General features: G+C 55.8%; 101 protein-coding genes, 1 tRNA gene and 1 pseudogene (2 of these 103 cut by a window edge). 68 read left to right on the top strand and 35 right to left on the bottom strand.

The window, feature by feature from the left end:
• The 9 genes from ligA to A3224_RS09365 form a co-directional block, all read left to right on the top strand.
• Positions 1–1,648 carry the 3' portion of an NAD-dependent DNA ligase LigA gene (gene ligA / locus A3224_RS09405; protein WP_067153715.1) on the top strand. 392 nt of this gene lie to the left of the window's left edge, so the window shows 1,648 of its 2,040 coding nt (coding positions 393–2,040); its start codon lies off the left edge, out of view; the stop codon is at positions 1,646–1,648.
• Positions 1,649–2,114: 466 nt separating this feature from the next.
• Positions 2,115–2,549, top strand: a complete 435-nt coding sequence (locus A3224_RS09400; RefSeq protein WP_067153712.1) for a hypothetical protein — start codon at positions 2,115–2,117, stop codon at positions 2,547–2,549.
• A gap of 98 nt (positions 2,550–2,647) precedes the next feature.
• Positions 2,648–3,091: a DUF4399 domain-containing protein gene (locus tag A3224_RS09395; protein ID WP_067153710.1), complete on the top strand. Its 444-nt coding sequence runs from the start codon at positions 2,648–2,650 to the stop codon at positions 3,089–3,091.
• Between the two features lie 20 nt (positions 3,092–3,111).
• Positions 3,112–4,497 (top strand): class II fumarate hydratase, encoded by a 1,386-nt coding sequence (locus tag A3224_RS09390; RefSeq protein WP_067153708.1) that lies wholly within the window; start codon positions 3,112–3,114, stop codon positions 4,495–4,497.
• 291 nt (positions 4,498–4,788) lie between these two features.
• A complete protein-coding gene (locus A3224_RS09385) occupies positions 4,789–4,992 on the top strand; it encodes a hypothetical protein (protein ID WP_067153706.1) in 204 nt (67 codons plus the stop codon).
• Positions 4,993–6,045 carry an AraC family transcriptional regulator gene (locus A3224_RS09380; protein ID WP_067153704.1) on the top strand — a complete coding sequence of 351 codons (1,053 nt, stop codon included), beginning with the start codon at positions 4,993–4,995 and terminating at the stop codon, positions 6,043–6,045.
• Positions 6,046–6,202: 157 nt separating this feature from the next.
• Positions 6,203–7,996, top strand: coding sequence for an acyl-CoA dehydrogenase C-terminal domain-containing protein (locus tag A3224_RS09375; RefSeq protein ID WP_067153702.1), 1,794 nt, complete (start codon positions 6,203–6,205; stop codon positions 7,994–7,996).
• 436 nt (positions 7,997–8,432) lie between these two features.
• On the top strand, positions 8,433–8,660 hold the full coding sequence (locus A3224_RS09370) for an SCP2 sterol-binding domain-containing protein (RefSeq protein WP_231902340.1): 228 nt from the start codon (positions 8,433–8,435) through the stop codon (positions 8,658–8,660).
• 293 nt (positions 8,661–8,953) lie between these two features.
• A complete protein-coding gene (locus tag A3224_RS09365) occupies positions 8,954–10,591 on the top strand; it encodes an AMP-binding protein (RefSeq protein ID WP_067153698.1) in 1,638 nt (545 codons plus the stop codon).
• Positions 10,592–10,971: 380 nt separating this feature from the next.
• Here A3224_RS09365 and A3224_RS09360 read toward each other — a convergent pair whose 3' ends face one another.
• Positions 10,972–12,093: a M14 family metallopeptidase gene (locus A3224_RS09360; protein ID WP_067153696.1), complete on the bottom strand. Its 1,122-nt coding sequence runs from the start codon at positions 12,091–12,093 to the stop codon at positions 10,972–10,974.
• A gap of 469 nt (positions 12,094–12,562) precedes the next feature.
• Between A3224_RS09360 and A3224_RS09355 the strand changes: the two genes are divergently transcribed.
• On the top strand, positions 12,563–13,045 hold the full coding sequence (locus tag A3224_RS09355) for a hypothetical protein (RefSeq protein ID WP_067153694.1): 483 nt from the start codon (positions 12,563–12,565) through the stop codon (positions 13,043–13,045).
• Positions 13,046–13,274: 229 nt separating this feature from the next.
• Here A3224_RS09355 and A3224_RS09350 read toward each other — a convergent pair whose 3' ends face one another.
• Positions 13,275–14,273 (bottom strand): AraC family transcriptional regulator, encoded by a 999-nt coding sequence (locus A3224_RS09350; protein WP_074901236.1) that lies wholly within the window; start codon positions 14,271–14,273, stop codon positions 13,275–13,277.
• A 104-nt stretch (positions 14,274–14,377) separates the two neighbouring features.
• On the opposite strand from A3224_RS09350, the gene A3224_RS09345 reads away from it, so the two are divergent.
• Genes A3224_RS09345 through A3224_RS09330 form a run of 4 tightly spaced genes read left to right on the top strand, consistent with a single transcriptional unit; the run spans position 14,378 to position 18,469 of the window.
• A complete protein-coding gene (locus A3224_RS09345; RefSeq protein ID WP_067153692.1) occupies positions 14,378–15,733 on the top strand; it encodes a flavin-containing monooxygenase in 1,356 nt (451 codons plus the stop codon).
• On the top strand, positions 15,733–16,665 hold the full coding sequence (locus A3224_RS09340; protein ID WP_231902339.1) for a bile acid:sodium symporter family protein: 933 nt from the start codon (positions 15,733–15,735) through the stop codon (positions 16,663–16,665). Before A3224_RS09345 ends, A3224_RS09340 begins: the two co-directional genes overlap by 1 nt.
• Before the next feature lie 2 nt (positions 16,666–16,667).
• Complete coding sequence (locus A3224_RS09335) at positions 16,668–17,648, top strand: SDR family oxidoreductase (RefSeq protein ID WP_231902338.1); 981 nt, start codon at positions 16,668–16,670, stop codon at positions 17,646–17,648.
• Positions 17,645–18,469 carry an SDR family NAD(P)-dependent oxidoreductase gene (locus tag A3224_RS09330; RefSeq protein WP_067153690.1) on the top strand — a complete coding sequence of 275 codons (825 nt, stop codon included), beginning with the start codon at positions 17,645–17,647 and terminating at the stop codon, positions 18,467–18,469. Before A3224_RS09335 ends, A3224_RS09330 begins: the two co-directional genes overlap by 4 nt.
• A gap of 65 nt (positions 18,470–18,534) precedes the next feature.
• Here the strand turns inward: A3224_RS09330 and A3224_RS09325 are convergent, their stop codons facing one another.
• Together A3224_RS09325 and A3224_RS09320 are read right to left on the bottom strand one after the other, a co-directional pair.
• Positions 18,535–18,987, bottom strand: a complete 453-nt coding sequence (locus A3224_RS09325; protein ID WP_067153688.1) for a hypothetical protein — start codon at positions 18,985–18,987, stop codon at positions 18,535–18,537.
• A 267-nt stretch (positions 18,988–19,254) separates the two neighbouring features.
• Positions 19,255–19,776 (bottom strand): LysE family translocator, encoded by a 522-nt coding sequence (locus A3224_RS09320; protein WP_082817464.1) that lies wholly within the window; start codon positions 19,774–19,776, stop codon positions 19,255–19,257.
• A 133-nt stretch (positions 19,777–19,909) separates the two neighbouring features.
• Between A3224_RS09320 and A3224_RS09315 the strand changes: the two genes are divergently transcribed.
• Entirely contained in the window at positions 19,910–20,680 is a 771-nt protein-coding gene (locus A3224_RS09315) for a TatD family hydrolase (protein ID WP_067153684.1), read from the top strand.
• A complete protein-coding gene (locus A3224_RS09310) occupies positions 20,677–22,320 on the top strand; it encodes an aminotransferase class V-fold PLP-dependent enzyme (protein ID WP_067153683.1) in 1,644 nt (547 codons plus the stop codon). Before A3224_RS09315 ends, A3224_RS09310 begins: the two co-directional genes overlap by 4 nt.
• A 52-nt stretch (positions 22,321–22,372) precedes the next feature.
• Here A3224_RS09310 and tcdA read toward each other — a convergent pair whose 3' ends face one another.
• The 4 genes from tcdA to A3224_RS09290 all read right to left on the bottom strand — a co-directional run bounded on the left by tcdA (position 22,373) and on the right by A3224_RS09290 (position 24,682).
• A complete protein-coding gene (tcdA, locus tag A3224_RS09305; protein WP_067153681.1) occupies positions 22,373–23,206 on the bottom strand; it encodes a tRNA cyclic N6-threonylcarbamoyladenosine(37) synthase TcdA in 834 nt (277 codons plus the stop codon).
• Positions 23,196–23,633, bottom strand: coding sequence for a thiol-disulfide oxidoreductase DCC family protein (locus A3224_RS09300; protein ID WP_067153679.1), 438 nt, complete (start codon positions 23,631–23,633; stop codon positions 23,196–23,198). Before A3224_RS09300 ends, tcdA begins: the two co-directional genes overlap by 11 nt.
• A 95-nt stretch (positions 23,634–23,728) precedes the next feature.
• A complete protein-coding gene (locus A3224_RS09295; RefSeq protein ID WP_067153677.1) occupies positions 23,729–24,193 on the bottom strand; it encodes an FKBP-type peptidyl-prolyl cis-trans isomerase in 465 nt (154 codons plus the stop codon).
• Between the two features lie 129 nt (positions 24,194–24,322).
• On the bottom strand, positions 24,323–24,682 hold the full coding sequence (locus A3224_RS09290) for a globin family protein (RefSeq protein ID WP_067153675.1): 360 nt from the start codon (positions 24,680–24,682) through the stop codon (positions 24,323–24,325).
• Positions 24,683–25,180: 498 nt separating this feature from the next.
• Between A3224_RS09290 and A3224_RS09285 the strand changes: the two genes are divergently transcribed.
• From A3224_RS09285 to A3224_RS09270, 4 genes are all read left to right on the top strand, one after another.
• A complete protein-coding gene (locus A3224_RS09285; RefSeq protein ID WP_067153673.1) occupies positions 25,181–25,603 on the top strand; it encodes an HIT family protein in 423 nt (140 codons plus the stop codon).
• A 222-nt stretch (positions 25,604–25,825) separates the two neighbouring features.
• Positions 25,826–26,626, top strand: a complete 801-nt coding sequence (locus A3224_RS09280) for a GIN domain-containing protein (RefSeq protein ID WP_156481458.1) — start codon at positions 25,826–25,828, stop codon at positions 26,624–26,626.
• Positions 26,627–26,740: 114 nt separating this feature from the next.
• Positions 26,741–28,180 carry a YcjX family protein gene (locus A3224_RS09275; RefSeq protein ID WP_067153670.1) on the top strand — a complete coding sequence of 480 codons (1,440 nt, stop codon included), beginning with the start codon at positions 26,741–26,743 and terminating at the stop codon, positions 28,178–28,180.
• On the top strand, positions 28,180–29,298 hold the full coding sequence (locus tag A3224_RS09270; RefSeq protein ID WP_067153668.1) for a TIGR01620 family protein: 1,119 nt from the start codon (positions 28,180–28,182) through the stop codon (positions 29,296–29,298). Before A3224_RS09275 ends, A3224_RS09270 begins: the two co-directional genes overlap by 1 nt.
• Positions 29,299–29,446: 148 nt before the next feature.
• On the opposite strand, the gene A3224_RS09265 is transcribed toward A3224_RS09270, so the two are convergent.
• A complete protein-coding gene (locus A3224_RS09265) occupies positions 29,447–29,956 on the bottom strand; it encodes a hypothetical protein (protein WP_067153666.1) in 510 nt (169 codons plus the stop codon).
• 282 nt (positions 29,957–30,238) lie between these two features.
• On the opposite strand from A3224_RS09265, the gene gorA reads away from it, so the two are divergent.
• Entirely contained in the window at positions 30,239–31,594 is a 1,356-nt protein-coding gene (gorA, locus tag A3224_RS09260) for a glutathione-disulfide reductase (RefSeq protein WP_067153664.1), read from the top strand.
• 53 nt (positions 31,595–31,647) lie between these two features.
• Here gorA and hpf read toward each other — a convergent pair whose 3' ends face one another.
• Positions 31,648–31,992, bottom strand: a complete 345-nt coding sequence (hpf, locus tag A3224_RS09255; protein ID WP_067153662.1) for a ribosome hibernation-promoting factor, HPF/YfiA family — start codon at positions 31,990–31,992, stop codon at positions 31,648–31,650.
• A 546-nt stretch (positions 31,993–32,538) separates the two neighbouring features.
• On the opposite strand from hpf, the gene A3224_RS09250 reads away from it, so the two are divergent.
• Positions 32,539–33,471: a coiled-coil domain-containing protein gene (locus tag A3224_RS09250; protein ID WP_067153660.1), complete on the top strand. Its 933-nt coding sequence runs from the start codon at positions 32,539–32,541 to the stop codon at positions 33,469–33,471.
• A gap of 266 nt (positions 33,472–33,737) precedes the next feature.
• On the opposite strand, the gene thpR is transcribed toward A3224_RS09250, so the two are convergent.
• Positions 33,738–34,325, bottom strand: coding sequence for an RNA 2',3'-cyclic phosphodiesterase (thpR, locus tag A3224_RS09245; RefSeq protein WP_067153658.1), 588 nt, complete (start codon positions 34,323–34,325; stop codon positions 33,738–33,740).
• 144 nt (positions 34,326–34,469) lie between these two features.
• On the opposite strand from thpR, the gene A3224_RS09240 reads away from it, so the two are divergent.
• Positions 34,470–34,943, top strand: coding sequence for an Hsp20 family protein (locus A3224_RS09240; RefSeq protein ID WP_067153656.1), 474 nt, complete (start codon positions 34,470–34,472; stop codon positions 34,941–34,943).
• A 220-nt stretch (positions 34,944–35,163) separates the two neighbouring features.
• Positions 35,164–35,592, top strand: a complete 429-nt coding sequence (locus A3224_RS17265) for a class I SAM-dependent methyltransferase (protein ID WP_231902336.1) — start codon at positions 35,164–35,166, stop codon at positions 35,590–35,592.
• Between the two features lie 118 nt (positions 35,593–35,710).
• Here A3224_RS17265 and A3224_RS09230 read toward each other — a convergent pair whose 3' ends face one another.
• Positions 35,711–36,697: a GlxA family transcriptional regulator gene (locus A3224_RS09230; RefSeq protein WP_067153652.1), complete on the bottom strand. Its 987-nt coding sequence runs from the start codon at positions 36,695–36,697 to the stop codon at positions 35,711–35,713.
• Positions 36,698–36,836: 139 nt separating this feature from the next.
• Here A3224_RS09230 and A3224_RS09225 point away from each other — a divergent pair, with 139 nt between their 5' ends.
• The 12 genes from A3224_RS09225 to A3224_RS09175 all read left to right on the top strand — a co-directional run bounded on the left by A3224_RS09225 (position 36,837) and on the right by A3224_RS09175 (position 52,443).
• Positions 36,837–38,693, top strand: coding sequence for a beta-ketoacyl synthase (locus A3224_RS09225; protein WP_067153650.1), 1,857 nt, complete (start codon positions 36,837–36,839; stop codon positions 38,691–38,693).
• Between the two features lie 73 nt (positions 38,694–38,766).
• Positions 38,767–39,354, top strand: coding sequence for a cupin domain-containing protein (locus A3224_RS09220; RefSeq protein ID WP_231902335.1), 588 nt, complete (start codon positions 38,767–38,769; stop codon positions 39,352–39,354).
• Positions 39,355–39,675: 321 nt separating this feature from the next.
• Positions 39,676–41,832 carry a fatty acid oxidation complex subunit alpha FadB gene (gene fadB, locus A3224_RS09215; protein WP_067153648.1) on the top strand — a complete coding sequence of 719 codons (2,157 nt, stop codon included), beginning with the start codon at positions 39,676–39,678 and terminating at the stop codon, positions 41,830–41,832.
• Positions 41,833–41,843: 11 nt separating this feature from the next.
• Positions 41,844–43,019, top strand: a complete 1,176-nt coding sequence (gene fadA, locus A3224_RS09210) for an acetyl-CoA C-acyltransferase FadA (RefSeq protein WP_067153646.1) — start codon at positions 41,844–41,846, stop codon at positions 43,017–43,019.
• Positions 43,020–43,347: 328 nt separating this feature from the next.
• Positions 43,348–43,432 (top strand) — tRNA-Leu (locus A3224_RS09205).
• A gap of 74 nt (positions 43,433–43,506) precedes the next feature.
• Positions 43,507–43,629, top strand: coding sequence for a hypothetical protein (locus tag A3224_RS17410; RefSeq protein ID WP_266002332.1), 123 nt, complete (start codon positions 43,507–43,509; stop codon positions 43,627–43,629).
• Positions 43,630–43,651: 22 nt separating this feature from the next.
• Positions 43,652–44,965: a trigger factor gene (gene tig / locus A3224_RS09200; protein WP_067153644.1), complete on the top strand. Its 1,314-nt coding sequence runs from the start codon at positions 43,652–43,654 to the stop codon at positions 44,963–44,965.
• Positions 44,966–45,137: 172 nt separating this feature from the next.
• The gene (gene clpP / locus A3224_RS09195; RefSeq protein ID WP_067153642.1) at positions 45,138–45,779 is read left to right on the top strand and encodes an ATP-dependent Clp endopeptidase proteolytic subunit ClpP; all 642 of its coding nucleotides are present in this window, start codon (positions 45,138–45,140) and stop codon (positions 45,777–45,779) included.
• A gap of 172 nt (positions 45,780–45,951) precedes the next feature.
• The gene (gene clpX / locus A3224_RS09190; RefSeq protein WP_067153640.1) at positions 45,952–47,238 is read left to right on the top strand and encodes an ATP-dependent Clp protease ATP-binding subunit ClpX; all 1,287 of its coding nucleotides are present in this window, start codon (positions 45,952–45,954) and stop codon (positions 47,236–47,238) included.
• A gap of 276 nt (positions 47,239–47,514) precedes the next feature.
• The gene (lon, locus tag A3224_RS09185; protein WP_067153638.1) at positions 47,515–49,920 is read left to right on the top strand and encodes an endopeptidase La; all 2,406 of its coding nucleotides are present in this window, start codon (positions 47,515–47,517) and stop codon (positions 49,918–49,920) included.
• A 253-nt stretch (positions 49,921–50,173) separates the two neighbouring features.
• The gene (locus A3224_RS09180; protein WP_067153636.1) at positions 50,174–50,446 is read left to right on the top strand and encodes an HU family DNA-binding protein; all 273 of its coding nucleotides are present in this window, start codon (positions 50,174–50,176) and stop codon (positions 50,444–50,446) included.
• Positions 50,447–50,565: 119 nt separating this feature from the next.
• A complete protein-coding gene (locus A3224_RS09175; protein WP_067153634.1) occupies positions 50,566–52,443 on the top strand; it encodes a SurA N-terminal domain-containing protein in 1,878 nt (625 codons plus the stop codon).
• Between the two features lie 578 nt (positions 52,444–53,021).
• Here A3224_RS09175 and A3224_RS09170 read toward each other — a convergent pair.
• Together A3224_RS09170 and gloB are read right to left on the bottom strand one after the other, a co-directional pair.
• The gene (locus A3224_RS09170) at positions 53,022–54,575 is read right to left on the bottom strand and encodes a LysM peptidoglycan-binding domain-containing protein (RefSeq protein ID WP_067153632.1); all 1,554 of its coding nucleotides are present in this window, start codon (positions 54,573–54,575) and stop codon (positions 53,022–53,024) included.
• 222 nt (positions 54,576–54,797) lie between these two features.
• Entirely contained in the window at positions 54,798–55,580 is a 783-nt protein-coding gene (gloB, locus tag A3224_RS09165; RefSeq protein ID WP_067153629.1) for a hydroxyacylglutathione hydrolase, read from the bottom strand.
• Between the two features lie 205 nt (positions 55,581–55,785).
• On the opposite strand from gloB, the gene A3224_RS09160 reads away from it, so the two are divergent.
• The 3 genes from A3224_RS09160 to dnaQ are packed head-to-tail and all read left to right on the top strand — an operon-like array spanning position 55,786 to position 57,794.
• Positions 55,786–56,574, top strand: a complete 789-nt coding sequence (locus A3224_RS09160) for a class I SAM-dependent methyltransferase (RefSeq protein ID WP_067153627.1) — start codon at positions 55,786–55,788, stop codon at positions 56,572–56,574.
• Between the two features lie 39 nt (positions 56,575–56,613).
• Positions 56,614–57,051 (top strand): ribonuclease HI, encoded by a 438-nt coding sequence (gene rnhA, locus A3224_RS09155; protein WP_067153625.1) that lies wholly within the window; start codon positions 56,614–56,616, stop codon positions 57,049–57,051.
• A gap of 14 nt (positions 57,052–57,065) precedes the next feature.
• Entirely contained in the window at positions 57,066–57,794 is a 729-nt protein-coding gene (gene dnaQ / locus A3224_RS09150) for a DNA polymerase III subunit epsilon (protein WP_067153624.1), read from the top strand.
• A gap of 259 nt (positions 57,795–58,053) precedes the next feature.
• Here dnaQ and nhaB read toward each other — a convergent pair whose 3' ends face one another.
• Entirely contained in the window at positions 58,054–59,589 is a 1,536-nt protein-coding gene (nhaB, locus tag A3224_RS09145; protein WP_067153622.1) for a sodium/proton antiporter NhaB, read from the bottom strand.
• Between the two features lie 274 nt (positions 59,590–59,863).
• Between nhaB and A3224_RS09140 the strand changes: the two genes are divergently transcribed.
• From A3224_RS09140 to A3224_RS09110, 7 genes are all read left to right on the top strand, one after another.
• Positions 59,864–61,582, top strand: a complete 1,719-nt coding sequence (locus tag A3224_RS09140) for a hypothetical protein (protein ID WP_231902334.1) — start codon at positions 59,864–59,866, stop codon at positions 61,580–61,582.
• A gap of 32 nt (positions 61,583–61,614) precedes the next feature.
• Positions 61,615–62,430: an NAD(+) diphosphatase gene (gene nudC / locus A3224_RS09135; RefSeq protein WP_067153620.1), complete on the top strand. Its 816-nt coding sequence runs from the start codon at positions 61,615–61,617 to the stop codon at positions 62,428–62,430.
• Positions 62,431–62,556: 126 nt separating this feature from the next.
• A complete protein-coding gene (locus A3224_RS09130; protein ID WP_067153619.1) occupies positions 62,557–63,207 on the top strand; it encodes a cation/multidrug efflux pump in 651 nt (216 codons plus the stop codon).
• Positions 63,208–63,294: 87 nt separating this feature from the next.
• A complete protein-coding gene (sohB, locus tag A3224_RS09125) occupies positions 63,295–64,479 on the top strand; it encodes a protease SohB (protein ID WP_067153617.1) in 1,185 nt (394 codons plus the stop codon).
• Positions 64,480–64,528: 49 nt separating this feature from the next.
• Complete coding sequence (locus tag A3224_RS09120; RefSeq protein ID WP_067153615.1) at positions 64,529–65,530, top strand: YhdH/YhfP family quinone oxidoreductase; 1,002 nt, start codon at positions 64,529–64,531, stop codon at positions 65,528–65,530.
• Between the two features lie 163 nt (positions 65,531–65,693).
• Entirely contained in the window at positions 65,694–66,959 is a 1,266-nt protein-coding gene (locus tag A3224_RS09115) for a patatin-like phospholipase family protein (RefSeq protein ID WP_067153613.1), read from the top strand.
• On the top strand, positions 66,940–67,620 hold the full coding sequence (locus A3224_RS09110; RefSeq protein ID WP_067153611.1) for a DUF4919 domain-containing protein: 681 nt from the start codon (positions 66,940–66,942) through the stop codon (positions 67,618–67,620). The genes A3224_RS09115 and A3224_RS09110 overlap by 20 nt, the downstream gene beginning before the upstream one ends.
• A 136-nt stretch (positions 67,621–67,756) precedes the next feature.
• On the opposite strand, the gene A3224_RS09105 is transcribed toward A3224_RS09110, so the two are convergent.
• The 5 genes from A3224_RS09105 to A3224_RS09085 all read right to left on the bottom strand — a co-directional run bounded on the left by A3224_RS09105 (position 67,757) and on the right by A3224_RS09085 (position 73,105).
• Positions 67,757–69,973, bottom strand: a complete 2,217-nt coding sequence (locus A3224_RS09105; protein ID WP_067153609.1) for an ATP-dependent helicase — start codon at positions 69,971–69,973, stop codon at positions 67,757–67,759.
• Positions 69,974–70,064: 91 nt separating this feature from the next.
• Positions 70,065–71,783 (bottom strand): SulP family inorganic anion transporter, encoded by a 1,719-nt coding sequence (locus A3224_RS09100; RefSeq protein ID WP_067153607.1) that lies wholly within the window; start codon positions 71,781–71,783, stop codon positions 70,065–70,067.
• A 107-nt stretch (positions 71,784–71,890) separates the two neighbouring features.
• Entirely contained in the window at positions 71,891–72,343 is a 453-nt protein-coding gene (locus A3224_RS09095; RefSeq protein WP_067153605.1) for a YeeE/YedE family protein, read from the bottom strand.
• A 4-nt stretch (positions 72,344–72,347) separates the two neighbouring features.
• Positions 72,348–72,785, bottom strand: coding sequence for a YeeE/YedE family protein (locus tag A3224_RS09090; protein WP_067153603.1), 438 nt, complete (start codon positions 72,783–72,785; stop codon positions 72,348–72,350).
• Between the two features lie 5 nt (positions 72,786–72,790).
• Positions 72,791–73,105: an ArsR/SmtB family transcription factor gene (locus A3224_RS09085; protein ID WP_067153601.1), complete on the bottom strand. Its 315-nt coding sequence runs from the start codon at positions 73,103–73,105 to the stop codon at positions 72,791–72,793.
• 96 nt (positions 73,106–73,201) lie between these two features.
• Between A3224_RS09085 and A3224_RS09080 the strand changes: the two genes are divergently transcribed.
• The 4 genes and pseudogenes from A3224_RS09080 (at position 73,202) to A3224_RS09065 (ending at position 77,689) form a co-directional block, all read left to right on the top strand.
• Complete coding sequence (locus tag A3224_RS09080; protein ID WP_067153599.1) at positions 73,202–74,080, top strand: MBL fold metallo-hydrolase; 879 nt, start codon at positions 73,202–73,204, stop codon at positions 74,078–74,080.
• Positions 74,081–74,211: 131 nt separating this feature from the next.
• On the top strand, positions 74,212–74,613 hold the full coding sequence (locus A3224_RS09075; RefSeq protein WP_231902333.1) for a TIGR01244 family sulfur transferase: 402 nt from the start codon (positions 74,212–74,214) through the stop codon (positions 74,611–74,613).
• 30 nt (positions 74,614–74,643) lie between these two features.
• Entirely contained in the window at positions 74,644–76,362 is a 1,719-nt protein-coding gene (locus A3224_RS09070; protein ID WP_067153595.1) for a SulP family inorganic anion transporter, read from the top strand.
• A gap of 383 nt (positions 76,363–76,745) precedes the next feature.
• Positions 76,746–77,689: pseudogene (locus A3224_RS09065) on the top strand (IS5 family transposase).
• A 525-nt stretch (positions 77,690–78,214) separates the two neighbouring features.
• On the opposite strand, the gene ahpF reads toward A3224_RS09065, so the two are convergent.
• On the bottom strand, positions 78,215–79,801 hold the full coding sequence (ahpF, locus tag A3224_RS09060) for an alkyl hydroperoxide reductase subunit F (RefSeq protein ID WP_067153593.1): 1,587 nt from the start codon (positions 79,799–79,801) through the stop codon (positions 78,215–78,217).
• A gap of 87 nt (positions 79,802–79,888) precedes the next feature.
• Positions 79,889–80,455 carry an alkyl hydroperoxide reductase subunit C gene (gene ahpC, locus A3224_RS09055; RefSeq protein WP_067153592.1) on the bottom strand — a complete coding sequence of 189 codons (567 nt, stop codon included), beginning with the start codon at positions 80,453–80,455 and terminating at the stop codon, positions 79,889–79,891.
• Between the two features lie 275 nt (positions 80,456–80,730).
• Here ahpC and A3224_RS09050 point away from each other — a divergent pair, with 275 nt between their 5' ends.
• From A3224_RS09050 to A3224_RS09035, 4 genes are all read left to right on the top strand, one after another.
• A complete protein-coding gene (locus tag A3224_RS09050; protein WP_231902332.1) occupies positions 80,731–82,017 on the top strand; it encodes a DUF2157 domain-containing protein in 1,287 nt (428 codons plus the stop codon).
• Positions 82,014–82,541: a GDYXXLXY domain-containing protein gene (locus tag A3224_RS09045; RefSeq protein ID WP_067153590.1), complete on the top strand. Its 528-nt coding sequence runs from the start codon at positions 82,014–82,016 to the stop codon at positions 82,539–82,541. Before A3224_RS09050 ends, A3224_RS09045 begins: the two co-directional genes overlap by 4 nt.
• Positions 82,542–82,559: 18 nt before the next feature.
• Entirely contained in the window at positions 82,560–83,153 is a 594-nt protein-coding gene (locus tag A3224_RS09040; protein ID WP_067153589.1) for a CPBP family intramembrane glutamic endopeptidase, read from the top strand.
• A gap of 338 nt (positions 83,154–83,491) precedes the next feature.
• A complete protein-coding gene (locus A3224_RS09035; RefSeq protein WP_067153588.1) occupies positions 83,492–85,789 on the top strand; it encodes a TonB-dependent receptor in 2,298 nt (765 codons plus the stop codon).
• Positions 85,790–86,207: 418 nt separating this feature from the next.
• On the opposite strand, the gene pgmB is transcribed toward A3224_RS09035, so the two are convergent.
• Together pgmB and A3224_RS09025 are read right to left on the bottom strand one after the other, a co-directional pair.
• On the bottom strand, positions 86,208–86,915 hold the full coding sequence (gene pgmB / locus A3224_RS09030) for a beta-phosphoglucomutase (protein ID WP_082817462.1): 708 nt from the start codon (positions 86,913–86,915) through the stop codon (positions 86,208–86,210).
• Positions 86,912–89,263: a glycoside hydrolase family 65 protein gene (locus tag A3224_RS09025; protein ID WP_067153587.1), complete on the bottom strand. Its 2,352-nt coding sequence runs from the start codon at positions 89,261–89,263 to the stop codon at positions 86,912–86,914. The genes pgmB and A3224_RS09025 overlap by 4 nt, the downstream gene beginning before the upstream one ends.
• Before the next feature lie 400 nt (positions 89,264–89,663).
• Here A3224_RS09025 and A3224_RS09020 point away from each other — a divergent pair, with 400 nt between their 5' ends.
• Both A3224_RS09020 and A3224_RS09015 read left to right on the top strand, forming a co-directional pair.
• A complete protein-coding gene (locus tag A3224_RS09020) occupies positions 89,664–90,929 on the top strand; it encodes an MFS transporter (RefSeq protein ID WP_067153586.1) in 1,266 nt (421 codons plus the stop codon).
• 69 nt (positions 90,930–90,998) lie between these two features.
• Positions 90,999–92,057, top strand: coding sequence for a LacI family DNA-binding transcriptional regulator (locus tag A3224_RS09015; RefSeq protein WP_067153585.1), 1,059 nt, complete (start codon positions 90,999–91,001; stop codon positions 92,055–92,057).
• Positions 92,058–92,086: 29 nt separating this feature from the next.
• Here A3224_RS09015 and A3224_RS09010 read toward each other — a convergent pair whose 3' ends face one another.
• A complete protein-coding gene (locus A3224_RS09010) occupies positions 92,087–92,671 on the bottom strand; it encodes an exopolysaccharide biosynthesis protein (RefSeq protein ID WP_067153582.1) in 585 nt (194 codons plus the stop codon).
• Positions 92,672–92,887: 216 nt separating this feature from the next.
• Here A3224_RS09010 and A3224_RS17405 point away from each other — a divergent pair, with 216 nt between their 5' ends.
• The gene (locus tag A3224_RS17405) at positions 92,888–93,013 is read left to right on the top strand and encodes a hypothetical protein (protein ID WP_265964811.1); all 126 of its coding nucleotides are present in this window, start codon (positions 92,888–92,890) and stop codon (positions 93,011–93,013) included.
• A 177-nt stretch (positions 93,014–93,190) separates the two neighbouring features.
• Here the strand turns inward: A3224_RS17405 and A3224_RS09005 are convergent, their stop codons facing one another.
• Complete coding sequence (locus A3224_RS09005; protein WP_067153580.1) at positions 93,191–93,565, bottom strand: SpoIIAA family protein; 375 nt, start codon at positions 93,563–93,565, stop codon at positions 93,191–93,193.
• Between the two features lie 49 nt (positions 93,566–93,614).
• Here A3224_RS09005 and A3224_RS09000 point away from each other — a divergent pair, with 49 nt between their 5' ends.
• A complete protein-coding gene (locus A3224_RS09000) occupies positions 93,615–94,109 on the top strand; it encodes a SixA phosphatase family protein (protein ID WP_067153578.1) in 495 nt (164 codons plus the stop codon).
• Between the two features lie 250 nt (positions 94,110–94,359).
• Here A3224_RS09000 and A3224_RS08995 read toward each other — a convergent pair whose 3' ends face one another.
• Positions 94,360–94,764 (bottom strand): hypothetical protein, encoded by a 405-nt coding sequence (locus A3224_RS08995; protein WP_067153576.1) that lies wholly within the window; start codon positions 94,762–94,764, stop codon positions 94,360–94,362.
• Positions 94,765–95,506: 742 nt separating this feature from the next.
• On the opposite strand from A3224_RS08995, the gene A3224_RS08990 reads away from it, so the two are divergent.
• A complete protein-coding gene (locus A3224_RS08990) occupies positions 95,507–97,216 on the top strand; it encodes a cation:proton antiporter (RefSeq protein WP_067157749.1) in 1,710 nt (569 codons plus the stop codon).
• A gap of 294 nt (positions 97,217–97,510) precedes the next feature.
• On the opposite strand, the gene A3224_RS08985 is transcribed toward A3224_RS08990, so the two are convergent.
• Together A3224_RS08985 and A3224_RS08980 are read right to left on the bottom strand one after the other, a co-directional pair.
• Positions 97,511–98,338, bottom strand: a complete 828-nt coding sequence (locus A3224_RS08985) for a hypothetical protein (protein WP_067153573.1) — start codon at positions 98,336–98,338, stop codon at positions 97,511–97,513.
• Positions 98,339–98,566: 228 nt separating this feature from the next.
• Positions 98,567–99,646 carry a linear amide C-N hydrolase gene (locus tag A3224_RS08980; RefSeq protein ID WP_082817461.1) on the bottom strand — a complete coding sequence of 360 codons (1,080 nt, stop codon included), beginning with the start codon at positions 99,644–99,646 and terminating at the stop codon, positions 98,567–98,569.
• A gap of 541 nt (positions 99,647–100,187) precedes the next feature.
• Here A3224_RS08980 and A3224_RS08975 point away from each other — a divergent pair.
• Positions 100,188–100,763 carry a GIY-YIG nuclease family protein gene (locus tag A3224_RS08975; RefSeq protein WP_067153571.1) on the top strand — a complete coding sequence of 192 codons (576 nt, stop codon included), beginning with the start codon at positions 100,188–100,190 and terminating at the stop codon, positions 100,761–100,763.
• A gap of 226 nt (positions 100,764–100,989) precedes the next feature.
• Here A3224_RS08975 and acnB read toward each other — a convergent pair whose 3' ends face one another.
• On the bottom strand, positions 100,990–103,605 hold the full coding sequence (gene acnB, locus A3224_RS08970) for a bifunctional aconitate hydratase 2/2-methylisocitrate dehydratase (RefSeq protein WP_067153569.1): 2,616 nt from the start codon (positions 103,603–103,605) through the stop codon (positions 100,990–100,992).
• Between the two features lie 300 nt (positions 103,606–103,905).
• Between acnB and A3224_RS08965 the strand changes: the two genes are divergently transcribed.
• Positions 103,906–104,379 (top strand): DUF1289 domain-containing protein, encoded by a 474-nt coding sequence (locus tag A3224_RS08965; RefSeq protein ID WP_067153568.1) that lies wholly within the window; start codon positions 103,906–103,908, stop codon positions 104,377–104,379.
• A 133-nt stretch (positions 104,380–104,512) separates the two neighbouring features.
• On the opposite strand, the gene A3224_RS08960 is transcribed toward A3224_RS08965, so the two are convergent.
• The gene (locus A3224_RS08960; protein WP_231902331.1) at positions 104,513–105,463 is read right to left on the bottom strand and encodes a hypothetical protein; all 951 of its coding nucleotides are present in this window, start codon (positions 105,461–105,463) and stop codon (positions 104,513–104,515) included.
• An 83-nt stretch (positions 105,464–105,546) separates the two neighbouring features.
• On the opposite strand from A3224_RS08960, the gene A3224_RS08955 reads away from it, so the two are divergent.
• Both A3224_RS08955 and miaE read left to right on the top strand, forming a co-directional pair.
• Entirely contained in the window at positions 105,547–106,326 is a 780-nt protein-coding gene (locus A3224_RS08955) for an iron-containing redox enzyme family protein (RefSeq protein WP_067153566.1), read from the top strand.
• Positions 106,327–106,385: 59 nt separating this feature from the next.
• A complete protein-coding gene (miaE, locus tag A3224_RS08950) occupies positions 106,386–107,027 on the top strand; it encodes a tRNA-(ms[2]io[6]A)-hydroxylase (protein WP_067153564.1) in 642 nt (213 codons plus the stop codon).
• A 62-nt stretch (positions 107,028–107,089) separates the two neighbouring features.
• On the opposite strand, the gene A3224_RS08945 is transcribed toward miaE, so the two are convergent.
• Positions 107,090–107,350: a DUF3081 family protein gene (locus A3224_RS08945; RefSeq protein WP_067153562.1), complete on the bottom strand. Its 261-nt coding sequence runs from the start codon at positions 107,348–107,350 to the stop codon at positions 107,090–107,092.
• Positions 107,351–107,426: 76 nt separating this feature from the next.
• On the opposite strand from A3224_RS08945, the gene A3224_RS08940 reads away from it, so the two are divergent.
• A complete protein-coding gene (locus A3224_RS08940) occupies positions 107,427–108,059 on the top strand; it encodes a malonic semialdehyde reductase (RefSeq protein WP_067153560.1) in 633 nt (210 codons plus the stop codon).
• A 21-nt stretch (positions 108,060–108,080) separates the two neighbouring features.
• On the opposite strand, the gene A3224_RS08935 is transcribed toward A3224_RS08940, so the two are convergent.
• The 3 genes from A3224_RS08935 to A3224_RS08925 all read right to left on the bottom strand — a co-directional run bounded on the left by A3224_RS08935 (position 108,081) and on the right by A3224_RS08925 (position 110,614).
• A complete protein-coding gene (locus tag A3224_RS08935) occupies positions 108,081–109,184 on the bottom strand; it encodes a saccharopine dehydrogenase family protein (protein WP_067153558.1) in 1,104 nt (367 codons plus the stop codon).
• 79 nt (positions 109,185–109,263) lie between these two features.
• On the bottom strand, positions 109,264–109,989 hold the full coding sequence (locus tag A3224_RS08930; protein WP_067153557.1) for a UDP-2,3-diacylglucosamine diphosphatase: 726 nt from the start codon (positions 109,987–109,989) through the stop codon (positions 109,264–109,266).
• Positions 109,990–110,116: 127 nt separating this feature from the next.
• Positions 110,117–110,614 (bottom strand): peptidylprolyl isomerase, encoded by a 498-nt coding sequence (locus tag A3224_RS08925; protein WP_067153555.1) that lies wholly within the window; start codon positions 110,612–110,614, stop codon positions 110,117–110,119.
• A 188-nt stretch (positions 110,615–110,802) separates the two neighbouring features.
• Here A3224_RS08925 and A3224_RS08920 point away from each other — a divergent pair, with 188 nt between their 5' ends.
• From A3224_RS08920 to A3224_RS08905, 4 genes are all read left to right on the top strand, one after another.
• Positions 110,803–112,476, top strand: a complete 1,674-nt coding sequence (locus A3224_RS08920) for a glutamine--tRNA ligase/YqeY domain fusion protein (protein WP_067153553.1) — start codon at positions 110,803–110,805, stop codon at positions 112,474–112,476.
• 100 nt (positions 112,477–112,576) lie between these two features.
• Positions 112,577–113,950, top strand: a complete 1,374-nt coding sequence (gene cysS, locus A3224_RS08915) for a cysteine--tRNA ligase (RefSeq protein WP_067157742.1) — start codon at positions 112,577–112,579, stop codon at positions 113,948–113,950.
• 79 nt (positions 113,951–114,029) lie between these two features.
• The gene (locus tag A3224_RS08910; protein ID WP_067153551.1) at positions 114,030–114,218 is read left to right on the top strand and encodes a DUF3012 domain-containing protein; all 189 of its coding nucleotides are present in this window, start codon (positions 114,030–114,032) and stop codon (positions 114,216–114,218) included.
• 14 nt (positions 114,219–114,232) lie between these two features.
• A protein-coding gene (locus A3224_RS08905; RefSeq protein ID WP_067153549.1) for a Wadjet anti-phage system protein JetA family protein crosses the window boundary here: on the top strand, positions 114,233–115,343 show its 5' portion. Its footprint extends 314 nt past the window's final position; 1,111 of the gene's 1,425 nt are visible here — the first part of the coding sequence; the start codon lies at positions 114,233–114,235; the stop codon falls past the right edge of the window.

Below are 115,343 nucleotides of genomic sequence, written 5' to 3'. Positions count from 1 at the left end.
CCGCGGTGGTCTTCTCGAACGCGCGGCAACCCGTGGGGACGGCACAACAGGAGAGGACATTACCCGCAATGTGCGCACCATTGGCTCGGTGCCGTTGCGCCTGCTGGGCGGCGATCCGCCCGCGGTTCTCGAAGTGCGTGGAGAAATCTACATGCCCAAAGCGGGTTTTGCAGAATTGAACAAAAAGGCGGCAGCGGCTGGAGAAAAGCTTTTCGTCAATCCGCGCAATGCCGCCGCCGGCAGCCTTCGACAGCTGGATTCGCGGATCACTGCACAGCGTCCGCTCGAATTCTGTGTTTACGGTGTCGGCCTGGTAGAGGGCGCCGCCTTGCCTGAGCGGCATACGGAAATTCTACGGCAGCTCAGTCGCTGGGGGTTTCGCATCAATAGCGAAATGTCGGTGGCAAGGGACATCGGTGAATGTATTTCCTATCACCGCAAACTCGGCGAGAAGCGCGAAGCGTTGGCCTACGACATAGACGGCATCGTGTTCAAAGTGAACGATATCGCCCTGCAACAGCGCCTGGGGTTTGTCGCCAGGGCACCGCGCTGGGCCATGGCCTATAAATTTCCCGCCCAGGAGGAAATGACCGAACTGCTGGATGTGGAGTTTCAAGTGGGTCGCACTGGCGCTGTGACACCGGTGGCGCGCTTGAAGCCGGTCTTTGTCGGCGGCGTGACAGTATCTAATGCCACCTTGCACAATCGCGATGAAATTGAGCGCCTCGGTGTCAAAATCGGCGATACAGTCGTAGTCCGCCGAGCTGGTGACGTAATCCCACAGGTGGTCTCGGTAGTGGCGAGCAAACGCCCGCGGGATGCGCGTACCATCGTATTTCCAACGCATTGCCCGGTTTGTGGTTCGCCTGTGGAGTCCGCCCCCGGAGAGGCGGTGGCGCGGTGCAGCGGTGGTTTGATCTGTAGCGCGCAGCGCAAACAGGCGATCAAGCACTTCGCTTCGCGCAAGGCGATGGATATCGAAGGACTCGGAGACAAGCTGGTGGAGCAACTGGTGGATGAGGGGTTGTTGCACTCTGTTTCCGGTCTGTATCACTTGCAATTCGAGCAGCTGGTGGCGCTCGAGCGCATGGGGCAAAAATCAGCGCAGAACCTGCTCGATGCCCTGGAGCGCAGCAAACACACAACCCTGTCGAAATTTCTCTACGCGCTGGGCATTCGCGAAGTGGGGGAGGCCACTGCGCGCAACCTCGCCAAGCACTTTGGCGATCTGGCCCCACTGATGCAAGCCGATGAAGCGGAATTGCAAGAAGTCGAGGATGTAGGGCCGGTGGTGGCGCACTTTGTCGCCGAGTTTTTCCGCCAGCCACACGCCCAGGAGGAAATAGAGGCGCTGCGTCAAGCCGGTATCTTTTGGGAACCGGAGGAACAGGGCGGCGAGGCGCAGCCGCTTGCGGGCCAGACCTGGGTTTTGACCGGCAAGCTGGAAACGCTGTCGCGCAGTGAAGCCAAGGACCATCTCCAGCGTCTCGGTGCCAAGGTGGCCGGTAGTGTTTCCGCCAACACCGATACAGTCGTCGCTGGCCCCGGTGCCGGTTCAAAGCTGAATAAAGCTCGGGAGCTGAATATCCCCACGATGGATGAGGGTGAATTCCTAGCCATGTTGCGGGGCCGCGGCATCGCCATTTAGGGACCCTCTGGTGCATTCGCGTGGGCGCTGTAATTGGTTTTAAGCGCCCAGGCAGTCGGATCGAGGTTTCGAAAATATACGAGTACATCCCTGCGGCTCCGCTGGATGCTTCCCTGTATCCGACGGTTACCCCATCATCTGAGCTTCTTCTCTGGCTTCGATGTATCTTTGCCGTCAAGGAGAGAGTTAATTAGTGGTTCCTTGGTTGCGGGCATAACACAAAAAGGAAGTGGTCATTTGTGTGATTATAGGGTTCGATTTGGCGCACAAATCCGCAATCACAGAAGGCCGCTGGTGGATACTGTACACGGGCTGTGCTCCGTGCTCGTTATCTGATCGGCAGGTGTTGTTCTGCGGGTGAGATTTCGGTTGTAGCTTTCTCTCCCCTTGGCCGTTAAAGTGGAGCCCAGGTTTTATTCGCGCAGGATAATTTTTATCCAAAGCGCCGCTGTAAGGATAGTTTCAAGTGCTTCAGGGCGATCAGGAATCTATTGTCTACGGTTGTATCAAAGACAGTAACAGCCTCGCGGGTGGTGCCGAGCGCAGGCGTGTTAATCGCGCGGCGGTGCTGGCGTTGCCCAGTGCGGACGAGTGGCCCTTCCTATGCCGGGATATGTTTTCCATTCCCACGATCAAAGTGAAAAAGTCCCAGTACCAAACCGATGTTATTCACTTCGGCGCTTCCTACCGGGCCGTGGAATACGAGTGGAATCTTTGGATACAGAAATTTGAGGAGTTGCTGCGCAATATGTACTGGGTTTCTGCCACGGTACATTTGGAGACGGAGCTGTCCGGCATTCATTCGTTTACTTGGGAGGCTGCGGGCCTCTACCATGAGCCGGGCTGCGGTGGCATGCAGGTGCGCTGTGAGTGGACTCAGGAGGGACGGGTCAGCGTCTGACTGCGCTACCGGTTATCCCACCGTTTGGCTAAGATAACCGCGAGTTGCGCCCATCAGCGGCTTTTCCAGAATATTGATTACTGACGAAAGGAGTTGTTATGAATGTCTACCGGTCTGTGATTCTGACCAGTGCACTGTTGTTTGCCCCCTTCCTGCACGCCAGTGAGGATGCGGCGGCGAAGCTGATCTCCGAGGCCCCGGCAGATGCCAAGGTCTACATTATCTCTCCCAAGGACGGTGAAAAGGTCGGCACAACTTTTACTGTGAAATTTGGGTTGTCTGGAATGGGCGTGGCGCCCGCGGGCGTGGACAGAGAAAAGACCGGTCACCACCATTTGTTGATCGATGTGGATGAACTGCCGGATATGACCAAGCCGCTGCCGGCGTCGGAAAACATTATTCATTTTGGTGGCGGCCAGACCGAAACCGAGGTCACTCTGCCGCCGGGTAAGCACACCCTGCAGCTGGTGCTTGGCAATCATCTGCACATTCCGCACAAGCCGCTGGTGATCTCGAAAAAAATCACCGTTACCGTCGAATAGGGGATACCCTGGGAGCGCGCATGGCCGGCAGTTTTCGCACTGAGAAAGACAGCCTGGGCGAAGTGCTTGTACCCAAGGACGCCCTGTACGGTGCCCAAACTCAGCGGGCGCTGGAAAACTTTCCAGTGAGCGGCAGCCGGCTGCCGACAGACTTCATCCGCGCCATCGTGCTGATCAAAAAATCGGCCGCCCAGGCCAATAGTGACTTGGGGTTGTTACAAGGTCAGTTAGCGGATGCTATCGTGGCGGCCTGCGATTCCCTGACGGAAGAAGACTTCGACTCTCAGTTTCCCGTCGATATCTACCAGACCGGTTCCGGTACCAGTTCCAATATGAACGTGAACGAGGTGCTGGCCCGGATCGCGGCTCGCGACAGCGGCCTCGCTGTTCACCCCAACGATCACGTCAATATGAGCCAGAGTAGCAATGACGTGATTCCCAGCGCCATTCACGTGTCTGCACTGCTGGCGGTGCGCGACCACCTGCTGCCGGCTTTGCGTCATCTGCACACCGCTGTGGGGGAGAGGGCGGCGGCACTGGAAGACGTGGTCAAGACTGGCCGCACCCATCTGATGGACGCTGTGCCTATGACGCTGGCACAGGAAATCGGTGCCTGGGGGGCCCAGGTGGAATCCTGCCGTGAACGCATTCGCGGTACATTGCCACGCTTGGCGCAGTTGGCCCAGGGCGGCACAGCAATAGGTACAGGGCTCAATGCGCACCCGGACTTTGCCCAGCGCTTTGCGCAGAAGTTGAGCAACAACTGCGGTCAGCAATTCCGGCCCGCCGATAATCTCTTTGCCGCTATTGCTTGTCAGGACACCGCGGTTGAGTTGTCCGGTCAGTTAAAAGTGTTGGCGGTCGCCCTGATGAAAATCGCCAATGACCTGCGCTGGATGAACAGCGGTCCACTTGCCGGCCTCGGTGAGATCGAACTGCAGGCCTTGCAGCCTGGCAGCAGCATTATGCCGGGCAAGGTCAATCCCGTGATCGCCGAGTCTGTGGCAATGGTGGCGGCGCGGGTGATCGGCAATGATGGGACCATTGCACTGGCGGGGCAGAGCGGCAATTTTCAGCTTAATGTTATGTTGCCACTGGTGGCGCATACATTACTTGAGAGTATTCGCCTTCTGAGCAGCGCCGCGCGGATTTTGGCGGACAGGGCGATCGCTGGATTCACGGTCAACCGCGAACGCATAGAACAGGCGCTTTCTCGCAACCCTATTCTGGTGACGGCGCTGAACCCGGTAATCGGCTACGCCAGGGCGGCGGAAATTGCCAAGGAGGCCTACCGCAGTGGACGGCCGATCCTCGATGTCGCGCTGGAAATGACGGATTTGGACGAGGAGACGCTCCGGAAACTACTGGATCCGGTGCGTTTGGCTCAGGGGGGGCTGATCGGATAGGCGGCCGCGTACCAGCCGCTTGCCGAAACTACGCAAGCAGGGCCAGCCCCATCATGATTGCGGCGATAAGCGCCGCCATGTATTCGAGCCACCTGAACAGATGCCAGACGGTTCTCCGGTCTTCCCGCTGCAGCATTCTCTTAGCCATGGGAACCTCCACGCGTTGACAGAAATTTGCCTATACCTCACGATTCGGCGCCGTGTCGGCAACACGTACCGACATTACAATGGTAGTGCCGCAGGCGGTGCGACCAACTGTCCACACAATACGAACAATCCGAACAGGTTCTCATGGCAAGAAAGAGTCGCCGCTCCTTTATCACCAGTGTGCTCGCTTGTATTGCCTTCGTTGCAGCGGCTATCTGGAGCTGGGATTTGCCGGTCAAAGACGTTGTCGCCTACTTGGTGCTACTGTTGGTTTTTCTCGCGGTAATTGTCGCTGCCGCGTTGGCGGGCGGTGCGTTGCTCAGTTGGTTGCGCAGGCGAAAAAAATAAATGGCAGTGTCTGAAGAGGACATCCGCATTCCCATAACCTACCTGGAGCGGTTGCTGGAAGAAGCGCAGCGCCGCGGCTGTGACCGCCGTGAGTTGCTCTCCTCGGTGGGTATCGAGGAGGAGGAGCTGACGGGAGTTGCGGCCTTTTCCGCATTGAAATACGGCCGCTTGTACCAGCGGGTGATGTGGTTGGCGCAGGACGAGTGGTTCGGCATGCTGAGCGGCGGCCGCGTGCGCTCCGGGTCTTTCCGCCTACTGTGTTTAACGGTGGTCAACTGTGCGACCGTGCGCCAAGCTATTACTCTATCCGCAGAGTTTATGGAGATTTGCCGCGGGTTTAAGGTAAAGCCCGCTATTGAACCTGCGCCAGGTGGCCGGGAAAGGGTGGTCATCCAAGGGATCAGCTCTCTGGCTGCTGGTGAGTTCGAGCAGTTGATCGCCGAGACGGACCCGGGGGTAATTCGCACCACGCTTGCGGTTTGGCATCGCTTCTACTGCTGGCTGGTGGGGCGCGAAATACCGCTGTCAAAATTGCATTTTTCCTTTCCCTGTCCCGAGGAGTTCCGCACGCTCGCCCAGAGCGAGGCTGAAGAACTCTTGTTTGAGCAGCCGGTTAACGCCCTGGAATACGATAGCCGCTACCTGGATTACCCTGTGGTGCAAAATCCGCAAACGGTTGAGGATTTCATCCGCACCGCCCCCTATCACTTGGTCATCAGCGATGGCAGTGCGAACAGCATCAAAACAAAGGTGAAAACGATTCTCAACAGGGATGTCAGTGAATCCATGCCGGCCGCAGAGGCCGTGGCCGAGCGGTTGAACATGTCAGTCACCACCCTGCGACGGCGCCTGCAGCAGGAGGGCACGTCCTATCAGAAGCTCAAGGATGAGTGTCGCATGGAGGCCGCTTTTCACTATCTGAGCTGTCCGGACCTGTCCAACGCCCAGATTGCCGAAATGCTGGGCTTCGACGAGTCCAGTGCCTTTTTCCGGGCCTTTAAGAAGTGGACCGGTATCACTCCCGGCGAATACCGCAGCCGCAAGGGTGCCTGACGCCTGCCCAGATTTGTCACTGCTTTGGACGGATTTCGCCATAGAGGCCGGCCTTGGCTTGCCACTATGATGAACAAAATGTAAATATGAGTCACAAATCCGACTGCCCGGTTTTGTCCGGGCGGTGGACATACAACGGTGAATTGAGGGTAGCAGGATGACCGATATCAAGATTCCACTGCGCGATATGCGTTTCGCCATGCGCGAGTTGCTGGACTGGGACAATCACTATGCGTCCCTGGGCTATGAGGAGGCCACTCCGGATCTGGTAGACGCCATCCTGGAAGAGGGCGCCAAATTCTGTGAGAACGTGCTGGCGCCGCTGAACCAAGTCGGTGACCAGCAGGGCTGCACCTGGAAAGACGGCGAAGTCACTACCCCGGAGGGCTTCAAAGAGGCTTACCAGCAGTTTGTCGAGGCCGGCTGGCCCTCCCTGGCGCATGATCCGGCTTACGGGGGGCAGGGGCTCCCGCCGTCGCTGGGCACGGTGATGAGCGAAATGGTCGGTACTGCCAACTGGTCCTGGGGTATGTATCCCGGCCTGTCTCACGGTGCCATGAATACCCTTGAGGCGCACGGTACCGAAGAGCAGAAGAGCATTTATCTGACCAAGCTGGTGGAGGGAAGCTGGACTGGCACAATGTGCCTCACCGAGCCTCACTGCGGCACCGACCTGGGCATATTGCGCACCAAGGCCGAGCCTAATGACGATGGCTCCTATTCCATCACTGGCACCAAGATCTTTATCTCTGCCGGTGAGCACGATATGGCCGAAAACATTGTGCACATCGTGCTCGCGCGCCTGCCTGACGCACCGGCTGGCACTAAAGGGATTTCCCTGTTTATCGTACCTAAATTCCTGCCCCAGGCAGATGGCTCTGTCGGCGAGCGCAACGCTGTGGTTTGTGGCTCTCTCGAGCACAAAATGGGTATTCACGGCAACGCTACTGCGGTGCTGAACTTCGACGGTGCCAAGGGATTCCTAATCGGCCCGCCCAATAAGGGGCTTAACTGCATGTTCACCTTCATGAACACTGCGCGCCTGGGTACCGCCCTGCAGGGGCTGGCGCATGCCGAGGCCGGCTTCCAAAAATCGCTCGCGTACGCGAAAGAGCGCCTGCAGATGCGCTCCCTGTCCGGCCCGAAAAACCCCGATGGCCCCGCCGATCCGATCATCGTACACCCCGATGTGCGCCGTATGCTGCTGACCCAAAAAGCCTTTGCTGAGGGTGGCCGTATGCTGACCCTACTGTGTGCGCAACAAGTGGATCGTCTGCACAAAGGCAGCGAGGAAGATAAGAAGGAAGCTGATGACCTGCTCGCCTTCCTGACACCGATTGCCAAGGCTTTCCTGACAGAGACCGGTTTTGAATCCGCCAACCTCGGCCTGCAGTGTTTTGGCGGCCACGGTTATATCGCTGAGTGGGGTATGGAGCAAAATGTGCGGGATGCGCGCATCTCCACCATTTATGAGGGCACCACCGGTGTTCAGGCCCTGGACCTTCTGGGCCGTAAGGTGCTGATGAGTCAGGGAGAGTTGCTGCGTAAATTCACCAAGATTGTGCACAAATTCTGTCAGGCGGAGATAGACAATGAAGCGCTGGCACCGTTTGTTACCAAGCTGCAGGAACTGAACAAGCAGTGGGGTGATCTGACGCTTCAGGTGGGTGCCAAGGCGATGGAAAATCCGGATGAAGTGGGCGCGGCTTCCGTTGACTACCTGATGTTCTCAGGATATGTCGTGCAAGCTTACCTCTGGGCCCGAGCCGCCAAGGTGGCCAATGAGAAATTGGGTGAGGGCGCAGGTGAAGCGGATTTCTACCGTGCCAAGCTGGCTACTGCGCGTTTCTATTATGACCGGATACTCCCCCGTACCAGCAGTCATGCCGCGGCAATTCTGAGTGGGGCCGATAATCTGATGGCGTTGGATGCTGAGCATTTCGCCTTTTAATCTCGCTCGGGGTAAAAAAACCGCCGCACCGGCGGTTTTTTTATTGTGTGTTGTGCCACCCATGATGCTTATTGCTATAAGTGCCATTGCTCGGGTTGCCAGTGACGGCTGTGCAACTTGCTAGTGGGACTCCCGACTGCGGGGCAGCGATGAAATATCGCCGCGGGGCAAAGGAGCGTGGACTTTTAGCGATGCCAAAACAGTGGGGGTCTGTTGAGGCGGGGAAGTGAAAGGCTAAACTGGGCCTTTCAGCATTGACAAGGCTCGCAGCCAGGGGCCGCCCCGGGGCGAAAACCGAAAAACAAGTACTTTCTGGAGTCCACTGCCCATGCAGCTGCCGGATCATATAATCGCCCGTTTGAAGCACTTGGCTTGTTTGTACCCACTTGCTCGGGTACAGTTTCGGCTTCCGGATGCGAGTGATTTTTTTCTCGAGATGTCACCTAAATCCGGCGATGGCGGGGGAAAATCGCATCAAGTGGTGTCTCACTTCGGGCACACGCAAAACCCCGCGTTGACCCTGGAAATGGCAAAAGGCACTCTGAGTGCTATATGGGAAGGTCGTTTAAGTGCACGCCACGCCTTTTTGTTGGGCGACATCCGCTATTCCGGTAACCGGGAACTGGCCGCTTCACTGGCAGATCTTTTTCCCGCGGAGCACTGACGGAGTAATAAATAACACTGCGAACAATAAATATACGCCTGCATATTCCCGCTAGCTGGCAGTTTTCGTCTATAAAAACGGAAGATGTGGGCAAGTCCGCATTTCCCACAGGGATCCATAGTGAGGTGGCTTTAGAGCGGCATGGTCGGCTAGTGCGACAGCCAAAATGCGCGCAAACTGCGGTACTTCGCTCAGAACTGACGAAAACCAGCCTCGCGTACTTTGATGTCGCAGCAGCGGGAGGCTTGTAACAATGCAGGCCAAAGACAACAAATAGGACTGGGAGAAGACAGTTGGACATCGACCGCAGCATACTTGACGTATTTAAAGGTGCCTGGAGCAAGTACAGTGACAGGCCAGCCTTCACCTGCCTCGGACACACACTCTCTATCGGTGATATCGACAGACTCAGTGCGCAGTTCGCATCCTACCTGCAGAACCACACGAACCTGGAGCCCGGAGATCGCATTGCGGTACAGCTGCCCAACGTACTGCAGTACCCAGTAGTGGTATTCGGTGCTCTGCGCGCGGGTTTGGTTTTGGTCAATACCAACCCGCTCTATACCCAGCGTGAGCTCAAGCATCAGTTGAACGACTCTGGCGCCAAAGCGATGGTGGTGTTGGCAAACATCGCTGATACCGCCTCTGCGGTTGTGTCGGAAACCTCGGTGGAAAAGGTGATAGTGACCGAGATTGCTGACCTGCACAGCCCCCTCAAGCGCACCTTGATTAATGGCGTGGCCAAATACATCAAAAAGATGGTGCCTGACTTTTCCTTCGACAACCAAATCAGCTTTCGCGAAGCCATGTCTCTCGGTGCCAAACTGCCACATCAAGATGTACAGCGTGCGCCGGAGGAAGTCGCCGTGTTGCAGTACACGGGCGGCACCACAGGCGTGGCCAAGGGCGCGATGCTCACCAATCGCAACCTGGTGGCCAATATGGAGCAGGTGCGCGAGGCGTTGGGGGACTCTATGAAAGAGGGCGAGGAGTTCTACGTGGCACCGCTGCCGCTGTACCACATTTACGCCTTCACTATTCATTGCATGTGCCTCTTCGCAACCGGCAACCACTCTCTGTTGATTCCGAACCCGCGCGATATCCCGGGCTTTGTCAAGTCACTAAAGGGTAAGCGGTTTACCGGCTTTTGCGGCTTGAACACTCTGTTCAACGGCCTGATGCGCAACCCACAATTTGCTGAGTTGGATTTCAGTAAGTTGCACACCACTTGCTCTGGCGGGATGGCATTGACTCGCGACACTGCCAAGCGCTGGGAGGAGATGACCGGTTGCGTGGTGCTGGAAGGCTATGGCATGACCGAAACCTCTCCCGTTGTGTCCTTCAATCCCACTGAAGCTGTCCAGCTGGGCACTGTCGGTGTACCCGTGCCTGGTACTGAAGTCAAAGTGGTCGATGAAAATGGCAACGACCTGCCGAACAACTCCCCTGGAGAACTCTGTGTGCGCGGTCCGCAGGTAATGAAAGGTTACTGGCAGCGCCCGGAAGCCACGGCCGAAGTGCTCGACAGCGAAGGCTGGTTGCGCACCGGGGACATGGCGGTCATTCAGGATGACGGATACATTAAGATCGTCGACCGTAAAAAAGACATGATTATTGTTTCCGGTTTTAATGTTTATCCCAACGAAGTCGAAGATGTGGTCAGCACGCACCCCAAAGTGGCCGAAGTTGCCGCCATTGGTGTTCCGCATGACAAGAGTGGTGAAGTGGTTAAACTCTTTGTCGTCAAGGCGGACGCCTCTCTGAGTGAGGAGGAAGTGATCGCTTTCTGCCGCGAAAATATGACGGCGTACAAGGTGCCGAAACAGGTGGAGTTTCGAGAAGACTTGCCGAAAACCAATGTCGGCAAGATTTTGCGTCGGGAATTACGCGATGAGGAGCTGAAGAAAATTGAAGCTGCCGTAAGTGTTTGATTTTTCTTCTAAAGGAGCCACAGATGAAGTCGCTTTGCGACGCTAAAGAGGCATCGAGTTCAGGGGACAGGCTCATCGCCTAAGTGCCCTGGAACTTGTCACTGTAGTCACGCGATTTTTCTGAGGCTCCTTAACAAAAAGCCCCGCTATTGAGCGGGGCTTTTTGTTGCTGCTTTTAAGCGAGCAGAGTGTCAATGGTTACCAGCTTTCCAATTCGGTGTGGTTGGATTTGCGGCGCTCAGGCAATCGGGTAGGCATTGATAAAACGCGGGAGTGCGTCCCTGCAGCAACGGTGGATGTATCCCTATATCCGACGGCTTCGAAATGTCTATTTCATCTCGCTTGGCAGTTTGCCAGGAAGTGAGTTAATTAGAGACTTCTTAGAGAACTTTCAATGTTTCGCGAATTGGGAAAAAGATGTCCCTTGCGAGCTGCTTGCAGCGAGCTGGAGACCATCCCTCGACCGGGTCGGGCAGGTTATCGTTATCTTTGAACGGCATTTCCAGTGTCAGGGCTAGGGTGCGGAATTGGTGGCCGAGCCAGTTGGTGGCGACCGTCATGTTGGCACAGCCGGGGTTGCTCGTTCCATAACCGCGCTCGGTCTGGAAGTCGGGACTGGCGGCGACAAAGGCGCGTTTGAAAGTTTCCTCTAACATGGCATGGCGCTCATCATAGCCGGGAATGCCCTCACAGGCCGCCACAAAATTGAAGGGTAGGGCCTCGTCGCCATGGATATCGAGGAAGAGATCACCACCGACTGCCAGCATTTTTTCCCGTACCAGGTAAACTTCCGGGCTGCGTTCCATACTCGGGTCTTGCCACTCGCGATTCAGGTTGGCGCCAGCGGCGTTGGTGCGCAGGTGGCCGCGCACGCTGCCGTCTGGGTTCATATTTGGCACTATGTAGAAGACGGTGTCTCTGAGCAATGCCTGTGCCGATGCATTGGCATCGTCCAGTAGCGCTTCCAAAAAGCCCTCTACAAACCATTCCGCCATCGTTTCACCGGGATGTTGGCGGGCAATCATCCACACACGGTGTTTTGCTGTTTTCGCGTCGCCCACGGTCAGCAGACTCATGTCGCGGCCGTCCAGAGTTTTGCCGAGGGTTTCCAGTTGTACCCGGTCATCGAGCTGGGCCCAGGCCAGCAGGTCCAAATGACGCTCCCAGGAAAAGGGGGCGAAATAGGCCAGGTAGATGGCCGGCCGATCCAGATCCACCGTGAAGTCGAGGGACTCGCCGTTGTATTCGGCAGGGATTCGGAACCAGTTGTGGCGGTCGTAAGAGGCGCAGACACGGTAGTTCTCCCAGCCTTCAGGGTAGGCTGATTTCCCCGCGTTAACGATGCGCAGGGGATAGCTGTTGCCGGCCTCGCCCTCCAGGCGGAAATGGAACCACTGGTAGAAGTCTGAGTTATTGTCTTTTCGGATAGCCAGCTGCACCGGGCTGCTCTCGGCATTGATCACTTCTATATTGCCGCTGTCAAAATCGCTGGTGATGTACATATATCTGCTCCAGTTGCTTTTTCGCGGCCAGGATACAGAGGATGTAAGCGGGGTAAAAGTCGCGGGCAAATAAAAAGGCACGGTACCGGAATCGGCACCGTGCCTTTGCCACTCCTTGGCGGCACCCGCTGCGATTACTGCTCCCTGAAAAATTTCCGGTGATGGACCCGTGGCGACTGCTGACTGCCTGGCCTGATCACAGGTGCAGAAACCGGCACCATCAGAAATCGTTTACTTCATCCCTTGACTCGCAGCTGGCGCTGATCAAAGTTTAGGCAGATTCGAGGCGGGCATAGGCGGGTTTCCACCAGGTTGGCGCGGTTTTGGTTAACTATTACGGCGGATGGCAGGAAATTTTGTCATCTTTTGCGATCCAGGCCGCAAAGGTGGCAGCCGGCGCCACTTCCGGACCAGGCAGGCTTTAGTTAAGCTAACCGCTCTTGTTTTGTACAGCAAAAAGAGAAAGGCCATGAAAAGAAGTATCAAACGTGGAGTCGTTATCAGCAGCCTGTTGGTGCTGATGATGAACCTCACTGCCTGCGGCTATTTCCTCTACCCGGAGCGTAAGGGGCAGCAAGGTGGTCGTGTGGACCCGGTGGTTGTCATTTTGGATGCTGCGGGGCTCCTGTTTGGGGTTCTGCCGGGTGTGGTGGCTTTTGCAGTCGATTTTACCAACGGGACTATCTATCTTCCTCCCGGTGGCTCTTCTGCCATTGACCGTCACCTTAGCCACTTGGATGACGGCGAGGTGCGTGAAGTGATAGATCAAAATGGACAGGTCTGGCTGGAAATACCGCTCGACAGCTTGGCGGGCGAGGGTGAAGGATTGCAACGTCTGGGTGAAGCGCTCTCTACCGCGACCGGCCGCCACGTAGTGATGAATGATATTGTGTGGTTGGAAAATCTGGCGGCGCTACGCACGGCAATGACTGAGCAGATGGCGGCGCGCTAGGCGATATCACTTTGTGCGTTAAATTGGGGGCGCTGTAGGCTTGCGGCTAAGTGGATTTCTTATCCGGATGCACAGCACCCCGAAGGCCCGTGGAGGCATTGATTCACGCAGTGCCACTGTGGTTCCCGGGTGCTTATTCGATTGGCCAGACCGCTTGAAATCGCATCAAAAGGTCTCCGTTGTCTGCGCAGGAGTATTCTTGGTCCATGCACCCAGAGGTCTTGCGCAATCAGTCGGAGGTCTCTGCGCGTTTGTAGGCCTTGGGAGAAAGGCCGGTCCAGCGGCGGAAAGCCTTGCCGAAGGCGCTTTCGTCGCAGTAACCCAGAGCGGCGGCAATTTCCGCATTGTTCTTATCACCGCGGCGCAGCCACTGGCGCGCGTAGTGGCTGCGTACCTCGTCTTGAATTGCCCGGAAACTGGCGTTTTCCTCCTGTAACTTGCGCCCTAGGTGGCGAGGGCTGATACACAATTGACTGGCCACTTGCTCGCGTGTCAGCTGGGGTTCCTGCTGCAAAAGGTGCGCGACCTGCAGTTGCAGACTCTTGTTGGTTAGGGCGCGCAAAAGGGCGTCGGCTTCAGGTTTAAGTCGCGCCATCACCTGGTGATCGGCGGCCACCAGTGGAATATCCAGATCTTGGGGGCGAAAGCGGATCGCGGATACCGGTGCGTTGAATTGCACTGGCGTGTTGAGCAGCTGTTGGTACCTCTGTTGAATAGCCAGGGAGGGCGCCGGATAGGCTAGCAGCAGGGCCTGGGCGTGGAAAGGGGCTCCCGTCATACTGCAGGTTTGGCTCAGACACGCGGACAGCACGGTTTCAACCCGCAGTTGCGCACAGCGCAAGTAATTGGGCAGGTAGCAGAGATCCGCGTGATGGGCGCCGCGGCGCAGTTCGAAGCGGCCGCCTTCGCCGACCAGCGGGTGATAGATCAGCAATTGATCTATGGCGGCACCGAGGGTTTTTTGAGTCATCAGCAGATAACCCACCAAGCCCATCTGGCTGCTGTGCATAGCTGTGCCTAACTTGACGCCCAATAAGGGATCCGGGTGTGCCTCGGCCAGGGCCAGCCATAGTTGTTCCTGGAGTCCCATCGGCACTCTCTGATTTTCGTCTATCCCGGACAAAATCTCTTTGGCGACAGAAGGGATTTCCAGTTCCAGACTGTTTAAAGCTGCTGTAATTGCCCGTGTATAGCTCAGAGTGACACTTCTGCAGTCCGCTGCTTTCATCGCTGGCGTCCGGAATTAACCAATGATCGCCCGATTATGACGATCTGTCTGGGAGTTGTCACGGTATATTGCAATCGACGCAGCGAACGAAAGCGAGAATAACAATGAAACCCTACGCGGTGATCGGCGCCGGGCCCATGGGGCTGTGTACGGTGCGCAATCTGATGAAGTACGGCATTCCCTGTATCGGCTTTGAAATTCACAATGATGTGGGGGGGCTGTGGGATATCGACAGTCCCACCAGTACCATGTACGAGTCTGCGCACCTGATTTCGTCAAAGAAAATGACGGAGTTCGCCGAGTTCCCCCTACCGGATCATGTGGCCCAGTTTCCCCACCACAGTGAGTTGCGGGATTATTTCCGGGCCTATGCGAAAGCCTTTGGCCTCTACGAGCGTTACGAATTTAACACCGAAGTAGTACGTTGCGAGCGTGATGGCAATGACTGGCGCATCACCACCCGCATCGTCAGTGGGGATGGCAAGGGGAGGGAGCAAACACGGGTTTTCGGTGGTCTCTTGATCGCCAACGGCACACTGCACCATCCGAATATTCCCAAACTGCCGGGGGATTTTGCCGGTGAAGTACTGCACTCGTCCGCGTATCGTGACCCGGTAATCTTCGACGGCAAGCGGGTGCTTTTGGTGGGCTGCGGCAACAGCGGTGCGGATATTGCCGTGGACGCCGTGCACCGGGCGAAGAGCGTGGATATCAGCCTGCGCCGCGGTTATTACTTTTTGCCCAAGTTTATCGGCGGCGTTCCCACCGATGCAGTGGGTGGCAGAATCAAATTGCCGCGCTTTATCCAGCAGCGCATCAGTGTGGCCTTGTCCCGTTTGATGCTGGGCCGCCCCAGCCAGTACGGCTTACCCGAGCCGGACTACAAGATGTTCGAGTCTCACCCGGTGATCAATTCGCTGATTCTGCATCATATTGGCCACGGCGATATCCACCCGCGGGGGGATATTGCTTCCATCGATGGCCATAAGGTGACTTTCAAGGGTGGCGACAGAGGGGAATACGACATGATCCTGCTCGCCACCGGTTACAAGTTGCACTATCCGTTTATTGACCAGGACCTTTTGAACTGGGTTGGCTACGCGCCCCGGTTGTATCTCAATGTCTTTCACCCGGAGTATGACAATCTGTTCCTGATGGGAATGGTGGAGGCGGTTGGTTTAGGTTGGGAAGGGCGCAATGAGCAGGCGCAGCTGGTGGCTCTTTATATCCGCCAGTTGTCCCTGGGGGCGGAGTCCGCACGGCGCTTTAAGGCAATCAAACGCGAACGGGCAGCGCAGCGCACTGATGGTGGCGTGAACTATCTGGATCTCGAGCGCATGGCTTATTACGTACATAAGGACACCTATCTGAAGGCACTGCGCAGTCACACAGCAGACTTGCGGCGGGATTTGCAAACTGAGGATACTGATGCGTTTACCGGCAACGCAGAGGCTATCTAGTGGACCAAAATCTTGCCAGTAGTTTTCAGATGTCTCCGGCGGCGCTGCTGCTATTAAATGCGGTGTTGGCGTTTATGATGTTTGGCGTATCCCTGGGACTGCGGCCCGGGGACTTCGCGGAGGTTTTACGCCGGCCGCTGGCTCCGGCTACTGGACTGGTGGCCCAGTTCCTGTTGCTGCCGGGCGCGACCTGCCTGGTGACCTGGTGGCTGCGGATAGATCCAGATTTGGCGTTGGGCATGATACTGGTTTCGTGTTGTCCCGGTGGGACTTTCTCTAATGTCATGACATGGATAGGGCGCGCCAACGTCGCTACTTCTGTCAGCATGACTGCGGTTTCCAGTGTGGCCGCCGTGTTGTTGACCCCCCTAAACTTTGCGCTTTACGGCAGTTTAAATCCCTATACAAGGGAGCGGCTGCAGGCCATCACACTACCCGCAGACAATATGATCTTATTGGTTGTGGCGGTACTGGCACTGCCGATGCTTTTCGGGATGATTACGGGGGCGCGGTTTCCACGCTTTGCACGACGCAGTGAACGCATTTTCCGGGCCGGGTCGCTGCTTGTTTTCCTTCTTTTTGTAGCCGTTTCCATCAGCAGGCACTGGCAGACAGCGGTACAGGTGGCCGGTTCGGTGTTGCTGTTGGTCGTCGCACACAATGCATTGGCATTTTTGATCGGCGACCTCAGTGGCCGCGTGATGCGCCTGCCGTTGGGCGACCGACGGGCGGTAACCATGGAGGTAGGGATTCAGAATTCAGGGCTGGCCTTGGCGATACTTTTTACTTTTTATCCTTCCGCAGGCCCCATGTTGGTGGTGGCGGGTTTTTGGGGCGTATGGCATTTGGTATCCGGTTTGAGCCTGGCCGGACTATGGAATGTCCAAAATCAAAGGTGGGCACCAAAAAGCGCACCGCAGCAGGATCTGTAACCTTGAACAGCGACAACATTATGACGGGAAAGAGGGTTTTGATTACTGGTGCCGCTGGCTACATAGGGCACCAGTTGGGAGCGCTTCTGGTGCAAGAAATGCCGGTGGTCGGTGTGGATATTCGCACCCGGCCCGCCCCCTTTCCGATATTCACCCTGGATATCTGTGATCCGGCCTTGGGCGAATTGTTGCGGGCGGAATCTATTACCCACGTGGTTCATCTTGCCTCGGTGATGGCCGCAGGGCGGGACAGGGAGGCCGAATATCGCATCGATGTCGAAGGTACGGAAAATCTGCTCAAGGCCTGCCTCTATGCCGGGGTTGAACATATCACCGTGGCCAGTAGTGGTGCCGCCTACGGCTATTACCCGGATAACCCTGAATGGCTGGATGAACAGCACCCATTGCGCGGTAACCCGGAGTTCGGGTATTCGGATAATAAACGCCGAGTGGAAGAGATGCTGGTGGTCTACAGAGAAAAGCACCCACGCCTAAAGCAGTTGATTTTCCGCCCCTGCTCCATTGTTGGCGCTGCCACAAAGAATAAGATTGGTGAACTGTTTTCCGGTGGGTCGGTCCTCGATCCGGGTGGCCATAATTCGCCTTTTGTTTTCGTCTGGGACCAGGATGTAATTCGGGCGATAGAGTTCGGTGTGCGGCGCTCCGCCAGCGGTATTTACAATCTGGCCGGTGACGGTGCTCTGACGCCGGAGGAGATTGCCCGGTTACTCAAAAAACCGCTGCGTAGGCCGCCAGTCTGGCTGGTAAAGCTGATATTGGGGATCGGCTATTTTCTGCATTTGACCGACAAACAACCCGGGCAAGTGATTTTTTTGCAATACCGACCGGTGCTTTCAAACCGCCGATTGAAAGAAGAGCTGGGATTTGTTCCGCAAAAAAGCTCCCGCCAGGCCTTTGTCTATTTCGCCCGCGAGGCACTTGGTATTGAGCCTTGGGGAGATGAGGTTGGGAGCGGGACATGAAAGGAGGAGACGTTGTTGTTGTTACGGGGGCGGCCGGTGGCCTGGGGTGGGCCATCGTTGAAGCGCTGGTAGCCCGTGGACGGTCCCGCTTTGCACTGGTGGATATCAGTGTTGAGGCTCTCGAGGAGCGGGTAAGGGAGCTGCATCAGCGCAGAATCTCGGCGGAGTGCTTTGTGGCGGATTTGTCCTGCGAGCACGCCGTGGCGGAACTGGTAAAGCAGCTGCGGGCCAGATACCAGCGGCTTGGCCTGTTGGTGAATAACGCGGGTATCACTCACCGCAGCTTGTCAACGCAAACCAGCAATGCAGTAATCCGCCGGGTGATGGCTGTGGACTATCACGCACCGGTTGAGCTGGCGCAGGGACTGCTGGAGGAATTACGCGCAGCCGAGGGTTGCATCGTAAATATCAGCTCCATGGCGGGTTGGATGCCGGTGTTGGGGCGGGCCGGTTACTGTGCGGCCAAAAGCGCTTTGCACCAATATTTTGAGACCTTCCGTGAGGAAGTGCGCGATTTGGGGATCAAGGTATTGATGGTCTATCCCAGCTTTGTGGCCACCAATATCGAGCGCAATGCGCTGTCTGGGGACGGCGGACGCGCGCGTCACAAACAGAGCACTGTCGGCCGCGTGCGTAGTGCCGAATGGATGGCAGAAAAGATTGTCACTGCGCTCGAGCAGGGGCGGGAGCGTCTGTTCCCCCGCGATAGAACCCTGCTGGGCGCTTATCTGTACAAATTCTTCCCGCGTTTGTTTATGAAACAGATGGTGAAGCGTTTTCGCGTGGAGCTGGATGTGGCTCGGGGGACCGGGTGTAAATGAGGCGGCAGCCGTTGCCGCCACACCAATAGTCCCCGATGACACCCAGTAGCTCAGTGCGGGCCATTTCAGAGGGCCGCGTTGGCGGCCGGGTCAGAGTAGTGACGGTAGGGTTCGTCAATACGCCAGGTCAGGTAGGCTGATTGAGGGTTGGACGTGTCTCTGGTTTCGAAGCGCATGGCCTGCGCCCTGTCTCCGATCATTGCTTCGATGACGTAGGCGCCTTTAGGAACATCGAGCAGGAAGATGGGGCCATTGCTAGTAGTGTTCAGCAGCAGCGCACCCGTCGCATCCCTGACTTTGATTTGTCCACCCCCGAGAAAATGCCCGGTGTCGGTGCTGAGTATCACTTTGATATCGAAGTCCGCCGCGAGTTTTTCCAGTTCGCGCCGCTCGTTTATCCCGATGCCGCCAGACACGTAGCGCAGTTTTCCCTGGTGCTGGATTTCGGGTGTTTGCGCTCCGGTGGCGGGTGCGGTCAAGAGACAGAAAATAAATGAAATAGCTCGGCAGATTTCCATAAAATCCTCCAGAAAACTACACTGTATTCCTCTTTTCCCGGTAGGTTTTCAAGATGATATGAATCGCTGTGGTGTGGCTGCTCCGATGCGTGCCATGATCCACCCATTCGTAGGGATATACACCGTTACTGCGGAAGATCTGTGCCATCGGGCATGGGCCATCCACGTCTTTCGATATAGGAAACGGGGACAAAAATTCAAGACTGGAAAAGGCACAAGTTTCTATAAATCCGTGCCTTCAAGATCTCCCGCGCGCAGGCCCTGAGTCTATTCAAATGCAATGGGTATGATACTCGCCGCTAGCAACATCCCCATTGCGAGATTGAACCGGCGCAGGTTCCGCGGCTCGGTCAGAACCCGTTGCAGGCCAACGCCAAACAGCATCCAGACAATGATGCAGGGGCTGCCTACGGCGAAAAAGGTCAATGCGATGCGCGCGACCTCCAGCCACATTTCACTGCCACTGTCGGTGAAAGCCGCCAGCGCACCGATAGCCATAATCCAACCCTTGGGGTTTACCCATTGAAAGGCTGCAGCCTGAAGAAAGGAAAAGGGCCTGCTGTTGCCGGCGCTGCCCACTTTCCGGGTATTGGCGATGCTCCACGCCAGGTAGAGCAGATAGGCGATTCCCAACCAGCGAATGACTTCGTGTAGCAACGGGAACCGCGTAAAAACCGTACCCAGCCCGAGTCCTATGGCGATGATCATCGCTGGAAAGCCGAGGCAGATGCCGAGCAGATGGGGTAGCGAGCGGCTTACACCGTGGTTCAGGCCGGATGACATTATCATCAGGTTGTTGGGGCCCGGTGTAATGCTCGTGGAGAAAGTGAATAGCGCTATGGGGAGCAAGGACTCTAACACGGCTGCCTCGGGGCGGAAAATACAACCGTGGTAAGATGCTGATAAATCGAGGAAATCTCAAGTGCGACTGATCGACAGCCACTGTCATTTCGACTTTGCTGCCTTTGACAAGGACCGCGCCAGCGTTTGGCGGCAGTGCCGGGAAGCTGGGGTGGAGAGGATCATTATTCCCGGTGTCAGCCCGCCGCGTTGGCAAGCCCTGCTAGATTTGGTTCGGAGTGAGCCTGCTTGGCATGCCGCGCTGGGGGTGCATCCCTGGTGGGTGGCAGAATCGAAGTGCGGAGCGGCGCAACTGCAGCGGGATCTGGCGGCATCGTTGGAAGCGAATGCCTGTGTGGCGATTGGCGAGTGTGGTCTGGATGGCGCCATAGCCACGCCCCTGGAAAAACAGGAAGAGGTCTTCCGCGCGCAATTGGCCCTGGCGGAGTCATTGCAACTGCCGCTGATTGTGCACGCTCGCCGCTGCCACAATGAGATGTTGCATCTCTTGCAAGCGTATCGCCCCAGCCGTGGTGGTGTTATTCACGCTTTCAGCGGCAGCGTGGAAATCGCGCGAGAGTATTGGAAGCTGGGGTTCTCCCTGGGTGCCGGCGGTACCATTACCTACGACCGCGCCGCCAAGACCCGCAGAGCCTTTGCTGCCCTCCCGTTGGAGGCCATAGTGCTGGAAACCGATGCGCCGGATATGCCCCTTCAAGGCCACCAGGGGCAGCGCAATAGTCCAGCTTGTCTGCCGCGTATCGCCCGCACATTGGCGGAGCTGCGCGGAGTCTCTGTTGAAACGGTGGCTGATCAGACGCGCAGAAACACTGAAGCATTATTTTCTCTATGACGTTTTCCCCCGAAGTTTTTAAACGCCATTTTCCTCTTTTCTCCCAGCCCGAGAACAAGCGGCTCGTATACCTGGATAATGCCGCTACGACGCAGAAGCCGCAGGCGGTGATTGACGCCTTCGGCGACTTTTATCTGCATAGTAACGCCAATGCCCACAGGGCCAGTCACCGGCTGGCCCGCCGCGCGACGGAGACAGTGGAGCGGGTACGTGCCGAAGCCGCAACCTTTATCAATGCTGCAAGCGCAGCGGAAATTATTTTTTGCCGTGGTGCCACCGAAGCGCTCAACCTGATCGCCAACAGTCTTTGCAGTGAACTGCGTGCAGGAGACGAAATCGTGGTTTCGACTTTGGAGCACCACGCGAACATTGTTCCCTGGCAGATGATGGCGCAACGCTATGGGCTGCATCTGCGTTATATCCCGCATACCGCGGGTGTTCCCCACTTCAACCGCCTGGACGAAGTGCTGAACGAGCGCACGCGCATTGTCTCTTTAAGCGGCGGTTCCAATGCGCTTGGCCTACGCCCGGATCTCGCGCATATCGCACGACAACTGCAAGGGCGCAATTTGCGCTGGATCGTCGACGGTGCACAACTCGCCGCCCATGAGAATGTTGACGTAAGAGAGATCGGCTGTGATTTTTTTGTCTGTTCGGCGCATAAATTTTATGGCCCCAGCGGTATAGGTTTACTTTATGGGCGTGAGTCTTTACTGAAGACGATGCCCCCCTGGCAAGGTGGAGGTGAAATGATCGCGGAAGTCGATCTGTTCGACAGCCGCTATGCAGAGCCTCCGCACCGGTTCGAGCCGGGAACTTCGCCACTGGCCTCGATCGCCGCACTAGGTGCGGCTCTGGCGTTTCTCGATCAACAGGATCGCGCTGCCATGGCCGCACACGAGCAAAAGTTGACGGCGTGGCTGCACGGTCAGTTGGAAAAGCTTTCCGGGGTGCACTTGCTGAGTGAAGCTCGGAACAATTTGGGGATTACTGCATTTATCCCCGAGCACGGCAATGCGGCGGATTTGATGCACTGGCTGGACGAGAGGGACATCGCAGTGCGGGTCGGCCATCACTGCGCACAGCCACTGATTCGTGCTGTTGGGGGAAGTGCCACTGTGCGGGTGTCTGTCGCCGGATACACCACGCAAAGTGATCTGGAGCAATTGGTGCAGGCGGTGGCGGATTATCTTGCGGATTTGAGCGCACCAGTGACAGCACGGCGTAAGGTCTCTGCTTGGTCAGGTGACGATCTATCTGCCTTGAAGCTTGAACAGCTTAGCGCCCGGCGCAACTGGCAAGACCGCTACCGGGAACTGATGCGTTGGAGCAGGGCAATTGCGGAAAAACCGCAAATCCGCCAGCCCGAACACTTGGTGCAGGGTTGCGAGTCCCACGCCTGGCTGGTGTGTCGCGAAGAAGAAGGCCGCTACTTTTTCGCCCTGGACAGTGACAGTCGGGTCGTCAAGGGGCTTGGCGCATTGTTGTTATCGCAAGTGGATGGGCGGACGGCGGATGAGATTCGGACGCTGGATATCAAATCACTGTTTACTGAGTTAGGTATGGAAAAGCACTTGAGTGAATCCCGCAGCAACGGCTTCTATGCGCTGGTGCGGCGCGTGTTGGCTCTTATTGGTTAGGGCGCTTTTGCTTAAGTGAGCGCCCCGGAATCAACTACAGTGCTTACTCATATTATTCAGTGGCTGCGAGAGGTTCCTTGGCGGCAGCCGCCCGGGCTCGCTGCAGTAGCCGCTCTATGCCGCGTGCTGCCGCCGTGAAACCGAAGGTGCCTGTGACCATGGTGGCGGCGCCAAAACCGCCGCTGCAGTCGAGTTTTACTCCGTCCTGCATAACACTTTTCTGCTGGCAGACACGGCCGTCCGGTTGGGGATAAACCATGGGTTCCCTGGAATAGATCGCGTCGACCCCGAATTGGCGCTTGCTGGACTTTTGAAAGTTGTGGAAGCGATACAAATGGCTGCGCACCTTGGCCAGCATGGGATCGTTGGTCGTCCGGCCCAGGTCGGCGCTGTCGATCAGGCGAGGATCCCGCTTGCCGCCGGCCGAGCCGACCGTAACGAGCCTCAGTTTGCGGGCCTTGCAGTAGGCGATCAGTGCAGCCTTGACCCGAGCTGCGTCTATGGCATCAATGACCACATCGATGGGGCGCCTGTATGGATCGAGCAGCTCGGAGAAATTGTCCGCGGCGATAAACTCTTCTTCCGTGTGTACCTTGATCTCCGGGTTGATCTTGCGGAGCCGCTGCGCCATGACATCCACCTTGATGCGGCCGATGGTGTCGGTGAGAGCGTGACTCTGCCGGTTGCTGTTGGTGATACAGACGTCGTCCAGATCAATCAAAGTGATACGTCCGACGCCACTTCTGGCCAAGGCCTCGGCTGTCCAACTGCCGACGCCACCTACCCCGATCACTACGAAGTGGGCGCTATGCAATATCGGTAGGGCATCTTCACCGTAGAGGCGGGCGATACCGCCAAAGCGTTGCAGGTACTGTTCAGTCAACATCTATCTCTTCCAGAAACCGCGCTAATTCCCCAGGGGATGGCAGTCGGCACTCGTTGCGCTTACCGAACAGGCGGTAGCGGTTGCGGGCCACTGCGTCGTAGACAAAATTCCGCAGTCTTACAGGGAGCCGGCGCAACAGCGTCAAATGGCGCCAAGGGACGGGCAGTTGTGCGAAGATGCGCAATACCGCCTCGCTCTTGTGGTAATCCCGGTAGCCATCTGTGCCCCGTTCCAGCAGTATGACCGTCTCGTAAGTGTCCAGAGGCAGTCCGAGTTGCGCCAGCAATTGTTGGCCGGCGGGGGATTGTACACGGCAAAGGATGAAGATGCCTCTCTTGTCATGCGTGAGGATAAATCGGCTCCACCCATTGCAGAGGTTGCAGAGGCTGTCGAAGAGGATGATTCGGTCCGGAAGTTTCTCGGGCACGGCTGCTTGAGGCCAGTGATTGCGTGCCTTGGAATGCTATCTGGAGACGTATTGCGGAGTAAAGGGCGCGGCGGAATTGCCGCCGCGCAGATGTATCAGTGCACGTGGCCGTGCTCGATCTCTTCCTGGGTGGCCTCGCGTACAGAAATTACCTCGATATCGAAGTGCAGTTCTACTCCGGCCAGGGGATGGTTGCCGTTGATGGTGACGTTGTCACCGTCGATATCGATGATCTCTACTTCGATCGGCTGGCCTTCTGCGCCCTGGGCGTGGAACGCCATCCCAACTTCGAGTTCGTCGACACCGCCGAAGGCGGCGCGCGGCAGTGTTTGGATGAGAGCGGGGTTCTGGGGGCCGTAGGCATCTTCCGGTGGCACTACCGCGGTAAATTTGTCTCCTGCGGATTTGTCCAGCATTTCCTTTTCCAGGCCGGGAATGATGTTGCCCACACCCTGCAGGTATTTGAACGGTTGGCCGCCGGAGGAGGAGTCAATGACTGTACCTTCTGCGTCTTTGAGGGTGTAGTGCATCTCCACTACGGAGTGGTTGGCAATTTTCATGAGAACTCTCTGGAAATGATGACAGGTGGGTTGAATAGCGCTTACCGGATGCGGTAACAAACGGAAGATAAGGCTGTGAAACCACCATTGTATTGAGGGTTCCGCCCAATCGCAAGAGCGGAACCGGCGTTAACAGGCGATGGAAAGGTGCTGCTCACAACGGTCGTAAAGACCGCCCGCGGTTTTCACCAGCTGCTTGCTCAGTTGCCAGGAAAATCCCAGCTCCAACAGGCGCGCTTCTATGTATTCGAGCAGTGCCTCGAACAGGGCGGGATTTAAACCGCGGGCGAGAAAGTTGGCGCGGTGACTGAGCACGGGTTCCGGCTGAGCGGAGAGTGCGTGATTGATAAATTGGGCTTGGCGACTTTGCTGCTTTTTGTGATCGCAGGCTTCGAAAGAGGAGAGCTGGCGGCCGATGACCTGATAGAATTCGCTGACTGTCTGGTTGACAAACTGAGTGCCACCAACCTGATCCAACAGGCATTTCATAAGACTTCCCCCCGGCGAGAAGTTAACTTGGACAAAATTGTTAGTGTTTGCGTTGAGCCGGCAACTGTCGTATGTAAATAATCGCTCGGATTCGCGGCTCCACGGCGGTACCTCTTTATGGGGTGGAGCCTAAGGCATCTGCCCTGTGCTGCCAACGCGCTTTAAGAAAATTGTCATCATGTTCGACGGGTTGTCAGCGAAGGAAAAATAGCGGGTTTAAGGTCTTCGGCGCTGTATTTTTTGCAGCGTTTTTCGGTGATCAGGAAATTCAGTAACTTGGCGTGTAAAGGTGGTGAGTTTTGTAAGCAAGCATGCTGGAAGGCTGTCGTTGGTGGTGTGTGCTTTCCGCTCCTTCGCACAGTGTTTTTACATTGGTTGTGCCACATTGTGCGCCGCTCATTGGATCTACGATACGGTGGCTGCGACGCGCGCCACTCATAACAAACTGTTAGACTCAGCGGTCGAACGTTTTTTTCACAGTTGATACCGAGGTACTGTATGGCGAGCATTTTCACGAAAATTATCAATGGTGAGTTGCCTGGGCATTTCGTCTGGCGCGATGACAAAGCAGTGGCCATTATGACCATTGCTCCGATCAAGCCCGGACATTGTTTGGTGATTCCCGTGCAGGAGGTGGATCATTGGGACGATGTGCCCGCTGATCTGGCAGCCCATCTGATGCAGGTGGCACAGAAGGTGGCCAAGGGACTCAAAGCGGTTTATTCACCGAAGCGGGTGGGGGTTATGGTGGCGGGCTTGGAAGTGCCTCATACCCACCTGCATTTGATTCCGGTGGATGCGCTCGAGGACTTTGACTTTTCCCTACAGAAGCCCACCGAGGCGGAGCAGCTCGCCGCCGAGTCGCAAAAGATTCGTGCCGCTCTCAAAGAGCTGGGGTACGCTGAGGCGGAGTGTGGTTAAGGGAGCGAACGCATCTATCTTAGCGCTTTAGATAGGTCAGGGAGGCTCAGGTGGTGGGATAGGTATCCTATCACCTGAGCTTCTCTCCCGACTGAGGAGTATCTTTATTTCTCCAGAACGAATGAAACAAAAGCTCCCTTTTTTTTGCCAGAGGTGCATCCTATTGCCCCCATTGGCGCGTCTATCACGCATAGCAACAGTAATTTGATGCGAGAGGAAACCATGGCTGTGAACAAGAGTTGTTCATCCCTGCTGATAGCTCTGCTGCTGATTTTCGCAGCCCCCGGTAGGGTCGCCGCAGAGGACGAGACTGCGAGCAAGCGGTTCGACGTGTCGGGCTTTACCCGTATTGCCCTCGAGGGTAGTTCCCAGGTGCAGATTGTCCAGGGGGACCACTATGAAGTGGTGGCCACCGGTCCAGTAGATGCCATGGCCTATGCCAAAGCGGAAGTGCGGGGCGATACATTGGAGCTGTCAGTGGAGGCGGAAAAGAAAAGTTGGTTCGGCGTTATCACGGTCAGCATCGACCCCGGTGTTGAATATCGAGTGACCATGCCGGTAATAGAGGGGGTCAAAGTGGCGGGTTCCGGTGCAGCGCGAGCGGAAACCCTGGAAAGTAAAGATCTGGAATTGCGGGTGACAGGCTCCGGCTCCATCCGGATAGACAAGGTCGCCGCAGAAGCGCTATCCGCCTCGGTGACCGGCTCCGGGGACCTGTCGGCAGGCACCGTTCTTGCGGTGAACGGCCAGGCTGCCATCATGGGATCAGGCGACTTGCGCATGGATAACTTCGTCGGTGAGCAGCTCACCGCCAGTATCAAAGGGTCTGGTGACATGGCGGTCGGTGGACGTGTGGTCGATTTGCAGATCAATCTGATGGGGTCCGGCGACTTCATCGGGCGCCGTTTGCACGCGGATATTGCCGTCGGCTCGGTGATGGGCTCCGGTGATATCGTGATCCGCCGTCCGGCCAAGGATTCCTTTTCGGTCATGGGGTCGGGTGACGTGGCTCTGATTGACTGATTCGGTGCAGCGAATAATTATGGCGCCTGCCATTGAGCTGGTGCCTTTTTTATATCCAGCTGATCACACCAGGACGCATAGTCCTGCCCATCTAGTCCAGACACGGAATTGCAAATGAGCGAGCGCGACGCCAGTTTTGATTCAAGGCGCGGTCGGCGTGTAAAACACAGGCTGCGCCGACTGCACCGCGAGGTGCGAGACAAGTCGCTGTGGGTCGCGGAACGACTGCTGGATCGCCGGGTTTGTGTGGGGATTACCGGCTTGAGCGGTGCCGGAAAATCCACTCTGCTCACCAGCCTCATCTATCAGCTCAGCCATCCACAAAAAGCACAACTGCCAGGATTCGCGCCAGCGCTAAACGGCGATTTACTGGGGGCTGAACTAAAGCCTGCGCTGGATTCCGGTTTACCCCCCTTCGACTATGAACAGTGCCTTGCGGCACTGATGTCACAGCCCCCACGTTGGCCTGAGAGTACGCGGGAAGAATCGGCGATGGAGCTACATATCCATTTGCGTCGTCGCCGGCATCTTACTGGTCGAGACACCAAGACATTGATTCTGGAGCTGCGGGACTACCCCGGTGAGTGGTTGATGGACCTGCCACTACTGCGGATGGACTACAGGGATTGGTGCAGGCATCAAGCCCACCTCATCGGCACAGATAGTCGCGCCGGGCTGGCGCCCCAACTGATATCAGAGTTGGCGGCGCTGGACCCAGGTGCTACCGCTCAACCCGCGCGCCTGGAGGCGCTCTGGCAAGATTATCGTCAATTTCTGCTCGATTGCCGCGGTCAGCGCAAACTTTCCTACCTGCAGCCAGGGCGGGCCCTGCTCGACCGGGAAAACTATGGTCTGGTGCCTATGCTGGACCTCCGAGGTTACAGTTCTGAGCAGCTGGAGGCCTTGTCGGAAGAGACTAACTATCAATTTTTGGCGCAGCGCTACCGAGATTATGTGCGTAAACGGGTGGTGCCTTTCGTCGAGAATCATTTTCGACACTTGGACCGGCAACTGGTGTTGGTGGATATGATCGGGACCCTGTTTGCCGGTGAACAGGCGCTGGACGATATGCGTTTGGCCTTTGATCACATTGCCGATACTTTCCGCTATGGGCAGTCCGGCTTTTTGCGCAAGCTCTGGCGCCCGCGGGTGGATCGTCTGCTGTTTGCCGCCACAAAGGCGGATCAAGTGCTGGCTGCAGACCACGATAACCTGCGGCAGCTGCTTGGCCAGCAACTGCTACAGGCCTTTGCTGGCGCGCGACACCGGGGTCTGCCGCTCTACTGCGAAGCAATAGCCGCTGTGCGCTGTTCTAATGAAGGGGTACGCAATGGACGGCGAATGTTGATGGGGCACGACCTGGAAGGGCGTTACCTGGGGTTTGAAAACGCGGAAATCTGCGCCCAGGTTCCTCGCGATGGCGAGGCGTGGAATCATTACTCCGGCACGGCGCCTCCACAGTTGCGCCCGCCTGCAGGGATGGCCGCTGGCGGTTGTATCCCACATATTCGCGTCGATGCTCTGCTTAATCTGTTGCTGGGAGACAAAGTCTGATGAGTGGCGAACAAAAGCCAAAGCTTCGGCAGACCCGCATTGAACCCTTAGAGGAAGTGGAGAGCGTATCGCGCCATCGGGATTCCACCCGAGTGGAAACATTAGGGGAGGGCGGTGAGGAGCTGCCGCGCTCCATTACTACCGGTGAATCCCTGCCGGATAAGACCTCATTCTCAGAACTGCGTTTGCCACGGTACCGCTTGCGTTTCTGGAAGCCTGCGCTACTTGCGACACTGGGACTGGCCATTGGCGCTGTTGTCTGGGAGTTGCGCGATCTCTACAACTGGGCAGCGGACAAGCATTGGAGCTTGGGGCTGCTTGCCGGAACAGTAATTGCGAGTTTTTGCCTCGTCATTGTTAGTGCGGTGTGGGAGTATTTTAGCGCTGGCAGACCGTTGCGCGAATTACACAAGACCAGGGAGCTGGCCGCGCAATTACGCGACTGCCGCAGTTATGAGGAAACGCTGCCATTTCGTCGTCAATTGCGGGATCATTTCGCCGGTAAACCCCAGGGAGTATTGTTGAGCCGGGTGTTGGAGGAGGCGCCAGACTACTATGACAGCAGCGAACTGCTTCAGCACCTGGAAGTTACTTTTTTAGATGCGCTGGATCAGGAGGCATTGCGCCGCATTGTGCGCCACGGCACCACCACTGGCGCATTGGTGGGGCTGAGCCCTTTTGCCAGTCTCGATATCCTGGTGGCGCTGCGTCAGTCGCTCCGTATGATTGACGATGTGGCACAGATCTACGGTGTGCGCCCTTCACTGGTAGTGCGTTGGCGACTATTTAAGCAGGTGTTGGCACTGGTCGCCTATAGTGGTGCGAGTGAATATGCGGTCAGTGAACTGTGGCCCGAATTAGTCGGTGACAGTGTCCTCAATACCTTGTCTGCGCGTCTGGGGCAGGGTATGGGAGCCAGCCTGTTTATGGCCCGCATCGGCCTGGCTGCTATGCAAAGTTGCAGACCGATCCCCTTTGCTGATAAGTGCCGCCCGCGCCTGGGCACCCTGGCCAAGCGCATAGCAGCGAGCCTTAGTGAACGGGTATTGAGGGGCAAGGGCGATGGCCGTACTGGGGTAGAGTCGGGGGATACTCAACAGGCACCTGCAGGACGCTAGTAAGATCGAACCTCAGGGAATCTCCGATTTGTTTGCGAGAGTGCGGGATTGGTTTGGGATAGTGTCTGGCTCTTTTTGCAGAAGAGCCGTGCGGAACTCAGAGTAGTAAGCGGGCGGCCGGAACTGGCTGCCCGCACGACATTCCGAATTACTGAAACTGCTTTTTCATCAGCATGCGGGTATGGTGCTGATCGATCAACTTGGCTAGCGTTTCATACCGGCGCTTGATAAAAGGTGTCGGGTTGTTATTGCCCGTTTCGTCGGGGTATTCCACGCCTTGCCTGACATGTTGCAACTCCTTGGCCAGAGCGTCTATAGCCGCAAAAATGTCATTGGTGGTCTTTTCACTGTAAAAGAGATAATTCTTCCCTGTATCGAGTAGATAGTCGTTACATTCGCCGAGCCAGGCGGAACGCTGCTCCAGGAAGTGAATAGTGTTGCGAATGCCGCCCTTGTACTCTGGGCTGAAGTGCTCGTTGATGTACTTGCCCAGACTACGCATCCCTGAGTCGATAAACTGTTCGACCAGACCGTCACAGTATTCCTCACTCAGGTAGGACGGGTGGGTTTTGGCATTGCTGACGCTGCTGACCAGCAGCAGACAGGCAAACCAGAGAACTCGCTTGATGTAATTGCTACTGAAGAATCGGGGTTTCATTGTTCTCGCCTACAATTTGTTGTTCTTGCTGGTGGCTATTTTATTCGTTAAAGCACCCTGTTCTCAGAATCAGGTCGCTTTTGTGAAAAACATCACATGGATATCGAAAGCATGGGTAGATGTCAACGGGTATGAGGTAAAAAATTGTCAACTTTGTTCTGACTGCATTTTTATGTGTAATCCGCGCTATCGGGCTGGGTAAAAGAATGGCAATTTGTTGCCGTAAACTATTCGCCGCTCCCGCAAAGCGGGCAGTGGCCGCACTTTGAATAGGAGTGATTTGTGGTTGAGTTTGATTTTGATTTGTTTGTCATCGGCGCGGGTTCAGGTGGTGTACGCGCCGCGCGTATGGCGGCTGCGTCCGGCATGAGGGTGGCGGTGGCGGAAGATCGTTATATGGGCGGTACTTGCGTCAATGTCGGTTGTGTGCCGAAGAAACTGTTTGTCTACGGGAGTAGCTACGGAGAAGCCTTTGAAGATTCCGCCGCCTACGGTTGGTGCAACCGCGGAGCAGAGTTTGAGTGGGAGACCTTGCGCAATAATACCGCCAGCGAGGTTGCGCGCCTAAACGGTATTTACCGCAAGTTGCTGGCAGATGCCGGCGTTGCTGTGATCGAGGGGCGGGCGAGCCTTGAGAGCCCCAATGCCGTAGTAGTAAACCAAAAGCAATATACCGCTGAGCGCATCCTCATTGCCACCGGCAGCTGGCCCTTTGTGCCTGACTTTCCCGGGCGCGAACATGTGATAACGTCCAACGAAGTGTTTTCCATGCCTGAATTTCCGCAGCGCATGCTTGTTGTGGGCGGAGGTTACATAGCGGTGGAGTTTGCCGGAATTTTCGCCGGTCTTGGTGCGAAAACTCATCTCTCTTACCGACGAGACCTTTTTTTGCGCGGCTTTGACGGCGAAATCCGCGCATTTGTGCGCGAGGAAATGCGCAAAAAAGGGGTGCGGCTGCATTTCAACCACCGCATTTGTGCGATAGACAAGCGGGATAATGGCAGTCTTCTAGTACGTGCAGAAGACGGGTCCACATTAGAAGTGGATGCTGTGCTCTACGCTACTGGGCGACAGGCCAATACCAAGGGATTGGGATTGGAAAAACTCGGTGTGGTATTGCACCGGGATGGAACAATATCCGTGGATGATAACTTCCGCACTAGTGTGCACTCTATCTATGCGCTTGGAGATGTCACAGGAGAACCACAACTGACGCCGGTGGCTTTGGCGGAAGCAATGGCGTTGGTTAAACATCTGCGCACTGGGGAGCCAGTGGAGATGGACTATAACAATATTCCCACCGCCGTTTTTTGCCAGCCGAATATCGGCACGGTAGGTCTCTCGGAGGAGGAAGCGCGGGATTCGGGGATCCCTGTGGTCGTCTACAAGTCGGAGTTCAGACCCATGCGTCACACTGTCAGTGGCCGCGACGAACGGACCCTGATGAAGTTAGTGGTGGACTCGAGAGATGACAGGGTTGTGGGGGTTCACATGGTGGGGCAGGACGCTGGAGAAATTATCCAAGGCATGGCGATTGCGCTAAAAGCCGGAGCCACTAAAAAGACGTTTGACCAGACTGTCGGAATTCATCCGACTGCCGCTGAAGAGTTTGTAACCATGCGTACGCCGGCATCTTGATGGGTGCAAAAAAAAGGCGGTGCAACTGCACCGCCTTATCGTCTGATCGTGAGTTATTCAGTTGAACTGAGAGCCTGGTGGCGTTGGGCCTTGCGGCGCTCTGTGCGCTTCTTCAGGCAGCGCTCGGCAGAGGCAAAGGCATCGCTTACCGCGCGATGAATGGATTCGTTTTCACTTGTGATGGTCACTGGGTTACCGCTGACCGCGAGTTCGACGGAGGCCTTGAACTGCTTGCCTTTGGATTTGTGTTGGTGGGGGGCCTCAAGAACGACGCGGCTTCGTATGATGTCGCCACAATAACGTTCCAGCTTATGTAGTTTTTTCGACACGGTGGTGGCTAGAGCTGCTGACCTGTCGATATCCCGGAACACGATGTTATTGTTCGGCGCAGATTTCATGGGCAAATACCTCCGGTTAAAAGAGACCATGCAGGCCGCCTATAGCGGTTTGCAGAAAGAAGGTAGGGCGCCCTTGAGGGAGTGGTAGGAACCGCCTGTGGAAATCGGAGCACCGGGAACGCAACGAATTTTTGCTGACTGAACAGCTGAGGGTGTTTTACGTCCGGGCCGGCTTCCGCCGGGTTCACTGATCTCCTCCCTGATACCCATAATGCGCCCGTGTAAAAAAAAATCAAGCACCTGGAAGGTAAAATGTCACAAAAACTTAGTAGAGCTGTTATCGCTGTGAAATATGACGCTGAAAAACCGGTGGCTGTAAGCCGAATGTGAATGAATCGGCACCGATCAGTCATTGCCCGGCGGCGGAGCGCTGCGTAAAATTGCGGGCTCGTGCATCGGCTGATCGTCCGGCTGTGCAAAATTTGATCTGCGCATGATTTTTCTATGGACATCACAAAACCAAGTAACAGGTTCTCTATTATGGCGGTAACGAGGTATCGCTCGCTGCTTTTGGCGGGTCTTCTAGCTCTTGGAAGCGCGGTAGCTGTGGCGCAAACACAGGCATCCCTGACGGCGGAGCAAAACCGCTTGGCGCGAATGGAGCAGTCACTGGAAAACCGGCGTGTCGAAGTCGAGGATATTGAAAACGAATTACTTTCCTACGAGTACAAGCTCGAGAAAGCCAGAGAGGCTTTGGACAAAGCCCAGCAGAAATTCGAGGAAAGCCGCCGGGAGCTGCAGCAGGCGGAGCTGGCACATCAACAGCAGGCCAACTCGGATACGGAGCGGGCGCTGAATAAGGCCAAGCATGCTTTCGCGATGGCGGAGAGAGGCGTCGACAGCCGGACCCGCAGGGTAGAGTTCATTCAGTCCAACTACGATGAGCTGCAGGGGCAACTGGAAGCGGGGCGCAAGGCGATCGCGCAGACAGAGGGGCGCCTTGCTGCTCAAAAAGAGAAAGTTGATCAGATGATCAATGCCATGCTTGCGAAAGTTGATACCGCAGAGCGTAAGTCCGCTCCGGTCCGCAGTGCACCTCCGGTGAAAAAACCGCCGTTGCCAGCACCGAAACCCGTGGCTGCCAATACAGATGCGGCGAAAGAGGCTGACATCTCTAAGGGGGCGGCAGAGCGCGAAGTGGACCCGGAGCTGCTCGATTACGTTAAGCGCGAGCGTGCCCGTATGGAGAAGCTGCTGGCAGACGGAAAAGAGGGCAAGCATACTTTCCGCTCCCTTGAGTTAAAGCCAGCCAAAGGGGACCCCATTCCCTTTGAGTTTCTCGGTCATAACCAGTACCGTCTGGTAGCGCCTGTAGAGGCGGGTCGGCAGACATATAAAATCAACACCTGGAAGTTTCGCCGCACAATTCCGGCCGATGACGACGGTGAACGCTACGTATTTATATTCGATGGACGGCGCCTTTCCCGGCCGCGCTTGGTAATGTATCCCGAGTATGTGTTGCCTTATCTGGATAAGTGATTAGCTTCTTTTCTCCAAGGCCCGCTGAGTGCGGGCCTTTTTGTGTTTGGGCTAACGCTTGACGGCAATAGTCTTGGGGGCGGGCTCTGATGTTTCCCCGTGAGTGCTGTATAACTGACTCGGGGCGCTCAGGCAAAAGTATTGCTGTTTGGAAGCGGCTTTGTATTTGGCGGTGTCGAAATCTCCTCCCATCACCAGCGCTTCTCATGTGGGCGCGAAGCATCTTGGATTGTGAGCAGATAAATCGGCCAGAGGCTTCCTAACTTTTATCGGCTTCCCTCTAGCTCGATAGCGAATAATGACGAGTATCGGCTTCCAGCTTGGGATGTGTGGCTTTTATAGAGCGTTATATTGCCCAGCGACACTGTGATATTCAGTACCTGCGGGCTCAACTCGGCAAAACCATTGCGACTGCGAGCCAGGGTGAAATGAGGTCGGAAGGCGGCCGATTCGGGTTTCATGTCCAGGCTCAGCATCAGCTGTCGGCACGTTTCGTGCATTCGTTGTAGGTCTGGATTGTTTGCGAGTTCGGCAGCGAGTCCGGGGGAGTGCGGGTGTGGGAAGGAGGCTATCGAGTTTATTTGGCCACAACAGGCGGGCAGATAGGAGCCAATCTGCGTCAGTTGTTCCCGGATAAGGGGGATTAGTTTGTCGGGGGTTGCTCCGAGGAAGGCCAGCGTCAGGTGGCGGTTTTCAGGCTTAGTCCAGCGAACCTGCTTGCATTTTTTCGTTCCTAGTTGTTGCCGGCACTGCTCCACTAGTTCATCAAGCCGCTGCTGTGTGTCTTGGTCCGGACGGACACCGATGAACAAGCGCGATATTCCCTTATCCAATTCTTTTGTTTTTTTTTGCATTTTTCCTCTCTCGCCACTTGAAACTCTATTGTTAGGCCTTATCTATATGGCATGGGAGGCAGGCTCTGCATAGAGGTGTCTCTCAAACCGCCCGGTCTTTAGACGGGCACAACGTAAATATTGCTCTGAATTGAGGATATGACAATGCGAACTCTCGATTTTTCTCCCCTCTACCGCTCCGCAATTGGCTTTGACCGTATGGCAAATCTGCTCGATGCAATGCTTACCAGTGAGCAGAAGCAGCCGACCTATCCCCCTTATGATATAGAACTGACAGGGGAGGATAGCTACCGTATCACCATGGCAGTGGCCGGTTTCGAGCAATCGGAATTGGATATTCAAGTGGAGCAGAACCGCCTGACCGTAAGTGGTAAAAAGGCAGAGGAAAAGCAACAGCGCAACTACCTGCACCGCGGCATCGCCGCGCGCAATTTTGAACGGCGCTTTCAGCTTGCCGATCATGTTAAAGTGACCGATGCGAAACTTGCCAATGGGCTGTTACATATCGAACTGGTGCGCGAAATTCCGGAAGCAATGAAGCCGCGCAAGATTGAAATTACCGAGGGCAACCTGTTGCAGCACAATGACCAGGACAGAAAGGCCGAGGCTGCCGCCTGATTTGGCCGACCATTGCCCGCTGTGCCGCCAACCGGCGGCACAGTTTTATCACCGTGACAGATCTCGCGATTACCTCCAATGTAAGCGTTGTGCACTGGTTTTTGTGCCTTCAGAATTTCATCTGCCTCCGGAACAGGAGCGGGCCTATTACGATCTTCATGAGAACTCCCTACAGGACCAAGGTTATCGGCGTTTTTTGAGCCGCTGCGCAAATCCGCTCGTGGCAGAATTGCGGCCCGGCAGTGAAGGACTGGACTTTGGTTGTGGCCCCGCGCCGCTTTTGGCGCGAATGCTCGAAGAGGCAGGGCATCGAGTGGCGCTGTATGATGCGTACTATATGCCGAATCCCGCGGTGATGCGGAAACCCTATGATTTTATTGTTTCCACGGAGGTGGTGGAGCACCTTGCGTCACCGGGAGCAGAATTGCAGCGCTTGTGGGGCTGCCTCAAGCCCGGAGGACTGTTGGCACTGATGACCAAGCTGGTTATTTCGCCTGAGCGCTTTACCACTTGGCACTATATTCGCGATCCCACACATATCTGTTTTTTCAGTGCGCACACTTTCCGCTGGCTGGCGGATTGGCTGTCGGCAGAACTAAATTTCGTTGCCAGTGATGTGATTTTTTTGCGCAAAAAATTTCCGGGCTAAACACAATATGCATGCGGGTCGGCTAGGTCGGGTCCCATCACTTGTGTTCCTGGCGTAGGTGGGAGTCTCCTCACGTCTCCAGAGCGAATGTATCAGAGATATATTTTGTGTCCGCTCGTCAAGTATCCACCCGAAAGAGCTTTGCGCGTACAGTGGTGCGGTATTCACTCGGTGTGGTGGAGAGGAATTTTTTGAAGAGCGCGGTAAAATGCCCCATATCCTGGTAGCCCACCTTTTCCGCAATCTCGTTTACCGAGAGATTGGTTGATTGCAGCAGCTCTCGCGCCATATCTACACGTACATTTTGCAGATACTGGAGTGGCGTCTGTCCAGTGGCGAGTTTAAAGCGGCGGTTGAAAGAGCGCACGCTCATCTCAAATCGCTTGGCGACAGTGCTCAGGCGAATATCCTCGCTGCAGTGCTCCTTGAGCCAGGTTTGTGCTTGGATAATGTCTTCGTCGGGGTGTAGCTGTACTGCGCCCTCTGAATAAGCGATTTCCTCAAAAGGACGCCGTATTTCGTGGGAGAAATTGCGTTCAACATGGCTGGCGACCGCGGGGCCGTACAATTGGCGGATCAAGTAGACGGTGACATCTGCCAGCGCGTTGACGCTCGCGGCGCAGAAAAGCTTGTCGGCCCGGGTAATAAAGTATTGGCGCTTCAGCTTGATTTGCGGATAGTCTGTGGCAAAGCGCTCGAAGTAGTGCCAGTGTGTAGTGGCGGGTTTACCGTCGAGCAATCCGGCCTCGGCGAGAAAGCAGACACCGGTGCCTACCGCACTGATGGCTGCGCCCGCCTCCGCCTGGTCGCGAAGCCACTTCAGCAACGGTCCGCTGCGTTTGAGTGCGGGGCGTGGATTGCGCCACAGGGCGGGAATATAGATGAGGTCACTGTCCGGTGTGTTTGCCAGAGGCGCGTCCGGAGTAAACGAGAAGCCGGAACTGGTGGTGACTGGTTTTCCGTCTTGGCTGGTGGTAACCAGTCGCATTGCAGGGCCTTCGCCCTCGACACGGGCGCGGCTCTCGGCGCCACGCAGCATTTCCAGTGGCAACACCGTGCCAGTGGCGAGCATCTGGTCTATCAACAGGAAGGTGACTGTACGCATTACATCTCAGTCCGAATTGGGCTCGTGGCCAAAAACTCATTTTTGCTGGCCAGTATGCCCATAACTCGGCCGAATCGCCACCCCCTAAACTGACCCTGTTTGGAATTCGTTAGTTTTCAGCGCTTTGCTGGAGGTCAGGATGCAGCGCCTTCCCGTAATTACCGCCTTTGGTGGCTATAACCCCGCCGGCCGCAGTTCCTTTCACCGCGGCTATCGTCGTCTGGTGCTGGACAAGCTCAGTGCCGCGGATCGAACCGATACCCTATCCGATCTGGCGGTTTTGATGGGGCTGCGCTCCGGTTCAGAGGCTAACACCCCCCTGGATCCGGCCTTGGAGCAGCAGGTGTTGAACGGCACTTTGGTGCGGGAATTGGAAAAGCGCTATTACGATTACCGCAATTGCCACTTTCACCAGCCGGCGGACTTGAAAGGCGTAGAGGCCCTGACTTTTGAAATGTCTGCGCGTCAGCTTCCGGATCCGCTGCCGGCAGATTGGCAGGTCGAGTCTCTCGGTGATGGCCGTGTGCGGGTGCGCGCGGAACGCCTGTCGGTGATGCTGGACAGCTATCGCGAGATTCCGGTGGCCGCGGCCGGCCAACTGCCGACCGGGTTTGAACCGGGAGAGCGGTACAATTCGCGCTTCCACCCCCGAGGGCTGCAGCTGGCCATTTTGGGGGCATCCGACGCGGTACAGTCCCTTGGTATTGACTGGGACGCCGTGGCCGCTGCCGCCGGGCCGGATAAGATCTCCGTTTACGCCAGTTCCGCCATGAGTCAATTGGATCCCTACGGTAATGGCGGCTTGTTGCAGTCTCGTCTGCGCGGGAGTCGGGTCAGTTCCAAGCAGCTGGCGCTTGGGTTGACCAGTATGCCTGCAGACTTTGTCAACGCCTATGTGCTGGGCAGTGTGGGCACTACCGGCGCTGTCGCTGGCGCTTGTGCCACCTACCTCTATAACCTGCGCTCTGCAGTGGAGGATATCCGCTCCGGTCGCGCCCGTGTGGCTGTGGTAGGCGCTGCGGAAGCGCCGCTGGTGCCAGAGGTTGTGGATGGTTATGCAACCATGGGTGCCTTGGCAAATGTCGATGGCCTGCGCAAAATTTTCGACGGTGAGATCGATTACCGGCGCGCAAGCCGTCCCTTCGGGGAAAACTGCGGTTTTACGCTGGGGGAGGGCAGTCAATGGGTTATTCTGATGGACGATGCCCTGGCCCTGGAGCTGGGCGCGAATATCCACGGCGCCGTAGCCAATGTGTTTGTCAATGCGGATGGGACCAAGAAGTCCATTTCCGCGCCTGGGCCGGGCAACTACCTGACTATGGCGCGGGCAATGGCGGAAGCTCGTGCCATCGTCGGTGAAGAAAGCCTTAGGAAGCGCAGTTTTGTGCAGGCGCACGGTTCCAGTACGCCTCAGAACAGGGTGACCGAGTCGGCGATCTTTGATCGGCTGGCGGGCGCTTTCGGCATTGAAAATTGGCCTGTGTGTGCAGTCAAGGCGTTTCTCGGCCACACGGTGGCAGCCGCCAGCGGCGATCAATTGATCACCAGCCTGGGTATATTTGACCGTGGTATTTTGCCTGGCATCACCACGATAGACCGGGTGGCTGACGATGTTAGTTGCAAGAACCTGGATATCCCCCTCCAGCACTCCGAGCGGGATCCGGAATCTCTGGATGTGGCCTTCCTCAACTCCAAGGGATTCGGCGGCAACAATGCCACCGCCTGCGTACTGGCGCCGCACCTGGTGCGACGCATGCTTGCCAAGCGCCACGGGGCGGCTGTGATGCGAGATCACGCCAATCGCAATGAGGTGGTGGGGGAGAAGTCCCTAAACTACGACACCCGCGCCAGCCAGGGAGACCTCTGTGCCATCTATCGCTTCGGCGAAGGGTTGGTGGACGAGTCCGAAATAGATATTTCTACGGAACGCCTGGTGCTGCCCGGAGTTCCGCCGGTGGAACTTCCGGATATCAATCCGTTTGCGGATATGGTTTGATCCTGCCCTGTGGCCAGGTACTCATCTTTGCGGCACACTGGCCACATTACCATTAGAGTCACCAGGCGATCCCATGAGCATGGATTCTGTGATTCAGCGGCCAGAGGTCCAGGACGGCGATGATGTGGGTGTGCGGCTGAAGGCTGTGCGTAAGATGCATGGGTTATCCCAGCGCGAACTCGCCAAGCGAGCCGGGGTAACCAATGCGACCATCTCTCTGATTGAACAGGGCCGCGTTAGCCCTTCGGTTGGATCTCTAAAAAAGGTGCTCGATGGGATTCCAATGTCCCTCGCGGACTTTTTCACGTTGCGTTTTGACGACAATCCACAGGTTTTCTTTCGCGCCGAGGAGATGCCCAATGTGGGCACAGGCCCCATTCAGTACCGATTGCTGGGAGTGACCAACAGCAAGCGAAAGATGTCCATTCTCTACGAGGTCTATCCCCCGGGGCAGGACACTGGCCCCGATCTTCTGAGTCATGAAGGCGAAGAAGGTGGAATAGTGGTGGCCGGAGAGTTGGAGGTAACTGTGGGAGGTGAGGTCGCCTTGCTAGGGCCGGGTGATGGCTACTACTTCAACAGCCGAAGGCCGCATCGTTTCCGTAATCCTGGAGAGTCTGACTGCATACTAGTCAGTGCAAATTCTCCTCCGAGCGTCTAATTCTCATCATCAGTCGGTAAGTCAACGCAGGCGGCGCCAGGCGGATACTCCACTGTCGCCTGGGAATGTAGACTTGCTCCGTTCTCCGCGCCCCCGTCCGCTGTCGGGCTGGTGCATATATGACCCACGGCATCTATGGTGCCATTCAAAATGTAGGGAAATGGTATTCAAACAAATGTTTGAATCTGGCTATACTAAGGCTGGCTGACCGCAATGGCTTTTTGCGTCATTCCTCCTTCAGTGGGTGGCGCAGGCTATGCGATCACAGAAAAATCCGACCCCGGGCCAGGTTTCCAGGCCCCGAATCAATGAGGTCAATCCATGTTATTTAGTGGCAAAGCGCTTACGGTGCAGATGCTGGACAACGGCATCGCCGAGCTCAACTTCGACCTGCAGGGCGAGTCCGTCAACAAATTCAATCGCCTGACAGTATCAGAATTTTCCCAGGCTCTGGACGCTATTGAGGCGGCGGATGGCGTTAAGGGCGTGCTGCTGACCAGCGGCAAGAGTGTGTTTATCGTCGGCGCCGATATTACCGAATTCGGCGATGCCTTTGCCGCGGGACCGGAGGGTGTCGCGGAGCTGATGAACAAGAACAATGAAAATATCAGCCGGCTGGAAGAGCTGCCTGTGCCGAGTGTTGTCGCCATTAATGGCTACGCGCTGGGTGGTGGCTTTGAGGTGTGCCTGGGATGTGACTTCCGCGTAATGAGCGATCAGGCCAAAGTGGGCCTGCCGGAAGTGAAGCTGGGCCTGATTCCCGGCTGGGGTGGTACAGTGCGCCTGCCGCGACTGGTGGGCGTGGACGTGGCGGCCGAGTGGATTGCCGCTGGTAAGGAGCAGCGTCCGGACGCGGCTTTGACCGTGCATGCCGTGGATGCGGTGGTGCAGGCCGACAAGCTGAAAGAATCTGCGCTCAAACTCCTTGAGCGGGCGATAGGTGGTGAGCTGGATTATCAGTCCCGTCGCGAGATCAAGAAATCACCGATTCCGCTGAATGACACGGAAGCGCTGATGGCCTTCTTTACCACCAAAGCGTTTGTCGGTCAGCAGGCGGGCCGCAATTATCCTGCGCCCCTGGCGGCGGTTGAATCCATCGAGCAGGGTTACAAGCTCGGCCGCGACGAGGCGCTAAAAGTCGAGCAGCAGCAATTTATTAAATGCGCGCAGACAGGTGCAGCCAAATCATTGGTGGGCTTATTCCTGAATGATCAGGCCATCAGTAAGGTTGCCAAAGGTTGGGAAAAGAAAGCGGACAAGCAGATCGAGCGTGCGGCCGTGTTGGGTGCGGGCATTATGGGTGGTGGTATCGCCTATCAATCCGCGTATAAAGGCGTGCCGATCAAGATGAAGGATATTGATCAAAAAGGCATCGATCTGGGGCTGAAAGAAGCCAATAAGTTGCTGTCCAAGCTGGTGGAGCGCGGTCGCATGACACCGGCGAAGATGGGGGAAACCCTGAATCGTATTGAACCCACGCTGAGCTACGATGGCTTCGATAATGTCGACGTGGTGGTCGAGGCCGTGGTGGAAAATCCGAAGGTGAAGCACGCAGTGCTGCAAGAGGTGGAAAAAGTCGTCAGTGAAGATACGGTGATCGCCTCCAATACTTCCACCATCTCCATCGATTTCTTGGCCGAGCCGCTGTCCAGGCCGGAAAACTTCCTCGGAATGCACTTTTTTAACCCCGTGCACAAGATGCCGCTGGTGGAGGTGATCCGCGGTGAGAAGACTTCCGAGAAGGCCATTGCCCGAGTGGTCGCCTATGCAAACAAAATGGGCAAGAAGGCCATCGTTGTACGCGATTGCCCGGGGTTCCTGGTCAACCGGGTGCTCTTCCCTTACTTCGCCGGATTCTCAATGCTGGTGCGGGATGGGGCCGATTTCCAGCAGATCGACAAGGTAATGGAGCGCTGGGGTTGGCCTATGGGGCCGGCTTACCTGATGGATGTTGTCGGTATCGATACTGGCGTACACGCTGAGAAGGTGATGGCTGAAGGCTTCCCTGAGCGTATGGGTAAGACTTTCACTGCAGCATCTGATGTGATGTTTGAAGCCGGCCGCTATGGCCAGAAGAACGGCAAGGGCTTCTACAACTATGAAGAGGACAAAAAAGGCAAACCGAAAAAGGTTGCAACTGAAGAGTCCTATGAGTTGCTCAAGCCCCATGTGGCAGAGCGTCGTGAATTTGAAAATGATGAAATTATTGAGCGCATGATGGTGCCAATGGCCACTGAGCTGGCCCGTTGCCTGGAAGAGGGGATTGTCGATTCCCCGGCAGAGGCGGATATGGCCTTGATCTACGGTATTGGTTTCCCGCCCTTCCGCGGCGGTATTTTCGCCTGGCTGGACAGCATCGGCCTGGACGAGTTCGTGAAGATTGCCGACAAATACTCAGACCTGGGCGAGCTGTACAAGCCCACGGAGCGCATGCGTGAAATGGCCGCCAGTGGCAAAACCTACTACGGCGACAAGTGAGGAGAATTGCGATGAGTTTAAATCCTAGAGATGCCGTAATCGTCGACTACGCGCGCACGGCCATGGGGCGCTCCAAGAATGGCGTCTACCGCAATGTACGCGCTGATGACATGTCGGCGGAATTGCTGAAAAAATTTCTGCAACGTAACGACAAACTGGATCCGGCTGAGATCGATGATCTGATCTGGGGCTGTGTGATGCAGCGGGATGAGCAGGGCTTTAATGTGGCGCGCTTTATCGTTTTGCGCGCAGGCCTGCCGCACACTATTCCGGCACAGACAGTCAATCGCCTTTGTGGGTCTTCCATGTCGGCGCTGCATACCGCTGCGGCGAATATCCGTGCGGGGCTTGGCGACGTCTACGTCGTGGGCGGTGTCGAGCATATGGGACACCTGAACATGATGGAGCATGTCAGCCCCAACCCGATGCTGGGCCGCAATATGGCCAAGGCTGCTGGCTCTATGGGGATGACGGCGGAATACTTGGCGATGATGCATGGTATCCAGCGTCAACAGATGGATGAATTTGGTGCCCGTTCCCATCAGCGTGCTGCCGCGGCGACCCGTGAGGGCAAGTTTGACCGCGAGATCATCGCTATTGAGGGGCATGACGATAACGGTGTCCCCTTCCTGGTGGAAACCGATCAGACTATCCGGCCGGACACAACGGTTGAGGCGCTCGCGCAGTTGAAGCCGGCCTTCGATCCGAAACATGGCCAGGTAACTGCCGGCACCTCATCTCAGATCACCGATGGTGCCTCCGTCATGCTGGTTATGTCCGCTGAGCGCGCACAGTCTCTGGGTATGACGCCCATTGCGAAGGTGCGCGAGATGGCCCTGGCGGGTGTGGACCCGTCGATCATGGGCTACGGACCGGTGCCTTCCACTCAGAAAGCCCTCAAAAATGCGGGTTTGACTATCGACGATATCGACAAGGTGGAGCTGAACGAAGCATTTGCCGCGCAGTCGTTGCCGGTGTTGAAAGACCTCAATCTGCTCGATGTTATGGATGACAAGGTGAATCTGTACGGCGGAGCCATCGCCCTAGGCCATCCGTTTGGCTGCTCTGGTGTGCGTATTACCGGCACTCTGCTGTCTGTAATGCAGAACGAAGGGGGAACTCTCGGCGTATCCACCATGTGTATCGGACTGGGGCAGGGGATCACCACCATCGTTGAGCGTGTGTAAGCCTGGAGCGGTGTTGTAGTGCAGCGCCGCTTCGAGCCTTCACCGCGGCAACTTGTGTGGCTGCTGTTGGATTTGGGGCCGCTTTGGGCTGATTCGAAAGCCTGGGCGACAGTGGGAAGCCTGAGAAAACAGTAGTCATTGATGGGGTTGCCGCGGTGTTTTTATGTCCGTGCCCGGTTGAGAAGACCATTCTTCCAGCGGGTAGTTGAGGCAATTTGTTGAAGCATGCCCTCTGCCTGTGGCACAATCTGCTCCCCTCGTCGCCAGGACCCGATGCTTTTGCACGAAATTGCAGAAATATCAACAAGTTAGCGCCGAGGTGGAATTCGGGGACGTGGTGGAATTGGTAGACACGCCAGATTTAGGTTCTGGTGCCGCAAGGTGTGGGAGTTCAAGTCTCCCCGTCCCCACCAAACAAATACTCCGCAGCCCGCCGCCTGCCCCATAGGCAAGGTGCGGGCTGCTTGCATTTGGCATCGGTTGGCGATTGCAGGGCAATCTCGAAACCGTGCCGGCAGACGGTTACCGGTTGAATTTCGGCGGCCGGCTAGCAGTGGCGCTGCGCGCGCTGGCAACAACAGAAGAGTCTAATGCGCTGTGGCGCGAGTAGAGAAAGTCTCACGAGGATAAACATGCAGGTTTCCATCGAAACAACTTCCGGCCTGGAGCGTCGTTTAACGGTTAATTTGCCGGCGGAAATCGTCGACAAGGAAGTGGATAAGCGGCTCCAGCAAGCTGCTAAAACCGTTCGAATCAATGGCTTCCGTAAAGGTAAAGTGCCGCTGAAAGTTGTTCGTCAGCGCTTTGGTGCCGGTGTGCGCCAGGAAGTGCTGGGCGAAGTGATGAGCCGTTCTTTTTACGAGGCGGTCCAGCAAGAGCAGGTCAAGCCCGCTGGTCAGCCGAGTATCGAGGCGAAACAGACTGCTCCTGGTGAAAATCTTGAATACGTCGCTACCTTTGAAGTCTACCCCGACGTGGAGCTGGCGGACTTGTCTGAAATTAGTGTCGAACGCCCGGTTGCTGAAGTGACTGAGAAAGATGTCGACAACATGATTGGCGTGTTGCGGAAGCAACAGTCCGGCTGGAAAGAAACCAAGCGCAAAGCCCAGAAGGGTGACCGGGTGACCATCGATTTTGTCGGACGCAAAGATGGTGAGGAATTTGAGGGCGGCAAGGCCGAGGGGCACAAGCTGGTATTGGGCTCCGGTCAGATGATCCCCGGGTTTGAAGACGGCATCCTCGGTATGAAGCCGGGCGAGGAAAAAGATATTGATGTCACCTTCCCGGAGGATTATCAAGCGGAAAACTTGCGCGGCGCAGAAGTGACTTTCAGTATCAAGGTTACCGCCTCCGAAAAACCGGAATTGCCGGAGCTGGATGAAGAATTTTTCCGCGCATATGGTGTGGAAGAGGGTGGTGAAGAAAAATTCCGTGAAGAAGTACGCGCCAACATGGAGCGCGAGCTCAAGAATGCGGCCTTGAACAAAATCAAGACCCAAGTGATGGATCAGTTGTTCGAAAAGCACCCCGTGGAACTTCCTTCCGCTCTGGTTGCTGGCGAGGTGCGTGCGCTGCGCGGCCAAATGGTGCAGCAGTTTGGCGGCCAGATCAAAATGGAAGATGCGGAAAAGATGCTGCCGGATACCATGTTCGAAGAGCAGGCCAAACGTCGTGTTGTGCTCGGTCTGGTAGTCGGAGAGATCGTGAAGCAGAACGAAATCACTGTGGACGCAGATCGCGTGAAGGCAAAGGTCGAAGAATTGGCTTCTACCTACCAGCAGCCGGAAGAGGTAGTGGACTACTACTACAACAATCGCGAGCTGCTTTCCGGTGTGGAATCTGTGGTCCTGGAAGACCAGGTCGTGGATTTTGTGCTTGAGTCTGCAAAAGTGAAAGATGTCGAGAGCAGCTACGACGAAGTGATCAAACCGCAGAAGCAAGCTTAACTCTGCTGAATGGCGGCCGCGATCGCGGTCGTCTTTCTCCCCTTCCTCATTTGACCCGCTGGCTTTCTCGCCTTCGACCGGTTAAGCTCAGAAAAAGTGAACTTTCAGCGAATGGCGGCCCCAGCCACCAGGTTGCTCGCCAAGTACGCCACAAAAGGAATCTAAGGTACTTATGGCTCGTTTTGATTATCCTTTTTCATCAATAGATCCCACAGCCACTGGTCTGGTGCCCATAGTGGTGGAGCAGACCGCCAGAGGGGAGCGCTCATTTGACATATACTCCCGTCTGCTGAAGGAGCGGGTGATTTTTCTCGTGGGACCTGTGGAAGATCACATGGCCAATCTGGTCGTGGCGCAATTGCTTTTCCTGGAGGCGGAAAATCCGGACAAGGATATACACTTGTATATTAATTCTCCGGGTGGATCCGTGACGGCGGGCATGTCCATTTATGACACCATGCAATTTATCAAGCCCGACGTCAGCACTATGTGTATTGGGCAGGCCTGTAGTATGGGGGCATTTCTGCTATCGGCTGGTGCAAGCGGCAAGCGCTATGCGACGCCCAACTCCCGGGTGATGATCCATCAGCCCAGCGGCGGTGCTCAGGGGCAGGCGAGCGATATACACATCCACGCCCAGGAAATTCTCAAGATCCGCCAACGCTTGAATGAGCTAATGGCATCCCATACTGGCCGCAGTGTGAGCGAAATTGAGCGCGATACGGAGCGGGATCACTTCCTGAGTGCAGATGAGGCTCGGGAATACGGTCTCGTCGATGATGTGCTCACGCGCCGCCAGACGTTGGAAAAATAACCTCTCTTTGGTGAAAATAGTGGACTGTTCGGCGGTGTGGCCGCCGATTCTGACAGCCCTGTGGCCTGCCGGTGCACAAAGGGCTTGAAAAAGCCGTCAAAAGACAGCATCTTGCAATAACACAAGTAATCGCGAAAGGGCCCCGGCTGGCCGAAGACCACGGAGTATTTTGATGACCGACCAGAGCAGCGGAGAAGACAACGGCAAACTGCTGTACTGTTCTTTCTGTGGCAAGAGCCAGCAGGAAGTTCGCAAGCTTATCGCCGGGCCGTCCGTTTTCATTTGTGACGAGTGCGTCGAGCTGTGTACCGATATCATTCGCGAAGAGGTGCAGGAATCTTCCGAGGGGCCCGAGGGGCGTCTGCCTACTCCGCGAGAGATCACGGAGATTCTCGATCAGTACGTAATCGGCCAGGAGCGCGCCAAGCGCGTGCTTGCGGTGGCTGTCTACAATCACTACAAGCGCTTGCGCAGCAAATCCAGCGTCAAAAGCAAGGACGATGTTGAACTTAGTAAGTCCAACATCCTGTTGGTGGGCCCCACTGGCAGCGGTAAAACGTTGTTGGCGGAGACTCTCGCACGGCTGCTTAATGTGCCTTTTACCATCGCCGATGCCACTACTCTGACCGAGGCGGGTTATGTCGGCGAGGATGTGGAAAATATTATTCAAAAGTTATTGCAGAAGTGTGATTACGATGTCGAGAAAGCCCAACAGGGTATCGTCTACATTGATGAGATCGACAAAATATCACGCAAATCTGACAACCCCTCCATCACCCGGGATGTATCCGGTGAGGGTGTGCAACAGGCGCTGCTCAAGCTAATTGAGGGCACTGTGGCTTCCGTCCCGCCTCAGGGCGGCCGCAAGCATCCCCAGCAGGAGTTCCTGCAGGTCGATACCACTAACATATTGTTTATTTGTGGGGGCGCTTTCGCGGGGCTGGACAAGGTCATTCGCGACAGGTCCGAAAAAGGTGGCATTGGCTTTAATGCCGAGGTCAAATCCAAGGATAGCAAGAGCAATTTTGGTGAAATCCTGCGAGACCTGGAGCCCGAGGATTTGGTGCGCTATGGACTGATCCCCGAGTTTGTTGGTCGTTTGCCTGTGACCGCGACGCTCGATGAGTTGGATCGTCCCGCTTTGGTCAAGATCCTAACAGAGCCGCGCAATGCCCTGACCAAGCAGTACGCCAAGTTGTTCGAGATGGAAGGGGTTGAGCTGGATTTCCGTCCTGACGCGCTGGACGCGGTTGCCGCCAAGGCGATGGAGCGCAAGACCGGTGCCCGGGGATTGCGCTCGATTATGGAGTCGGTGCTGCTGGAGACTATGTACGATATTCCGTCCACCGATAATGTCGCCAAAGTTGTTATTGACGAGGCGGTCATTAAAGGCGAGTCTGCGCCGCTGCTGGTGTACGAAAGTGACTCCCAGCCGCAAAAGGCCGCTCCGGAAGAGTGATATCGCCGCTTGACTGTGCTCGGTCGAACACACCGGGCCTGGAGCCCGGCAGAGAAGCCCCGCAACGGGGCTTTTTTTGTGAGCCGGTTGGCGAGTTTTCAGGTTTTTCACATAGGGTCGGCACAAATCCTCGATTGGAATAGACTAAGGGCTTGTAATCCGGCTGTTGCTCCCCCATTTCTAGCAACCAACGGGCGGCGGCCCAGATTAAGCTGTAGATTCCAGCAGCGAATGATGCCGCGCCAATAACCCAGTGACCGGGCCGAGAGGAGTTCTATGGATCAGCCATCCGATACCCAACTTGAATATCCGCTGTTGCCGTTGCGGGACGTGGTCGTCTACCCCCACATGGTGATTCCTTTGTTTGTCGGCCGGGAAAAGTCGATTGATGCCCTGGAAGCAGCGATGCGCAGTGACAAGCAGGTACTGTTAGTTGCGCAAAGGCAGGCGTCGGAAGATGATCCCGGGGCCGAAGATATTTACCGTGTCGGCACTGTTGCGAGTGTGCTGCAGTTGCTCAAGTTGCCTGATGGCACCGTCAAGGTGCTGGTGGAGGGCGGCCAGCGCGTCAAAATTCTCGATGTCGTTGACGGCGATGGGCACTACCGTGCGAAAGTAGAGCTGATGCAAACAGAGGATCTGCCCGAAGCGGAGGCGGAAGCTCTGGTGCGTTCAGCGATGGCCCAATTTGAGCAATATGTCTCCATTAGCAAAAAGGTCCCAAACGAGGTAATCACCTCGCTCTCGGGAATCGATGAACCCGGCCGCCTTGCCGACACTATCGCAGCCCATATGTCGTTGGAACTGGCGCAAAAGCAGGAACTGCTGGAAACCGCCAGTGTCAAGGAACGCCTGGAGCAGCTGCTCGGTCTTATGGATTCGGAAATCGACCTGATTCAGGTGGAAAAGCGTATCCGGGGCCGTGTCAAGAAACAGATGGAGAAAAGCCAGCGCGAGTACTACCTGAATGAGCAAATGAAAGCTATTCAGAAAGAGCTGGGGGAAATTTCCGAAGAGCCGAATGAAATCGAGGAGTTGGAGAAAAAAATCTCCGAGTCCGGCATGAGTGCTGAAGCGGAAAAGAAAACCCGCGCGGAATTGGCAAAACTTAAAATGATGTCTCCGATGTCTGCGGAGGCGTCAGTGTTGCGTAGCTACATTGACTGGATGCTGAATGTCCCCTGGAAAAAGGCGAGCCGTGTCCGCCATGACTTGATTAAGGCCGAAGAGATTCTAGAAAAGGATCACTACGGACTGGAGGAGGTCAAGGAGCGGATTCTCGAATATCTCGCGGTCCAGAAGAGGGTGAAAAAGGTTAAAGGGCCGATCCTCTGCTTGGTGGGGCCTCCAGGTGTGGGTAAGACTTCTCTCGGCCAGTCAATTGCCCGGGCCACGAATCGCAAATATGTACGTATGGCGCTTGGCGGTGTGCGCGATGAAGCAGAAATCCGCGGCCATCGCCGAACTTATATTGGTTCCTTGCCCGGTAAGCTGATACAGAAAATTGCAAAAGTCGGGGTGAAGAACCCGTTATTCCTCCTCGATGAGGTGGACAAAATGGGCATGGATCACCGCGGAGATCCGGCGTCTGCACTTTTGGAGGTGCTGGATCCTGAGCAGAACAAGACGTTCAACGATCACTACCTGGAAGTGGACTACGATCTTTCTGACGTGATGTTCGTTTGTACGGCCAACTCCATGAATATCCCCGGTCCGCTGCTGGATCGCATGGAGGTGATCCGTATTCCCGGTTACACCGAGGATGAAAAGCTGAATATTGCTCAGCGCTACCTGGTGCCAAAACAGCGCAAAGCCGCGGGCCTGAAAGACGATGAACTGGCACTGGCCGACGATACGGTACGCGATATAGTCCGCTACTACACCCGTGAGGCCGGCGTGCGCAACCTGGACCGGGAGATCGCTAAAATCTGCCGCAAAGTGGTTACCAAGCACGTGCGCGAGAAAACCAGCCAGAAGGTGACGGTGACGCCGGAGCAGTTGGAGGAATTGCTTGGAGTACGCAAATACGACTTTGGCCGCGCCGAAGAGGAAAACAAGATTGGCCAGGTTATCGGGCTTGCGTGGACGGAAGTCGGTGGAGACCTGTTGACAATCGAGGCCTCCGCTGTCCCAGGAAAGGGGCGGGTGATCAAGACGGGATCTCTCGGCGACGTGATGCAGGAATCCATACAGGCAGCACTCACTGTCGTGCGCACGCGGGCGCAAACCTTAGGCATCGCGCCGGATTTTCACGAAACAAAGGATATTCATATCCATGTTCCGGAAGGCGCCACGCCGAAAGACGGTCCCTCCGCGGGCATTGCGATGTGCACTGCTTTCGCCTCTGTGCTTACCGGTATCCCGGTGCGTTCCGATGTGGCTATGACTGGGGAAATCACTCTGCGTGGAGAAGTGTTGCGCATCGGCGGACTAAAAGAGAAATTGCTGGCGGCCCACCGCGGTGGGATTAAGACAGTGCTGATTCCCGCGGACAATGAGCGAGACCTGAAAGATATTCCGGACAATATTCTGCAGGATTTGGTTATCAAGCCGGTCAAGTGGATAGATCAGGTGCTGGAATTGGCACTTGAGCACAAACCGGAGTCTCTGTCCGACGAGGAATATTCGGCCCTGCAAAAGCAGGCTGAGGAGCGCTCGCAACGCTCAGTGCACACGCATTGATCACTTTGGCGGGGCGCGACCAAGCGTCCCGTATGTCTCGTTTAAAAAATAGTCTGCGAAAATCGAAAAGCAGGCCTTGGTTTACCCAACTGCCCGGAAACCCGCATGGTTCCTTGACCCGCTATCGGCCAGTTGGTATAAAACGTGCCTTATTGCCCAACGCCCAGTAACTGCCGGCGATTGAAGGCGTGAACGCATTGGTGTCCAAAAGCGGGCACTCCAACATATCCAGAAAAGAACAGAGGGATTAAGTGTGAATAAGTCCGAACTGATTGAAGCGATTGCCGCATCTGCAGATATTCCAAAAGCAGCCGCCGGCCGCGCTCTGGACGCAATGGTAGAGAGCATTACCGACGCTCTGAAAAAGGGTGATCAGGTAGCGCTAGTGGGTTTCGGCACTTTCTCTGTCAAGGAGCGCGCCGCCCGTACCGGTCGCAATCCGCGCACTGGTGATCCGATTCCGATTGCCGCGGCAAAAATCCCTAGTTTTAAGGCCGGCAAGGCTTTGAAGGACGCTGTAAACTGAGTAAAGCGGTAGGATAGGAAGCCTCGTTAAATAGTCGAAGCTTCAAAGAGGCGTATCACATGGATGCGCCTTTTTTGTATCTGATAATCAATTAAACGTTATAAGTTTCGGAGCTGACAATGCTTCAGTCCATGCGAGATAACCTGAAGGGTACAGCGGCAATTATCGTCGCCGGCTTTTTCGGTTTCATAATGGTCATTGGAGGGATTGATTTTTTCACTGGTGCCAGTGGCGGTGCGGCCGATGCGGTGGCTGAGGTCAATGGTGAGAAAATCACTAACCTGGATCTCCAGCGCGCGATCCAAAATCGCCGCAATATGATCATGAGCCAGTACGGTGAGAATGTACCGGCTGACCTGCTGAGCGATGAGCAGCTCCGTGAGCCGGTGTTGCGGCAGTTGGTAAGCAGCTCAGTGATGCGCCAAGCTGCGCAGGATAGTGGCATGGTGATGAGTGCCGCCGCAATCGACAGAGAAATCGTGCAGATTCCTGGTTTTCAAGTGGGCGGCAAGTTTGATGCGCAGGTTTATCGCGATGCGTTGCGGCGTATGGGCTACAGTGCCGTTGGTTTTCGTCAGGTCATGGAGCGTGACTTGGTGATGCAGCAATATATCGATGGAATCACGAACAGTGCTTTCACCACTCGTGCGGATGCCGAGCGTGTAGTGGCTGTTTCCATGGAGGAGCGCGATTTCGATTATGTCATTTTGCCAGTCCAACAGCTGCTCGATGAGACAACTGTCAGCGATAGCGAAGTAGAAGAGTACTATCAGGACAATCAGGATCGGTTTCAACGCCCTGAACAGGTAGCGATTGAATATATTGAGCTGACGCCGGAACTGTTTGCCGACAGTATCGATGTGTCTGAACAGGACGTTCGCGCCCAATATGAGCAGGAACTAGCCAGTTTCCAGGCCAAGACTCGTCGCCGTGCTGCGCATATATTGCTGGAAGGTGACAACGCGGGCAAAGTTGCCGAAGTGCAGGCCAAGCTCAACGCCGGTGAGGACTTTGCAGAACTGGCGAAATCTTACTCCGATGATCTGGGGTCTCGGGATGAAGGCGGGGATCTCGGTTTTACCAGTGGCGATGTTTTTCCTGAGTCTTTCGAGGAGGCGCTGGCCTCTCTGGAAGTAGGGCAGGTTTCCGGCCCTGTGACCACAGACAGCGGTACCCACTTTATCAAGCTGCTAGAAGTGGAGAATGCCGAGCCGCCCTCCTATGAGGAGCGCAAGGATGCCATTGCCGCACAGCTGCGTAGTGCGGAGGCTGAACGTGAGTTTGTGGGGGCTCTGGAGCGCTTGGCCGATCTTGCCTACAACGCCGATACGCTCGCAGGGCCTGCCGAGGAGCTGGGGGTACCGCTACAAACCAGCGAATTGTTCAGTCGTCAGGGTGGCGCCGGTATTGCCGCGAATGACAAAGTGGTGGCCGCGGCCTTCGCCCCTGAAGTGAAAGAGGATGGGAATACATCGGATGTAATTAATCTTACCGATAATCATTCGGTGGTACTGAGGGTAGTTGAGCATAAAACAGCGGGCATCTATCCTCTGGAAGAAGTGAAGCCGCAGATTGTTGAGCGCCTGAAGCGAGAAAAGGCCAGCGAGCAATTGGCTACCCGCGCTAAGGAGCTCAAGGCACAGTTGGAAGAGGGCGGTGATTTTGCCGAGTTAGCTGAGGCCAGTGAGCTGACACTGGAGACCAGCGATAAGACCCGTCGCGGAGGCTTCGGGCAACGCGGCGAAATCATTGCAAAGGCATTTGAGCTGCCAGCACCGGACTCCCGCGGTGAACGTATTACTACCTTTGCCGTCAGTGACGGCGACCAGGTGGTGTTGAAACTGCGCAGTGTTAACCCTGGTCAGCTATCCCGTCAGAGCAGCGAACAACGACGCGCATTGATACAGCAGTTGGCATCCATCAGCGGCGGCGCGGAGTTGGCGGCGGTGCAGCGTTATCTGTCCGATGAGGCGGATATTGAATTCGCTGAGCAGTGATGTAAGTCCCAGAGTTCGATTAGTTTGAATAAAAAGCCCGCGTTAGCGGGCTTTTTTTTGCATGCTAGTGTGCTAGGTAGGGGCTCTCCTTAAAGAGCTGACAGCTTTCTCGGCTAGGGAGCCTCTGATTAATTCGCGTGAACACTATGCTAGGTTCCGGGGCACTCAGGCAATAGGATGGATATTTCGAAAACGCACGAGTACTTCCCTGTGGCTCCGATGGATGCATCTCTGTCCCCGATGGTTTCGGAGTATCCGTCCTGTCACCTAAGCTTCACATCCGCCCCGGAAGAACCTCTACCACCAGAAAGTAAATTAATCAGAGGTTCCCTAGGTGGCAGGTTGGGCGTTTTGAAATTGTCGGAGTCAGGGGCTGGGCAAATACTCGCTCGCTTGAGAAAACCTTTAATTCATGGGCGTGGGACTTTAGTGGGCTGAGCTACTTATTTGGTCCGAAGGTGTCTTTACCGCCATGAGGCGGTTAATTAGAGATTCCTTGGATATTTTTTCCGTCTCATGCCCGAACAGCACTGAGCGCAGGGTTACTGCGCTCAGGCGAATGGAGTGCAGGGCGTTATTTAGCCACTGGCGGCGCTGTCCACAAACAGGGTCAGCCTTTGTCCCGGCTGCAGGTAGTGGGACTTGCTGATCTTATTCCAGCGCAAGATATCATCGATATCGATACGGAATTTGCTCGCGATTCGGTACAGAGAGTCACCCTTGCGCACCTTGTAGGAGAGCTTGCGGGTGGTTCGGCTGCTGTCAGTACTACCGCTATAAGCTACCAGTTGACGTCCCGGACGCAATGTGTCTGCGGGAGCCATATTATTCCAGCTGGCCAGCTGGCGCACACTGACATTGAGTGAGCGGGCGATATCCCACAGAGTGTCACCCGGGCGCACTGTATAGCTGGTTTTGACGCCCTTGCCGGCGTTCTGGCTGCGTTTAACGCGTTGATCCAGGGCATAGGCATACTGGGATGCCGGGCCCGATGCACTGGGGATGAGTAAGGTGCTACCGGCGCGGATGTTGTTGTTGCGCAGATTGTTGGCCTCCCGGATGGCGGCCACCGTAGTTTCATATCTGCGGGCGATGGTTGAGAGGGTATCGCCGCGGGCAATGCGATATCGCTGCCAGGTGACGCGCTGGTCGACGGGGAGTTTTGCCAATGCGCTTGCAAAGGCCTCTCCTTTTTCCACTGGTACCAGCAGCCGGTGATTGCCGTTGGGGTCGGTCGCCCACCGGTTGAAGCCGGGGTTCAGCAGGTAGAGCTCTTCAATTGGGATGTCGGCGAGTTCGGCAGCTTGGGCCAAGTCGATTTGGCTGCCCACATCTACTTCGGTGTAATAAGGTGCATTGGCCACATCATGCAGCGGCACCTGGTAGTGGTCCGGTCGGGATACCACTTCCGCGAGCGCAAGAAGTTGCGGCACGTAGCGCTGAGTCTCACGGGGTAGCTTTAAGTCCCAGAAGCTGGTGCCGAGCCCTCGGCGCCGGTTTCGCTCGAGTGCGCGGCTGACAGTGCCTTCACCGCCATTGTACGCGGCAAGAACCAGTTCCCAGTCACCGTCGAAGCGTTCGGACAAATAGGTGAAATAGCGAATCGCAGCGCGGGTGGATTCCTGTACGTCCCTGCGCCCGTCGTACCACCAATTCTGATTCAATCCGAAAGAACGACCGGTGGACGGGATAAACTGCCACATGCCTGAAGCGCGGGCATGGGAGTAAGCAAAGGGATCATAGGCGCTCTCGACGATTGGCAACAGTGCCAACTCCAGTGGCAGGTTGGAGTCCTCTAGCTGCTCTACCACATGGAAGATGTAGCGGCGCGAGCGTTCAGTCACTCGTGCCATATAGCCTTCATTGCGGGAGAAGTAGGCAATATAGTCTTTAACTTTGGGGTGATCGATGTGTCGATCCAATTGGAAGCCACGGCGCAGCCGGTCCCATATATCCACTGGCGGCAATGCCGCTTCCTCCGGGCTGGGGGCGTTTGCGTTGTCGCTATCCTGTACGGTATTTTGCTGCGCCTGCTGTGCAGAATCTTCCGGCGTTACATTTTGTTCCGGTATCTGCGCACAGGCCCCCACCGCCGCGGCCAGAATGGCGATGGTAAGTTTTTTATGGACCATGCTTGGTGTTTCCGCGGTCGTTTTGTAATTTTCACCCAGCGTGCGCTTATTTCGTATAGCACCTGAGCTTTGCGTGGTAATTGTCTGATTCTAAAGATCTGAATTGGTTTCGGTCAACGATTGCGCGATGCCCAAAGATACTGGGGGGGCGCCGATTATTTCGCGCGGACGTACAGTTTATTCGGGGGACCCTTGTCTGCACTGTGCACAGCGCGTCGTTGGTTAAAAATTGTCCTTCCAGCTTCTTAGCAGTGTGAAGACTTGCACTTCATCCGGGTTTTCGAGACTGCCGTCGGCACCGTGATTGAGTGCGCGGCGGGCCACGGCGGGAATATGGCAACGCAAAAACGGATTCGTGGCCAGCTCTTCTCCAATGGTAGAGGGAAGAGTGGGACGGTCGTTCGCCCGCAATGCTTCAGCCTCGGCAAGGCGATTCACAATGGCCGTGTTGCCCGGTTCGGCAGCTTCCGCGAAGTGCAAGTTCGCCAGGGTGTACTCGTGAGCGCAATAAACCTTGGTCTCTGGCGGCAGTGCGCCCAGCTTGCTTAGGGAGGCGTACATCTGCGCCGGGGTGCCTTCAAAGAGGCGGCCGCAGCCAGCGGCAAAAAGGGTATCACCGCAGAAGAGGTGCGCCCGGGGGGCTCCGCCGGGGTTCTCCTCCTCGAGTAGCAACGCCAAGTGGTCTAAGGTATGGCCGGGCACAGCCATTACCCGCAGCGGCAGGCCGAGGAGCTCGCGCTGGTCGCCGTCAGTCAGTGGTTCCGTGACCCCCTTGATGGAAGCGGGACCATAAACTGGACATTGAAAACGGGTGCTGAGCTGTGCGACACCGCCGGTGTGGTCCAGGTGGTGGTGTGTGATTAGTATGCCGCTCAGGGCGCTGTCGCCCAATGCCTCAATCACCGGGCGGGCGTCGCCGGGGTCCACGACCCAGTGCTCGTCACCACGGGTAAGGTGCCAGATATAGTTATCGCTGAATGCCGGAATTGGGGAGATTTTGAGCATTTCGTCGTGACGTCAATAATCTGAGTGCTGAAACGATACCATTAAGGTAGCCTGCAATACACAAAGGTGAGATTCCGGTTGCACTTAGATAGGAGCTGGCCTGTGGTATGACACGCGTTTCCACAATGATGAATTGTGAAGAACTTGCGTCTCATTTTTTCGGTGTCACTAATACGCTGTTCACACGGACTCGCATGGAGCCAATATGACGAAGAAGTCCTATTCGCGTGGGCGTGCTGAAATACCCCCGTTCGCGAAGTCCTGTGCAGCCGTGGCGCATTGGTTCACCAGCCCACTGGGGCAGGAGATTCTGTCGCAGCAGCTTGCGCTGGCGCAGCCATTCGTTGAGCGCATGTTTGGATACCATCTAATGCAAGCCGGGGTAACTAGCGCCGTTGATTTTTCCGCATGCAGTCGTATCAACCACCGGTTCCGTTTGAGTGGCTGTGCCGGACAGGAAGGGGCTGCGTTGGTGGAATTTGAGCAACTCCCCTTGCCTTCCGAGTCCATCGATGTGGTGCTCTTACATCATCTGCTCGATTTTGCCCAGCAGCCCCATCAGGTGCTGCGCGAGGCAGCGCGGGTATTGATACCCGGCGGTCACTTGCTGCTGATTGGCTTCAATCCATTTTCTCTTCTGGGGTTGTCGAGGCTGTTATTCGCCCGCAGCGCCTACCAGCGCGGGAATCAACTGCGGGCGGCACGGATAGCCGACTGGATGCATCTGCTGGATCTACAGGCGAGTACTTTGGAACGGGGGTTCTTTCGCCTGCCGCTACAGCAGCGGGACTTACTGGCGAAGACGTCGTGGATGGAGCGCCTGGGCGCTCGTTGGCACTTGCCTTGGGGGGGCTTTTACATCATAGTCGCGCGCAAAGAAGTGGCACGCATGCGCGCGATAAAAATCAACTGGCGCGGGGAGCAGAAGCCCTCACTGACTGCTGTGCCCTCCAGTTCGCGCGTGGCGGCGCGCAGGCATCATCGCAAGCGTTAAACGTGCACTCCAAGGTTTTAGCGGTAAAAAGTATTCAATTTGAAACAGGTTACGATTTTCACTGATGGCGCTTGCCGCGGAAACCCCGGCCCCGGAGGCTGGGGGGCGCTGCTGGTTTGTGGAGACGCAGAAAAAGAACTCTACGGTGGTGAAGCGCACACCACCAATAACCGTATGGAGCTATTGGCAGCGATACAGGCCTTAGCGGCGTTAAAACGGCCGTGCCGTGTCGACCTGCATACGGATTCTCAGTATTTGCGCCAGGGAATTACGAGTTGGATTAACAACTGGAAGAAGAACGGCTGGAAAACTGCCAGTAAAAAACCGGTAAAAAATGCTGATCTCTGGCGAGCGCTGGATGAGCGTATTGCTGATCATGAAGTGCATTGGCACTGGGTCAAGGGCCACTCTGGCCACCCGGGCAACGAGCGGGCCGACCGGTTGGCAAACCGCGGCATCGATGAAATGCGGAATTGAAGGGGGACACCGCTATGCGCCAGGTAGTTCTGGACACTGAAACCACCGGCCTGGATCCCAAGGCCGGGCACCGCATTATCGAAATTGGCTGCGTGGAGCTTGTCAATCGCAAGCTGACCGGGCGCCACTACCACCAGTACATTAATCCCGAACGCGAAGTCGACGACGGTGCTATCGAGGTACACGGTATCACCAATGAGTTTCTTGCCGACAAGCCGGTTTTTGCTCAGATTGCCGATGAGTTCATGACATTTTGTGATGGTGCGGAACTGGTAATCCACAATGCACCTTTCGACGTGGGCTTTATCGACTGGGAGTTAAAGCTGCTGGGAAGTCCGCGTTGGCAGAGCGTGGCCGCGCATTGCACTGTTTTGGATACCCTCGCGTTGGCGCGGGAGAAACATCCGGGACAGAAGAATAACCTGGACGCACTGTGCAAGCGCTATTTCGTCGACAACTCACAGCGGGATCTGCACGGCGCTTTGCTGGACGCAGAGATACTGGCCGATGTCTACCTGATGATGACGGGAGGCCAGACGGATCTGGCGTTAGCCCAGGGGGGCGACCAACAGTCGGGTGAAGAAGAGAGCGGTGAGCAGCGGGATGCGGCGCCAGGCGCCATTCGTCGATTGGCAGCAGATCGGAAACCACTGCGCGTTGTGAAGGCTAGCGCAGAGGAGGTTGAGGCACATCAGGCTATGTTGGCTATGTTGGAAAAAAATGCGGGGAAGCATTTTTGGTGAAGGCATTCGGAATCCATGGGTTCCGTATAGGCGACCAGGCGGCGCAACGCTCTTTGGGCGCCGCCTGAGGTGTCCCTTTCATTCGCGCGAGCCAGTAGCCTGTTCAGGCGCGCCTGAGGTAGCGGGATAAATCATTCGAAAACGCACGGATACTTTCCCTGTATCCAATGCCACTACTCAGTACGCCACCTGAACTACGCATTCCACTACTGGGCGTTACAAGGGCTCAAGGAATGCTTCAGAGTCTCTAAGGCCCCTCTCAAATTGCATAAATCACACAGAGGAGCGCTGTTGCGCTCAGGACAACGGTATAGGGCAGGGCCATCAGTACCATGCGACCGTAAGAAAGGCGAATCAGCGGTGCAAGCGCCGAGGTCAGCAGAAACAGGAAAGCCGCCTGGCCGTTGGGCGTAGCCACGCTCGGCAGGTTGGTGCCGGCGTTGATGGCGATGGCGAGCTTGTCGAAGTGTTCGCGAGTGATCTCGCCAGCGAGCAGCGCATCCTTGACTTCATTGATATACACGGTGGCTACGAACACGTTGTCGCTGATCATCGACAGGATTCCGTTGGCGAGAAATAACATGCCCGGCTGGTGGCTGGGTTCCAGTTCAAGCACAAAGTGGGTGACCGGTGCGAACAAGTGTTGCTGGTGTATTACAGCGACTATGGCGAAGAAGACCACCAGCAGTGCCGTGAATGGCAGTGCCTCCTCGAAGGCATGACCAATGCGAGCCTCCTGTACCACGCCGTTAAATGCGGTCAGCAGCACAATGATCATCAGGCCAATAATGCCCACTTCTGCAATGTGGAATGCCAGGGCCAGCACCAGCAAAACCGCTACGACTCCCTGTACCCAGAGTTCTGCCACATCACTTGGAGAGCGCTTTTTTTCCTCTTCTCGGGAAAAGCTTTCCAGCACTTCCCGCACTGTGGATGGCAGTTTGGCGCCGTAGCCGCAGATGCCCGTCTTTTCCAAAATCACACAGGTGGCGAGTCCGGCGAGGAGAGTGGGTATGGTGACCGGGGCCATATTGAGGAAAAACTGCACGAACTCCCAGCCGGCTTTTTCTGCAATGAGCAGGTTCTGCGGTTCGCCGACAAGCGTACAGACGCCCCCCAGGGCCGTACCTACCGCACCGTGCATAATAAGGCTGCGCAGATAGGCGCGGAACTGATCCAGATCCTCGCGGTGATATTCCACAACGTGCTCATCATTGGAGTGGTCGTGATCTCGATGGTGGTGGGGCTGATTGGACGCGACCCGGTGATACACAGTGTAAAATCCGATCGCTACAGCAATTAGTACCGCGGTCACTGTCAATGCGTCGAGGAATGCGGACAGTAAGGCTGCCACAGCACAGAACAGCAGTGACAGCAGAGTCTTTGAGTTAACGTTGATGAGAATTTTTGTGAATACAAAAAGCAGCAGGCTCTTCATAAAGTAAATGCCGGCCACCATAAACATCAGCAGCAGAATCACTTCGAGGTTTTCGCTCACCTCATGGTAGATAGCGTCTGTGCTCGTCATTCCCAGGAGCACCGCTTCTATGGCCAGCAGACCACCGGGTTGTAGGGGGTAGCACTTGAGTGCCATCGCCAAGGTAAAGATAAATTCACCAATCAGCACCCATCCGGTGACAAAGGGGCCGCTGAGATACAGGAGTATTGGGTTGATGATCAAAAAAGCGGCGATGGTGGCCTTGTACCAGTCGGGTGCCTCCCCCAGAAAGTTGTCGGTAAGGGCGCGACCGAAGCCGCTGCCGGAAGCGGTGAGAGCGTTATTGTAGGTATTCATTGATTACTTCCTTGGGTTGACTTCTGTGTTGGGCCGCCCGCTGGTGTTTTTGTGCGAGGATCGATAGGCTGCAGCAGTAAGAAGTAGAAAACGCTACCCAGTTTGTAGGAAAATTCAAGTGGTTTTACCAATTTGCTGTCCTGTTAGTCAGTTTTGCAGATTACTCGATAGAATTTGCCTGCGGAAAGCTGGATTCTTGGCAGCTTTGGTATAAATTGCCTTTTTCGGGTCAGAATTACACCTGATCGAGCGGGATTTGTACAACAAATAGTGAATGAGTGCAGCGGTGCAGTCAGTGACGGAATTGCGGGATATCAATATAACCTCTGTTAATGTGGTTAAGGACGAGCTGGTGGCAGCGGTGGACGCCGCCGCGGCTCATCTTGACCAGTTTGCAGTGGATCAGAATAACAAGCAGTCGGTGGACCAGTGTCTGGCAGGGCTGCGCCAAGTCAGCGGTGTTCTGCAGATGGTGCAACTGCACGCAGGGGAGCTGCTGGCTCAGGAAATGCAGACCGCCTTGACGGATATCCGCGAGGGGCGCCAGAAAGCGGCTGGCGACCTTATGGAGGGGCTTGGCACCGGCTTTTATGTACTTACGCGCTACCTGGATTTTGTGCAGAACCGCGGCATGGCACGCCCAGAGTTGCTCATCCCCTATATCAACAATCTGCGTTTGGCGCGCGCACAGCCGCCGGTTCCCGAGAGCCACTTTTTCCGCTGTAACCTGGATGGCAATGTCCCCGGCGTGGTCGCGTCATCGGTGATGTCCGAGGATCTGTCCAGTTTCGTGCGCCGTTTTCGCCACATGTACCAGGTTGGTCTGTTGGCCCTGCTGAAAGGCAAGCCGGCCAAGCCCGCGTACACCATGATGGCGCGCGCGCTACAGCGCGTTGCCAGCATTTGTGCCGGCCGTCCCAACGGCAAGCTCTGGGCCGTGGCGGGTGCAGCCTTGGGCGGTATGGCATCGCGGGAAATGCATATCAACCGCTCGCGGGTCATGGTATTCAGTATGTTTGACCGGCGGCTGCGCGTTCTGCAGAGGGAAGCGGATGCTGCGCTGGACCAGCCGCCCCCGCCGGTACTACTGAAAGAGTGTCTCTACTGGTTGGCACTGTCTGCCCCCAGTGGTCAGGGGGCGAAGATGCTGGAAGCCTTCTCGGCCAAACCGCTCGGCTACAGCGAGGCGGAGCTGGAGCGTGAACGGGCCAGTCTCGGCGGGCCGGGCGCCACCGCTATCACCGCGGTGGCGGGTGCTCTGGACGAAGAGCTTTCCGGAGTGCGCCGTATGCTCGACGATGTGGAGATGCTTGGCATTAGCGGCCTGGACGATGAAGACGGATTAGCGGGCACCTTGAAGCGCATTGCAAGCATTCTACGCCTGCTGAATTTCAAACAGGTTGGCGATGGCTTGAGCCTCGCGGTGGAGGAATTCCGCACCGCCGCCCCTGCCGGGGGATCTGCCGCAGAATCAGCGCTACAGAAGCTGACGGACCAGGTGTTAATGGTGGATAGCGCCATTCGCGCTCTGCGGCAAAGCTCTTCTCTCGACCTGGATGAATACGGACAAGTAGATTTGGTCCTCGAGCGCAGCCAGTTGGCGGAGGCGGAGTTGGCCGTGCTGAAAGAAGCTGAGGCCGGACTCTCACTGATCAAGCGTGCGTTGGGTTCCTACGCTGAATCCGGCTTCGATCATGGTCATATTCGCAACGTTTCCACCACCCTGAACTCCGTACGTGGCGGCTTAATTGTACTTAATCTGCGCCGTGCCTCGGCGGTGGTGGCACGGCTGGTGGATTTTGTCGAGGCGGTGATGGAGCAGCGCGAAGCAGCACCGGGTATCGAGCAATCATTGGATATTTTCGCGGATGCCATTATCAGCCTCGAGTATTATCTGGGCGAGGTGAAACTGCATCGCAACGCGGATATCCAGTCCTTGAATTTGGCTGTTGAAAGCCTCGAAGCTCTCGGCTATCCGGTCGAGGAAGATTGATCGGGCTGCCCAGGGTCCAGAGGAAGTGTGTTTTGAGCGATATTTTCGTCCCCGCCGCCCGTGTATTGCCTCTTCCGCCATTGACACTACACATTCTGGTTGCCGATGGGCAACTACTCTGTCGCGGTGATAGTTTTTTACACGCTAAGCCCTTGCTGCCGGCGGCGATGGTCGAGAGCAGCCACTACTTGGGGGAGCTGCGGGGGGAAGCCTGTGGAGTACACCAGATCGCCACACCGGCGGATGTTGAGGGCTGTGAGTGGCGGAGTTTGCGCAGTCTGCTGGGACGGGTGGATGATCTGCACTTCGCGCTTGCCGGGCGGGCCTTGCAAGTTGTTGATTGGGACATAAATCACCGCTTCTGCGGCCGTTGTGGCCGGGGTACGGAGTATCACCCCAGGGATCGAGCGCGCGTGTGCCGCGACTGTAACTTGGCGGTGTATCCGCGCATTTCCCCTTGCGTCATCATGTTGGTTACACGCGGTGACGAGTGCTTGTTGGCGCGACATACCCGCCATCCTCGGGGTATCCATACGGCTTTGGCCGGCTTTATCGAGCCGGGGGAAAATGCCGAGCAGGCACTGGCGCGGGAAGTGCGAGAAGAGGTGGGGCTCGAAGTCGGTAAAAGCCGCTATATCGGCAGTCAGTCCTGGCCCTTCCCGGGGCAATTAATGCTCGGTTACCACACGGAATGGACTGGTGGCGCGTTGGTGCCCGACCGGGAAGAGATCGCCGAGGCAGGCTGGTTTCATTACAGTGCGCTGCCGGAAATCCCGCCGCCGCAGACCTTGTCCGGGCAGTTGATCCGCCTGTTTGCAAAACGCGCATCCGGTGAAAAGCGCTGTTAGGGCTTCTCTGATTAAGGCGTTTATTGGCAGTAAAGGAAATTAAGGCCTGTGCGCTCCCAAGCCAATTACCGCACCCCAGCGAATTATTCTGAGGTTCCATAGGTCCGGACGGAGCTAAATAATAATATGTATATTGCCATCACCTTTCTCATCGCATTGCTGGCACTGCTGCTGGTTTTCTGGGGCGGCAGGATCCTGTTAAGCGGCAAGTGGATACTCGGTTTTATCCGCGGCACACTCGGTTTGCTGTTTCTTGCGACAGCTCTGTTGATCGTGTTGGTGGCAGCGGATGTGTACAGTTACAGAAATCTTGCGGAGGAGCACAGTGTCGGCACAGTGTCTTTCCGCAAAACGGGTGAGCAGCGTTACGAAGTCACCTTTTCCGATGCGGACGGATTGGCGCAGCGTTTCGAATTGCACGGTGATCAGTGGCAGCTGGATGCGCGCATGTTGAAATGGAAGGGCGTTTTGGCCCGTTGGGGCATTCAGCCTGCCTACCGCCTGGACCGGCTCAGTGGCCGCTATTTGACGCTGCAAGATGAACGCATCAAGGAACGTTCGGTGCATCAACTAGATAGCAGCGCCTTTGGTATCGATATTTGGCAGTCATTGCGCGGTATCGACAAAAAATTGTCGTTTGTCGATGCGGTCTACGGCACAGCCACCTTCCTGCCGATGGAAGACGGCGCGGTCTACGATGTACGGATTACCCACAACGGTCTGCTGGCGCGGCCACTCAATCAACAGGCCACTTCAGCGGTAGAGGAGTGGCAGTAACCTAGGTCTGAACGGCAGGCCTTGTAGCCGCGCACTGTCTGCCTGAATATTTATCATTTTTACAAGCTAGAGCAATCTGGAGTTTCAGTGGAATTTCTCAGTGAATATGGCCTTTTTCTGGCCAAAGTAGTGACGCTTGTTGTCGCCTTGCTGGTTCTCATCGGGTTTATTGCCGCCAACCGCGAGCAATTGAAAGAGCGAGTGCCCGGATATATCAGTGTCACCAAGCTCAACGATCGCTATGAGCAATTCAAAGAAACCCTGCTCGAGGCGGTGATGGATAAACACGAGTTTTCGCGGCGTAAAAAGCAAATGGCCAAGGACAGAAAAGCGCGGGATAAAGCGCTGGCGAAAAAGCACAAGGAGGTGTTAAAGAAACAGCCTCAGGAAAAGGTTCGGCAATCGGGCCTGGAGCGCACTGATACACCGGTGCCGGAGCAGGGTGCCGCCGATGCGGAAGCGGGGGAGCAGCATGTTCAAGCCTTGGTTACGGAAAAGCCTGCGGGTGAACGCAAGCGCATTTTTGTGATGCACTTTGACGGTGACATCAAAGCCAGTGCTTTGTCTAACCTGCGCGAGGAGGTCACCGCTGTTCTGCAGGTCGCCGAACCCGGTGATGAGGTACTGGTGTGCCTGGAGAGCCCCGGCGGCATGGTTGCGAATTACGGCTTGGCTGCGAGCCAGCTCTCAAGAGTGCGCAGCGCAGGTATCCAGCTTACAGTGGCTGTAGACAAGGTGGCGGCCAGCGGTGGATACATGATGGCCTGTGTGGCTGACCGTATTCTAGCGGCCCCCTTCGCAATGGTCGGCTCCATTGGGGTGGTGGCTCAACTGCCGAACTTCCACCGGTTGCTCAAGCGCCACGACGTGGATTTTGAGTTGTTCACCGCAGGAGAGTACAAACGCACAGTGACCATGTTCGGCGAAAACACCCCCGAGGGGCGGGAGAAGTTCCAGAGTGACCTGGAAGAGATCCACGCGCTCTTCCAACACTTTGTAGCAGAGTACAGGCCGGCACTGGATATTGCCAAAGTGGCCACCGGTGAGGTCTGGTTTGGCCAGCGGGCGTTGGATTTGGGCTTGGTGGATGAATTGAAAACCTCCGACGAATATCTTACCCACTGTGCGCAGGAAGCAGATCTTTACCAGGTGGAATATAAGGAGCGGCGGAATATCGCTAAAAAAATTGGCCTCGCCGCACAGGGGGGAGTAGAGTCAATGCTAATGCGCCTTTTTTCCCGCTTGGCAGCATGGCGTCACCAGGCGCAGTGACGACTGCCATTGCGTGGCCTGTAAGATGTATTTTTAAGAAGTTGTAGTTATGAAAGATACCTTTCGCGCAGTCTGGGTCGAGGAAGTGGCACCGGGCAAATTCGATCAGCGGATTGTTGAGCGGCAAGTTGGTGACTTGCCTGACCACCCGCTGCTGCTGGCGGTGACTCATTCATCTCTGAATTACAAAGACGCACTTTCCGCTTTCGGAAACCGCGGAGTCACGCGCGAGTATCCCCACACGCCAGGTATTGACGCTGTGGGCAAAGTGATCGAAGACAAGAGCGGTACATACGCCCCTGGCGATGAGCTCCTGGTCACTGGCTACGACCTGGGAATGAACACCTGTGGCGGCCTGGCGGAATGTATACGTATCCCCGCTGGCTGGGCCCTGCCGTTGCCTGAGGGGCTGAGCGCGAGGGAGTCGATGATCCTGGGCACCGCCGGTCTCACTGCGGGTCTCTGTGTTGAGAAACTGCTGGAGGCCGGCGCCAAGCCGGAAGATGGTGAGGTATTGGTCACCGGGGCCACGGGAGGTGTTGGCTCCATTGCCGTCGCCCTGTTGGCAAAACTAGGGTTCCGTGTGGCGGCGGTTACTGGCAAGCTGGAATCGGCGGATTTCCTCACCGAGCTAGGTGCCTGGAAAGTGCTGGATAGGGAGACACTGGCGCCATTTGCCAGTAAGGCGATGGCGAAGCCGATGTGGGCCTGGGCCGTGGATACTGTCGGTGGCGACACTCTGTTTAATGTCATCAAGTCTTTGGCCTATGGTGGCGGCGTTGCCGCTTGCGGAATGGCCGCCGGGGCTCAGTTTCAAGCCAATGTGTTCCCGTTTATCCTGCGAGGTATCAGCCTTCTCGGAGTGGACAGTGTTGAGTTGCCGTTGGAGAAAAAGGCGTCCGTGTGGCGTAAGTTCGCTGCCGAGTGGCAGAATAGTGAACTGTTGAACCGCATCGCCGAGGATATTTCTTTGGAGCAGGCGCCGGAGTTTCTCGCCAGGCTGCTCCGAGGGCATGGAATCGGTCGCTATGTAGTGGATATGGCGCTCTAACAACCCGACCCTGCAGCCCTTATTTACGCTGGCGTGGCGCATATTCCGCGCTTGCTGGCTGCTAAGCTGAAATTCCCCGGTGGAAACCCGCCTGGAAGCGGGTTTCTCATTGTGTCGATTGTGGGTACAGTTGTTCGGGCTTTGTTGCTACTGGTAGAACAGATTGTCCGCGAATAACGAATTACCAAAGTTAACCCACCAGGCTAGTGCGCTGGTTCTGTCCGGTGGTGGCGCCCGCGCCGCTTACCAGGCCGGCGTGCTCAAGGCATTGGCGGAGTTGGCACCCGAATCCAATCCACATCCGTTTCAAATTATCTGTGGCACCTCTGCCGGTGCCGTCAACGCGTTGTTACTCGCTTCTCATCCGGGTACCTTCAAGGAGGCAGTGGAGCGTCTCTGCACCTTATGGCTGCAGCTCACGGTCGATCAGATCTATCGCAGTGGCTGGTTCAGTCTGATGGGTAATATGCTCGCCATCACCCGCTCGCTCTTTAACCAGGGGGTGGGGCGCCAGAGGCCTCTGGCGCTGCTGGACAATACGCCGTTGCGGGATCTGGTTACTGAGGTGATCCAGTTCGACAATATTCAGCGCAATATCGATGCTGGAATTCTGCGAGCTGTCTGTGTCAACGCCTTGTCGTATGGCGCAGGGGAATCTGTCAGCTTTTTCCAAGGGGCGGAAACGTTGAGTGAATGGCACCGATTCCGCCGCTACGGCGTGAGGACCAGGCTGACCGTCGATCACCTGATGGCGTCGGCGGCTATTCCGACGTTATTTTCTACGGTTAAGATCGGTAATGACTACTTCGGTGACGGCGCCGTGCGCCAGCTGGCACCCATCAGTCCGGCGTTGCACCTGGGTGCCAATCGGGTGTTCGTGGTGGGGGTGTCCAATAACCGTTCCCCGGTGCATTGGGGCAAGCAGCGCAGTAAGCCGCCACGCCACTCCCCATCCATAGCGCAGATCGCCGGTCAACTGTTTAATGCGGCTTTTATCGACAGCCTGGAGGGGGATCTGGAGCACCTCGACCGGGTCAATCTGCTGCTGGATAGCGTGGAAGGGGAGAAACTCGGCGAACTGGCGCCACTGCGTCCGGTAGAATCCGCTGTGATAGAGCCTTCTCAAAGCCTTGACCGCCTGGCGGGACGCAAGGTCCGCTTTCTGCCACCTGCTTTGCGCTGGCTGTTCCGCGCCACGGGTGCCACCACATCCGGCGGCGGCGCCTCCGCCGCCAGCTATCTCTTGTTTGAGAAACCTTTTATCAGTGAGCTGGTCGAACTGGGCTATCAGGACGCCATGTGGGAGCGGGATAAACTGCGCGCTTTCTTGCAACCGGAAGCCGACTCCGTTCAGGAGGCGCGCAGAGGCCTGTTTGGCCGTAGAGTAAAACCGGTAACGGAAGCAAATGATGGCAACACGCAATCTTAAGCGCATTGGAATAGCGGCACTTTTGGGAACTGTGGTTTTTCTCTCTGCCTGCAGTAGTTCGGCAGGCAAAAGCGCACCGCAACTGGTATTGCCTCAGGCGGAGGAAAGTGAGTACAGACGCTTGCTTGCACAGGCGCGGGCGCTGTCCTTCACCCTTGATTTCGACCAGCTGCGGCGCGCTTACGTGGCATCGCCGGAATACAACCCCCGCGGTGGTGCCGAGCTGGTCGGGCTGACCGAGGCATACCGCGCGGAGGAGAGGGGCGAATACGGTGAATGCCTGAAGCAGGTGGACAGAGTGCTGGACGTTAGTTATATGAGTCTTGAGGCCCATATGATCGGTGTTCTCTGTGCTGCTCGCAGTGCCAATTTGCAGCGCGAGGATATTCACCGCTATATGACCGAAGGGTTGATGGATTCCATCGAACGCAGTGGTGATGGCCGCAGTCAGGAAAGTGCTTATCAAACTATTAGCACATCGGAATTGAACGGTTTTGTGCGCCTGAAAGGGCTCGAGGTACTGGATCAATCTATCGTTTACGACCAGCGCGGTATTTACGACAAAATACAAGTGCGGAACTTGGTATCCGGCGATGAGTACGCCCTCTATTTCAATGTCAGCCGACAGTTTGTGCACGGTGTGGAAAGTGCTGCGGACTAGGGCGTGTACGGTATGAATTTGCTGGAGGCCGTTGCGCTATTCCCATTTCGCGCCTGAGTTTGCCATCTGGCCTCAACTAGTATCGTTCACTGTCACGAAGCGACTTAATCAGAGGTTCCTTGTCTGTTAGCGGGCACTACAGCAGAAACTGTTGTAGCTTCTCCCAGACAAAAAGGCGCACCTGGCGGTCGCTGAACAGCACCTCGACCCTGTCGTCTTCCCATTTGATAACTCGCCCGTGGCCCAGCTTGCGGTGGCGTATACCTTCGCCGGGGATGGGTTTACGCACTGGTGCTCGGGGACCTTGGATTTCCGGGTTGTAATCGCAGGCCTCCATATAGCGCAGTGCTTGACGAGTGACAGGGAAGGGACTTTGGATCTGAGCCGGGCGCTCGCGCAAGGCGTTGTCGATCAGTTTGCACAGCGGAAGCTGCATTTCTTCGATAAACAGCGATGGCTGTTGTTCCGCGCCTCCACTGTTTTTATCGGGTGCCAGTGGTGGTGCGAGCAGATAGAGGCGGCGGCGTGCACGGGTCACGGCCACATACATCAGGCGGCGTTCGCTTTCCACTGAAGCCGGCGTGGTGAACTCCCGCTGTGGCTGATAGGGCATGGTGTACTGGCTTAGGGAAGGAATAATGACATCATCCCATTCCAGCCCTTTCGCTTGATGCATGGTTGTAATCTGTACGGCATCCGCTTGCGCCTGTTCACCTTCGCGGTGCTGGCGTTGCAGTGCTTGCAGGTGCTGCAGAGCTTCGGCGGGGGGCTGTTTGAGGGTATCCAGGAACTGGCAGAAGGCGAGAATCGTCTGTTTGCGCTCCTCTCCCTGCTGGCGGGTGAAGCTGTCGTCACTGATGCCGTTGAGGTAGTCCAGGGCCGCCAACTGGCGGCGGAGAAGTTCGCCGGCCAAGCCGCGCCAGTTTTCCACCTCCATCAAAAGTTCGGCGCGTTGCCGCATCCGTTTTTTTTGTCCCTTGCTTAAAGACTCCGGAATCAGTTCCAGCAAGTATTTGCCCCAGTCACTGTCGCGCTTGGCCAGTCGAACGCAGACAGGTTCCAGTACCTTGCGCGGAACGCGGATGTGGGGAGCCGTCAGCCATTCGTAGATGCCTTGTTCGCGTTTTTTCGCGGGCAGTTGGGCAAAGCGGCCGGCGGCTATATTCAGGCTCCAGAAAAGCGGGCGCAGTTCGCGCCGCGACAGTACCGTATTACTGTTGGCCGACTTGTAGGGAATGTTGTTGGCCAGCAGCGCCAGTTCCACAGGGGCGGCCACCGACCAGAGGCGAACCAGAATTGCGGTTTGCCCCAGGGGTTGAGCGTGTTTTTGGCGGCGGCGCAGGTGCTCCACCAGCCAATGAGTTTCCCGGTCTGTTTGAACCAGTTCGATATCCGTGCGCTGTTTGCAATCCGCAGACACGCAAAATATATCCGCACGCTCGCGGTTGTGACCGATAAAGTGGTTTGCGGCCAGGGACAACTGATGTCCGTAGCGGAAGGTGCGACTCAGGTGATAGACATTGGACGGTGGGAAATCGCCGTCGAAATAGGTGAGCAGGAATTTCGGTTTGGAGCCGCGCCATTCGTAGATGGTTTGATCCGGGTCGCCAATGGCGATCACATTACCGGATTTTCCGTACAGTACGCGCAGGAGAAAATGCTGTACTTCATTGATATCCTGGTATTCGTCCACCAGGATATCCTCGTAGTGGCTGCCGTATTGTTCGGCGATATCCGGTTCCAGGCTGAGCAGAAGTGCCGGATCGTAAATCAGGTCCGCATAAGTTACGGCATTCTGGCTGCGGCGCCAGCTTTCGAAAGCGCGGAATACCTTGAGGAAATATAAATACTCGTCGCCGAGCTTGAGCTCCTGGTAAGCGCTGAGGTCACCGCTGAGTATCGTCTTGGTATAGTCGATAAAAAATTCCGCAGCCTCCACTTCCGACTGCTTGCGGGCGCGGATTTCCTCCAGCTCGTAAGGCGGAGCACACTTTTCGATCGCCTTCCAGATCTGTAACTGCACCACTGATTGGGGCAGGGGAGTAAGGTTGGCCGGTGTTATATGGCCGCTGGAGATCATACGCTGGTAGAGGCGGTAGCCGAGGCTGTGGAAAGTGTGCACCGCCGGGGCTGCGCCGTGCACCAGCGATTGCAGGCGACGCTCAAAATCCTCCTTCGCGCTGCGGTTGTACATAAGCACCAGTATCCGTTCCGCGGGTACTCCAGCTTGCAGGCGTTTTTTGACATAGTGCAGCAGCGCGGTGGTTTTGCCGGAACCGGCGACCGCAATGATCTTGGCGTGGCCGCCGGGGTGGTCGGCGATGGCCTGTTGTTCTTCTGTGAGTTGCTGCATAGGAAAGGGGGGGGTCAAATACTGGATATTTTGCCAGTAGTGAGCGGTGGGGTACAAGAGCGCAGGTGGTGGTCGCTATCGCCAGCGGGATTTACTGTTTGCTTTGATCCCTGGAGAGTGCCAATTCGGCAATGTAGGATGACAAAAAGACCCGTCCGCTCAACTCCTCAAGAAATTTAGAGCGTCCCAGGCGGTCTAGTACCGGTCCCTTTACTTCCGACAGGTGTAGCCGAATATCCCGCGCGAGAAGATCCCGGTTCACCTGTTGCAATCTTTCCAGTGCGGTACCGTCGATTCGATTGACCGAAGACAATATCAGCACCAGCTCGCGGATATTGGGGTGGCGTTTCAGTTCGCTTAACAGCCGCTCCTCAACCGCACTGATATTGCTGAAAAAAAGACTTTCGTCGATGCGCAGGAAGAGGATGTTCGGTTGTGTTTCCACTGTGTGCCTGAGCACGTTGCGGAAGTGCTCCGTGCCTGGCACTCGGCCGACCACGGCGATATGTGGGCGGCTGGTGCGCCAGATCAGTGTGGCGAACGAGAAGCCGATGCCCAGCCCTATGCCCGCCTCGACCCCGAATAGCAAGACACCGAAAAAAGTGCCCGCCATGGCGACGCCGTCGGTGCGATCGTAGCGCCAAGTATTGAGAAACCCCCGCACGTCGATCAGGCTGGTTGCGGCGACGATAATAGTGGCGGCCAATACACACAGGGGCAACTCGGTAAATGGGGCGGTAGCGAACAATAGGACCAGTGCCAGCAGCCCCGCCGCGATTAGGCTGCTCATCGGAGAAACCGCGCCGCCCTCATCGTTGATAGCGGTGCGGGCGAAGCTGCCAGTAACCGGAAACCCGCCGGACAGGGCGCTGAGCAAATTCGCTGCCCCCAGACCCCGCAACTCGGCGTCAGCGTTGAGGCGTTCCCCGCGGCGCAGGGCAATGGCGTGGGCAATGGACAAGCTTTCCACAAAGCCCAGCAGTGCGATTATCACCGCGGGCAATAGCAATTTGTAAATCAGCTGCCAGTCCAGCGCCGGTATCTCCAGCTTCGGCAACCCCCGGGGAATCTCGCCGACGACAGGCATCTGCTCTTCCCAGTGAAATAGCGTTGTCAGGGCAATCGCTATCAGTACCACCGACATGGGCGCGAGCCTCGCGAACAGTCGCGCGCGCGATTCGGAAAGCCCCAGTAATTTGAGTGCTGGCGTTAGCCATATCCGTGCCGCCACCAGGGTCAGCACCGATGCCAGCCCCAGCCCGGTGGTGGCCCGGTCGGCGTTGGGGACTTCCTTTAGTGTGCTTAGAAACAATTGCAGCGCTGTGTCCCCTTCCGCCTCGCTGTTGATGCCGAGCAGTGGCGCTATCTGCCCGGCGATAATCAGCGCCGCGGCACCAGAGACAAAGCCGCTGATCACCGGGTGGCTGAGGAGGTTGGACAAAACGCCGAGCCGCAGTAACCCCATTGCAAACAGAATCAGTCCGCTCAGGGTGGCGAGAAGGACAGCGCCGGCGATGTATTCTGGGCTGCCCGGTGCGGCTAGGGGGGATAGAGCGTGGGCGGTCATCAGCGCAAGCACTGCCACCGGCCCTACTGACAGCACAGAGCTGGTACCGAATAAGGCATAGCCTACGAGAGGTAGAAGCCCCGCGTATAGGCCGATATGGGGCGGCAGGCCCGCCAGGGCCGCATAGGCGAGGGCCTGGGGTACCAACATCATGGTGGCCACCAGCGCGGTGGTGGCATCCCCCGCCAGCCATTCGCGCCGGTAGTGCTTAAACCAGTGGGGGATTAATTTTCTGGCCGGCATCCCAGGCTATCTTTCGGTTGAACAAGACTCTCAGACAAGATAGACGGGATTGGTTTCAGAGTAGGGGGCCGTCACCACTCCCACCTGTTCCGGCCCGTGGTCGCAACTTAGACACTGGCTTGTCGCCGGCTCAACAAGTGAAAGATCCCCATGCCCGCGAGCATGGCCGCGGTGAATATCACCGCTTTTATCGCGCCTGCGCCAGTTGCCACTATGGCTGGTCCCGGGCAAAAGCCAGCTAACCCCCAGCCGATCCCAAACACCAGGCTGCCGATCACTAGTGGTCGGTCAATATCCCGCCTTGTTGGCAGCTGGATATTTTCGCCGATCAAGGACAGGCCGCGCCACTTTTCTCTGCGCGCTCCTACCAGCTGGAACACCGGTAAGCCAACGCCGATAGCACCTGCCATCACCAGCGCCAGGGATGGGTCCCAGACCCCGGCCAGGTCTAGAAAGCCGAGGACTTTTTCCGGATTGGCCATTCCGGAGGCCAGCAGCCCCAGGCTGAACACCAAGCCGGCGGCAAAGGCAGAGATTAGGGAAAGTTTGGATTGATGCATCGGGTCAACCTCCCAGCAAGTGGCGAGTCACATAGACAGTGGTAAATCCTGCGCCCATAAACACCAGTGTTGCCACTAGTGATCGCGGCGACAGGCGCGACAGGCCGCAGACCCCGTGGCCGCTGGTACAACCAGACGCGTAACGAGTGCCCAATCCCACGAGCAGACCGGCGACTACCAGCAGCGGGTAGTCGGCCTCAATCTGAATCGGCGGCAGTGTGTGGAACGCGGCCCATAGGGCAGGGCCGGCCAGCAGGCCTAGGGTGAAGGTAAGACGCCAGCCGGTCTCACCTGCTGCACGGTCAAACAGACCGCCCACGATACCGGAGATACCGGCGATGCGACCATTCAGCAGCAGTAGAATTACCGTTGCCAAGCCGATCAGAGCGCCGCCTGCGAGGGCGGACCAAGGGGTAAATGCGTTCCAGTCTATGGTTATCATTGCAGTTACTCCTCACAGTAGAGTTCATAAAGGGTTTGCAACAGTGCCAGCACCCGTTCATCCGCTATTCGGTAGTAAATGTGCTTGCCTTCGCGGCGAGTGCTCACCAAGCCTTCCCGACGCAGCACACCCAGCTGTTGGGACAGGCTGGGCTGATGGATACCTAGGCGGCTCTCGAGCTGGCTCACATTGAGTTCCTCCTGGCTCAGCTGACACAGCAGCAGCAACCGGTCTTGGTTGCCAATGGATCGCAGCAATTGCGACACCTCCCCCGCTGTGGCACGCATTTTGTCCAAGCTGATATTGGCGGTATCTGGCATCGGATCTCCGTAATGTCACTTTACGTAAAAACATTATATTGATTTATATATTATTTGCAAATATATTGTTTGTGTTGCTAATAGGGAGGACATGTTATGTCTGCGACCAAACCTATCACCCAAGTGCGCCCGTTTTTTGACCGCGATACAGAAACCTGGAGCTATGTTGTGTACGACCACCCGGGCGGTAGTGCCGCGGTGGTGGATACGGTGCTCAATTTCGATCAGGCCTCCGGGCGCACCAGCACCACCGGTGCGGAAGAGATCATTCAATTTGTGCGCGCAGAAAAGCTCACCGTGGAGTGGATACTGGAAACCCACGCGCACGCTGACCATTTGTCCGCAGCGCCGTATATCCGGGAACAAGTGGGCGGCAAGATCGCCATTGGCGATCAAATCCGAAAAGTGCAAACCATCTTCCGCGACTTGTTTAACCTGGAGCGGGAATTTTTGGTGGACGGCAGCCAGTTTGACCACCTGTTTCACGACGGTGAAACCTTTACCGTCGGCGAGTTGCAGGGGAGGGTCATCTATGTTCCCGGCCATACACCGGCGGATATGGCCTGGCTGATCGGCGACGCTTTATTCGTGGGAGACACTCTGTTTATGCCTGATGTGGGTAGTGCCCGCTGCGATTTCCCCGGAGGCGATGCCACCACCTTGTACCGTTCGGCACAGAAACTGCTGGCACTGCCGGAAGATACGCGCATGTTTATGTGCCACGACTACCCGCCCGAAGGCGGGCGTGAGTATCGTTGCGAAACCACCGTGGGCGAACAGAAGCGCAATAACATTCACCTGCATGAAGGGATCAGCGAGGAGGAGTTTGTCGCCATGCGAAACAAACGCGATGCAACCCTGCCGATGCCGCGCCTGATCATTCCTTCTATTCAGGTAAATATTCGCGCCGGACAAATGCCGCCCCCGGAAGATAACGGCACCACCTATCTGAAAGTGCCGATCAACACACTCTAACGAGCACTTGGTGAACATTGGGTGGGCAGGTGAAATGGCTTTTAGCGTACTCATACAGGCCCGTTCCCCTTTTCCCACCCATAAATTGAGCCACTACGGAGAGCGTTGAAGTGACGACAGAGATCAAATATTTGGATGAGCAGGTCAGTGTTTCCGAGCAGTTGGACTGTGATGCTGTAGCCCGTTTAGCGCTGGCAGGTGTAGAGCTGGTTGTGTGCAATCGGCAGGAAAATGAGAGTGAGGATCAGCCGACATTTGCAGAGTTGGAAAAAGCCGCTCGCGAGAACGGCATGGAATTTATTGCCATTCCTTTTGCTCGCGGGCAGATGACGTTACAGCACTGTCGAGAATTCTCTGAATTGCTGGCGTCCGGCAAGAGGATTCATGCCTTTTGCCGTACCGGAAACCGCTCCTGCAACCTTTGGGCAGTTGCCTGCCGGCTCAAGGGGGCGGAGGATAAGTCTCTGCTTGCAAGCGCCCGCGCGGCGGGATTCGAAATCCGTGATGTGCTGGTTGCTTTTGATGCTGAATAAACCAGATATCCACTAATAAAGGAAAACGCCATGCGTGCATTGTCGACCTGTCTGCCTGCCCTGGACTGGCTGGCAAACTACAACGCTCGCACATTCAGCCGCGATTTGATGGCCGCGATTGTCGTGACCATTATGTTGATTCCCCAGTCGCTGGCTTATGCGCTGCTGGCGGGGGTACCGGCACAGGTCGGGCTCTACGCGAGCATAGTGCCGCTGCTGGCCTACGCGGTGTTTGGTACCAGCCGGACTTTATCGGTGGGACCGGTTGCGGTGGCATCATTGATGAGCGCTTCGGCGCTCAGTGAAGTGGCGCTGCAGGGCACTACTGAGTATTTGCTTGCCGCCGCGCTATTGGCGTCTTTATCAGGTCTGTTTCTTGTTCTTCTCGGGTTGCTGAGACTAGGGTTTCTTGCCAACTTCCTCTCCCATCCAGTGATTTCCGGGTTTATCACTGCCTCTGGCATTTTGATTGCGCTAAGTCAATTGGGAACCATCCTCGGTGTTGGGGGGCGCGGTGACAATCTCCCCCAGTTGCTACTTTCGATAGCGGAAAAACTGGACAGCATCAATCCTTATACACTGGCTACCGGTGGTGCGGTCATACTGTTCCTACTTTGGTCGCGGGCTGGGGCGGTCCGGTTTCTCAAAGGGTTATCGTTGCGTGCACATACCGCCGACCTACTGGCTAAAGCCGCACCGGTGGTGGGGGTGTTGGCCAGTATAGCCGTTGCTGCGCTGTTTGATTTTGAAGGCAAGCAGGTGGCCCTGGTAGGAGAGATTCCTCCCGGTCTGCCAGGGTTACAGATTCCCGTATTTTCCCGAGAACTGTTTGAGGCACTGATAACACCGGCGATAATGATCTCCATTATTGGTTATGTGGAATCTGTGTCGGTTGGGAAAACACTCGCCGCCAAGCGCCGGCAGAAGATCGATGTAAATCGGGAACTGATCGCTCTCGGGGCGGCAAACGTCGGCTCCGGTATTTCCGGAGCTTTCCCTGTCACCGGAGGCTTTTCCCGCTCCGTGGTTAACTTTGATGCGGGGGCGGAGACTCAAATGGCAAGTGTCTTTACCGCTTTTGGCATTGCCTTGGCATCAGTATTTCTGACGCCTTTTCTCTACTATCTTCCCAAGGCCACCCTTGCGGCCACTATTATCGTTGCGGTAGTGTCGCTGGTGGATTTTACGATCCTGAAAAAGACCTGGCACTTTTCTCGCAGCGATTTTTCTGCGGTATTGGTTACCATAGCAATAACGTTGCTGTTTGGTGTTGAAGTCGGTGTATCCTGTGGTGTGGCAGCTTCCATACTCCTCTTCCTTTACCGCACTTCCCGCCCCCATATTGCCGAGGTTGGGCTGGTGGAAGGCACTGAGCACTTTCGCAATATCAAACGGCACAAGGTACTGACTGTGCCGGAGATACTGACCATCCGCGTTGACGAAAGTCTGATGTTTTCCAACGCAAGTTACCTGGAAGACCGTATCTACGCAGACTTGGCGGCCAATACGCAAGTGAAGCATGTGATATTGATGTGCAGTGCTATCAACGAGATAGACTGGAGTGCACTGGAAGTGTTGGAAGCGGTTAATGAACGGCTGGCAGAGCAGGGAATGCAACTGCATTTGTCCGAGGTAAAAGGCCCCGTGATGGACAGTCTACAGAAAAGCGGATTCCTGAAACATCTGTCCGGAAAAGTTTTTCTGACACAGTTTCAGGCATTTTCTCAGGTCCGGGCCAATTTGGTTTAGCCCATGAGCTCGAAAGGCAAGCCTTGATGAGTGTGCAATGAATTTGTAGCGGGGTGAACTTCTTCTTTGAATTCAAAATCGCTTAACGTCAGGAAGCGAATTATCCAGAGATTACTTATTGCTCGTTAAATACTGCATTAGCTCCTTATTATTCTAAGGAACCTCTGATTAATTCGCGTGAACACAATAAGTAGGTTCCGGGACGCTCAGGCAATAGGACGGATATTTCGAAAACGCGCGAGTACTTCCCTGTAGCTCCGACGGATACATCCCTGTATCCGACGGTTTCGAAATATCCGTCCTATCACCTGAGCTTCACATCCGCCCCCGAAGAACCTCTGCCACCAGGAAATGAATTAATCAGAGGCTCCTTAGGTAAATCTATGAGCCAACTGACTTTTGCCGAAGCAGAATACACAACCAAAAAGCAGAAGACACGACGGGAACTCTTTCTCGAATATCTGGATAAGCTATTGCCTTGGAAACAGTTGGAGACACCTATAGCCAAGCACTATGCCCGTGGGGGAATAGGTCGCCCTCCCTATCCACTGTCTATGATGTTGCGTATTCACATTATGCAGCTGGTTTATAACCTGAGCGATCCGGCAATGGAGGATGCCCTGTACGAAATCGAGTCCATGCGCCGATTCTCCGGTGTCCGCTTGGACAAAATCCCGGATGAAACAACAATCCTAAATTTTCGGCACTTGTTGGAGAAACACAATCTGGGCAAGAAGCTGTTCCAAAAAATCAACAAACATCTTGATCAGCACGGCTTGATACTACGCGAAGGCAGTATTGTAGATGCCACTATCATTTCTGCTCCCAGCTCAACCAAGAATAAGAAAGGTGCTCGAGATCCAGAAATGCATCAGACTAGGAAAGGCAAGGAGTGGCATTTCGGCATGAAAATGCACATTGACGTAGATGAGTCTCTGGGGCTGATACACAGTGTAGAAACAACACCAGCGAACGAACACGACCTGAATGTGGCACACAAGTTATTGCACGGCGATGAACAACGAGTTTGGGCCGACGCAGGCTACGGTGGCGCAAAGAAGCGTAAAGAGCTTAAAAAACGGAACCTGGAATGGTTTATTGGTATGCGCCCAGGCTCACGTAAAAAGCTTGGTTGTTCACATACAAAAAAGCAGAGAAGATAAAGGCCAGTGTTCGGGACAAAGTAGAGCATGCTTTCTTTTATATCAAACGCATGTTTGGTTACAGCAAGATTCGCTATCTCGGTTTGGCGAAAAACACCAATCGCCTTTATGTGTTATCGGGGTTGGCGAACTTACTTCGCTGTCAAAAATATCTGCTGGCCTAGGGCCAGTGTGCCTGAAATCCGCTTGAAAGCGGATTTCAGGCAATAAAATGATCAGTTTTGGGAAGGAATCTAAAAAATTTAGCTTCAACGTAAAAAATTTCATGAACACTATGAAATGGAGGGGTTATTCAGACCTTCCTTAGGTGCGTTGACCATGGGCCTCATGATTCATTTTGAGAGAGTGGTATTAAGAGAACCCGGGTGCGTACGGAAGGGTCGTTACACCGGATATTGTCGTACATTTGTGGGGGGCGATTGGAACAGCACCTTAAAAATGAGAAGTGCGACTACTTTTTTGACGTTTAAATTGTCTCTGAGCAGATGGCTCGGGTCAGTAGTCAGACATTAGGACAATACATACAAACGTGTAGTAAATCGTTTAGAGAGACATGCAGGTCAGTACAGGGAGGGTATCTTGGGCATCGACAGGGGGAGCTTTACCTCGCATTTTTCGGCCGATTTTGGACTGTATAAAAAAAAGCGACCGAAATATGCTCGGCCGCTATTTTTCCCCTTTTCAGACTATTAGCCGTAAGCCGCTGCCGGTACTTCATTTGTTTCCGTTTCCGCGGAAGTACGGATCAGATAATCAAAGGCGCCCAGGGCGGCGGTAGCGCCAGCGCCCATGGAGATAATAATCTGTTTGTAGGGCACTGTGGTTGCGTCGCCTGCGGCGTAGACACCGGGCAGGCTGGTGGCACCGCGTTCGTTGATCACGATTTCCCCCAGACGGTTGCGTTCCACCTCCGAATCCTGCAGCCATTCCGTGTTGGGGACCAGGCCGATTTGCACGAAGACACCAGCCAGTTCCAGCTGCTTGCTTTCACCACTGACCCGATCGGTGTAGCGGAGGCCGTTCACCTTGCTGCCGTCACCGAGTATTTCGGTGGTTTGTGCATTGGTGATGATGTCGATGTTATCCATGGATTCGGCCTTGCGTACCAGTACTTCGTCGGCGCGTAAGGTGTCGGCGAATTCCAGCACGGTAACATGTTTGACAATACCGGCGAGATCAATTGCCGCTTCTATGCCGGAGTTGCCGCCGCCGATCACCGCCACGTGTTTACCTTTGAAGAAGGGGCCATCGCAGTGAGGGCAGTAAGCGACGCCACGGGTTTTGTATTCCTCTTCACCGGGAACGCCCAGTTGTCTCCAGCGGGCGCCAGTGGCGAGCACTATCGCACGGCTTTGCAGGGTGGCACCGCTCTGTAGTTCAAGGTCAAGTAGTTGATTGCGGCTCAAATTCGCTGCACGTTGACCGGTAATAATATCCACGCCGTATTCTTTGACATGCTGCTCCAGACTGGCGGCGAGTTTGGGGCCTTCGGTGTAGGGAACAGAGATAAAGTTTTCAATACCTACGGTATCCATGACCTGTCCGCCGAAGCGTTCCGCGACCAGTCCGGTGCGGATGCCTTTGCGTGCCGCGTAGATAGCCGCTGCGGCTCCCGCCGGGCCACCACCTACAACTAATAAGTCGTAAGGCGCTTTTTCATTCAGTGTTTCGGTTTCGCGTTTGGCCGCATTGGTATCGAGCTTAGCGACAATTTCCTGCAGAGTCATACGACCCTGGGCGAAGTGTTCGCCATTCAGGTAAACGGAGGGTACGGCCATAATATTGTGCTGTTCAACTTCCTCCTGGAAGAGTGCACCGTCGATCATTTCATGGGTGATATTCGGGTTCAGTGTCGCCATCAGGTTGAGGGCCTGCACCACGTCCGGGCAGTTTTGGCACGACAATGAAATATAGGTTTCGAAGTGGTATTCGCCCTCCAAATTGCGGATTTGCTCCAGCAATTCCGGGTCGGCCTTGGCTGGGTGGCCGCCCGTTTGCAGCAGGGCGAGCACCAGAGAGGTGAATTCGTGTCCCAGGGGAATACCAGCGAAGCTTACACGGGCTTCTTCGCCTTTACGGGCGATAGCCATGCTTGGTGTGCGTTTGCCGTTGCCTTGCCGGGTTTCTATTTTGTCAGAGAGACTGGCGATTTCATCGGCCAGGGTCTCGAGCTCTTTGGATTTAGGTGTGTTGTCACCGGACACACGCAGTTCGATTGGCTCGATGATATTGCGCAGGTAGGTGTCCAGTTGCTGTTTCAGATTGGCGTCCAACATCGGTGTGTCCTGTTCATTGTGGGTTCGGTCAAAAAAGGCCCACCCGGAGGTGGGCAAATGGGATGGCAGTCCCGGTTGAGGGGGGGGTTAAATCTTGCCGACCAGGTCCAGAGACGGCGCCAGAGTTTCGTCGCCTTCTTTCCATTTGGCCGGGCATACTTCTCCCGGGTGGGCGGCGATGTACTGAGCGGCTTTGATTTTGCGCAGCAGCTCCTGGGCGTCGCGGCCGATTCCACCGGCGGTGATCTCTACGATCTGAATCTTGCCTTCCGGATCGATAACGAAGGTGCCGCGGTCGGCGATGCCTTCTTCTTCAATCATCACACCGAAGTTGCGGGTGATGGTGCCGGTGGGGTCGCCGATCATCGGGAACTGGATTTTGCCGATGGTGTCGGAAGTGTCGTGCCACGCCTTGTGGGTAAAGTGGGTGTCGGTGGATACTGAGTAGATCTCGACGCCCAGCTTCTTGAATTCTTCATAGTTGTCCGCCAGATCGCCCAGCTCGGTGGGGCAGACGAAGGTGAAATCGGCGGGATAGAAGAAGAACACTACCCACTTTCCTTTTACGTCGGCATCGCTGACGTCGATGAAGTCGCCACCTTGGTAGGCTTTGGCAGTAAAGGGCTTCAGTTCAGATTCAATGTAGCGGGACATAGATAGCTCCTTGTTCGCTCGTTTGCGTTAAATTGCTTGGACGCGATTAATACTATGGGTTAAGGGCAGTTGATAAAAATAATCTATTTAAATGGCTCTGATAGCTTCAGTTGATTAAGTGAGATCCCTCCATAGTTGATTCCTTCTTGATATCAGGATTGCAGTGTCTGCTCTCATTGCAGATACTCCGGTAGTGACCAATGGTCCGGATCTGGTCCGGTGCCAGCAGTAACCCCGGGGAGCCTATGAGATTGATTCGTTTGTTGAAAAACGACTTGGCGCGTGAGGCCAAAGCGTGGGTCGAAGAAGGCTTGATCAGTGAGGCTCAGGCGGCACGGATCTGCGATCGCTATGGCGTAGACCTCCATCAAGATGGGAGCCGTTCCCTGGGTTACAGAGTGTTGGTGGGATTGGGATATCTCTTTATCGGCCTGGCAATGATCACTTTACTCGGTGCCAATTGGGATGAGATCCCGAGGGCGCTGCGCATGTGGGGCTTGATCCTGCTGACGGTATCTACTCAGGTAATCGCGTTGCGCCACTGTCTCAGCGGAAAGCATAACGCCGGAGTCGGATTGTTTCTGCTTGGTAACTTCTTCTATGGCGCGTCGATTATTCTAATTGCACAGATCTATCATCTTGGCGAGCATATGCCGGATGGGGTCTTTTGGTGGGCACTGGGGTGTCTGCCGTTCGCTGTGATGACAAAGAGTCCCTGGCTGGCGCTGCAGGCCAACACGCTTGCGTTGATCTGGTTCTTTATAGAGATCAGTCTCGGTTATTACCCGGGCCTGTTCCCGCTATTCGTGCTCAGTTCAGTGTATGTATTGTGGAAAGGGCCTCGGAGCGTATTGCTGCTGTTGGCGGTGCTCGTCAGTAGTGGTCTTTGGCTGGAGTATTCGCTGGCCGTGCTGTGGCGGGAAGATGATCAGTTTTTCTTATTCGATTTCCACGCCGAGCACCTGGTAGTGGCAGTGGCCTTGTTTATCTTGCTGTTCGCCACGGCTCAGCGGCTTGCCAGCCTGCCATCCTCGGCAGCCCGCGACTACGCCGCAATCATTTCTGTTTGGAGCTTACGCTTTGCACTGTTGCTGTTGTTGGTATTGAGCTTTTCCGGCCCGTGGAAAGACTTGCTGGATGCGGACTGGAAGCATCTGCCGTCTATGTGGGGGGTAACCGCATTACTGGGCGGCGGGGCTTTGTGGCTGGCGGAGAAAGCAGGGCGTACATCTTCGGTTGCCGCACTGTTGGTGGCTCTTCTACTTGCCGTTTCTGCAGTGCTGTTGTCCCGAGACCAGACTCACGCGGTGTACTATCAGGTTGCAGCAAATTTCTGCCTGATCGCGACAGGTATCTGGCTGGTTGTACGCGGTATCCACAGCGGTATCTCCCATTATTTCTTCCTCGGTGTGTTGTCTATTTTGGTCACCGCGCTGCTGCGTTATTTTGACTTGATCGGTGATTATGTGGGTGGGGCGGTGATGTTTATTGTGTTTGCCGCACTGCTTCTTGGCGCCGCCAAGTATTGGAAATATCAGCAATCGAGGGAGAGGTTGCTATGAAGCGGAAAATCCTGCTCGGTCTCGCCGCCGCCATTGGCTTTCAGTTTCTGACTTTGATTGGCATGTATCTGAGTGCGCAAATGCCACTGTGGACTGGAGAGGCAATCCGTCTGGAGGCGATGCCGGTGGACCCGCGTTCACTGTTTCGCGGTAACTATGCGCGCCTGGAGTACGAAATTTCTCACTTGGATATCGCACTCTTTCCAGCGGGGAAAAGGCTGCGCGAAGGGGAGGTGATTTATGTTGCACTTACGGCTGACCGGCGTGGTATCTACCGGTTTGCCGGTGTCAGTCTGAAAAAACCACAGCAGGGCAGATTTCTGCGTGGCAGGATTGCGGGTAGCGGGTTCCGGGGTGCAATCAGTAGCTACAGAGTCCGCTATGGCATCGAGGCCTATTTCGCGCCTAAGGAAAAGGCTCTGGGGCTGGAAACGGATTTGCGCAAAGGGGGGATTGCTGAAGTGATGGTGTCAAAGAGCGGTCGGGCGCGGCTTAAGCATGTTTCGGCCAATCCCGCGAAATAGACAGTTACTGGTGGGGCGATGAGCGGCACCGGAATTTACCCCCGCGATATTTTCAGATTGATTCTGCTGCTGGAACTGGTGGCTCTAGTGGTGGGGTTGGTGGGTGTTTTCGTCTCTGGCGTTCAAGTGTATTGGTGGAGAGAATCGGTTTACGGGGACACTCTAACGGGCCTTATTTTCGCCACAGTCAGCTTTCTGCTTGTGCTCTGGCTGATTCGCTCCAATTCGCATATTGGGGGCGTATTACGCAGGCATTGCGCTGACCTGCGCCACTTTATGGCCGCTTGTTCCGCCGTGCAGATTGTTGTGATTTCTCTTGCCGCCGGTATTTGCGAGGAGGTCTTGTTCCGCGGCTTTTTGCAGTCTTGGTTATCCCACCTCAGCTCACCTGCGGCTGGTTTACTGGTGGCGTCGCTGGTATTTGCCTTACTCCACTACGCCTCCTTTATCTATTTTGCCGCTACGTTTCTAGTGGGCATCGCCTTTGGGGTCTGCTACCGGATGACGGAGAGCCTGCTCTGTGTCGCGGTGTGGCATGCCGCCTACGACCTGTTTGTTCTCACGGTTATGCTCCGCTTTCCGCATCTGCTGCGGTTAGCAGAGGCGCGCTGAAGCGCATGTTCAACTTCAACTCGCACAGGTATCGAACATGCCCTTTCAATAACATTCCCTATAACGCTTCCAAAACACCCCACATTTACGGTTTTTAATTCCCATTTGTAATAAAAATATGATTTTAATAACCAAAGTATTCTAAAATTTTTCTCCTTTCTATTGCAATCGATTGCAATGCCGAATTATAGTGCAGGGGTGGTGTACGACCTTAAGAAAGCCCATTCTTGGTGCATGCAATCGTTTGCATGCGGTCGCAGTATAAAACGACCTGTTGTCGGAAAAATGACACCGCGAACAATAACTTGCATAAAAGCGAGGACGAGAGGGAAGAGTAGATGAATAAGAATCCTTTGGCCCAGGCGGTATCCCTGGCTGTAATTTCCCTGGGGTTCAGCGGGGGCCTGGTGGCTCAGCAGCTAAGCCAGGAACCCACTTCGGACACTATGGTGATTGAAGAGGTGGTGACCACTGGAACGCCCGGTGGCGCCAGCATTCGCAAGCTGGATGCCAGCTTCTCCATTACCACCTTGAATGACGATGAAATCGCAAAAGTCTCCCCGACCAGCACCGCGGATTTGATGAAGTCGATTCCCGGGCTTTGGGTAGAGAGCTCTGGCGGTGTTTCGGGCGCCAACATCGACGTGCGTGGCTTTCCCGGCGGCAGCGACGCACCTTTTGTAACCGTATCTTTGAATGGGTTGCCGGTTTATCCCGCCCCGACATTGTCCTTCCTGGAAAACTCCTCGCTTTTTCGCATCGATGAGACCATTCAGCGGGTAGAGGGTTTGCGCGGTGGCCCCAACCCAGTCTACTCCAATGGTCAGCCGGGGTTGACCACGAACTTTATCCTGAAAGAGGGCACCGAGCAGACAGAAGGACGGCTGAAGTATTCCACCTCCGACTACGATCTGCAGCGGGCGGATGCACTGCTGACCGGCAAGCTGAGCGATGATGTCTACTACATGATTGGCGGCTATGTTAGCTCCTCTCCGGGGGTTCGCGACGCCGACTTCAGTGCAGAAGAAGGGCATCAGCTTACAGTACACCTGACTGCCGAGCTGGATAACGGTAAGGCCGGTTTCTATCTGCGGGATACTGACGATCACGGAACCTGGTATCTGCCTGGGGCCTCCACGCTCCCGGCGGATTACACCCAAGTAGGCCCCAGTAACCGCCGAGTACTGGTGCCCGTCAGCCAGGCGGATGGCAATGGCGGCTCCAGCACAGCGTGGCAGAGTTTCGATATGGGCGAAGGCCGTGGCTGGGATGGTAGTATCGGCGGCGCATACTTAGAGCTGGATCTTGGAGACGGCTGGACGCTCAATGAGCGTTTCTCTCTGACTTCTGGCAATGCGGATACTCTCGGTTTTGTACCCGATGGCAGCCCCGTGCGCCTGGATAGCCTGACGGATCTGAATGGCGACGCCATCACTTCTGCAACCACTGTCTCCGGCGCTACCGTCAGTGGAGATACCTTGGTGCAGCAGTTCGGTGCCTGGGTTGTACGCAAGGACATCGAGGCCGTGACCAACGACCTCAGCATTGCCAAACAATGGGATACGTTCAAAATCACTGCGGGCTATTACACTTCCAGTTGGGAGGTCAATGAGTGGTGGTCCATCGGCAACCAGAAATACTATGTCCTGGGGCATGACGGTGAACAGATTGCCAGTGTTGGCGGTGTTGGGGAGATCGCCTGTAATGCGGCCGGGGTGGCAACCTGCGGCTGGAGTTACGATGTAGATGCGAGCGGTGACGCCCGTGAAAACGCGCTTTACCTCGCCGGTGAGTTTTACCTTGGAGACTTCACATTCGACCTAGGGGTGCGTTCCGCAAACCGCGAAACCAATTATTCGGTGGATGATGGCGCGCTCGACGGGGTCTTCACCACCTACAAAGCAGACGAAGATGGTACAGCTTATACCGCTGCGGTGGACTGGGCGTTCGCCGACAATATGGGCAGCTTCTTCCGAATCAATTCCGGATTCAAATTTGCCGACTTCGATAACTACCGCGAGTTTGGCGATAGCTTCCGCGCTGGTTCCGATTTGGTGATTGATGTGGACCAGGCCGAGCTGGGTTACAAGTTGCAGGACGACAACTACTCTCTGTTCGCGACCTTGTTCTACAACGAGACCCAGGGGATGCCCGACTGTGTTGTCGGCAGTGATGTTTGCACCCGGCTGGAAACCGAAGCCACGGGCCTGGAGCTGGACGGCAAACTGTATTGGGGCGATTTCACTCTGGGGCTGAATGCCACCTTCCAGGACGCGGAAATCACCAGTGGCGAGTTTCAGGGCAACCAAGTACAGCGCCAGCCCGAACACCAGGTACGCCTGACTCAGAACTATGACTGGACCTTGAGCAACGGGGTGGAGGTATCCCTTTACGGGGCGGTCAGCCGGGTTGGCGAACGCTATAGTGATAGCAGTAATCTCACAACCCTGCCTGCCTACACCAAAGTGGATTTGGGCACGGTCTTTTACATCAATGACCTCAATGTTCAGTTGGCGGTGAACAACCTTACTGACGAAGAAGGTGCGACCGAAGGTGATCCCCGCGACCCGCTCGCAGCCAACGTGCGCTACATTTTGCCGCGCAATATCAAGTTGAGCGTCGCTTACGACTTCTAAACGTTTTATTGGCAGCACTAGTGCTCTCATCATCGCTTGCCGCATGGAACCCCACCATGCGGCTTTTTTTGTTTTGAGCACATGGGATGCGCTTGCGCAAATGAAACAGCGGTTCCTTGGTGCGGATTATCGATAAGTTGAAACTTCAGGCGCCGGGGCGGGGTATGTGGCAGATTTTCATCCCCAGAGGGGGAAGCCGGAGGCGGGCATTGCCTCCGGACTGGCTGCTTTAGGGAATCTCTGATTAATTCGCTTGAGCGCTATCGTTGGTTGCGGGCGCTCCGGCGACGGGATGACTATTTCGAAAACACACGATGATTTCCCTGTAGTTTCGACGGATAGCTCCCTGTATCCGGCGGCTTCAAAATAGCCACCCCATCAACCGATCTTCTCATTGTGAGTAGACGTCTCGTTATCGTCAGGAGCGAATTAACCGGAGGCTCCTTAGGCGATAGAAGCGGAGATTGGGCTCGGTGTGTTGTGCGCTGAAAAAAAAGCGTTCAGGCTCGAATTCAACCAGGCTGTTGAGAAGGTGGTCTGCGCTTTGTAGGGCGTTCCGGTCGCCGACTCCGACCGCAGTCATGCCCGCGGCCTGAATGGCGTCCACGCCCGCGGCCGCGTCCTCGAAGGCCAGACAGACGGCCGGCTCCGCCGCGAGCCCTGTGGCGGCGGCGAGGAAAATATCCGGTGCCGGTTTGGGGGCTGCCGCGCTTGGGTCCGCGATATAAGTAAAACAATCCGCGATTTCCAGGGCGTTGAGTACCGCCGGTGCATTTTTGCTCGCGGACGCAAGGCCGATGGGGATATGGCGGCTGCGGAGCCAGTGCAGCAGTTCCCCGGCACCGGGCAGAAGATCGGCCGGCGAGAGTGTCTCGATCAGCGCCCTGTAGCAGTCGTTTTTACGCGAGGCCAGGGCCACTTTTTCCCCGTCGGTAAAATCCGGGCTGCGGTGGCCCAGGATCACTTCCAGTGAAGCCATGCGCTCAAGGCCTTTGAGGCCTTCTTCCATGGCGTCGTTCCAGGGCAGTTGCAGCTCTTTAGCCAATTGACGCCATGCTTGCAGATGCAGTCGGGCGGTATCGGCGATCACGCCGTCCAGGTCGAATATAGCCGCGTGGAAGCTCATACCAGTGCCTCCTGCACATTTGCCTGTTGGGCGGTAAGCGACTGCCCGGGTTGGGACAAGAGCAGGGATTCCCCGGCGTGGCGTAGTGTCAGCGGCGCACCGCTGACCAGGGTATAACGGGTTGATTCCCTATCCGCATCCAGCTCCAGAATGCTTTCCCGGAATTGCAGGCGGAAGCGGTAGCCTTGCAGCCCGTCGGGAATTGTTGGATTGAAATGTAAGGTGTCGCCGTGCAGCCGCATTCCGGCGAATCCTTGCACCAGGCACAGCCAGGTGCCGCCCATGCAGGCAGTGTGTATGCCGTGCTGGGTATTATTGTGGAGGTTGTCCAGATCCATACGGGCTACTTGTTGAAAGTAGCTGAGCGCCTTTTCGTGATAGCCCACTTCATTGGCAATAATGCTGTGGATGCAGGCGGATAGGGTGGAGTCGTGGGTGGTTCTCGGTTCGTAATAATCGAAATTACGGCGCTTTTGCTCCACGGTGAATTCCGGGCTCTGTAGAAAGAGTCCCAGAATTACATCTGCCTGCTTGCATACCTGGTGGCGGTAGATCACCAGAGGGTGATAGTTCAGCAACAGCGGATAGTGATCTGCGGGTGTATTTTCAAAGTCCCATTCCGGCTTGCCCAGAAAACTGTCGTCCTGGGGGTAGATGCCTAGGGTCTCGTCCTGCGGCAGGTACATGGCATCCGCCGCGCGGCGCCAGGCCGCGGGTTCGTCGGCGTCCAACCCGATGCGCTGCGCGAGCGCGGCGGCGGCTTGTGGTGCCTGGGCTTGCAGCCATTCATAGACTTCACAGGCGTAGTACAGGTGCGCGCGCGCCATCAGGTTTGTGTAGAAATTATTGTCCACCAGTGCCGTGTATTCATCCGGGCCGGTGACTTCATTGATGCAGAACTGGTTGTTGCGGCGCGGATTGTAGTGGCCGATTTCCAGCCACAGGCGCGCGCCCTCAATCACAATTTCCGCGCCCTTGTCTCGCAGGAAATCCGTGTCGCCAGTGACGCTGCAGTATTGTCGCACTGCGTAGGCGATATCCGCATTGATGTGAAATTGCGCGGTGCCCGCTGGATAGTAGGCCGAGCACTCTTCACCGCCGATGGTGCGCCAGGGAAAAAGTGCGCCTTTCTTGACAGCCAGTTCGCGAGCCCGGGACCGGGCGGCGTCGAGAATAGAGTGGCGATATTCCAGCAATCCCCGTGCCAGCTGCGGTTGGGTGTAGAGGAAAAATGGCAGGATGTAGATTTCCGTATCCCAGAAATAGTGGCCTTCGTAACCGTCTCCAGATAGTCCCTTGGCGGCGATATTGGTGCGGCCGCCCCGTCCCAGAGACTGGAACAGGTGGAAGAGGTTGAAGCGCATACCCTGCTGCAGGGTGTCGTTTCCGCGCAGCTCCAAATCGCTGCCGGCCCAGAATTCATCCAGCGCGCGGCGTTGTAGCGCGGCGTAATCTTCGAAATGCTTGCCGCTGCACCGCTCTAAATAGTCGCTCAGCTGAGTGGTGCTGATTGCGCTTCCATCCCGGCTCGCGAAATGTGCAACGTATTTGGTTAGCTGTATCGGCTTTCCGCGTTGGGCAGCCAGGCGGTATTCCACTGACACGCGGCAGTCATCGACAAAATAGCGCCGTGTACAGTCGGAAGCGCATTCCACCCGGTGCAGTGCCCCAGTGCCTAGGGTGAAGCCGCTGCTGTGGACCTTTTGTATGAGCGCCAGGGAATCGCCTTCAGCCAGTGTTTTCTGCAACTGGATATCTGAGCTATCGATGGGGGAGGCCAAGCGTGGATCATCGCTTTTTTCTGCTTGCGCGAGTCCTGCGTCCACCGATGAGACAAGCCGCACTTCGGCGTCGAAATCCAGCGGTATAAGGCGGAAATCCAGCGCGTAAAGATGCTTTTCAGTGAGCGACACCAATCGGCGGCTGTGCAGCTCCAGTGTCTTGCCCTGGGGAGAGCGCCAGCGGAGTTTTCTGTGCAGCAGGCCGGAAGCCATATCTAGGCGTCGTTCGTAGTCGAGTAGTGTTCCCTCCGCCAGGGAAAAGCGTTCCCCATCCAGCCATATTTGCAGCGCTTTGCCATTGGGCACGCTGAGCATGCGCTGGTTGTTCTTGGCATAGCCATAGGCACTCTCACCATAGGTGATAGGCTCACTGGCATAGACACCGTTGAGGTAACAGCCGTCGGCAAAGGGTTCCGGCTCATAGCCTTCCTCGAAAGCGCCGCGCAGACCGATAAAGCCATTGCCCAGGGCAAACAGGGTGGCGTTTAGGTTGTAGTCCTGCGGCTGGAATTCGGGCTCCACCAGTTCCCAGGGATGCACCTGAAGTTTTGGTTGTTGTTGCTGCATAGCACCATCGCTTGTCGGATCTCAGAATTGGGGGCTTCCCCTTAGGCATGGGTATCGCCTTACTCTCAGTTTATCGTCTGTCCAGGCCTAAATGCAATCGATTGCAATGCGCTGGATGAGACGCTTTGAGGGGCGGGCAATCGGCATCAAATTGCCTAAATTTATAGATAACCTATTGTTTTATAAGAGTTTTATAGAAAATCAGGCAACGGAGTGGTGAATTGGAGACGGGTTTTGGGTTCACTCTTCGGTTGTTTGTCTGCAAACGATTGCAGTAGTATCGCAGGACAGTCGCCCAATCGCTGTGCCAGCCGCAGCCTTAGCCATTCGCGGTGTGGGTGAAAAATGTACAATAACGGGCCGGCGAAGTCCCGGCCGCAGCAATGATGAAGAAGCCGCTATGAAGAACCCACGCGTACTTTTGTCCCTGTTCGCTATTTATCTGGTGTTCGCGATTTTGTTGAACAGTGTCGGCACTGTAATTTTGCAGGTGATCAATACTTATGGTGTCAGTAAATCCGCTGCCAGTGTGCTGGAGGGGTTTAAGGACATTCCCATCGGCATAGTATCTTTCCTGGTGGCCTCCCAGTTACCTCGCTTTGGTTTTAAAAACGCCATGCTGGTCGGGTTGGCGATTGTCACCGCGGCCAGCCTCTGTATGCCTTTGGTTCCCGCTTTCTGGACTGCAAAGTTGCTCTTTTTTTCTGTGGGTGTTGCCTTTGCGTTGGTAAAGGTCGCGGTCTATTCCTCTATCGGCTTATTGGCACGGGACCGCAAGACACACGCATCCATGGTAAACACACTGGAGGGGGTGTTTATGGTGGGTGTACTTGGGGGTTACTGGTTGTTCAGTGCATTTATCGACTCCTCCGACCCTGAGTCCACCGCGTGGTTGAACGTATACTGGGTGCTGGCTGCCATTTGCGCGCTCACCTTTGTGTTGCTGTGGACGACAGCACTAGATGAAACCGGTACGCGTATCGAAGGTGAAAGCCCCATGCGGGAATTTTTTGCCATGCTGCGCCTGGTGGCCAGGCCGCTGGTGTGTATTTATATTATTTCAGCCTTTTTTTACGTGTTGATAGAGCAGGGCATAGGCACCTGGCTGCCTACTTTCAATAACGAAATCCTAAAACTCCCTCCCGCCATGAGTGTGCAGGCCACGAGTATTTTTGCCGCCGGTTTGGCGATCGGTCGGCTGGGGGCGGGCGCGATGATGCGGCGCGTGCATTGGTACCCCGTATTAAATGGGTGCCTGGTGGCGATGGCGGTTTTGATTCTGCTGACTCTGCCGCTGGCGGAGGGGATAGTGCCAAAGGCAGAGATCAATTGGCTGAACGCGCCGGTGGCGGCCTTTATTCTGCCGTTGATTGGCCTCTTTATGGCCCCCATCTACCCGGCGATTAACTCCGTGATGCTGAGTTCGCTGCCAAAGCACCAGCACTCGGCGATGACCGGTTTATTGGTGATTTTTTCCGCACTGGGCGGTACTACTGGCTCATTGATTACCGGCACAGTCTTCGAGGCATTTGACGGTCGTTTCGCCTTCTATCTGTCACTGGTACCAATTGGCGTCATCCTGTTGAGCCTGTTCTTTTTCCGCCGTGCGGTGGAACGCGTGGGCCGGCCAGATTACCCCGAAGCTGCGCTCTCCTCTTCCCAGTGAACGCGGTTTTACAAACCCCTGAAGCGCGCCTAAGATGGCGCCTTCTTTGTTTTTCTAGGTAATGGCGCCATGCGCAAGGATAGCTCTGCTCCTGTATCCATGTCTGATATTGCGCGTTTGGCCGGGGTGTCTGAATCCACCGTGTCTCGCGCGCTGAATAACAGTCCGCTGATCAACGAAAAGACCCGTGAGCGCATTCAAAGCATTGCTCGCTCGGTGAATTACAAGGTCAATGAAAGCGCGCGCAATTTGCGCCTGCAGCGCAGCCATACCGTTTCAGTGGTTATCAATACCGGCAAAACTGGTGGCCAGTCTTTTTCCGATCCTTTTATGATCGATATGATCGGGGCTATCGCCGATGAGCTGGCAAGGTATAAATACGATCTGCTGTTTGCCAGCAGTGTCGTCACCAGTGCCGACTGGCACTCTTACCTGTTGGGTGCCCGTCGTGCGGATGGTGTTATCGTGATCGGCCAGGGGGTCGATGACACCCCGCTGCGTGAATTGCAGCGGCTCGGCGATCCGCTGGTAGTGTGGGGAGGGATGCACAGGGCTGGGGCGGATTACTGCATCGTCAGCAGCGACAATAAAATGGGTGGCCGTCAGGCCACTGAGCACCTGATCGGCCTGGGGCGCAGGAAAATCGTCTTTCTCGGCGACATCGCCCACCCCGAGATCGAAGCGCGTTACCAGGGCTATCTGGCCGCTCTGGATGGTTCTGGTCTGCAAGCAAGCGCCTGGCAGGTAGGCTCCGCTTTTTCCATTGAAGCCGGCTACCAGAGCGTGACGGATTTGATCAAAAGCGGGCCTGCCGGTTTCGATGCTATCTTTGCCGCCAGTGACAATATCGCCATGGGGGCGATCAAGGCGTTGCAAGACTGTGGTTATCAAGTACCCCGAGATGTTGCCGTCGTTGGCTTTGACGATATTCCCATAGCCCCTTTCTACACTCCGCCGCTGACCACTGTGCGACAAAATATCCACCGGGGTGGTGAACTGCTGGTAGACCGGATAATGCGCCTGGTATCCGGGAAACAGGCGGATTCGGAGGTCCTGCCCACTGAGCTGGTGGTCCGAGCTTCCTGCGGTGCTGGTCCGGGCTACCAGCCCCCTACGGATGCGCTGTAGGGGGCCAGGTCTGGCTGATTCTCCGGCGGTTAAAGCAGCGCTCCGGCGATCAGTGCGAAAACCAGTGCGGTAAAGGTAAACGCCAGAACAGCAAGCACGCCGTCGTGGGCCACCAGCGCCAGTCCAAAGGCGGCCAGTGCCATACCGGCAAAAGTCGCGGAGAAGGGCACTATTTCCATTACCGGCAGCCCCAATGCAATCACGGTGCAGATCACCGCTATGACATAGGTGCCCGAGCGGTGTACCAGGAACATCAGTCGCGGCCGCAACCAGAGGTCGGTCCAATAGGCTGGTTTATGCAGCCAGTCCAGTGTTTTTAACAGTTTTTCTTTCGACATTGACCGGTTCAGTAACCAGTGCGGCAGCCAAAAGCGTCGCCGCCCCAATAGCAACTGCACGGTAACGAGCAGTACCAGAATAGCCATCAGTGTGGGAACGCCGGGAATTCCGGAAAGCGGTGAGAAGAGAATAATCCCAGCCAGCAATAACAGCGGCGCAAATGCGCGTCTGCCAACGGCCCGGACCACCAAGTCCAAAGAGACGCGTTTGCGGCGCTTGGCGGTTTTTTCAATGTGTTCCAGCAGCTGGGTCAGACTGGTGAATTCTCGAGACATCTGGGCCTGCCGGTAGGCGATTGTGAGCGAGCAGTGCAAACCGAAGCGGCGATTCCAGTATATCTAGCTGAACTTTCTACCAAACCGCCATAGGGTCCCAGCGCGCTTTGAATAACAATAGTTTATCAGGGTTAACAAAAAAATTTATTTAAACTATAGCATGCCTTCCGCTATTCTGGCCGGGCGTTTGAGAAACGAGTAGAAGAGGAGGCTCACATGAAAACCCTGATCAACATCGTCAGCCAATCCATTGGTGCCGGCAATCGCAACCGGGCCGAGGCGGTCAAGTGCAACTACGCGGACAATTACTACGGAGACCAAGTCTGCACACTGAGCCGCTAAGACAAGCTTGTAACCGCTCTAGCGAGATTTGGACACAGCTGGCCTTGGTCCGCGGGGGACACACCTCGTGGCCGTTCCACCTGGGGGCATATGTTAGCCACGTTGCGCAGCGCATAGGGCAGGGGGCAAAGCGTGGGTGGCGATGCCCCGCAGTCTGGTGTAAGTGCTGGAGCGCCCTTAAGCGGTAGTGGCATTGAGCCAGGCTTCCGCTTCCGCCCGCTGTGCGCGGGTAAACGCTTTGATATGCAATCCAGGGATCAAGGCGCCCTCCAATTCGCTGATTTTGGCGATCCAATTTTGGTCGGTGAGCACGGCCGCCTTATTGAACTTGCGGATGAAGCGCAACATTTCCGGAAGGCGCGCGAGCTCGATTCCGATAGCTCCGAGTGAGGGTAGGTAGTATTCGATAACATCAAACAGCATAGTGCCATTTTCTATGCCATCAGACTGTTCTACCAGCGCATTCAACGCCCGCTTCATCTCCTCGGCGTCCAGTTTTCCGCTGAAAATAATATCCAGGCGATTGTCCGCGACCCTTTTGACATCAAACATATATCCTCCTTAGAACTGCATCCTAAAGTTCGGCTTGTAGCTACACCCAATGAAAGCGCTAACCCTGATTCGCCATGCGAAATCCAGCTGGAGTGATCCTCGGCTGGCAGATTTCGACAGGCCACTCAACAAACGCGGGATACGGGACCTTCAATCCATGGCACGGCGTGTGCGTGACTTCGGGCTAGCGCCGGATCAATTGGTGACCAGCGGCGCTAAACGCGCGCTTGAAACGGCTAAAGCGCTAGCCTGCGAGCTGGCATTAAGGCCGGATCAAGTGCTCGTACAACCTGAGTTCTACACCGCAGGCTTGCAGGAACTATTGTGCCTGCTGCGGCGGCAGAACGATCAATGGCTGCACCTTATGGTAGTTGGGCACAACCCTGGCCTCCAGGATTTGGGTGGCTATCTCACTGGCTGGAAGCTGCCTAAATTTCCCACAGCTGCCGTGGTGCATATGCATCTGCGTATTGACCGCTGGTGTGACCTGGATTTGGCGCATGGTACAGTCGAACTTCTCGACTATCCCAAACTGCACCGATAATTTATCCATTGGACAGGCTGTAGGAGCGCTCCTTACCGGCGCGGAGTATCATAAAGTGCAACAAAATTGGACACCCATCAATTGAAAATTTGATGGAAAGGATCTGCATATTCAGTCCGCTGTTGCCAAGACGGTCTATTTGGCTAGGTGGGCTCAGGCTTCTGTGTGGAGTTGCGCCAAACAGTTTTGTTAAGGTGCAGCAGTCCTTCTCAGAAGCCCGCGACGGCATTTTTCAAGGGAAGGCAAAATTTTAGGAAGCGATCGGCGGGGAGAGACAGCGCACGCAGTCGCGGATTCCTTGAGAACAGTGTTTGCCGAGATGCTCGCAGACGTTGCGCATTGAGTGTGCGGCGCCAACCAAGGACTTGAAGTGGCTTTCAAAGTTTCGGTTCAGGTAGAGCCTGTGCCGCGGGTCGATCTGCAGCCGGTCGAGAATCGGCGGCAGTTGCTCGTCGATCGCGCCGCGCTTGTCTTCACGAAGGCAACGGTCACTCCAGCCCACTAGTTCGAGATAGTCCTGTATCTGAAACGGCAGTTCCGTTGGTATGGATTGTCGGGGTTTGCCAGAGAAGAGCAAGCGCCGCTGTGGCTGTTTGCCATCCTGAGCGGTAGGAATACGCCGTTGGGAGATCAGGGGTTTTCGCGGGCTTTCCATTCGCACTATTTACCTGGATGTATAGATAAGCAGTATTTTCGGTGAGGTAGAGAATGTTGATGAACTGCTTTCTTCGGTCTCAAGTAGATGCTGGCAATGGTCGATTCGCCCGGATGGTTCAGGGGGGGCATACGAAGATATACTCAATGTTCTACTAAATAGTGATAGAGCGCTAATCGCCTGTTGAGCGCCTTTTAGATTCTCCGCTTCCTCTGGCATTTCACTGAAAGGTATGCCATTCATGACTGTTTCTCGGGTCTGCAGTTTTTCAGGACGATTACAAGTAGGGCGCATTGGAGTGGGTAGTAACAACCACAGCTTTTAGGCAGTCTCAGAAGTTACGGTTCAGATGCACTGGTATCGCGCATCGCTTTTTTCCCAATATAGAGTCAGAGGCGTTTTTTCGTAGATAGTAGCGCGTCTATATTCACGAAACACTCACGCTGTAATCTATATCGGTATTGATGACGTCGAAAGCTTCTTGTGAAGTCTATTCATCGACTACAGTGCTTTACGAGTATCTCCAGGAGTTAACAGAAGTCGCATAAACAAACAGAACGTTTCTGAATAAACAGTTGCAGTAATATTTTGTCGCTTGAGACTTTTATTTGGCGGAATTCGTTTTCTCATCTTTCGATAGTTTTTCTTGAAAGCCAATAGCAAGGACTCATTCCGGTCGATTCCCGTTGGTACTCTAGCTGGCGTTTTATTTCTGTTGTCAGGTTTGGGAACTATTGAGACTATGATGGAGCATCTTGCACAAATCCTGTTGCTTCTGTCCTTGGCGATTGCCGTCGTAGTCATTTTTCAGCGTTTACATATTCCCACCAGCTTGGGGTATCTATTAGTAGGTATTATTCTCGGCCCGTACACACTAGGGCCGACACTTTCCGTTCCTGAGTTCGATTCAATCGCCGAGTTTGGTGTTGTCTTTCTGCTTTTTACTATTGGGCTTAATTTCTCCCTACCGCAGATACACGCATTGCGACATCAGGTTCTCGGTCTGGGAACAGGGCAGGTCGTACTTACAACACTGATTATTGCACTTGTTTTATGGCTTGGTGGATTTCCCGGTTCTGCTGCGTTTGTATTCGGTGCAGTGTTTGCTCAATCTTCGACCACGATCATTGCCAGCCTTTTGAAAGAGCAAGCTGAGGAAAATACCCGGCACGGGCGCTTGGGTCTCGCTATGTCTGTTTTTCAAGACGTCACGGCGGTTCCGTTTCTGGTGATTATTCCGGTTTTGGCTTCAACTGTAGATATCGGTTTGTTAGCTGGTGCTTTGGGATGGGCGCTCGCAAAAGCCATACTGGCACTCGTTTTAGTGATTCTGGCGGGAAGATTGCTGCTTCGTCCATTATTTCATCTTGTTGCTGAACGAGGTTCACTTGAGATATTCACTCTGGCGGTGCTCATGGTGGCATTGCTCGCAGCATGGACAACAAACCACTTGGGCCTTTCTTTGGCATTTGGGGGATTTCTGGCTGGTATGATGTTGGGGGAAACAGAGTTCCGCCATCAGGTGGAATCAAGTGTGCGCCCGTTTCGTGATGTGTTGCTCGGTATGTTTTTTGTGGGGATTGGTATGCGTTTTGACCCGGCGGCAATACCCCCAATATGGCTTTGGGTTGTGCTAGGGGCATTGCTCATATTAGTAAGCAAGATACTGATCGTTGCTGCTCTGTTACACCGGACTCGGGTTGATCCCTATGTTGGTTTGCGCACAGGCCTACTGTTGAGTGTGGGTGGTGAGTTCGGTCTTGCGCTCACAGCCATTGCGCAGGACTCCGGCGTCATCGATATGCGACTGGGGCAAATTGCCATCACTTCGGTATTGCTCGCGATGATTGCGGGCGCAATACTCATTCGCTTTAATAAAAATATCGCATCATGGTTGATAAGAAAGCCAGAAGCCAAGCAGCTTCCAAGTACTGAGCTACCGGATGTACCGGAAAAACAGGTGGTAATCGGCGGATATGGGCGGGTAGGGCACACAATCGCTGTCTTATTGCATGAAACAGGTATTCCGTTTGTGGCCTTTGACTGTGATCCGAAGCGAGTGGCTCAAGGGAGGTCTGACGGTTACGCGGTGTCTTTTGGTGATATTTCAGACCCCGAATTACTATCAGCAATCCATGTGGAGCGGGCTTCACTGGTTGTGATTACTGTCGATTGCCCAGGCACGGCTTTGCGCACTCTATCTTATTTGAGAGCCAGCTGTCCGCAGGTCCCGGTGATTGCGAGGGCGCGAGATCTGGAGTCCAGTACAAGATTACTGGAGGCCGGAGCGGCTCACGCTTATCCAGAAACAATTGAAGCCAGCCTTCGACTCGGCGCGGCAGCTTTGGAAATGTTGCAAGTTTCTTCTTCAAGTATCGATGATGTTATCCAGGGGGTGAGGGATTGGGGCTATAAGCCGGTGCAGGAAGAAGAGGGCGAAGAAAAGAAATAAGCAACTGTATTGCTATCTATCCTTTGGGGTGTATTTCTTGGAAATTGCACAAAGTCGGAGGTTAGAAAAAAACGGGTACATCCCTGTATCCGCCAGTTTCGAAATATTCATTCCATCACTTGAGCTTCCTCATATGGCCCCGATGTGTCTTTATCATTGGGGCGTGAATTAGTCGGAGGCTCTTTAAGCTTCTTTGCCGATAATGCACAGGGAAAGTGGAAAAATTTTACAGGACTGGCACCAGGGCTCCATAACCTCACGTGTACTTCATCCTGTACTGTATTTGTATGGGGCTTATTGCTTGCTCTGCCTCATTTCGTACTGTTCTTTTGCCAGCAAGTTGTAGCGTTCGAGCAAGCTGAGCTCCGAAACCTCTTCCGATAACTGGATTAAGTCGATCTTGAGGTTTCCCTCACTGTCAAACTGGCTGGCGAAGGTGCCCATATCCGGCATTTGCACCTTCCACCCTGTCAGCCTTCCGATCACATAGTTCCCAAACTGGAAGGCTTCGTATTCATTTAACAGTGTCAGAAAGTCACTGAAGGAGAACCCCTTCAGTGACTTCTGTGCCTTAAAGGCATTGGCGTAGCCTGAGGTGATCGGGTCATCCACCTCAGGTCCGGTGGAGAAGGCTCTCTGGAATTGGTAGGAGTGGCGTGTTTCGTGGATCAGGAATGCCAGAGAGTCGAACTTGTCCCTTTCGGCCAGTTTGTCTGGATTCAGATAGACGGTTCCTGTTGAAGGGGCTTCCGGATCAAAATCAAAGTATACGGTTCGGTCAGGGTAGCTATGGTTGTCGATCAGCAGTGTCGGCGGCTCTATGCCCATTACTGCGGCTTCCAGTTTGAAGAGGCGCTTAAGGTGGGGGATTTGTTCTTCAATCGTGAGGTTGGGCCATTGCGAAATGGCTTGTTCGAGCTGCTGGTCCTTGCGTATGGCGGAGACCAGTGCATCACCCTGTTGCTGTGTTTGCCTGAACGCAGGTTGGAGAAAGCTCTGTGCCTCTGGCTGCAGTGCGAAGGCGCGGGGCATCTGTCTCTGTAGCTGCGGGTTGGCGTAGAAGTTGGATGCGGCCACTGCAGCCGAGCTACAGAGGATCAGGATCAGGGGGATGATACGCATGGCTACTCCTGAGTTGCTGATAGGGTACGCGCACATAATGAATCTACAGGTTAGGAATTAAAGGCGGGTGCATTGGGTGGCTCCCGCAGTCTGGGCGCTGCGTATTTTTATCGTCTGAGAGCGAATTAATCAAAGGTTATCTAGATATCGTGAGGTAGGATGAGTTGGTTTTGAGGTGTGGCCTCAGTAGCTGTGGTTAACCGTAGGTGTTTATGGGTTTCCCTAGGCTCAAGGTGCAATAAATGTAAAGGGGACGGCGGGTTTCAGCTTCCCACTAATCTCTCCGCCCGCATCGTTCGGGGCGTTGAGGTTGAGGGTCAATACCTTTCCGCTTTGACTGAGGTCGAGCTTGTCGAGGTCCACCCAGAGGACGACCGGATTGATCACGGAATCGAAGTAGTAGCGTTTAGACTCATGGTCGGTGACCGAGCGCCATAGGGTGGGGGCAATATTGGGCTTGTTCGGATCGCTCATACCCAGGGGCGTGCTGACCCAGCGCATCTGGGAAAAAATGGAGGCAACTGCGTCTCGTTTGTCTTTAAACTTCGGGCTGGTTTTCAGGGCGTAGCTGGCCCGTACATAGCGGTCGGGAGCGGAGATGGTGCCAGGCAGGAAGTGGTCGCCACCAATAAGGTTCCAGTAACTATTGATCGCTAGCTGCTGGTCGTAAACCGGTGAGTTGGTCATTACCTGGTATTGCCGACCGTGGTGGATATTTAACTTGCCGTCGATGAACTCCAAAATTGCCGAATCGCCACTGGGATCTGACAGGGATAGGTGCGCCAGGGCTGGGGCCCCATTCGGCGCTGTGGCTGGAATAACCGTAAGTGGGTCGGAATGCATGGCCTTTACGGCTTCGGCCACGGTGGCGTAGTTGTCGAGCATATACTGCAGCCAGGCGCCAACGGAGATCAGTGGTTTGCCGCGGTTCTTGGCGTTGCCGAAGTCTGATTCCGCCAGATAGAGCATATTACCGGCCAACCCCGCCTCGTTGACACCATCAGACGTTACGCTGTCATAGATACTGATAATCACTGAGCCGTATTTCGAGGTCCACGTAGTGGAGCCCTTGCCGACACCGCCGTTGCGCTGCATTCCGCTGGGGAAAACCCAGAGATCCATCTGCGCTTTCATGTCGCTCCAATCCATATTGCGGCCAGTCAAGTAATTTCCGCTACCTGTCTCATAGAGTACCCGGGTACAGGCATCTGCCTGGATTGGGATAGCGCTGCTCAGTGCAGTGATACCGGCTGCGGCCAGGCAGCTTCTCGCCCGATTTGCCGCCCAGATTTGAAGACGAAGGGTCATTCTGTGAACTCCTTGGACTTGTGAGCGCCGGCCCTATAGTGAAGGTCGTAAAAGGGCTGACGAAATAAGAGTAGCAGTCTGGGTTGGATATACAGGAAGCCGGTTTTACAGGGCTAGAGCTGCCAAAGGGTACGGTCGGGAGCGCCACTATTCGGGGGGCTGCAGTTGTGCAGGGAGAATCGGCTTGTTTATGTATGGGATACGCGGGCTCAGTGACGGAATGGATACATGTGGTCGCAGTGGGTAAGGGGCTGGGCGGAGTCTTCCTAGCTGGACCACATTGCCTGAGGCTCTCATCGGACTCCGAAGTATCTTTACCGTCAGTAAGCGAATAAATCAGAGGTTCCCAAGTAAGTGCTCAAGCTTTGAACTCACTTTTGTGCGCTGATAATCATCTTGGTTTGTCCGCAGTTATTTATATTCCGCCAAGTCAAGACTGCACTTTTATTTTTAACTCTTTAGAATGCGCGCCCTTTTAGCCTTTCAGAGTATTCTGAATCGGTGGTCTAATTTTTTTCGTTAAAAAGTTGTTTAAGGTTCTATGATCGTATTTACCCTTGTAAACGAGAGGACAGATGAAGTTTGGGTCGGCACTACGCGGGAAGGTGTGTCGCCGGAAGCCCGGTTCAAGCAATTCCAGGAGGCGCTCGCCCTTGGTATCGACCATCCGTTTTATGAAGAGCTAAAGACATTTGGTCCGGATGCTTTCTCGGTGAATATGTTCGCAGCGGCTGAAGACCCGGCGGAACTGAAGATGTACCTGGAAGAGGCGCTCGAGACCTATGGCGGTAAAAGTCTTGCTGGTATCAAAACCGTCCGGCCCGGTACAACCAACGCATCCCTGACTCCCAAGCCAAAGTCCAGATCTGCATCCACAGCTGCCAGGAAGTCCGCGACACAGGGGAAATCGCGTGCTGGCACAAAGCCAGTCAAGGAGAAGCTGTCGAGCGGTCGCACTGGCAGCGCCGCTAAAGAGCGCAGGATCAAGGAGGCCATAGAGGCAGAAAAGGCAGCCATCGCAGCCGCCAAAGCCAAACAGGCGGCGGAAGAGGCTGCTGAGATGAGGGCGATTATGGCGCGCCTGGATGCCCGTGGGTCGACCCTCAGAAAGCGCTGATACAAAAATTGGCGCTCATTTTCCACGCGCGATGATTTCGGTGTTACTGTCGTCGCCAGGGCCCGCGCCGCTTGGTTTTGTCGGCGATCGGTGAATGCATGAATTGGCTCATCTCGCCATGAGTGGGGCAGAGGTATATTTCACTTTATTTCCAGATGTTTTGCCCACCGTACAAAAAAGCCCCGCTCGTCAGAGCGGGGCTTTTTAACGTGGTTCAGGTTATCGCTTAAGCAGAGACTTCCTGAATTTCAGTGGCGGCGATGCGCTTGCCTTCTTCGGCAGATTTTTGGAATTCCGCAATCTGGTCGAAGTTCATGTAGCGATAGATCTCGCCCGCCATGGAGTTGATGTTTTTCGCATACTCCATGTATTCCTCTGGAGTGGGCAGTTTGCCGAGGATAGCGCCCACAGCTGCGAGTTCTGCCGAGGTCAGATAGACGTTGGCACCATCGCCCAGGCGGTTGGGAAAGTTGCGGGTGGAGGTGGACAGCACGGTGCTGTTGGGGGCCACGCGAGCCTGGTTACCCATACACAGGGAGCATCCAGGCATTTCGGTGCGGGCACCGGATGCGCCGTAGATGTTGTAGTAGCCTTCCTCCATCAGCTGGTGTTCGTCCATCTTGGTGGGCGGTGCTATCCACATGCGGGTGGAGATGCCGCCTTTGTGCTGGTCGAGCAGTTTGCCCGCAGCGCGGAAGTGGCCGATGTTGGTCATACAGGAGCCGATAAACACTTCGTCGACCTTGTCGCCGGCCACTTCGGAGAGCAGGCGGGCGTCGTCCGGGTCGTTGGGCGCGCACACGATCGGCTCTTTGATCTCGGCCAGGTCGATTTCGATCACTTCTGTGTATTCAGCGTCGGCGTCCGCTTCCAGCAGCTCCGGGTTTTCCAACCAGGCTTCCATGGCGCGGGCGCGGCGCTCCAGGGTGCGTTTGGAGCCGTAGCCTTCGGCAATCATCCAGCGCAGCAGGGTGATGTTGGAGCGCAGGTACTCGGCAATGGTCTCCTCGGAGAGCTTGATGGTACAACCGGCACAGGAGCGCTCGGCAGAAGCATCGGACAGTTCGAATGCCTGTTCAACGGTCAGGTTCTCCAGGCCTTCAATCTCGAGGATGCGGCCGGAGAAGATGTTTTTCTTGCCTTTCTTCTCTACGGTCAGCAGGCCTTGCTTAATCGCGTAGTAGGGAATGGCGTGTACCAGGTCGCGCAAGGTAATGCCCGGTTGCATTTCGCCCTTGAAGCGTACCAGTACGGATTCCGGCATATCCAGCGGCATAACGCCAGTGGCGGCAGCGAAGGCTACCAGGCCTGAGCCGGCTGGGAAGGAGATGCCCATCGGGAAGCGGGTGTGAGAGTCGCCGCCAGTACCGACAGTATCGGGCAGCAGCATGCGGTTCAGCCAGCTGTGAATAATGCCGTCACCGGGGCGCAGGGAAACGCCGCCACGGTTCATGATGAAGTCCGGCAGAGTGTGCTGGGTGTCGATATCCACCGGCTTCGGGTAGGCGGCGGTGTGGCAGAAGGACTGCATTACCAGGTCTGCAGAGAAGCCCAGACAGGCGAGATCCTTCAGTTCATCGCGGGTCATGGGGCCAGTGGTGTCCTGGGAGCCCACGGTGGTCATCTTGGGTTCGCAGTAGGTGCCGGGGCGAATGCCTTCGACGCCGCAGGCCCGGCCAACCATTTTCTGTGCCAGGGTGTAGCCCTTGCCGGTGTCTTGGGGCTGCTCAGGCTTGCGGAAGAGGGTGGAGGGCGGCAATCCCAGAGATTCGCGGGCTTTGCCGGTCAGGCCGCGGCCGATAATCAGGTTGATGCGCCCGCCGGCTTGGACTTCGTCCAGCAGTACTTCGGACTTCAGTTTGAATTCGGACAGTACCTTGCCGTCTTCGCTGAGGATCTTGCCGTCATAGGGGCGGATCTCAATGATATCGCCCATGTTCAGCTCGTCCACCGGCGCTTCGAATACCAGTGCGCCAGCGTCTTCCATGGTGTTGTAGAAGATAGGGGCAACCTTGCCGCCGATGCAGATGCCGCCGGACTTTTTGTTCGGTACGCCGGGCATTTCGTCACCGAAGTACCAGAGTACGGAGTTGGTTGCGGATTTGCGGGAAGAACCGGTGCCGACCACGTCGCCCACAAAGGCAACCGGTAAGCCCTTGGCTTTTACTTCCTCGATTTGCTTCAGTGGACCTTTGACCCCGGGTTCTTCCGGCTCCAGCCCTTCGCGCGGCATTTTGTACATGGCCAGGGCGTGCAGGGGGATGTCTGGGCGGGACCAGGCATCGGGAGCTGGGGACAGGTCGTCGGTGTTGGTTTCGCCGGTTACTTTGAACACGGCGACTTTGATGCTTTCCGGTACTTTGGGGCGCTTGGTAAACCACTCGCCATCCGCCCAGGACTGCAATACAGCCTTGGCGTTTTCATTGCCGGCCTTGGCCTTCTCTTCCACGTCGTGGAAGGCATCGAACATCAGCAGGGTGCCTTTCAGTTGCTCAGCGGCCAGGGCGCCCAGGTCGGCGTCTTCCAGCATTTCCACGAGGGTGGCGATATTGTAGCCGCCCAGCATTTGGCCGAGCAGTTTCACGGCGTGTTCACGATCGATCAGCGGGGAAGATGCTTCGCCCTTGACGATGGCGGATAGAAAGCCGGCCTTGACGTAGGCGGCTTCATCCACACCAGGCGGCACCCGGTGGGTGATTAATTCAACCAGTTCCTCTTCCTCACCGGCGGGAGGGTTTTTCAGCAGTTCCACCAGGCCGGCTACTTGCTCGGCATCCAGCGGTTTCGGGGGTATGCCCTGTTCGGCGCGTTCGGCTACGTGTTTGCGATAGGCTTCAAGCACGGATAAGTCCCTCTTGGTGTGTGGGGTGGCACCAACAGCGGATGGAATTCCCGATCGTTTTTTTCTGTGCCGGGATTTCTTTGCATTCGTGCCGCTGGAGGCGGGTGGCGAATTCTACAGCAAAGCCCTATAGCTGTTAAGTTTATTGAAAAATCAATAACTTGCGCGAATTGTGGCTATTTGTTTGATGAATTTTGGTTGCTGCGTGTGCAGCGACCTTTTCTTCCGCATCCAAACAAAATAGTCTAGCGGCCAAATTTTTTGACCGGTTTACACCGGGCAGGCGGATTTGGTTGATTGATGTACAAAAAGGTCCGAACGCCCTGCATAGGGGTCTGTTCCACTGGTATTGGCGACGATGTGTGCCGGGGTTGTAAGCGCTTTTCCCACGAGGTGATCCACTGGAATGCATACTCGGAGGAGCAGCGGCGCATTATTGCCGAGCGTCGAGAGGGTTATTTAGCCAATGCGGTGCGTAGTCAGCTGGAAATTGTAGACCGGGATCTGCTTCTGGCGCAGTTACGCCACCAACAGATCCGCTTTGATGAGGACCAGAACCCCTACTGTTGGGTTTTCGAACTATTGCGGGCTGGTGCCAGCCAGATAGATGATCCCGCTCAGTATGGTCTCAGGCGCACTCCCCAGGCGCGCGGAATCTCTCTCGTTGCTCTGCGCAAGCGCATTGATGAGGACTTCTATGCCTTATCGGTTGCCTACTACCAGCGCTATGTGGTGCCGGGGCTACAGAATGCCGGCGAAGGGTCCTCTGATTGATGCGCTTCAGGAGCTCTGCCCATCTCCTGCGGTCCTTGTCTTGCGCTTTGGCTCCGGGCGCTAACTGTGAAGTGGCCGAAATGTGTTGTTAACCGTGTATTCCTGGACCTTGCGCCGGGGCACGCGCCCTCTATCACGTGGAGTCCGATTGTCGCAGGAAGACGCGTAGAGCGGGCAGCAGTGGCTCAGTGGGAAGCGCCAGATCGCGCCGTTGCCGCCGCCGGCCAGGGCCGGGCTGGTGGTCTACGCGGGTGAAGTCAGGCAGTTGTCCCCGTTCGTCGGCCGGAACAAGCACGGGCATGGCTGAGTAGCCAACCTGGCGGTAAGTTTCTCCCTGGTCGTCGCGGAATATCTCAGCCACCTGCAGGTTGGGGCGGCTTTGCACCTGAACCTGGCGCAAATCATCGTGGCGGTTATTGGGCAACTCGGCCAGCAAATGGCGCTGGTATTGAATACCCGGATCGGCGCCTTGTGGGTCCAGCTGTACCAGTTTTCTCTCACACCACTGAACCGTGACTTTACGAATTGACTTGCGCGCCTTGATCCAAGACAGCGCGATGGCGTCCGGCCGTTTCGGGCACAGCAAAATTTGGCGGTAGCACTGGCGCAAGTGCGCACGGGGATAGCCGGCAGCACTGAGCAGTTCCCGTACACTCAGGTCCCGCTCCGGCGCGGTGCGGTCTTTGAGGGCGGATTTGAAATCGCTGACCGCCTGAGCAAAGGCGGCTTTGTCTGTGTTCAGTTGACGGGCCAGGGCGATAGTGCTCTCTGGAACGGCCAGCAGACCGGGAATCTGCAGGGTGCTGCGGGCGTCCCCCGCTGTATCGCAGTAATTCAGCTGTGCGAAGAGGGCGCCGGTCAGCGCGAAGGGGCGATCAAACGTCATATCCAGTTGTGCCGCTGCATCCCGGGCGAAGGGGGGTTGAAGTAGATAGGACTGCCAGGGCCTGGGGGATTCCTGCAGTTGTTCTAGGCTGCAGCGCAGAGCGGCAGTGCTGGTGTAGAGTTTTTCCAGCAGCGGCGGGATGGCTGCCGCGAGCTTTTGATGATCAGTCATTTCCAATGCGTACAAAAATTTACGCATAATATTATCCACTTAATAAGTCGTTATCAATTTGCGCCGCTGATGCCAACCCCAAGAATCGTGCCACACAACAAGTCGCCAGTGTGCGTGTACTGGGCGAGATGGCGGGGGCCTATCATTGGCCCATGAACCGCTGTGAATTCAAAGAGGGACTGCTGCGGGTGATGGAGCGCAAAGTCCACTGGTCCTGGCCGGCATTCACTGGCGGGCAGGTTGCAAAGGAGTTATTGCATATCCACCTGGAACAGGAATACGGCACTTACGTGCGTGACTATCCCATTCTGGTCGCTCGGGCATATGTGCAATGCCCCGTGCCTGCCGCGCGCCGGGTATTGGCTGAGACCATTTACGAAAGAGAAACTGGCGGTCTGAGCGGTAGTGAATCTCATGCGGCGTTGTTTCTCGAATATCCGCGGGGCCTGGGTATGAATCTGGAGCGCTTCCGGCATATACGTCTTTTGCCCGCAGCGGCGCGCTTTCGGGCGCTCTTGGATGAAGCCTGTTGTGGGCATGGCTGGGAAGTCGCGGCGGCGGTGACAATGATCTTTCTCGAGGGTTCGGAATACGAGCGGGGTGTGCTGGAGCCGAAGGTAGAGCGGCAGCCGCAATTTGCGCCGTCGGAGCACCCTCTAGTCAAGTATTATGGGCTGCCGGTTCAGAACCTAGCGCTCAGCCGGATTCATCGGCAGGAAGTGGGACGCCATCGCAAGGCCGCTTGGCACCTGATGCTGAACTGTGCGAGTGAAGCCGCGCGCCCGCAGGTGCTGCAATGGATGGGGCAGGTGTTGCACGCCTGGTACAGCTACCGCGACGAGGTGGCTGAGCATTGTGGGTTGGTGCGGGCTGTGCAGGCGCGGCACTGAAAATCCCGCTTTGGACGGATATAATGCGCCTCTTTTTTTGTTGTTGCGTTTCAAAGCCTATGAGCGATCCGATACCCGATCTGTCCGCTATTCGCGATTTCCTGCTGTGCCCGACGCCAGACGCCTGGGTGCAGGCGGCCCTCGCAGAGCCTGAGCTGATGCTGGTGGACCACGCCAATTGTGAGAAGAAGGCGGCAGGTACGGCGTTAAATCTGATGTTCCGCTATCTAAATGACTTCGAATTGTTGAACAAGATGTCGCGCCTGGCGCGAGAGGAGCTGCGCCATTTCGAACAGGTGTTGGCGATTATGGAAAAGCGGGGCATTGACTATCCGCATATCAGTGCATCGCGCTATGCGGCCGCGTTGCGCGCCGAAGTGCGCACCCGGGAGCCGGACCGCCTAGTGGATACGTTGATTTGTGGGGCGATTATTGAGGCGCGCTCTTGCGAGCGGTTTGCGCGAGTTGCTCCCTATCTGGACGAGGAACTACAAAAATTCTATGTGTCACTGCTCAAGTCCGAGGCGCGTCATTTCCGTGATTATCTGTCTCTGGCGCGCAAGGCGGCCGGGCGGGATATCTATTCGCGTGTGCAACAGTTGCTGGAAGTGGAGCAGGCATTGGTTGAGGGTGAGGATGGCGAATTCCGTTTTCACAGCGGCGTACCCGCAGCCCGGCCAACCGCTGAATCAGTCACATAAGCGTTGTAGCTGATAGCGGGGCACTCAGCCAACAGGGCGCGAATTCATCAGAAGAGCCCAAACTAGTCGCGGTCGAGTATTTGAAGGAGATCCACGAACTCCTGCAGGTCGCGCGCACTACTGTACTCGACGGAGTACTTGTTGTGAAAAAATATCGTTAATGCCACTTTGGCGGATTTGATGAATACGGTGTAGCCATCAAAATCCGCGCTCGTGGTCAGCCCCCGGTAGCGCCATTGGTCGCCTTCTTTTTGCCCCTCCCTGGTGATTCGGTTGAACACCCGCAGCGCCTGCTTGACGTCGATCTTGTGCTCTTGTTCCACGATTGCGCTCTTTTTTCAAGGTTAAACCACACTATAGTGTCTCAAGTTAGGGGCTTTGTTCACATTGGAGACCGTTATGGGTGAGAGACTTCCCGAGGCGTCCCTGAAGCAGTTATTCACCGAGGCGCGAACTCACAGTCACTGGCTCGACAAGCCGGTGAGCGATAAGACACTGAAACAGCTTTACGATCTGATGAAAATGGGTCCCACCAGTGCCAACTGCTGCCCCATACGCATAGTGTTCGTTAAAACAAAGGAAGGCAAGGAGCGATTGAAGCCGGCGCTGAACGAGGGAAATGTACAAAAAACCATGGCGGCGCCGGTTACTGCGATCATCGCTTATGATCTGAAATTCTACGAATATCTGCCTAGGCTGTTTCCACATGCGCCGGCGCGGAACTGGTTTGTGAATAATCCAGAGTTGGCAGTCACCACGGCTTTCCGCAATGGCTCACTGCAGGGCGGATACTTTATTCTCGCTGCCCGTTCTCTCGGGCTGGATTGCGGTCCCATGTCGGGTTTCGACAACGCTATGGTGGATCGGGAATTTTTTAGTGAGAAGGCGTTTGGGCGGGATTTCCAGCAGGAGTGCTGCTCAGAGGGTTACATTAAGTCGAACTTCCTGTGCAATCTGGGTTATGGAGATCACAGCATACTACACCCGAGAAGCCGCCGGTTTGAATTTGACGAGGTTTGTAAAATCTTGTGACGGGCGCGCGGCAGTCGATATCTACAGTTCCAGTCGTTCAGTAGCGGTGACGATGGGGTAGGGTGTCAGTTCCGCCAGGATCTCCTCCAGGTCGAGCAGTTGCCAACAGGCGCTGGCACCGATGAATTCAGAACCTTTGTGCAACAGTTTGCGGGCCATGACGGCCGCCGGAGCGGCGGCCATCCACGGGCCCTGGCCGTTCAATCCGAGCATTTGCCACTGAATGCCCGCCGGGGCGTCGCGGGTATCTTTGCCTTCGGCGCGGATCAATATGCCGCTGTGTCCGTTAGTGCGGGCTCTGTAACGGGCCAGATTGAGGCTGAGGCTCCTGCCGGGGGTGGGGAAATTCATTTGCATTAAATGCGCACAGAGGGTCGATCCGATTTGAGTGATACGTGATTCGACGCCAGTGGCGAACCGCACGCTGCGCAGCGCGGGTATCCATTGGACACAGAGTTCCAGGTCCGGCACATCGGCATCGAATAGCCAGCGTTTCCCAACCGGGTGCGCGAGACTGATCCTGCGCAGGCGGTTGCCGGTAAAGGTTTCCCGCCACAGGCCGTCCTGCAACTGTGGGAATGGCTCGCCGATAGGCGCTGCCGGAGCCAATTCGTTGTCATTTGCCGGTGCCACCGCGATGTTCACAGTGTGAATGAGCGGCAGTTCCCGCCGGATTTCCTTTAGGACTGCGGAACTGAGTGCCGGGCAGAGGCCTGCGCCCGAAATCATGGGAATGTCAGCGGCGTTGGCCTCTGCAGACAGGCGGCGAAAGTCGCAAACAAAACGACGGGCATTGGCGATATCGAGATAGGGGGTTCGGGATTCGATACAGGCGCGCGCCACCTGGTAGTCCGGCTCGCTGCAAAAGGGGCCGGCGCAGTGAATCAGCAGGTCCGGACTCAGCGCTTTGAGTTGCGCGGGCAGGTCCGTGGCGTCCCAATCCAGATGCAGACTCTCAGCTGGGCCCGGCAGCTTGGAGGCGCAGAATTCCGCCCGGAGTTTGTCTCGCCCGGCAATGGTCAACTGTAGGTTTGGATCGGCGCTGAGCAGCCTGGCTATGTGTGTGCCGAGGACGCTGTAGCCACCGAGAATCAGTACGCGCTTCCTGTTGTTATTCTTGACCATCCCGGTAATGCGGACCTTCTCTTGCGTCTTCTATTGTCCCTTCTCCACCGAAGAAGGGTAACCTTGTCGGATTGCTCGATCATCCTATGGGCCAGTGCATCAATTCAAGGTGATGTTCGCTCACCTTGACGCACCAGCCGTGCTCACCCCAATCACCCAGTACGATACGTTCGCCCGGTTCGCCTTTGACGGACAGCGGGTGGCGGGCAGGTCTGTGGGTGTGGCCGTGAATCAACAACTGTACTCCATGTTCGCGCATCACTCTCTCGACTTCGTCCTCGGTGACGTCCATGATGTCTTCTGCCTTGCGACTGTTCATGGTTTTGGAGACGGCGCGGATCTGCGCGGCGATGGCGCGGCGTTCTTCAAGGGGCTTGGCCAGCAGGTTCTTTTGCCAGTTCGGATCTCTGGCCTGCTGCCGGAACGCTTGGTATTCGATATCGCGGGTGCACAGGGTGTCACCGTGCATTAACAGTACTTTTTGGCCATTGAATGTGACACAGCTGGGGTCGGGCAGAAGGGTGGCACCGGCCCGCTGGGCAAAATCATGACCCAGCAAGAAATCCCGGTTTCCGTGCATCAGGTAGACTTCCACTCCTGTACTACTGTATTCGCGTAGCGCCTGTGCCACTTGGTTGGCCAATGGGGCGTCGTCGTCATCGCCGATCCAGACTTCGAAAAAATCTCCCAGAATGTACAGCGCTTTTGCACCGGCGGCGCGGTTGCGCAGGAAATCGAAGAAGGCGGCGGTGATTTGCGGACGGGTTTCGTCCAGATGCAGATCGGAAATCAGGTAAGTGGTCACAGCGAGTGCCTCTTGGACGCCGGCATAGCAGTCTGGTGCTTTGGTAGGTGCGGTCCCCGGCTGCGGTGCCTTTGATCTATGGGGTGAATCGCAGCCTATTGGGGCTTCCGCACAGTGAAGGCCGAGGTCAGTCCTCGGCGATGGTTACACCGGTAATCTCAATGGTTTCCAGCGGTACGTCCTGGTGGAAGCCTCTGCTGCCGGTTTCCACGCTTTTGATTTTATTGACGACATCCATGCCCTCTACCACTTTGCCAAATACACAGTATCCCCAGCCCTGCGGGTCTTTGCTGCGGAAGTTCAGGAAGTCGTTGTCCTGCACATTGATAAAGAACTGAGAGCTGGCGGAGTGAGGGTCCATAGTGCGGGCCATGGCAACGGTGCCTGTGTCGTTCTTGAGGCCGTTGTCCGCTTCGTTCTCGATGGGATCGCGGGTCTCCTTCTGTTGCATGTCCGGTGTCATGCCGCCGCCCTGGATCATAAAGTTGTCGATCACCCGGTGAAAAATGGTGCCGGTATAGAATCCATCGCGGCAATACTGCAGGAAGTTGGCCGCCGTCTTGGGCGCCTTGTCGAAATTCAATTCTATTGCGATGTCGCCGTAAGTCGTGTGCAGGGTGATCATAAAGTGTCCTGTTGGATGAATTTGCGGCGGCATAATACCTTGTCGACCGGGGCAGTAAAATGGCAATGCCATCTCTGTGTAAAAAATGAACTGCTTTGATTCGAGTCCATGACTCAAAACCGGTATTCTGTGTCTCAACTAGGCTATAATCCGCCGTTTCAATTCGCACAGCTGTAGTAGAGAATCCTATGACTTCCGAGAGCAAGCCTGCTCACTTTCTGCAGAACATCATTCGCGAAGACCTGGCTGAGGGCCGGGTGTCTCAAGTGGTCACGCGTTTCCCTCCGGAGCCGAACGGCTACCTGCACATTGGCCACGCCAAGTCCATCTGCCTCAACTTCGGTCTCGCACAGGAATTCGGCGGTAGCTGTAACCTGCGGTTCGATGACACGAATCCGGCCAAGGAAGAGGAAGAGTACGTTGAGGCGATCAAGCGCGACGTATCCTGGCTCGGTTATCAGTGGAACGGTGAGGTCAAATACACGTCGGACTATTTCGACCAGTTGTACGAGTGGGCTCTGCATTTGATTCGGGAAGGCAAGGCCTACGTCTGCCATTTGACTCCTGAAGAGGCGCGTCAGTACCGGGGCACTTTGACTGAGCCGGGTACCAACAGTCCCTACCGGGACCGCTCCGTAGAGGAGAACCTGGCGCTGTTCGAGCAGATGAAAAATGGTGAATTTGCCGAGGGCGAGTGCAGCCTGCGCGCCAAAATCGATATGGCTGCGCCCAATATCAATCTGCGCGACCCGGTCATCTACCGTATCAAAAAGATGGCCCACCACCAGACCGGGGACAAGTGGTGCATCTATCCCAGTTACGACTTTGCCCACGGCCAGTCCGATGCCATCGAGGGGATCAGCCACTCCATCTGCACCCTGGAGTTTGAGGACCACAAACCGCTCTACGATTGGTTCCTGGACAATCTGCCAGTGCCGTCGCACCCGCGCCAATACGAATTCGCGCGTCTGAATTTGAATTACACAGTGGTCTCCAAGCGTAAATTGAAACAGCTGGTGGATGAGGGGTACGTGGATGGGTGGGACGACCCGCGCATGCCCACACTGTCCGGTCAGCGCCGGCGTGGCGTGCCGCCCGCGGCGATACGCAACTTCTGCGAGATGATCGGCGTAACCCGCTCCGATTCCGTGGTGGATGTGGGTATGTTGGAATACTGTATCCGCGACGAGCTGGACAAGACGGCACCCCGTGCCATGTGTGTACTGGAGCCGCTCAAGGTGACACTGCGCAACTACCCGGAGGGCAGAGAGGAGGTGCTCAGTGCCCCTGGACACCCGGTGCGCGATGATCTGCCGGCGCGGGAGCTGCCGTTTACCCGTACCCTCTACATTGAAAAAGAGGATTTCCGCGAAGAAGCCAATAAAAAATACAAACGCCTGGTGTTGGGCAAGAAAGTGCGTCTGCGCAATGCCTATGTGATTCAGGCGGAAGAGGTCGTCAAGAACGAGGCCGGAGAAATTGTCGAGGTAATCTGTTCCGTAGATCTGGACACCCTTGGCAAGGACCCGGCGGACGGCGTCAAGCCCAAGGGCGTGATCCACTGGGTTTCCGCAGATAAGCATGTGGAGTGCGAGGTGCGCTTGTACGATCGCCTGTTCAGTGACCCGAATCCGGACGCCGGTGGAAAGAATTTCCTCGATAGTGTGAATCCGGACAGCCTCAAGGTTCTCGAAGGTTGTAAGGCGGAAATCGGTCTTGCCACCGCAGCCGCTGGTATCAGCTACCAGTTCGAGCGCAACGGGTACTTCTGTCGCGACAGTGAATACGGCAGTGCGGAAAAACCGGTGTTTAACCGCACTATTGGTCTACGGGATTCCTGGGCCAAGGAGCAAAACAAGTAAATGTTTGGCTGAAAAGCCGAACGATCGCAGCCGTGCGCCGCGGGCGTACGGCAAAAAACGTTACGTGGCGCGGCCCTTGAGGGCGCGAAAGACCGAATTTATGGCCTTACAGCTCTACAACACTTTTTCCGGAAAGAAAGAAGTTTTCAAACCGCTGGTGGAAGACCGCGTGCGCATGTACGTATGCGGCCCTACCGTCTATAACCGGGTGCACATAGGTAACGCCCGCCCGGCCGTGGTGTTCGATACTCTCTACCGTCTATTGAAGAAGCGGTTCGCCGATGTCGTCTACGCGCGCAATATCACCGATATCGACGATAAGATTATGAAGGCGGCAAGGGATAAGGGGGAGGACATTGGCACTTTGAGCCAGCGCTACGCCCAGGCTTATTTCGAAGATATGGCCGCCCTCAACAACCTGGAGCCGGATGTTGTCCCCTATGCCACTCAGCATTTGCCGGAAATGATCGCCTTGATTGAGCAACTGGTTGAAAAAGGGCACGCATATGCCGCGGAGGGGCATGTGCTCTTTGCGGTGGAAACCATGTCGGATTACGGCAAGCTCTCCAAACGCTCCCTGGACGATATGCTCGCCGGGGCCAGGGTAGAAGTTGCGCCTTACAAAAAATACGCGGGCGATTTTGTACTCTGGAAACCCTCCAGGGAAGATGAACCCGGCTGGGACAGCCCGTGGGGACGCGGCCGTCCCGGTTGGCACCTGGAATGCTCGGCGATGATCAAGAAGCATCTGGGGGACACCATCGATATTCATGGCGGTGGCCGCGATCTCACATTCCCGCACCATGAAAACGAACGGGCCCAGAGCTGCTGCGCAAATGGCGTTGACTTCGTGCGCTACTGGATGCACAACGGTTACGTCAACATAGAAGGCGAGAAGATGTCTAAATCCCTGGGCAACTTCCGTTTGGTTAACGACTTGCTGCAGCAGTACCCGGGAGAAGTCCTGCGCTTTGCACTCCTGTCCGCCCATTACCGTTCGGAATTGAACTTTAGCTCAGACCTGCTCGACCAGGCATGGCGCAGCCTGGACTCCCTCTACGGCGCGCTGCGCGAGGCCGCGGATGTAAAAGCCAGTTGCGAGGATATAGAGGGCACCGCATTTATGGCGGCACTGGAGGACGACCTGAACACCCCGGTTGCCATCGGCGAGCTGCACCAGATGGCCAGAGCGCTGAACAAGGCAAGCGATGTGGAAAAGGCACGTTGGAAGGGCATGCTGCTCGGGGCCGGCCAGCAACTGGGTATTTTGCAGCAGGACCCCGAGGGCTGGTTCAAACAGGCCCGCGGCGGCGCCGAAATTTCCGAGGAGGAGATCGAGCGGTTGATTGCCGAGCGGGCCCAGTGCAAAAAGGAAAAAAACTTTGCCCGTGCCGACGAAATCCGCGCGGAGCTGAAATCCAAGGGGGTGGTACTCGAAGATAGCCGCGAAGGTACCAAGTGGCGTCGCGAATAGTCTTCCCACTCTATGGCAGGATAGAAATCATATTTGGGGTAGCACTGTGGCTATCTTTTGCAGTACATACGGAATCCGAATGAAAAAATTACTCGTCACCGCCATTTTCACCGCCATTTTGCCAATGCTGACCGCCTGTGAGCCCGAGCGCGGTTCAGATCAATGGTGCGAGAAAATGGACGAAACGCCGAAAGGCGAATGGACTCTGAATGACGCCACTGACTACACCAAATACTGTGTGTTCAATCAGAAACCTGAAAAAGAGTAAGCGGAATCGACAACTTGTTCTTTGCCGACTCCTATCAGCACTTCTTCCGCCCGCTGACCGGTAAATACCGCGAGCAGGTGGTAGAGTGCCTGCGCCTCCTATACGAGCGGCTCTACACCGCCAAGGCGGATTACGGCGAGTCCCTCGCGCGCGAACAAATTCTCGAAATTTTTTCTGAGGCACTCACTCGCGCTCCGCAGTTGGACAGCGATGACACCACTCAGGAACCCGAGGGTCGTTTTCGCAATCTGCGCGAGCAGGCTGGCTGGATCCTGAACACGCTGGTGGAATACGGCTGGCTGGAAAAGCAAGTGGACAGTGCCACTTTGCTTGTTTCTTACCCCTTTAGCCGCCGCGGCCGCCTGTTCACCCAGCCGCTGGTGGAGGTGGACAGCACCCGTGTCCGCACCCGCCACCGCAATACCCGAAATACCTTAAATGCGCTGGAGGCCTTTGCGGGCAGGGGAGAGATCTACGACCTGATCGACGCCTGGGAATATTCAGAGCGCATCGTGGCCGATTTCACCGATATGATTGCCGAGCTGGAAGAGCGCAAGCGTGAACTGGTGCGTGAGGTGGAGGCGCAACTGTTGGTGCAGCAGGCCACAGAAGAATTTTTCACCTTTATGGAAAGCCGGTTTCAGCCGGATCTGGCTATCCGCTTGTCCGCCGACAGCGTGGAAAAACATCGAGACGCTATCCACCGAGTGATTGCGCGTATCCGCCGTAAGGATAAGACCCTAAAGGCGGAGTGGGAGAAGCGTCTGCGGCAGTTGCTGCCGGAGCTGGTAGAAGAAGGGCGCTCACTGCTTTGGCTGATGCTCGACACCATTGAGGACCGCATGCGCCGGGCCTGTGAGGTGAAACTGCCGGCGTTGCGCCGGGCATTGCAGGGGTTTACTAAGCGCGCCGATATTATTATTCGTCAGCTGAGTTATCTGCACAGCCGCTCCGAAGGCGGTTTTGCCGAGTTGTGCCAGCGTCTGGGTGACAGCGAAGAGCGGTCCGCGTTGTTGACACAGCTTGGCCGCGATCTGGCGGGTTTCCAATTGCGCCTGTTTGATCCCCGGCAGGTGCGGCTGTGGCGGCGCAGCCGCCGACCGGTGGAAACCCGTGTGGACGAGG

It is taken from the genome of Microbulbifer thermotolerans (assembly GCF_001617625.1).
Taxonomy (GTDB): Bacteria; Pseudomonadota; Gammaproteobacteria; order Pseudomonadales; family Cellvibrionaceae; genus Microbulbifer; species Microbulbifer thermotolerans.
The sequence above is the reverse complement of the archived record's forward strand: the minus strand, read 5'-3'. Positions and strand labels throughout refer to the sequence as shown.

Coding starts and splice junctions, on each gene's coding strand:
- A3224_RS09395 (WP_067153710.1), top strand. CDS start 2,648: ATGAATGTCTACCGGTCTGTGATTCTGACCAGTGCACTGTTGTTTGCC.
- A3224_RS09390 (WP_067153708.1), top strand. CDS start 3,112: ATGGCCGGCAGTTTTCGCACTGAGAAAGACAGCCTGGGCGAAGTGCTT.
- A3224_RS09385 (WP_067153706.1), top strand. CDS start 4,789: ATGGCAAGAAAGAGTCGCCGCTCCTTTATCACCAGTGTGCTCGCTTGT.
- A3224_RS09380 (WP_067153704.1), top strand. CDS start 4,993: ATGGCAGTGTCTGAAGAGGACATCCGCATTCCCATAACCTACCTGGAG.
- A3224_RS09375 (WP_067153702.1), top strand. CDS start 6,203: ATGACCGATATCAAGATTCCACTGCGCGATATGCGTTTCGCCATGCGC.
- A3224_RS09370 (WP_231902340.1), top strand. CDS start 8,433: ATGTCACCTAAATCCGGCGATGGCGGGGGAAAATCGCATCAAGTGGTG.
- A3224_RS09360 (WP_067153696.1), bottom strand. CDS start 12,093: ATGTACATCACCAGCGATTTTGACAGCGGCAATATAGAAGTGATCAAT.
- A3224_RS09355 (WP_067153694.1), top strand. CDS start 12,563: ATGAAAAGAAGTATCAAACGTGGAGTCGTTATCAGCAGCCTGTTGGTG.
- A3224_RS09350 (WP_074901236.1), bottom strand. CDS start 14,273: ATGAAAGCAGCGGACTGCAGAAGTGTCACTCTGAGCTATACACGGGCA.
- A3224_RS09345 (WP_067153692.1), top strand. CDS start 14,378: ATGAAACCCTACGCGGTGATCGGCGCCGGGCCCATGGGGCTGTGTACG.
- A3224_RS09330 (WP_067153690.1), top strand. CDS start 17,645: ATGAAAGGAGGAGACGTTGTTGTTGTTACGGGGGCGGCCGGTGGCCTG.
- A3224_RS09325 (WP_067153688.1), bottom strand. CDS start 18,987: ATGGAAATCTGCCGAGCTATTTCATTTATTTTCTGTCTCTTGACCGCA.
- A3224_RS09320 (WP_082817464.1), bottom strand. CDS start 19,776: ATGATAATGTCATCCGGCCTGAACCACGGTGTAAGCCGCTCGCTACCC.
- A3224_RS09310 (WP_067153683.1), top strand. CDS start 20,677: ATGACGTTTTCCCCCGAAGTTTTTAAACGCCATTTTCCTCTTTTCTCC.
- tcdA (WP_067153681.1), bottom strand. CDS start 23,206: ATGTTGACTGAACAGTACCTGCAACGCTTTGGCGGTATCGCCCGCCTC.
- A3224_RS09295 (WP_067153677.1), bottom strand. CDS start 24,193: ATGAAAATTGCCAACCACTCCGTAGTGGAGATGCACTACACCCTCAAA.
- A3224_RS09290 (WP_067153675.1), bottom strand. CDS start 24,682: ATGAAATGCCTGTTGGATCAGGTTGGTGGCACTCAGTTTGTCAACCAG.
- A3224_RS09285 (WP_067153673.1), top strand. CDS start 25,181: ATGGCGAGCATTTTCACGAAAATTATCAATGGTGAGTTGCCTGGGCAT.
- A3224_RS09280 (WP_156481458.1), top strand. CDS start 25,826: ATGGCTGTGAACAAGAGTTGTTCATCCCTGCTGATAGCTCTGCTGCTG.
- A3224_RS09275 (WP_067153670.1), top strand. CDS start 26,741: ATGAGCGAGCGCGACGCCAGTTTTGATTCAAGGCGCGGTCGGCGTGTA.
- A3224_RS09270 (WP_067153668.1), top strand. CDS start 28,180: ATGAGTGGCGAACAAAAGCCAAAGCTTCGGCAGACCCGCATTGAACCC.
- A3224_RS09265 (WP_067153666.1), bottom strand. CDS start 29,956: ATGAAACCCCGATTCTTCAGTAGCAATTACATCAAGCGAGTTCTCTGG.
- hpf (WP_067153662.1), bottom strand. CDS start 31,992: ATGAAATCTGCGCCGAACAATAACATCGTGTTCCGGGATATCGACAGG.
- thpR (WP_067153658.1), bottom strand. CDS start 34,325: ATGCAAAAAAAAACAAAAGAATTGGATAAGGGAATATCGCGCTTGTTC.
- A3224_RS09240 (WP_067153656.1), top strand. CDS start 34,470: ATGCGAACTCTCGATTTTTCTCCCCTCTACCGCTCCGCAATTGGCTTT.
- A3224_RS09230 (WP_067153652.1), bottom strand. CDS start 36,697: ATGCGTACAGTCACCTTCCTGTTGATAGACCAGATGCTCGCCACTGGC.
- A3224_RS09225 (WP_067153650.1), top strand. CDS start 36,837: ATGCAGCGCCTTCCCGTAATTACCGCCTTTGGTGGCTATAACCCCGCC.
- A3224_RS09220 (WP_231902335.1), top strand. CDS start 38,767: ATGAGCATGGATTCTGTGATTCAGCGGCCAGAGGTCCAGGACGGCGAT.
- fadB (WP_067153648.1), top strand. CDS start 39,676: ATGTTATTTAGTGGCAAAGCGCTTACGGTGCAGATGCTGGACAACGGC.
- fadA (WP_067153646.1), top strand. CDS start 41,844: ATGAGTTTAAATCCTAGAGATGCCGTAATCGTCGACTACGCGCGCACG.
- tig (WP_067153644.1), top strand. CDS start 43,652: ATGCAGGTTTCCATCGAAACAACTTCCGGCCTGGAGCGTCGTTTAACG.
- clpP (WP_067153642.1), top strand. CDS start 45,138: ATGGCTCGTTTTGATTATCCTTTTTCATCAATAGATCCCACAGCCACT.
- clpX (WP_067153640.1), top strand. CDS start 45,952: ATGACCGACCAGAGCAGCGGAGAAGACAACGGCAAACTGCTGTACTGT.
- lon (WP_067153638.1), top strand. CDS start 47,515: ATGGATCAGCCATCCGATACCCAACTTGAATATCCGCTGTTGCCGTTG.
- A3224_RS09175 (WP_067153634.1), top strand. CDS start 50,566: ATGCTTCAGTCCATGCGAGATAACCTGAAGGGTACAGCGGCAATTATC.
- A3224_RS09170 (WP_067153632.1), bottom strand. CDS start 54,575: ATGGTCCATAAAAAACTTACCATCGCCATTCTGGCCGCGGCGGTGGGG.
- gloB (WP_067153629.1), bottom strand. CDS start 55,580: ATGCTCAAAATCTCCCCAATTCCGGCATTCAGCGATAACTATATCTGG.
- A3224_RS09160 (WP_067153627.1), top strand. CDS start 55,786: ATGACGAAGAAGTCCTATTCGCGTGGGCGTGCTGAAATACCCCCGTTC.
- dnaQ (WP_067153624.1), top strand. CDS start 57,066: ATGCGCCAGGTAGTTCTGGACACTGAAACCACCGGCCTGGATCCCAAG.
- nhaB (WP_067153622.1), bottom strand. CDS start 59,589: ATGAATACCTACAATAACGCTCTCACCGCTTCCGGCAGCGGCTTCGGT.
- A3224_RS09140 (WP_231902334.1), top strand. CDS start 59,864: ATGAGTGCAGCGGTGCAGTCAGTGACGGAATTGCGGGATATCAATATA.
- A3224_RS09130 (WP_067153619.1), top strand. CDS start 62,557: ATGTATATTGCCATCACCTTTCTCATCGCATTGCTGGCACTGCTGCTG.
- A3224_RS09120 (WP_067153615.1), top strand. CDS start 64,529: ATGAAAGATACCTTTCGCGCAGTCTGGGTCGAGGAAGTGGCACCGGGC.
- A3224_RS09110 (WP_067153611.1), top strand. CDS start 66,940: ATGGCAACACGCAATCTTAAGCGCATTGGAATAGCGGCACTTTTGGGA.
- A3224_RS09105 (WP_067153609.1), bottom strand. CDS start 69,973: ATGCAGCAACTCACAGAAGAACAACAGGCCATCGCCGACCACCCCGGC.
- A3224_RS09100 (WP_067153607.1), bottom strand. CDS start 71,783: ATGCCGGCCAGAAAATTAATCCCCCACTGGTTTAAGCACTACCGGCGC.
- A3224_RS09095 (WP_067153605.1), bottom strand. CDS start 72,343: ATGCATCAATCCAAACTTTCCCTAATCTCTGCCTTTGCCGCCGGCTTG.
- A3224_RS09090 (WP_067153603.1), bottom strand. CDS start 72,785: ATGATAACCATAGACTGGAACGCATTTACCCCTTGGTCCGCCCTCGCA.
- A3224_RS09085 (WP_067153601.1), bottom strand. CDS start 73,105: ATGCCAGATACCGCCAATATCAGCTTGGACAAAATGCGTGCCACAGCG.
- A3224_RS09080 (WP_067153599.1), top strand. CDS start 73,202: ATGTCTGCGACCAAACCTATCACCCAAGTGCGCCCGTTTTTTGACCGC.
- A3224_RS09070 (WP_067153595.1), top strand. CDS start 74,644: ATGCGTGCATTGTCGACCTGTCTGCCTGCCCTGGACTGGCTGGCAAAC.
- ahpF (WP_067153593.1), bottom strand. CDS start 79,801: ATGTTGGACGCCAATCTGAAACAGCAACTGGACACCTACCTGCGCAAT.
- ahpC (WP_067153592.1), bottom strand. CDS start 80,455: ATGTCCCGCTACATTGAATCTGAACTGAAGCCCTTTACTGCCAAAGCC.
- A3224_RS09045 (WP_067153590.1), top strand. CDS start 82,014: ATGAAGCGGAAAATCCTGCTCGGTCTCGCCGCCGCCATTGGCTTTCAG.
- A3224_RS09040 (WP_067153589.1), top strand. CDS start 82,560: ATGAGCGGCACCGGAATTTACCCCCGCGATATTTTCAGATTGATTCTG.
- A3224_RS09035 (WP_067153588.1), top strand. CDS start 83,492: ATGAATAAGAATCCTTTGGCCCAGGCGGTATCCCTGGCTGTAATTTCC.
- pgmB (WP_082817462.1), bottom strand. CDS start 86,915: ATGAGCTTCCACGCGGCTATATTCGACCTGGACGGCGTGATCGCCGAT.
- A3224_RS09025 (WP_067153587.1), bottom strand. CDS start 89,263: ATGCAGCAACAACAACCAAAACTTCAGGTGCATCCCTGGGAACTGGTG.
- A3224_RS09020 (WP_067153586.1), top strand. CDS start 89,664: ATGAAGAACCCACGCGTACTTTTGTCCCTGTTCGCTATTTATCTGGTG.
- A3224_RS09015 (WP_067153585.1), top strand. CDS start 90,999: ATGCGCAAGGATAGCTCTGCTCCTGTATCCATGTCTGATATTGCGCGT.
- A3224_RS09010 (WP_067153582.1), bottom strand. CDS start 92,671: ATGTCTCGAGAATTCACCAGTCTGACCCAGCTGCTGGAACACATTGAA.
- A3224_RS17405 (WP_265964811.1), top strand. CDS start 92,888: ATGAAAACCCTGATCAACATCGTCAGCCAATCCATTGGTGCCGGCAAT.
- A3224_RS09005 (WP_067153580.1), bottom strand. CDS start 93,565: ATGTTTGATGTCAAAAGGGTCGCGGACAATCGCCTGGATATTATTTTC.
- A3224_RS09000 (WP_067153578.1), top strand. CDS start 93,615: ATGAAAGCGCTAACCCTGATTCGCCATGCGAAATCCAGCTGGAGTGAT.
- A3224_RS08995 (WP_067153576.1), bottom strand. CDS start 94,764: ATGGAAAGCCCGCGAAAACCCCTGATCTCCCAACGGCGTATTCCTACC.
- A3224_RS08990 (WP_067157749.1), top strand. CDS start 95,507: ATGATGGAGCATCTTGCACAAATCCTGTTGCTTCTGTCCTTGGCGATT.
- A3224_RS08985 (WP_067153573.1), bottom strand. CDS start 98,338: ATGCGTATCATCCCCCTGATCCTGATCCTCTGTAGCTCGGCTGCAGTG.
- A3224_RS08980 (WP_082817461.1), bottom strand. CDS start 99,646: ATGACCCTTCGTCTTCAAATCTGGGCGGCAAATCGGGCGAGAAGCTGC.
- A3224_RS08975 (WP_067153571.1), top strand. CDS start 100,188: ATGATCGTATTTACCCTTGTAAACGAGAGGACAGATGAAGTTTGGGTC.
- A3224_RS08965 (WP_067153568.1), top strand. CDS start 103,906: ATGTACAAAAAGGTCCGAACGCCCTGCATAGGGGTCTGTTCCACTGGT.
- A3224_RS08960 (WP_231902331.1), bottom strand. CDS start 105,463: ATGCGTAAATTTTTGTACGCATTGGAAATGACTGATCATCAAAAGCTC.
- miaE (WP_067153564.1), top strand. CDS start 106,386: ATGAGCGATCCGATACCCGATCTGTCCGCTATTCGCGATTTCCTGCTG.
- A3224_RS08940 (WP_067153560.1), top strand. CDS start 107,427: ATGGGTGAGAGACTTCCCGAGGCGTCCCTGAAGCAGTTATTCACCGAG.
- A3224_RS08935 (WP_067153558.1), bottom strand. CDS start 109,184: ATGGTCAAGAATAACAACAGGAAGCGCGTACTGATTCTCGGTGGCTAC.
- A3224_RS08925 (WP_067153555.1), bottom strand. CDS start 110,614: ATGATCACCCTGCACACGACTTACGGCGACATCGCAATAGAATTGAAT.
- A3224_RS08920 (WP_067153553.1), top strand. CDS start 110,803: ATGACTTCCGAGAGCAAGCCTGCTCACTTTCTGCAGAACATCATTCGC.
- cysS (WP_067157742.1), top strand. CDS start 112,577: ATGGCCTTACAGCTCTACAACACTTTTTCCGGAAAGAAAGAAGTTTTC.
- A3224_RS08910 (WP_067153551.1), top strand. CDS start 114,030: ATGAAAAAATTACTCGTCACCGCCATTTTCACCGCCATTTTGCCAATG.